A 114,091-nucleotide genomic window follows, 5' to 3' on the forward strand; every position below is an offset into this window, starting at 1 on the left:
CTCTTATCGCGCAGCTCGAAGAACGCCCGGCGGTGATCAATCTTGTGGGGTTGAGCGATGAGCCCTGTGATTGAGGTCTATCGTTTGCCAGGTTGAAAGAACGCCGCGCTCCGACCGGAGCGCGGCGCTTTTTTGCATCATTCAGAGGGGTGGGCCGCGCTTACTCCGAGCTTCGGCGCGTCTCCACCCCCTCCAACAGATACCCCGCCACACACTCACCCTGGGGCATGCCGTAGTCGATACCCATCGGGTAGTGGATGCCGCCGTAGAGCCGGGAGATGGCGGCTTCTTGAGCAGCATGGTTGAAGTCGTCGAAGTGGCGCAGGCCGAGGTCCTGGGACTGGTGGGTGCGGTCGGCAAAGGGGAATGCGCCGAGCTGTTCGGTGAGCACCCGGGCGGCGGCGGCCGAGGCGTTGGAGTGGCCGGAGGTGTATTCGGGGAAGGGCGGGGTGGTGACCAATGAGGTCCAGTCTTCCTCGATGTGATCGCGGATGTAGGTGACCGGGCGCAGGAGGTTGGAGCGGTACTTTTCGTCCCAGCAGGAGATGAAGGCGTCGGCCTGCACGAGACCCAGCAGGGCGACGGTTTCGGCGCTGCGGTCGAGGCGTTCGTGACGGTCCGCCAGAACCTGGGTGGCGATGCGCATCCAGTGTCCGGGCGGGGTGGGGCTTACGCCGACGTTATCGGCCCAGAAGTTGGCGATATGTTCCTGGTCGGGCGTCAGGGTGCGGGAGGCGTTCCAAACGGCGAGCGCCTGACGGTAGAGCGCGGAGTGCGGGAGGGTCTCAAACGCGGGGGGAGGAGGCGGGGCGCAGGCATCGGCCGCGGGCAGCGCAAAGGGGCGCAGACGCCCCCAGCCGGGCAAGAGCGCCTGCATGCCTTCGGCGGTCGGGCGCCAGGCGTGGGGCTCATCGGAGAACTCGTAGCTGACGGCCATCGCGTCGTCGTAGCCGTCGCCGTAGGCCCAGGCGTCGATGACCTCGGCGACGAGCACGCCGTAGGCACGCGAGCGCTCACGGACCCGGGCGCTGACACCGGCCTCGGCGCGTTGCTGCATGCCATCTTCGGCAAATGTTTCAAAGGCCTGACGGCTCTCGTCGCTGACAAAGAGCAAGGGCATCAGATGCCCCATGGTGGCGTGTGCGACCGTGTAGAAGTCGTAGTCGACTCCCGGCTCCAACGCCGGCAACGCGTCGAGGCCGGCGAGTTGGCCCCCGAAGGATTGCTGGCGAGGCATGCCGCCGAGCAGCGCCTCGTAGAGGGCCACGCCGGAGTAGGCCAGGATGCGGGAGGTTTGCGGCGGGGTCAGCCCATCGGCCTGCACACGATCCAGGGCGAGGTCCATCCAGCTTACCACCACATCGCCGCGCTCCTCGCCGATGGGCGTGGGGTTGCGTGGTGGAGCATCAAGCGCCTCATTGCACCCTGAGGTGAGGATGAAGGTTGCACTGAGAAGCGTGGCGATGGCGAGGCTTTGAAGCTGCATGATCTCCCCCCGGAGGTGTGATGTGCAGAGGTGGGCCAGAGAGGCGTGCGCGGCCCAAACACGCGGTCTTAGAAATGATCAACGACTGCCAGAGCAAATCTAATCGCTGGCCGACCGGTGGGAAGGGCGCCGGGCGGGCATGGCGAATTCTGGGTCGGGGTGTTGACCGGTCTGAACCTGTGATCAGGATTGCCCGGGTTCAGCTTGAGCCGGGGAGCCGTAGGGAGGCCTTGTCGTTGACACGCTTCGGGCGGCGCGGCACAACGTGGGGGCGCAATCTGGCGACTTACAGACGACTGAGACGTTCTGGCGTTTTTGGATAACGAGGGGATGATGACCGACTCGATCACCACACTGAGCATTAATACGATCCGCACGCTTTCGATGGACGCGGTGCAGGCTGCCAACAGCGGCCATCCGGGCGCGCCGATGGGGCTTGCACCCGTGGCCTATGCCATCTGGCAAAAGCACCTGCGTCACGACCCGGCCGATCCCACCTGGTTCAACCGCGATCGTTTTGTGCTCTCCAACGGTCACGCCTCCATGCTGCTCTACAGCCTGCTGCACCTGACGGGGTATGAGGCGATGACGCTCGAGCAGATTAAGAACTTCCGTCAGTGGGGAAGCCTCACCCCGGGTCACCCCGAGGCGGAGTTGACCCCGGGTGTGGAGACGACGACCGGGCCGCTGGGCCAGGGTTTTGCCACCGCCGTGGGCATGGCGATGGCGGAGGCGCATCTGCGCGAGCGCTTTAAGGGCGTGGTCGACCATTACACCTTCGGAATCTGCTCCGATGGCGATCTTATGGAAGGAGTCTCCCATGAGGCGGCCTCCCTGGCCGGGCACCTTGGGCTGGGTAAGCTGATCTTCCTCTACGACGATAATGAGATCACCATCGACGGTCGGACTGACATCGCCTTCACCGAAGACACCACCGGCCGCTTTGAAGCCTACGGCTGGCAGGTCTTGAACGTGGACGATGGCAACGACGTTGAGGCCATTGACCGCGCGATCGAGAAGGCAAAAGCGGAGATTCGCCGCCCCACGCTTATTCGCGTCAAGACGATCATCGGCTTTGGCTCGCCCAACAAGGCCGACACCTCCTCGGTGCACGGCTCCCCGCTGGGGGATGAGGAAATTAAGCTGACCAAAGAGGCCCTGGGCTGGCCTTACCCCGATCCTTTTGTGGTGCCTTCGGAGGTTCGCGAGCATATGGCCGGTGAGGCCGCCGCTCGGGCGCGGGAAGCTCGTCAGGCCTGGGAGGCTCGCCTCAGCTCCCTGAAAGCTGAGGACGCCGAGAGGTTCGATGAACTCACTCGCCGCATCAGCGGCGAACTTCCCCGGGGCTGGGTCGATGCGCTGCCGCGCTTTGAGCCCTCTGAGAAGGGCATGGCTACGCGCGCCTCCAGCGGAAAAGTCATCGAGAAGATCTACGAGGTGTTGCCGGAGCTCGTCGGCGGATCGGCCGATCTTGCGGGCTCCAACAAGACGCTTTTTCCGAAGTTCGGGGAGATGTCGCGCGAGAGCCACGCCGGCCAGAATGTGCATTTTGGTATCCGCGAGCACGCCATGGCTGCGGCGGTTAACGGGATGTGTCTGCACGGCGGGGTGCGCGGCTTCGGCGCGACCTTCCTGGTCTTTGCCGACTACATGCGCCCGGCGCTTCGCCTGGCAGCATTGATGCATATGCCGCAGATCATGGTGTTCACCCACGACTCCATCGGTCTTGGCGAGGATGGCCCCACGCACCAGCCTATCGAACATCTGATGTCGTTGCGGGCGATGCCTAATTATAACGTCCTGCGCCCGGCCGATGCCGAAGAGGTTCGTCAGTGTTGGGAGCTCGCTCTGGAGCGTACCACCGGACCCTCGGGGTTGGTGCTCACCCGTCAGAACGTGCCCACCTTCGATCGCGACGCGCTTAACAGCGTAGGAGACGCGACGAAGGGGGCCTACATCCTGGCGGAGAGCAACCCCGGTGAGGTGCCCGAGGCGCTGATTCTGGCTACGGGCAGTGAGGTTACAATCGCGGTGGAGGCCTTTGAGACGCTTAAAGCACAAGGCAAGGCGGTGCGCGTGGTCTCCATGCCCTGCTGGGAGGTCTTTGAGCAGCAGAGCGACGACTACAAGGCGTCGGTGCTGCCCGCCGAGGTCACCCGCCGTGTGGCGATTGAGGCAGGCGTCACGCTGGGATGGGGCCGCTACACCGGCAGCCAGGGCAGGGTTTTGGGCCTGGATCATTTCGGTGCCTCGGCCCCTTATGAAGAGCTGTATGAGAAGTTCGGTTTGACGGCGGCGGGCGTGGTAGAGGCGGTCAACAGCTTCTAAAGATCGCAGACGTAGCCGAATAGAACCTGGCCGGGTGCCCGCGGGCACCCGGCGTAAACCCCGCAATTCTCTAAGGAGGAAGTGATGCCAGCCAACTTCACGCGACGACTCGACCTCTTCAAAGATGCGGGGTTTGCCGAGCCGAGAGCGGCCGTTGAGCTTCTCACCAGTGATGCCGAGGCGCTGGGAATCGGCGGGGTCGAGCCGGGCACTCCGCTGGAAGATGCTCTGCGGGGTGCCGATCAGCAGGCCGCTGAGCTGCTCGATGAGCCTGTGGGCAGGCTGCTCGACAACGTGGTGGAGTGGCTCTTTGAGCGCGGCGGCGATCTGGCCACGCTCTTCTGGCTGGCGCGAAAGTTGAGCAGCGATGAGTCGTCGCTGCACCTGGGGGCGTTGGCCTTCGGTGTGGCCAGCCGGCTGTGGCAGGCGGGAAAAGAAGCCGAAGCCGCCGCGATGGTGCGATTCCTGGTCGATCTGGACTTCGACTACGGCAAGCTCTACCGGGAGTCGGGCATTGCGTACGGCTTCTTTCAGTCGCGCGAGCCCAACCCCTTCGTCTGGAAGTTGCTGGATTTTGTGGACGAGCGTGCGCGCAACCGCGGTGAGCAAGGCGCCATCAAAGTTGCCGAGTTGGGCTGTGGCATCGGCAACGATGCGCTGGGCATTATCTCCAGCCCCCGGGTGAACTCGTACCTGGGCATCGACATCAGCCCGGTGGCCCTTGAAGAGCATCGCAAGCGTGTGGCCCCGGTGCTTGAGGAGCGCACGGAGCTTGAGCATAACCTGTTGGCCGGAGATTTCGTCTCGACGCTGGAGCGTAATGACCCGCGGGTGGAAGGGGTCAACCTGATCTACTCCTACTCCAGTCTGCACTATTTTAGCTCGGGGGAACTCTCGCGCATCTTCTCTCTGGCGGCGGAGCTTTTGCCGGCGCAGAGCGGGCTCTTTTGTTTTGCGATTAAAGGCAAAGACAGCATCTGGGACGGGCAGGGCGTGCCGCTCTATCGCCCCGATGTGTGGGTGAACCTCGACGGGCAGACCCGCTGGTTCCCCTCACGTCAGGCGTTGGCGAAGATGCTCGATGAGCACGGCTTCGAGATCTTGATGCACGAGTGGCACGAGCACTGGGGCTACAGTGAGTTCGCGCGCCGCGATCGTTTCCACTACGTGGTCGCCACGCCAAGGCGAAAGCAGGGGGCGAGCGCGTGAGTATCAGCTCGCGGATCGTCGGATGTGTGATGGGGGCGATGGCGATGCTGCTCTTGATGGCGGCAGCTCCGTCCTCTGCCCACGCCCAGCCCTGGACGCTGGAGGGGGTTCCCCGGGGGGCGCAGGCCTCCGAGGGGCTCCATGTGCTCTCGGAGCGGGGAGCGGAGCTCGGCCGTGTGTTGGTCGCGGAGCGGGTGGTCACCGGACGTTATCTTCTTGAGGTTGAAGTTCGTCATGAGGAGCGACGGCTGCGGTTGCCGATGATTGTTGCGCGCACATCGCCTGAGCAAGCGCTCGAAGTGATCTGGGCGCCGGTGCCAGCATACGTCAACGCGCTCTTGACCCTGGCGGGTGGTGACGGATTACCCCCCGAGGTCGCACCGCAGGCGTGGGTGGAGGAGCGCCGTTTGCCAGCGCTGCCGATCATCGCAACCCGCGCACGCATCATCACCCCGTATGGCGAAGCCGCCTGGCAGAGCCCGGAGCTCTCTCGCCACATCAAGCGTTGGCTCAATGATGCGCTCACCGAGGCCGGTGGGCCGGCGGGCATCGATCTTCTGCTCGACCGTCGCATGGCCTGGTCCCAGGTTGGCGAGCTGATGATGAACGCCGCTGCGGCGGGGCTTTTTCGCGTGCACTTGATTACGCGCGATCGGGCGAATCTGGGCGCGATTTCCACCAACCTGCCGATCTTCCCGGAAGGCGGGCTTCCAGAGGCGATGGTGCTCGGTGTGCTCGGTGTTTACCCGCATCAGGACGATGGTATCGGAGTCGGTGTACGGCTGGATGAGCAGACGATTGAAGCCACGGGCATCGAAGGCTGTCGTGAGGGATTGGTCTTTTGCGCGCGGGATGGCGAGGAGTTTGAAGAGGCGCTCGGTGATGTTATCGCCGACGCGGGGGTGGAGGCCGCACGCATCACCCACTGGCTGCTCGCGGGCAGTTCTGAGTTCAACGTCGGTCAGGGGGTGCGCGCGCTGGTGTGGACGTATCAGGCGCTCAACATCTCCCCTCAATCGACCTTTATCGGGTACATCGAATGAGCCCTGGTCAGGCCTATGGTTTCATATCGCGATGGCTGAGCGGCCGCTTCGCCGTGTACGGTGCGGCCTTCGGAGTGCTGCTGGCGTTGGGGGCCTGCGCGAGTACGCCGAAGCCGGCCGATGATCGCTCCGACTCCGCCGCCGGGGATGTCGTCGGGCAGGCTCCAGACGACCCACTCTATGTGGCGCAACGCTGGCTTGAGGCCAGGCAGGACGCCGGCGAGCTGCCGACCCATGTCGAGGTGGTGAGGATGTTTGCCCTGGATGAGGAGCGCATCGAAGTCATCCTCAGCCCCTTCAACGAGCCGCCTGCAACTGACGCCACCCGCCTGATTCTTGCCCGAGAGCAGGAGGGCTGGGAGGTGGTGGAAGAAGGCACCGCTCGGGCGCGGAGGGATTGGCCCCGCTACTGACGATGTTGAAGGAGTGCGCACCCGTATGGCGCCCGAACACGGGACGAAGCAGGGGCGCCTCCTGACATAGGAATCGATTGAGGAAGTACGATGAATCAGAAGTCTTCGGAAGAGCAGGGGAGGGGCCGCCGTCTGGCCATTATCGGAGCGGGCCCGATCGGCGTGGAGTGCGCGCTGCGCGCGCTCGACGAGGGGTTTAACGTTGCGCTCTATGAGGCGAAGATGCCCGGCGCGCATGTGCGCACCTGGTCCCATGTGACTTTCTTTTCGCCATGGTCGCTCAATCGCAGTGCCCGCGGCGTGGCGACGCTCCAGGCCGCCGGCGTCGAACTCGCGCCCGATGAGGATGTCCCCACCGGCGCGCAGTACCTGGATGCCTACCTTGAGCCTCTGGTCGAAGCACTGAAGCGCGACACACACTTCCAACTTTTCGAGCAGACACGCGTGCTGGGGGTCTCGCGGGTGCGAGCGCTCAAGGGCGATCTTCTGGCGAATCCGAAGCGCGCCCGCCGCCCCTTCTTGCTACGCGTGTCGGGACCAGAGGGTGAGCGCTTTGACGAGGCAGATGTGCTCATTGATGCCTCCGGCGTGCTGGAGAACCCCAACCGTCTCGGGCCCGGGGGGCTTGCGGCCATCGGCGAAGAGGCTCTTAATGGCGAGGTGATCCGCGCCATCCCCGATGTTGAGGCACAGCGCGACAGGCTGGCCGGAAAACGCGTGCTTGTGGTCGGACACGGGCATTCTGCGGCAACCACGCTGGGGGCGCTCACCGAGCTCCGAGAGAGCGCTCCACAAACCCACATCACCTGGGCCTACCGCGCCGAAGACGAACCCTTTGTGGAAATCGAAGGGGACACGCTTCCCCAACGCCTTCGGCTGAGCCGCCTGGGAAACGCCATCGCCCGCGGCGAAGTCAGCGGCGTCGATCCGGTCGGCGGCGTCTTTGTCGAACGTATCACCCGGGAGGATTGCGCCCTGCGCGTGGTACTCGCCGACGAGCAGGGAACTACGCGTGAGATCGAGGTCGACCGCATCATCGCCAACGTCGGCTATCATCCCGACACTTCCCTCACCAGCGAGCTCCAGGTGCACCTCTGTTACGCCAGCGACGGTCCCATGAAGCTCGCCGCATCTCTGCTGGCCAGCGCCGGCAACGCTGACTGCCTCGCTCAAAGCTCGGCTGGCCCCGAGGTGCTCAAAAACCCCGAGCCTGAGTTCTTCGTGCTCGGCACGAAGAGCTACGGGCGTAACCCCAACTTCTTGCTCAAAATTGGTCTGGAGCAGATCGACGACGTGATGACTCTGCTCACGCAAAAGGAAGGTGATGTTTAAGGCATTTTGCCGCTGGCTTTTTAAACTTCGGGGGTGGCGCTTTGTGGGCGAAGAGCTCACCACGCATCGCCGCTGCGTGGTCGTGGCCGCGCCGCATACCTCCAACTGGGACCTGATCTTCACCATCGCCAGCTTCGATCTCATGGGGCTGCCGGTGCGCTTTACGATTAAACGCGAGTGGATGCGCTTTCCCTTCAATCTGGTGCTTGGCCCGGTCGGCGGGCTGGCTATTGATCGCCGCCCCCGCGCCGAGACCGGTGAGCGCCCCAGTATGGTGGAGGCGATGGCCGTGCTCTTTGATGAGCACCCCGGCGAGTTAGCGATTGCGGTGACGCCGGAGGGGACGCGCTCGCGTCGCGAACGCTGGCGAAGCGGCTTTTACCACGTCGCTCGTCAGGCCAATGTGCCGATCCTTCTGGGGTATCTCGACTACGGTAAAAAGGAGGCGGGCATCGGCAAAGTCATCATCCCCGGCGATGACTTCGAGGCCGATATGCGCGAGATCATGGATTTCTACAGCCAGATCGAAGCTCATAGTCCCGAGAAGTTCGCTCTGGATGCGCGATTCTACTAAAGGGGCCTCCTCGGGCCGAGGGGGCTCGGGGCGACCTTGACAAGCCCGCTGGCCAGCGGGTTCTATGAGGTCGCTTCAATAATCCCCAGAGCTGATTTGAAGGTGTTCGTCGCCACGTTGAAGGCCTCGCCAGCCCGCGAGACGGAGCGGCTGGAGGTCACAGACCACCGGAGGAACCGATGAGCAAGCTGATGCCACCGATCAACTTTCAGAAGTGGATCGAAGAGAACCGCGATGCCCTCAAACCCCCGGTCGGTAATAAGAAGATCTGGGAAGATACCGACTTTATGGCCTTTGTGGTGGGGGGCCCCAACCAGCGCAAGGACTACCACATCGACCCCAGCGAGGAGTTTTTCTACCAGATTGAGGGGGACCTCACGCTCAAGCTGGTGGTCGATGGCGAGTTTGAGGATGTGACGGTGCGCGAGGGGGAGATCTTTTTGCTGCCCTCCATGGTCCCGCACTCCCCGCAGCGCGGGGCGAATACGGTCGGGCTGGTCATTGAGCATAAGCGTCCGGCGGGGGAGAACGACGGCTTGCGTTGGTATTGTGAGAGCTGCGGGGAGGTGCTCCACGAGCAGTTCTTCTACCTGACCGACATCGTCGGTCAGCTCAAGGCGGCGATCGAGGCGTTCTGGGCCAGTGACGAGCTGCGCACCTGCAACAACTGCGGCGCGACGATGGAGCGCTGAGCCTGACTCGCCCACGCACGCAGCGGCTCGACCACCGACGACTCGTGAGATCAGGGAAGCGATGAAGATCGATATCCACGCGCATATTCTGCCCCGGGAGTGGCCTGACCTTCGTGAACGCTATGGCTACGGAGGGTTCATTCGTCTGGAGCATCAGTGTTCGGGATGCGCGCGTATGATGCGCGACGAGACCTTCTTTCGGGAGGTCGACCCCAACCTCTGGGATCCGGCCACACGCATCGCCGAGTGCGACGCCCACGGGGTCGACGTGCAGGTGCTCTCGACGGTGCCGGTGATGTTCAGCTACTGGGCCGAGGCCGCCGACGCCCATGATCTCTCGAAGCTCTTAAATGACCATATCGCCTCGGTGGTCGCCGAACATCCGAAGCGTTTTGTGGGATTGGGAACGCTCCCGATGCAGGATGTCGACCGCTCCGTTGAGGAGCTTGAGCGCGCGGTGAGCACGCTGGGGCTTGCGGGCGTTGAGATCGGCACGCATGTCAACGGCACCAACCTCGACGACCCGCGTTTTGACCCTCTGTGGGAGGCCGCCCAGGAGCTTGATGCGGCGATCTTTGTGCATCCCTGGGATATGATGGGCATGGATCAGCTCAAGAATTACTGGCTGCCCTGGCTTGTGAGCATGCCGGCGGAGACCTCGCGCGCGATCTGCTCGCTGATGATGGGCGGGGTGCTGGAGCGCTACCCGAAGTTGCGTTTTGCGTTCGCCCACGGCGGCGGATCGTTTCCGGCGACGCTGGGTCGCATTGACTGGGGCTTTGAGGTTCGGCCGGATCTTTGCCAGGTGCGCACCGGTACGCGGCCGAGCGATCTTCTCGAGCGTATCTACCTGGATACCCTGGTGCACGACCCGGCGATGTTGCGCTTTCTTATCGCACAGCTTGGGGTCAATCGTCTGGCGCTTGGGACCGACTACCCCTTCCCCCTTGGCGAGCAGGAGCCGGGCAAACTCATTGAGTCTCTGGAGCTGAGCGCCGACGACCAGGAGCGCATGCTCTCGGGCACCGCGCTGGAGTGGCTCGGGCTGGAACGCGCGCGATTTGAGCGGAGCTAAATGATGCGCCTGTGGGTTGAGCTCGGTGGTGTGCGGTATGAGGTGGATGCGTTGAGCCCGGTGGAGCTCGCGCAGCCTTTGAACTTCTATGGCGAGCAGCCGCAGGCCTTTGGCCTGGGGCGAGCACAGGCCCGGGCGGTCGAAGGAGGAGACTTCGTGGGGGATGTGCGCCGGGGCGGAAGCGTCAACTGTGAGTCCATTGAGCTCATCGCTCATGGCCATGGCACCCACACCGAGGGCGTCGGCCATATCAGCGCGGAACGCGTGCCCGTTGGTGATCTCGCCCCCGACCCGCTGCTCCCGGCAGTGCTGCTGCGTGTGACGACCCGGTCGCTTGCCGAATCCGGCGACAGTTCGCAGGGCAAAAGTGCGCCCGACGATCGCGTCATTTGCACCGCCGAGCTTCGGGCGGCTCTTTCCAGGGCAGATGTGGCACCGGCGTTTTGCCGCGCCATCGTTATCGCCACCTCGGGTCAGGGCGCCGCCGCCCCGCTCCGAGACTACTCGGCTACAAACCCCGCCTACCTCAGCGCCGAGGCTGTCGCCTGGCTGCTTGAGCAGGGGTGCGAACATCTGCTTATCGATCTTCCCTCCATCGATCGCGAAGATGACGGCGGCACCACCCCGGCCCACCGCGCCTACTTCGAACTCGACGCAGATGCCGGACCGACCGATGCAGGCCGCCGCCGAACGATCACCGAGTTCATTGATGTGCCGAAGCCGGCATGTGAGGGGGCCTACTTCCTCTCTCTGCGCTTTGCCCGATTTGTGCTCGACGCCTCTCCCTCTCGCCCCATCCTCTACCGGGCACGTCCTTTCGACGAGACGCCCTGACGCACGGTATGGCGATTTCCTCCAGTGAGACACCTATGAAGATCACCGACCTCGACTACGCTCGTCAGCTCGACCGCGAAGATCCGCTCGGCACCTTCCGTGAGCGTTTTCATATCCCTACCGGACGCTCTGGCGAGCCGGTCCTCTACCTCTGTGGCAACTCCCTGGGGCTGCAGCCCAGGGGGGTGCAGAAGGCCCTCGGAGAAGAACTCGAGAAGTGGGCCCATCTGGGCGTCGACGGTCATTTTGCAGAGCCCAACCCCTGGTACAGCTATCACGAGATCTTCAGCAAGCCGATGGCCGCCGTCGTTGGCGCTCAGCCCGAAGAAGTGGTGGTGATGAACTCACTGACCACCAACCTGCATCTTTTGATGGTGTCCTTTTACCGCCCGAGCGCGGAGCGCTTTAAGATCCTCATTGAGGGCGGCGCGTTCCCCTCCGATCTCTATGCAGTGCAGAGTCAGGCGCGTTTTCATGGCTTTGATCCGGCCGAGACTATCGTGGAGCTTTATCCCCGCGATGGCGAGAAGACGTTGCGCGATGAGGACATCATCGACGCGATTGAGCGCGAGGGCGACGAGCTTGCGCTCGTGCTCTTCGGAGGCGTCAACTACTACACCGGCCAGCTCTTCGATATGGGGGCCATCACCCGGGCGGGTCACCGCGCCGGGGCGATGGTGGGCTTTGACCTGGCGCACGCCGCGGGCAACGCGCCCTTGAAGTTGCACGACTGGGGCGCGGATTTTGCGGCCTGGTGCTCCTACAAATACCTCAACTCCGGGCCGGGAGGGGTGGCTGGTGTCTTTGTGCATGAGCGGCACCTGGGCCGAAACGATCTGCCCCGTTTTGAGGGCTGGTGGGGCACCGACCCGAACACCCGTTTTGAGATGGGGCCGAGCTTTGAGCCTCAGTATGGCGCAGGGGCCTGGCAGCTGAGCAACGCGCCGATCTTGCCCATGGCGTCGTTGCGCGCCTCGCTGGAACTTTTTACCGAAGCCAGCATGGAAGCGCTGCGGGATAAGAGCGAAAAACTCACCGGCTACCTCTATGAACTCATCACTTCGATGGGGGCCGGCGCCTTTGAGGTGATCACGCCGGCCGACCCCGAGCGCCGCGGATGCCAGCTCTCAATTCTGGCGGCCGGCGACGGGGAGAGCCTGCACAAACGTCTGATGGCTGCAGATGTGGTCTGTGATTACCGTCGCCCCAACGTGATTCGCGTGGCGCCCACGCCCCTCTACAACACCTATGAAGATGTGTGGCGTTTCTGGAAGATCCTCGAAGAGAGCGTGAGCTAAATGAGTGACGTTCAGGCGTATCCCTCCTCCGGTGAGCCTCCCTGCGTGGTCGTTGGCGCTGGTCTTGCCGGCTCGTTGATGGCGATTTACATGGCGCAGCGCGGCCACAGCGTCGAGGTCTTCGAGGCGCGCCCCGATATGCGCGTACGCCAGGTCGACGGGGGACGTTCGATCAACCTGGCGCTCTCCACCCGAGGGCTCACCGCGCTGGCCGGTGTCGGGCTCGAAGAGCAGGTCCGCGAGATGTGCATTCCGATGCGCGGGCGCATGATTCACCCGGTGGAGGGGGAGCCCCATCTGCAGCCTTACGGGCGAGCCGACCAGTTCATCAACTCCATCAGCCGGCAGGGCCTCAATGAGTTGTTGATGACCACTGCGGAGGCCCACGAGCAGGTGCGATTTCATTTTGAAAAACCCTGTGTCGATGTGGACCTTGATGAGGGCGTGGCCCATTTCGAGGATCGCATAAGCAGAGAGCGCATCGCGCGTGAAGCGTCTCTGGTGATCGGCGCCGATGGGGCGTACTCGGCGGTGCGTCAGCGCCTGCAGCGCTCCGGGCGCTACAACTACGAGCAGGCGTATCTGACCCACGGTTATAAAGAGCTCTCCATCCCGGCTGGCCCCGCTGGCGAGTTTCTGATGGAGAAGAACGCGCTGCATATCTGGCCGCGCCACGACTTCATGCTCATCGCGCTCCCGAACCTCGACGCGACCTTCACCGTTACGCTCTTTATGGCCTTTGAGGGAGAGGGGGCGAGCTTTGATGCGCTGAAGACCCGGGCCGAGGTGGACGCGTTCTTTCGGCGCGAGTTCCCCGATGCCCATGCCTTGATGCCTACCCTGACCGACGACTTCTTTGAGAACCCCACCGGAAGTCTGGTGACCATTCGCTGCTCGCCCTACCACCATGGCGATCGGGTGATGATTCTGGGAGATGCGGCCCACGCGGTGGTGCCCTTTTACGGGCAGGGAATGAACGCGGCCTTTGAGGATTGCACGGTGTTTAACGCTCTTTTGGATCGCGAGGGCGATGATTTTGGTCGTGCTGTCGCTGCGTTCACTGAGGAGCGTAAGGCCGACGCCGACGCCATCGGGCATCTGGCCCTCTACAATTACTATGAGATGCGTTCGGCGGTGGCTTCCCCTTATTTTGTGTTTCGCAAGAGGATCGAGCGGGTGCTCCACCGATTCTTTCCGGCCTGGTGGATTCCGCTCTACTCGATGGTCACCTTCAGCACGATGCCCTACGCCGAGGCTCGAGCGCGGGCTGCGCGCCAGGATCGTATGCTGACGGTGGGGCTCATCGCCGCGGTGGTGTTGATGGGGCTAATGATGCTGGCGCTGCTCGTGGCACTGAGCCGCTGAGGCAGGTGGGGCGCGGCGCAGCGCCTTCTTTCGTATCAGCGCTCCAGGACCATGCTCAGTCCCAGGCCACCGGCTGCGCACATCGTCAGAAGCCCCAGGTTTTTATCGCGACGCTGAAGTTCGCCGGCGAGCTGGGTGATGAGGCGGGTGCCGGTGGCACCGAAGGGGTGACCGAGCGCGACCGAGCCGCCGTGGACGTTGAAGGTGTCCATATTGACCTCGCCAATCGCCTCGTCGAGGCCCAGGCCCTGGCAGAGGTCTTTGTCTTTCCAGATCTTGATGTTGGCGAGGACCTGTGCGGCAAAGGCTTCATGCATCTCCACCAGGTCCATATCGTTGAGTGAGACGCCCGCCCGCTCAAAGGCGATGGGGGTGGCCAGGGTGGGGCCGAGCAGGAGGTTGTGGCGTTGGATATCGATGCCCACCTGGGCGTAGGAGCGCACGAAAGCCATGGGAGTGAGGCCGAGCTTTTTAGCTCGGCTCTCACGCATCAGGAGTACCGCCGAGGCGCCGTCGGTGAGCGGTGATGCGTTGGCGGCGGTGACCGTGCCGTGGCGTCGATCGAAGACGGGCTTGAGACGCGCCATGCGCTCCACGGTGGTATCGGCGCGCAGGTTGTTGTCGCGCTCAATGACCTGATCGAAGTTCTCTCCGTGCAACACTGGCATCACCTCGGGGAACGCTCCCGATTCATAGGCTGCGGCGGCGCGGTGGTGCGTGAGTTCGGCGTACGCATCCTGCTCCTGGCGACCAATTCCATACAGCTTCGCCATATCTTCAGCCGACTCGCCCATCGACTTACCGGTGGTGGGTTCTTCGATGGCGGGTTGTTCCGGGAGCAGGTCGCCGGCTTTGATCTGAGAGAGTGCTTTGAGGCGATCCTGGAGGTTGCGCGCCCTGGAGACATCCTGCAACGCGTGACTTAAGCCCAGGCTGAAGCGGGCGCGCGCCGAACTCATCGACTCGACCCCGCCGGCGATGACAACCTCGGAGGTACCCAGCAAGAGCGCGTTGATGCCCTGAACGGCGGCATAGGCGCTGGAGGCGCAGTACATCTGCACGGTGGACGCGGGAATATGTTTGGGAAGCTGGCTGCGCAGCACGATCTCACGGCCGACGTTGGGGCCGTCCATGGGCGCGGAGACGCAGCCAAAGATCAGCTCGTCGATGAGTTCCGGATCGATGTCGACGCGGTTGAGGAGCTCGTTGGCCACCGCGCGCCCCAGATCGGCCTCGTTCCAGTGCTTGAAGGCCGTCCAGGCGCGAGCGAAGGGAGTGCGCACGCCGGCGACGATGGCGACGCGATCGTTAGCGCCGAGCGCGGTGGGGGAGTTGGAGTTAGGTTTTGCCATAATGAGGGCTCTTTGATCTTCAGAGTGGGCGTTGTCGGCGTGGCTGCGTGATGGAGAGCGATGCGCGTCTTCAGTCGTTGTAGAAGCGCTCCCCTTGCTCCGCCATGCGCTCGAGAATCGGGGCCGGGCGAAGTCGCTCACCATGCTGGCCAGCCAGGGTGTGCAGGGTGTCGACAACCCACCCCAGGCCCACCTCGTCGGCATGGCGGAAGATGCCGCCGCGGAAGGGGGGGAAGCCCAGTCCGAAGATCACGCCGATGTCGCCATCGCGAGGCGAACGAATGATGCCCTCATCCAGCGCGTAGGCGCACTCGTTGAGCATCGCCAGCCAGCAGCGTCGGGTGATCGTCTCGGCGTCGATATGCCGGCGCGTCGCGCCGCCGGGCAGCGCCTCGTAGACGGAGAGGTCAGGAGCTCTGGAGTCGCCGGAGGCATAGTCGTAGAAGCCGCGTTTGTTTTTTCGCCCCTTACGCCCCTGCTCGGCGAGCACGCGGAGGCCTTCGGGGGCTTCCCAGCGTTCTTTAAAGGCTTCCTGAAGCACGTCGGCGGCCTTTAAGGCCACGTCCATGCCCACCTCATCGACGAGCTTGAGCGGCCCCACAGGGAAGCCAAAGCGGTGCATGGCGGCGTCGATCTCCTCGATCGTGCCGCCTTCCTGCAAGAGCCAGCCCGCCTCGTTGATGTAAGCACCGATGACGCGGCTGGTGAAGAAGCCCGGGCCGTCATTCACCACAATGCAGGTCTTGCCCAGTTCTCGGCCGTAGGCCAGGGCGGTGGCCAGAGCTTTGGGCGAAGTTTTCTCGGCGCGGATGATCTCGAGCAGAGGCATTTTGTGAACGGGGCTAAAGAAGTGCATGCCCAGCACGTTTTCGGGACGCTTGCTCTTCGCGGCGATCGACGTGATGGGGATGGTTGAGGTGTTGCTGGCGATGATCTGCTCGGTGTTCCCCAGGGCTTCAAGCTCGGCCAGGATGGCCTGCTTGAGTTCTTGCTTTTCGAAGACCGCCTCAATCACGAGCTCGCAGCGCTCAAACCCCTCGTAGGTGAGCGTGGGGGCGATGCGACCCAGTGCGATATCGGCCTGGGCTTCGGTGATTTTCTTGCGACGCGCGGCCTTTTTGAGCAGGTCATCGATGGTGTGCATGCCCCAACCCAGCCCCGGGGCGCTGGCATCTTTAAGGCGCACGGAGGTGCCGTTGTAGGCAGCCACCTGGGCGATACCTGCTCCCATCAGGCCGGCCCCGAGTACGCCCAGACGCGAGACGTGGCGAGGTTTGACTCGCCCGTCGACCACGCGGTCTTTGTTGACCTCCTGACGCATGAAAAAGATGTTCATGAGGTGTCTGGCCTCTGGCGAGCGAACAAGCTCGGTGAAGGCTTCGCCCTCAGCGCGTAGGCCCGCGTCAAAGCCCTCGGAGAAGCCGATTTCAATGACCCTGAGAGCCTTTAGCGGAGCGGGGTAGTTGCCGCCGCTCTCTTTAAGGACCTGCTCCCGGGCCCGGCTGAAGATGAGGCGCCGAGCCGGGGTGCGGGCGGCGAGTTTGACCGGGTCGTTGAGGGCTTCCTCCAGGTTCTCACCCAGGCGTGTGCCGTTGGGGGAGGCGGAGGCCAGTTTGCGGACCATTCTCCGGGAGACATCGAGCAGGATGCCCGGGTGGACGACATCGTCGACAAGGCCGAGCTTGAGGGCTTTATGGGCGTTGATCTGGCGACCGGTGAGGATCAAGTCGAGGGCCTGGGAGAGGTCAATCTGGCGAGGCAGGCGCTGGGTACCGCCGCCTCCCGGGATAAGCCCCAGCATGACCTCGGGCAGCCCGAAGACGCTGCGCGGGTTCTCGGTGGTGATGCGTGCATCGCAGGCCAGCGCGAGCTCCAGCCCGCCGCCCAGGCAGCTGCCGTCAATGGCCGCGACCACCGGAACGCGCAGCGCTTCGAGGCGGCCCATCAGCGTCTGGCCGCGCTTGACCAGAGCGCGCAGCGCGTCGGGGTCGTGTTCATAGCCCTGCAACTCTTCGATATCGAAGCCGGCGACGAAGTTGTCGGTCTTGGCGCTGGTGATGACCACGCCTTCGATCTCTGGCGATGTTTCGAGCTCGTCGAGCAGCGCTTCAAAGCGTGCGATCATCGGGGTGGAGAGCGTGTTGACCGACTGCCCGTCGACATCGATCTCGATGTACGCCAGGCCATCTTCAATGCGAGAGCGCACAAGCGTGGGGGAGGAGGAGGCCATAAGCAGTGATCCTTCCAGGCAAGCATACAAGCGTTAAGCGCAGGCCGCAGACAAAAGAAAAGCCCCGACCGCAGTGAATGCGAGTGGGGCAATCTTTAGACACCATCAAGGCGACGACAAGTCTGCGGCAGTTAACCCGGCGAGGGGCTTAGAGCAGGTGGCCGCTCTTGGTGCGCTTGGTTTCCAGGTAGTTGTAGTTGTGCGGGTTGGGAATGGTCTTGATGGGGCGGCGCTCGTCGATGACGATACCGGCCTCTTCCAGTCCATCGACCTTGGAGGGGTTGTTGGTCATCAGGACAATGCTCTCTACGCCCAGGAGCTCCAACATTTTGGCCGAGATGCTGTAGTCGCGCAGGTCATCGTCAAAGCCCAGGTGCTCGTTGGCCTCGACGGTGTCCATACCCTGATCCTGGAGGCTGTAGGCCTTGATCTTGTTGGCCAAACCGATGCCGCGGCCCTCCTGGCGCATGTAGAGGATGATGCCGGCGTCCTGCTCGGCGATCTCTTCCAGGGCGGCGTTGAGCTGGGGGCCGCAGTCGCATTTGAGGCTGCCGAAGACGTCGCCGGTGAGGCATTCGCTATGAATGCGGGTAAGCACGCCGCGCTTTCCAGCTACGTCGCCGTGTACCACCGCGACGTGATCCTTGCCGTCGATGTCATTTTTGAAGGCCACGATGCGGAACTTCCCGTAGCGGGTGGGAAGTTCGGCGGTGGCGAAATGTTCGACGTGCACGTTCAAGGGATCGTTGGCCGAAGGGTTAGGGGGCTGAACAAAGTTGGCGGCGCTTTTTAACTTGATAGACATCGAATACTCCCATCGCGCGTGATCGTCGCGGCCTCTCCATGAGGCCACCCGTAATACACACCGATTGCCGACGGCGGGCCCGGCGTCCGAGCGCAAGACCACACCTTGTGTTTCGGCAATCGACTCCGCTGACTGCCTTGCGTACGGCAGCGTAGCCGGAGGCGTTGAACATCCCGGCGCGTGCGGCCGGGCAGAGCGCCGCGCAACCTTAGCGTGCGCTTGAACTCTGTCAACTCCGCCCTTGTCAACGGATGGTGGGACGGCGTTCTTCCCTGTCTGGCAAAAAAGAAGGGCGCCCCACCGGTGTTGAACGGGTTTTGAGCACCTTTATGGGAAGGTCAAGGCAGGAATGTCGGCCAATGAACACCCCCGGGGTGCCCCGGGGGTGTTCATTGGGTGTTCATTGGGAGGCGTGGAGGGGGGGAGACGGCACCAGGGGCGACGGTTGCCCGGGCTCAGAGGGCCATCTTGTGGGCGGGACGAGCCTGGCGCTGGAAGGTTTTTGCGGCCTGAAGCGTGGCGCGGATCGCCTCAATGGTCACCGGAACCATGTCGTTGCGATGGCCATTGAGCGCGGCGAAGTAGGTGTGACGATCGCAGCCGTGCACAATCGCAGGCGGGAAGCGATGTTTGATCAGCAGGAAGTTGAGCATCAGGCGGCCGACAATGCCGGTGCGCTCATCGAAGGGAAAGACGCGCATAAACTCCCAGTGGGCCAGGGCGGACTGACGGATGGGGTGCAGTGCGCGCAGCTCCTCCTCATACACATCCATGAACTTATGAAAGTGGTACGAGATGCTACTCGCCGGGGCCACCGTCAGGTGGTAGACGCCCGGGGAGGTGTCGCGTTTGCGGTAGCGACCGCCGGCGTCGTCGCCGGGCATGCAGAGCATCTGGTGAAGCTCGCGCAACCACTCGACGCTGAGTTCATCGCCGCGCTCGGCGCTGGCGTGAATAAAGTCGATGGCGTCATAGAGAGCGCGCAGCCCGTGTTGAGTCACACTCTCGCAGTGGGTACGACAGGGCATGCGCTCCATCGCCCGGGCGATTTCGTTGGACGAGAGCACCACGCCTTCGAGGGCGTGATCGTGGTAAAGCCAGCACAGTTTGAGGCGCTCCATAAAGCTCGGGCGCAGTTCATCAGGCATGGCGTTGTAGATCGACCGCTGGTGGTCGACTTCCAGGTAAGTCAGGTTCATGCGTGCCTCCGGTGTTCATCGCGGCGGCGGGTGTTCCCCAACACTCCAGAGCGCTCCCGGGATGAACATCGGTCTGGCCCACGGGGGACCAACCAACCTGACCCACAGGTTAGCGAGGAGCGCGGCGGGTTGCAAAAGTTTTCCGAAGTTTTTTTCGGCGTCGGCATCCGAAGCGAATATAAAGGGAGGGACCGACGTCTGCTGTGGCGAGGGGGAAGGGCGTCGATGGGATGACGTCAGCGGGTGTGGTAGGGTCTACCCTGGATGGGGGTGTTAGGCACGGTGGTCGAAGGCAGGAAGGTCGAGATGGCACGTGGCAGAGAACATACGGGGGCCCGGGCGGGGGCTGCTTCATGCGTGGTGGCGTTTCTACTGGTCGTGGTGTGGGCCGGCGAGGACGCGCGCGCGCAGACCGCGCAGGCCGAGGCTGGAAGCCAGGAGCGCAGCAGCTGCGATGTGTTTATGGAGAGCTACGCCCGCAGCGCATCGCGAAAGCTGGACCGGGCGATCTCGACGGGGGATTACGACCTGCAAGCGCTGGACGGGCTCGGCGAGACGCTCAGCCTTGATGGGGAGCTTGTGGGGTTGAACGCGCCCCTTGTCTTCGATGTATATAAAGAGGCCTCGGGGCGGGTTGCCGGGCTTGTGGATCGGCGGCGTGAGTGGACGCAGACCTACATCGTGGCGGTGGGGCGGGGCGGTCCGATTATTGTGTCGCATACCTGGCAGGCGCGGCGTTTGCGCGAGGCGGGACAGCCCTGTGAGCCCTTCACCTCGGCGGTGGAGTGGCCGGGGGTGACGGCGTCGACGGTGGATGTGGAGCCCTTTACGTTCTGGGGGCTGCGTGCCAGCTGGCGCATCCCCAGGGCCGACGATGCCAGCAGCGAGCGGGGGCTGAAGGAGGCGCTGATCTACGCGGCGAGGCGCTATGAAGGGCTGGCACCGGGGGAGGTGCAGCAGGGCTCCGGGGCACGGGTTGGAACCGGTGGCGCGCGCGACGTTACGAATGATTAAGTTGACTTAATTTTGGGGGTGATATCTCTTCGGGGAGTGCTCAGGAGCAGGAAGAGCATTCCAATCACGTATGTGTCGAATGACCATGGAGGTAGCTGCATGAAGAAGTTGACGTTGATCGGTGTGTTGATGTTCGCCCTGACGCTTCTTGCGATGCCGGCGATGGCGCAGGAAGGCGGTCGTATCCCGGGTAAGTTTGGTATTGGTCTGGGGAACGGTACGGCGGTGGGTGGTCTCTCGCTCAAAGCCTTCCAGGGCTCGACGGCGATTCAGGGGGTTATCGGTTCGCGCTGGGGATACGGCTACAATCGCTATTATCGTGACGGTGGTTTCGGAGCGAGCGTCGATCTGCTCTTCAACCAGGATGCGCTTGTGCAGGCTGACCCGCTTATTCTGGCGTGGAACCTGGGATTCGGTGGGGCGGTATCGACCTGGGGCTCCAACCGCTTGAGCGCGTTTGCCCACGGTGTGGCCGGTCTGGAGTTTATTTTTCCCTCGGTGCCCATTGACCTGGTGCTGGAACTGCGTCCGGGCATTGAGATCTACAACGGTGCATACTTCTTCGTCACCGGCGGCGCGCACATTCGCTTTTACCTCTGAGCCAGGCCGCGGTCTGAGGGGAGGTGCGACTGTGTGGCATCTTCCGCTCGGTATCCCCCGCGTTGGCTGAACGAAATAAGGTCCGCCCCCTGTGATTTTCGCGGGAGGCGGACCTTGTTTTGTCTGAGACCAGGTTAAAAACCGGAGCGGAAGGATCACCCGCCGTTAAGCCAGCGCGCCAGGCGGCGGCAGGTGCCGTAGTAGACGCGGGCGGCCTGTTCCACCACTGCGCGGGCGCCGACATCATCGGGATCGACCAGCTCTGTGGGGCGATGACGCACCGGTAGGTGGTCGGCCAGACGTGGCGAGGGGGTGGGGCGAGGGCGGCGTTTTTCCTTGCGATTTGTCGTCATAGCTGAAAGTTTAGCGCAGGCTGAGAGCCAGAAAAAGGTCGACCTTCAACCTGGAATGTCGGATGGTCGGCCGCAACTTCGACGACCGGGAGCAAGACCTATGGGTTCGACCAACCTAGCCTACGATGTGCTTAAGCGCGAGCAAGACGCGCATGGGATTTGCACCCTGACCATCGATCGGCCTGACGCGATGAACGCGCTCAATGGCGAGCTCGTCGACGCGTTGTGGGAGACCTTTTATGCGCTTCGTCACGATGACTCGGTGCGGGTGGTGATTCTCACGGCGACCGGGCGCGCCTTTTGCGCCGGGGCGGACCTGGCCGAGCGCCGCACGATGAGTGAAGCGCAGGTGCGAAAGCGCATTGACGACTACCACCAGTGTTTTAACGCTGTGGCGGAACTTCCCAAACCCACGATCTGCGCCATCAACGGCTACGCGTTCGGGGGCGGGTTGGAGTTGGCGCTGGCCTGCGACCTTCGGCTGGTCGATGAGGCGACGAAGATCGGGCTGACGGAGCTTCGTTTGGGGATCATCCCGGGCGCCGGCGGCACCCAGCGTTTGACGCGTCTTGTGGGGGCGGCGCGTGCCAAGGAGCTGATCTTTACGGCGCGCCGCCTGAGCGGCACCGAGGCTAAAGCGTACGGGCTGGTCAATGATGCGGTGCCCGGCGACCAACTCCTTGAGCGCGCCGGTGAGATCGCCGGTGAGATGTTGCTCTCGGCACCGATCGCGCTGAAGCAGGCGAAACTCGCGATTGATACCGGCGCCCAGGTCGATCTGCACTCCGGACTGGCGCTGGAGAGCGCGGCCTACGCGGTGACCTTGCCAACCGAAGATCGGTTGGAAGGTTTGGCCGCGTTTCAAGAAAAGCGCGCCCCGAAGTTTAAAGGAAAGTAAGGCGGGCGGCCCCGCGCAACTCGCAACGATGATTGAATGGAGAGCGCCGTGTTCAGGCGCAGCACCACATACCAGGGAGTAGCTATGAGTGATGTGCCCGAGACCAAAACCCCCGACTTGAGTGATCTGGATCAGCAGGTGATGGAGCGCCGTGAGGCGCTTGAGGAGGGCGGCGCCCCGAAGTATCACGAGCGGGCCGCGCAGGTCGGAAAGCTCTTTGTGCGCGAGCGCATCAAGCGTCTGCTCGACGCCGGGTTGGAAGTCGAAGACGGCGCGTTTGCCAACGTGCTCGCCGGCGATCTTCCGGCCGATGGTGTGGTCACAGGGATCGGGAAGATCGGCGGGCGGCGCGTGGCGCTGATCGCCAATGACTCCACGGTCAAGGCCGGCTCCTGGGGCTGGCGCACCGTTGAGAAGATCATTCGTATGCAGGAGACCGCCGAGAACCTGCGCATCCCGCTGATTTACCTGATCGATTCGGCCGGCGCGCGCATTACCGACCAGCTGGAGATGTTCCCCGGGCGCCGCGGTGCCGGGAAGATCTTTTATAATCAGGTGCGTCTCTCGGGCTTTATCCCCCAGGTCTGTCTGCTCTTCGGTCCTTCGGCCGCCGGCGGTGCGTACATCCCGGCCTTCTGCGATGTGGTGGTGATGGTCGATGGCAACGCCTCGATGTACCTGGGCTCGCCGCGCATGGCCGAGATGGTCATTGGCGAGAAGGTGACCCTGGAGGAGATGGGCGGCGCGAAGATGCATTGCTCCGTCTCTGGTTGTGGCGATGTGCTGGCCAAAAACGAAGATGAGGCCATCGCGTTTTGCAAAGACTACCTGGCGTACTTCCCGGCGAACTGCCATGAGCCCGCTCCGCTCAAAGAGGCGGTGGAGCCTCAGCCGCAGAAGAAGACGCTCGATGAGTTGATTCCGGTCAACCAGAACAAGCCCTTCGATATGCGCAAGGTCATCCATCATCTGGTGGACGACTCGGAGTTTCTGGAGATCAAGAAGAAGTTCGCCCAGGAGCTGCTCACCGGCTTTGCGCGCATCGGCGGTCGACCGGTGGGCATCATCGCCAGCCAGCCCAAGTGGAAGGGGGGCGTGCTCTTTGTGGACTCGGCCGATAAGGGCGCGCGCTTTATCTCGTTGTGCGATGCGTTCAACATCCCGCTGGTGTTTCTGGCCGATGTGCCTGGCTTTATGATCGGCACTAAGGTGGAGCGGGAGGGCATCATTCGCCACGGCGCGAAGTTGATCTCGGCGATGAGCGCGGCGACGGTGCCCAAGATCTCGGTGGTGGTGCGCAAGGCGTATGGTGCCGGGCTCTACGCGATGTGCGGGCCGGGCTTTGAGCCGGACGCCTGCCTGGCGCTGCCCGAGTCGATGATCGCGGTGATGGGGCCGGAGGCGGCCGTCAACGCCGTGTACGCGCGGAAGATCGAGGCGATGCCCGAGGATGAGCGCCCGGCCTACGTCGAGCAGCTTCGACAGGAGTATAAAGAAGATATCGACATCTACCGCCTGGCCAGCGAGCTTGTGGTCGATGAGATCATCACCAAGCATCAACTTCGCGATGAGCTCAAGCGCCGCCTGGCGGTCTACCAGACCAAGAAGAAGGACTGGCCCGACAAGAAGCACGGTGTGATTCCGGTGTGAGTGCGGGTTCGGTCGGGGCAGATGCCCCGCTTTATAGTGACGCAACTGTGCAAGACGAGGGTTCGATGTCGCAGAGCGACCAGGCCGATAGGCCGACGCAGGAAGAGGCAATCGCCGCCATTGATGAGTTGATCGCCCAGGGGCAGCTTCAGGAGGCCGAGCAGGCCATTGAGCAAGCGCTGGAGACCTATGGCAGCGATGATACGCTGCTGGTCTTGCGTGCGGAGTTGGCGCTTGAGGGGGGTGACGCTCAGGAGTGTGTGTTCGCGGTTCAGGACGCGCTCAAGCGCGTGGAGAGCGACGAGGCGCGCGCGCAGCTTCTGGCTTTTGAGGGCTATGCCCACTATGAGGCTGACGCCTTTGAAGAGGCACGTGCGGCGTTTAACGCGGCGGTGCGCGCCGATGGGGAGTTGTGGACGGCCGTGGTGGGCCGGGCGATGGTGCACGAGTCGCTGGGCTTCTTCCGCGCTGCACTGCTGGACGTGGCCCGTGCCATTGAGCTTGATGGCGAGGAGGCGCAGCCCTATGCGATCCGCGGCAACATCATGCTCACCAGCGGCAACGCCGCCCAGGCTGAGCCGGACTTCCGCAAAGCCGTGGAGCTTGATGCGGCCGATGAGGAGTCGCGTCTGACGCTGGCGCGCATCCTCTCGCTGGCCAAGAAGTCCTCGGAGGCCATTGAGGTGCTTGAGCCCCTGGTCGATGAGGGCGAAGATCCCGATCTGATCGCGCCGGCGGCGCTTTTGCGCAGCCAGCTCTCGCTGACCCTCGGCAGCACCGCGGCGGCCAGCGAAGATGCGCAGCGGGCCATGGAGCTGTGGCCTGATAAGCCCTGGGGATACCTGCAGCTGGCAGCCTGTCACCTGACCGCTGCGCAGGCCGAAGATGCGATCGTCGCGCTCAAGACTGCCGAAGAGCTCGCCGGTGATATTCGCGATGTGCCGGACATCTACGCTCTGCGGGCCTCGGCCTACGACATGCTCGAGAAGCCGGAGAAGGCCCGCGCGCTGCGTGAAGAAGCCGAGGGCAGCCCGCGTCTTCCCGGTGTGGTCTATGGCGAGGTGCTCAATCCGGTGCGCAACATTCCCATCAACCCCAGCAAGCCCATCGATGTCAGAGGGCTGCTCACGGAACTCTTCGGGCATCCGAGCAAAGCGCCGGCGGGTTACGAGAAGGCCATCCGCGATGTGGTGGATCGCCTCCCCGAGATTGTGGCGCAGAACCCCGGGGTGGGGCGCATTCAGATTGAACTTCCGCAGGTTGAGGGCATGAGTGGTCCGCCCCGCAGCCTGATCGTCCAGGTCAATCAGCCCCAGGGGCAGGTGCCGCGGTCGGAGGCCTGATGAGCGATGTGTTTGAAGATGTGCTCTTTGAGGGCGACGCGCTTCGAGTCACACTTCGGGTCGACGCGTCGGGTCAGGCCAGCGTGCTGCTGGAGAGTGAGCCCGGCGGCCCGGACCTCTCGGTGGAGGATGAGGTCATCGTGGTTGGCAACGGCCAGGGCTGTCCGCTTGAGGTGCAGAGCCCGCAGCGCGCCGTGGCTGCGCTGGGCTCGGAAGACCAGCTCGCCACGGGCACCTACGCGCTGATGGTGCGGGTGCACGAATTCTTTGAAGGCTGGGAGTTCGGCGAGGACTGAGAAAGCGTCAGTTTCCCACGACGTGAAGACACCCGGACGCGAGACCTGTCAGCGGCGCACGACCACCGCGACGGTCTCGCGTTTTTCTTCGGCCCAGCGCTCTTTGTACTCCATATCGGTGCCCAGGTCGTAGTGGGCCACGCCCTCCTCACAGAGGTGCTCGATCATGGCCATCTGCGCCAGGCTTCCCGGTGAGACGTCGCGGAAGTCGTCGTGGTAGCTCATCTGCAGACCGCGGAAGGCGTTATTGAAGACCCCCCCGAAGCAGTAGGCGATGTCGACGCCGTCGAGGGTCACAAACAGAAAACGCAGCGCGTCGCGGCGCGCAAGCCTCGGGAGCATGTCGCGGTAGAAGACTTTCATCGGGCCGTCGATGATGCCGGTGTCGGCTTCCCCTTTCCAGCTGAGGCGTTCAAGCTCCAGGGCGCGGTCGAGCAGGGCGTGGGCCTGGTTCTCGGGTTCAATGCTGTGATGGTACTCCAGGGTGAGGCCGCGCTCGTCGGCGCGCCGCTGGATGCGCCGCAGGTTGGCGCGAAACTTCGAGGTGCGCCGGCGCATAAAGCCCTCGATGCCCTCCTCCAGGCTGGCCACCCGCCGCACTGAAGAGGGCCCCAGACCGAGCGAATAATGGCGGCGAAAGCCCAGAATCAGATGATCGAAATGCAGGGAGTCGGGAACAATTCCGGAGAGAAAGAGGATGTTCCAGGCAGGCATCTGGCCGCGGGCCTGCTCGATGAAGTTGGCGATGAGTCCCTCGACGTCGGCACCGGCAAAAGGGCAGGCCAGCGCCCAGCTCGCTTCCAGCGGGTGGAGGTAGGTGCCCAGGCTATGGTCGCTTCCCACGCCCAGGGCCACAAAGCCCTTCTCGCACTCGCGGGCCCACAGGGTGTGAGCCGGTAAGAAGGCGCGCCAGGCCGGTAATATCCAGAACGACGACGAGCAGAAGTGGTCAATCTGCGGTGTCGCGGCGATAGCAGCGTCGAACTCATCGGCACGCTGCTCCATGTCTTCGGCGGTGATCTCACGCATCTCGACCTCTTGACTTTCAGTGAGCCCCTCTCTAAAGCTAAGCCGGTTGTGCACCGAGCCAAAGCTCACCGATCGCGATCGGTGCAAGTCTCTTCCAAAGAACGGGGAAGTTCCATGGATTTGAGCCGGGCGAAGTACATTTTGCCAAATATGTTCACCCTTTCGAGCATCGTCGCCGGGATGTATAGCATCCAGCTCTCGACGACGGCCACCGGGGTCGAGGAGATGACGCTGGCCGCCTGGCTGGTGATGGTCTCGATGGTCTGCGACACCTGCGATGGACGCGTGGCGCGGCTGACGCGTACCGAGAGCGAGTTCGGGGTGCAACTCGATAGCCTGGCCGATGCGATCAGCTTCGGGGTGGCGCCGGGGTTTCTGCTCTACAACTGGGGCTTGAGCGAGCTGGGGCTTGCGGGGCTTTTGCTGGCCAGCGCTTATACCGCGGGCACGGTCCTGCGTCTGGCGCGCTTTAATGTCATGGCGCATCAGAGCGAAGGTCCGGCGCGTTATTTTCTGGGGCTCCCCTCACCGCTGGCTGCCGGGATGGTGGCCTCGCTGGTGCTGGCGCATGTCTCGTTTAGCGGCCAGATCGCCACTGGAGCCTCCGAAAGTGTGGCGGCGGTGGCGCTGTTGTTGGGCGGTTTGATGGTGAGTAACGTGCGTTATCGCACGTTTAAAGACGTGAAATTCCGCGGTCCGGCGGCCCTGGTTCTGGTGCTGCTCCTGGCGGCGGTGACCGCCCTGGCGGTGGTCTATAAGGCCGGGGTGGCGCTGGTGGTGGTGACCGCAGTCTACATCGTGGTGGGACTCTGCGGCGGGTTGCTCAACCTGGGACGCAATGTGCTCGGCGGGGCCAGCGATGACGACGGGGCGGACGGCGTATTGCAAGACCTGCGTGACAGCGAGCGATAAGTCCGGCGGGAACGTTGTATGGATGTGACGCGAAACGGCGTGCCCCGGATAAGGGGCGCGCCGTTTTCGTAGGAAGTTCGGTGTGAAGAAGGTTGCTCTACCCCCCTGCACATGCGCTATCGTGGCTATTAATCCTGCGAGTCGATGACCTTATAGGAAGGCGATGAATATGATGACGATCAATAGAATGTGGCGCGTCTGCGCGGCGGCGATGGTGGTGGGCGTATGTGCGGTGGGGTGCAGTGATGATCCGGATCCGATCGACACTGCTGATGTTCAGGAGGATGCGGGCCAGGACGCCCATGATAGCGGGGATTCAGGCGATGTCGGCGATCCGGAAAGCTGGGCATGTTCGGGAGAGCCGTGTGTGATCGACGAGCCCTACCTGCCGGTGCCACAGCAGGACGGCGTCGATCCGCAGGGAGGCGCTGCGCCTGAAGATGCACCCGGAGCGGGGCAGGCCCGGCTCTGGCGTGTGGGTGAGGAGGGCACCGGATTTTCGGGCGTCTGGAGTCACTGTCGTGAGGGCGACTATATTCTTAGTAACGCCGAGATTCGCGTCTGCATCCAGGGAACCAGCACCAACCGCTATGAGACGTTTACAGGCGGCAAGCTCGTCGACGCACAGCGCGTCGATCAGACCGGCGAAGATGTTCTCGACATGGTCATGACCCTGGTTGAGTTTGGCACGGCCACCGCTGATAAGGTCGAGGTGGTGCGCGATGGCAGTGACGGCGGGGTGGCCGTGCTGCGTGTGACGGGCGCCGATGTGGAGCTTGCGCATCTGGCCGGCGTCCTCGGTCAGCGCTTTGGCGCGCGGGTGGGGCTGGAGGTCATCACCGAGTATCGGCTGGCCCCGGACACCACCCATGTGGAGATCGTGACCTTTGCGCGCTCCGCCGGCGATCGTGTCGTGTCGCAACAACTCGGGAGTTGGTTGGCCTACGGCGACCGCGCACGCCCCTGGACGCCCGACAAGGGCTTTGGCGTGGGACGCGGCGCGATGCCCTGGATCGCCGGGGTGGGGGCCGGTCGAAGCTTCGGGCTGGTCTTTGAAGAGAGCGCTTCACCCCTGGGGGTGGCCTCCTCTCAGGACATTCCCTGGGCAGAGATGCGGATGTTCAGCGGACAGATCCCGCGTGATGAGCCCGCCGTGTTGCGCCACTTCTTTGTGGTCGGGGATGGCACGTTGGACTCGGTGCGCCGTCAGGCCGCGCAACTTCGCGGCGAGGAGCCGGGCTGGCAGGAGGTTGCCCTGAGCGTGGTCGATGCCGGCGGTACTCCTGTTGAAGGCGTCGAGATCTACATCACCTCTGGCGAAAGCGCCCTTACCGTGGTCACGACCGACGCCACGGGCCAGGCCACCGCGCTTCTCGATGAGGGAGGAGGGTACACCGCCGAATTGCGCGACTTCGCCGGACCGCTCACCCTCTCTCGCGCGTTCGAGGTCGATGGTGAAGACGTCGTCTTTGAGATCAGCGAGGTCGGCGCAATCGAACTGGAAGTTCGCGATGAAACCAGCGGTGAGCTGCTCCCGTCCCGAGCGCGCTTTGTGGGCGACGGTGCTGACTTCACCCTTTATGTCGAAGACGGCACGTTGAACTCGGCGGTTCCGGCCGGCACCTACCAGCTCGTGCTTACGCGAGGCTCGGAGTACGACGTTACCGTGCTCGATGTGGAGATCCTCGCCGGAGAGACCGCCGAGTACAGCGCCACACTTCTGCACGGCGTCAATACCGAGGGGTGGATCAGCGCGGACTTCCACCAGCATATGGAGCCGAGCATCGACAGCGAGGTGCACGTGCGTGACCGCGTCCTGGAGAACGTCACCCAGGGCCTGGAGCTTGTCGTGCCCACCGACCACGAGGTCGTCACAGATCTGAGCGGGGTCATCGCCGAGATGGGCCTTGGCGACTATGTCTCCACCTTCCCCGGGCTGGAGATCTCCCCGGTCTACTCGCACTTCAACCTCTATCCCTTCCCCTACAACCCGGATCGTCGTGGTCGAGGCTCCATTGAGCTCGCCTATCAGGATGAGACTGATGGGGAGGTCTACTTCCGCCGGATCCCCGAGATCGTGGAGATTGCTCGCCAACTTGAGAATCCGCCTCTGGTGCAGATGAATCACCCGCGCAGTAACTCCGGGATGTTCAAGCACGTGCGCTACAATCCGGAGCTCGGGCCCGACGCGGTCACTCACGAGGATTTTGTGGCCGACATAGACGCGGTGGAGGTGATCAATCGCTTTGGCGACGCCTGCGCGGTACTCGCTGACTGGAGCGGGTTGCTCAACAGCGGGCGTCGTGTCACCGGCCTCGGGAACTCCGACAGCCACCGCGCCAATGGCGAGGCGGGGGTGCCGCGCAACTTCCTGTGCATCGACGCCGCCCCCGGTGAGATTGAGGCCGATGAGGCCAAAGCCATGCTGCTCGCTCAGCGCGTGACGGTGGGCTCCCATGCCTTTATTGACTTCAGCGACGGGAAGATCCCCGGCGATGAGATCGAGGCTCAGAGCGGTGAGACGCTCAGCTTTGGCGTGCGCGTGCAGACCCCGAACTGGTCGCAGGTTGAGCGCTTGTTTGTGATCGTCAACGGTTCGGTGGTGGAGACCCTGGAACGCAGCGCTGAGGCCGGCGCGCGCTTCGACTTCGATGAGACGATCGAACTCAGCTTTGAGGAAGATTCCTGGGTGGTCTTCTGGTTCGATGGCCCCTCGCCCTCCGGGACGGTGAACTACGGGGAGCGTACGCTGGGCTTTACCAACCCGGTTTATGTGAAGGTCAGCGGTGAAGACGCCTGGCAGGCTCCGGGCCCGCGTGCCATGAATCTGGACGCGATCAATACCGGCTACTGCGAAGATTGATAGGTCGTGCTGCCTGGCCGGGTGATGGTTTGATGGTGTCTCGCTGCGCGAGAGTTGTGGATGTTGCAGAAGGTCAAAGAACAGGTCGACGGTGCGCTTATCGAGACGATCCGCCAGGATGTCTGGGAGCGTATCCGCACGATGGATGCCGGGCAGAACGACTACGGCTACGATCCTTTCGGGTTTGAGCCGGAGTTTCTCAAGTATGTGGCACCGCCGGCCATCGCGCTCTACCGGCACTATTTTCGGGTGGAGACGTTCGGGATTGAGAACATCCCGGAGTCCGGTCCGGTGCTGCTGGTGGCCAACCATACCGGGCAGATTCCACTCGACGGGATGATGATCGCCACGGCCGCGCTCATCGACCGTACGCCGCCCCGGATGGTGCGCAGCATGGTGGAGCGCTGGGTGCCCTCGTTGCCCTTTATCTCCAAGATCTTCGCGCGCGCCGGCCAGGTGGTGGGCACGCGCGAGAACGCGCGCATCTTGCTGCGGCGGGGAGGCTGCATCCTCGTCTTTCCGGAAGGGCAGCGCGGCATCAACAAGACCTACGATAGGGCCTATCAGCTTCAGGAGTTCGGGCTGGGCTTTATGCGTCTGGCGCTGGCCACAGGCACCCCCATTGTGCCGGTGAGTGTGGTGGGGGCCGAGGAGCAGATGCCGGCGATTTACGATGTGAAGTCGCTGGCGAAGTTGCTGGGAATGCCGGCCTTTCCAATCACGCCGACCTGGCCTTTGCTCGGACCGCTGGGGGCGTTGCCGCTGCCGGTGAAGTACCGCATCTACTTCGGCGAGCCGCTGCGTTTTGAGGGCGACCCGGACGAAGAAGATCGCGTGGTAGGCGGACATGTCGAGCGGGTGCGTGAGGCCATCTCTCAGATGATCGATCGCGGGCTTGAGGAGCGTCGGGGGGTGTTCTTTTGAAGCAGCGCAGCCGACGCCCGCGTAAAGAGCGGGTCCTTATTACCGGGATCGGAGGTAACCTGGGACGGGCGGTCGCTCGCCGATTGCATCGCCGCTTTGAGGTGGTGGGCATCGATCGGCGTTCGGTGCGTCATATGCCCAAAGATGTCGATATCGAGCAGGTCGATATTCGCCGTCGCCGTGTTGAAGATGTGTTTCGACGCCAGCGCCTTGATGCGGTGGTGCATCTTAACATCATGCACGATCCCAGAAGTCGTCAGGACGAACATCATCAGTTCAATATCGTGGGCACCCAGAAGATCTTCGAACTCTGCGCCGAGCATCGCGTGCCCAAGGTCGTGGTTCTTTCCAGCGCCGATGTGTACGGGCCGGACCCGCGCAACGATCAGTTTTTGAAAGAAGATGCAGCTTTGATGGGAGGTCAGAAGTTCGAGGCAATTCGCGACCTGATCGCGCTCGATATGTTCTGCAACACCTTCTTCTGGCGCCATCCTGAGATCGAGACGGTGATTCTGCGTCCGGTTCATATCGTGGGACGCGTGAATAATGCGCCGAGTCGGTATCTGCGCCTGGAGCGGCCGCCCACGATTATGGGCTTTGATCCAATGGTGCAGCTGATCCACGTGGAGGATGTGGTCAGCGCCATTGAGAAGGCGCTCACGCCGGGAATCCGCGGGGTCTTCAACCTGGCGGGCCCTTCGCCGGTGCCTCTGTCTTTCATTCTGGATCGGCTGGGACGTGAGCCGCGCCCGATGCCCGAGCCTCTGCTGAAGATGATGCTGAGCACGGCGTGGTCTCTGAAGATCAGCGACTGGCCGGTGCCGGAGCTCGATCATATCAAGTACGTCTGCATGGTCGATGATAGCCTGGCGCGCAACCAGCTGGGTTTTGCACCTTCGCATGACCTTGAGTCGATTCTCTATGAGCTTCGACCCGGGCAGAGGCCCTGAGACTGCCTCCATAGACGCATGGAGGGGGCCTCCCGGTGGGTTCTGCTTCACTGGATGGAACGTGGCCCATCGTGGGTATCCTCATTGAACCAGTGAAGTGTGGGGTGTTAGTTACGTTTTTTTACGGGACATGATGAATTCGTGTCTTTATAATCTTGCGCAATGATGCTTGTATCGTCGGTCTTCATGACACGACCCGAACGGGGGAAGTAATGGAGTGACGAGGGCGAAGTGCCATGTGGTTCGTGGCATGCTTGAAGCTGATGAAGAATTGCATTCTCTTGTTTTTTGCGCGTGGGGCCTGACCTTCAGGCAACACACTGCGCAGATCATGACGAGTGCGATGTAGGTTCGCAAAATGACGTGGATGGGGGCTGCAATGTGGCGAGGCGAGTAGCGATGAATCTCAAGAAAGACGTTTATACGACGTTTGAGGCGGCCAAGATTTGCAACGCCAACATCACCTCGATCAAGAACTGGATCGAGCAAGGCGAGCTTCGCGCGTTTCGTACCCCCGGCGGTCACTTTCGTATTGAGCGTCAGGTGCTTGATGATTTTCTTTCGCGCCACCGTATGCCCAACCCCTTTGCGCAACAACGTCAGCGGCGGGTGCTGGTCGTGCACTCCGATGCGGGGCTGGAGGCGCGGGTTCGGGCGCGTTTCGGCGATGAAATCGACTACGACGTCAGTGGTGATGCGGTCGACGCATTGCTGAAGATCGGGCAGTGGCAGCCCGATGTGGCGGTGCTCGATAGTGAGCTTCAGGGGCTTGATGTGCTCGCCCTGTGCAAACGCGTCAGGGAGCATGAAGAGTTGCAGGGGATGATGATGGTCGTGATCTGCGGCGATGACGCCGTGGAGGCGATGAATTTTCGCGGCGCCGGAGCGCGCTGGGTGGTCGCACGCAGCGAGGGCGAAGACGCCGTGATGGAAGCGCTACGTCGCGCGTTGCTCTAGTCGAGCTGGACATCTTTGCAGAGATGAAAAAAGCCCGCGTCCTCCGGAGAGGACGCGGGCTTCTTCATGTCAGGTCGACATGCCGGAACCAGCCGGCAAATCAGATGCGGCGCGCTTTGATGGTGATGGCATCGCCGGCAATATCGTCGCTGACGATCTCAAAGCCGGCGCGTTCCAGGCGTTTGTGCAGCTCGTCGCGGGAGAACCAGTGGAAGCGGGTCGGAATCTCGGCGGCGCGCTTGGCAAAACGACGCAGCATGCCCTCACCGAGGATGAAGGTGCCGATCACGCAGATGCCACCGGGCTCCAGGATGCGCGCAAAGTTGCGCAGAGCCTCATCGATGTCGTTGAGCAGGTGCAGGGTGCCGGCGCAGTGAAGACGGTTGAACGAGGCGCGGCTCACCGGGATACGGGTGGCGTCGCCGCGGATCAAGAAGACCCGGCCATCAAGGTTCTCGCGGCGGATGTTACGGCGGGCTGTTTCGAGCATCGGCCAGGAGAGATCCATGCCGACGACCAGGGGAAGATCCCCGCCGGTTTCACGCGTCTCGGCCAGGCCGATGCGCTGGGCAAAGTAGCGGGTGAAGTTGCCGGTGCCGCATCCCACGTCAATCAGGCGAGTCTCTGCGCCGAAGTCGAGGTAGTCGGCGGCCAGGCGGTACTCTTCGCGCATGGTGCGCTCGCTGACCACCCCGGTGAGACGCGGACGCATGATCTCTTCGTAAAACTGGGCGTAGAATTTGGTCTCCATCAATTTCTGGGTGACGGAGCGGTCCGGGGCGTGGGGAGGCGCCAGATCGGCCACGTCATCCTGGAGATTGAACTGACGCTGGCAGGCCTCACAGGTGATGGTGGTCAGGCTGACCTCGAAGGTGTCATGGCCACAGGCCGGACAGCGCAGCGTGCTGATGAAGCGCTCGCGGAGCGAAGGCAGAGCGGTTGAGGCCGCTGCCTTCCCGGGCGCGCTGGCTTCGTCGACGCTTCCTCCGGTGGCGCTGGCTTTGGTGCTCTCGTCGGAAGCTTTCCCGGGAGTGATGTTCTCGACGACGTCAGTGATCGGTGCTTTCTTCGCTTCGGCTTTCTTCGCTTCGGCTTTCTTCGCTTCGGCCTTCTTCGCTTCGGCCTTCTTCGCTTCGGCCTTCTTCGCTTCGGCTTTCTTCGCTTCGGCCTTCTTCGCTTCGGCCTTCTTCGCTTCGGCTTTTTTCGGCTGAGCTTTTTCGGGGGAGCTCGTTTTCTTTGCGTTGGCGCGTGATGGCGAGGGAGCGGCCTCGCGGTCGACCAGACGCTGGACGCTGCTGAGGATCGTGGCAGCTTTTTTGGCACCGACGCCGTTGAGCTCGGTTAAGCCGCCCTCGCGGGCCAGTTTGAGGAGCGCCGGAAGATCGCGCACGCCGTGGTCAGAGTAGAGCTCATCAGCCAGCGCGGGACCTACAAAACGTACGCGGGTCAGCTCATTGAGGACGTCTTCTTTTTTCTTGGCCATGGGTCAAAACCTTTGCGTCGATCCAGCTCATCAGCAAGTCAAATTAGGCGATGTGGTCGCGCCGGGCTCAGCCAGCGTGCAGCTGGCCGGGGAGAGGTATCGCCCATATACGTCGACATACGGCGCAGAAGCATAACTCCCGGCCGCTATAAGACAAGGTGTTGACGCATTGCGTCAAGTGCAGCTGACCGCTCGTCGGTCGGTGCTCAGGGTTTGCGCGGCCGGCCGTGGCTCAGGAGAGGCTGGAGATGCTCTTCGATCAGGGCGTCGCAGTCGTCGAGGGTCATGGCGCGCACCCAGATATTCTGGGGGTAGATGGCGACCGTGCCGCCATCAACGTGGCACCAGCCCAGGCATTCGGTGCGGGTGATCCAGATGCGGGAGAGCATGCCGTGGGCTTCAATCCAGCCGCGCAACTTCTGGTAGATGGCCTCGGCGTCACCGCTGGCGCAGCTGGGCAGAGCAGACTTATGACGTTGGTTGACGCAAACCAGCAGGTGAGCAAGGCAAAAGGAGGTGTCGACAGGCTTCATGGCGAACAACGGGGTCGAGATCAGGCCTCGGGACGGCGCGCGCGAGCGACGCGGTCGTGTCCGGCCAGATCGGGTAGAATCGCAATCTCCTCAAAACCGGCGTCTTCTAAAAGCTCGCTGACCGCTGACCCCTGGCGGTATCCGATCTCGAGGAGAAGAAAAGCGCCCGGCTTAAGAGCATCGAAACTTGCCGGGATCAGGCGCCGCACGATATCGAGGCCGTCCTCTCCGGAGAATAAGGCGCCCTCGGGTTCAAAGTCGCGCACATCGCGCATCAGCTGCTCGCGCTCCGCAGTGCCGATATAAGGCGGGTTGCTCACCAGCATATCGAGCGTATGCCACTCGGCGGGGAGCGCATCGAGCAGATCGCCCTGGAAGAACGACACGCGATCGGAAAGGTCCAGGGCGTCTGCGTTTTCTTTTGCGAGTTCGAGGGTGGGTCTGGCGAGGTCGGTGGCGGCGAGGTCCAGATCGGGGCGTTCGCTGGCCAGTGCCAGTGCGATGGCCCCGGTGCCGGTTCCGATGTCAGCCACGCGCAGCCGCGTGCCCTCATCGGCCTCCGGAAGACGTTTGAGCGCGGCCTCCACCAGCGTCTCGGTATCGGGACGGGGAATCAGCGCGCGGGCATCCGTTTTGAGCGTGATGCTCCAGAAGTCACGCTCGCCAGTGATGTAAGCTACCGGTTCGCCGGTGGCGCGGCGCTTGATCATGGCGCGGTAGGTAGCCAGTTCGCTCTCGATCAGCGGGCGGTCGAACTGGGCATAGAGCTGAATCCGCGGAAGATCCAACGCGTACGAGAGCAGCACCTCGGCGTCGACCCGCGGTGAGTCGATGCCGCGCTCACCGAGGAAGTCGGTGGTCCAGCGCAAGATCTTGAGGATGGTCCAGGGGGGGCCGAGTTTCTCGGAGGTGCTCATAGGATACTGTCGCGCAGAAGGGGGGAGTCAGGCCCGAAGGGGCACGTCGTTTGCGGCCCTCCTGATAGTCGAGATCGGCGCGGCTGAAAAGGCTGAGAGCTTGACGTGATTCGACCTCGGGCTTAAGGTTCGCCCGGATCGGTGCGCGTGATGCGCGTCTGTCAAGCGCCGCGCATCACCCTCATACCTCGGGTGCGGAGCGTTAGTGGTATCCCGAATGATTCAAGTTTGATCGTTTTACGATCTTTGAAGGAGTGCATATGGCTCGCGTTACCGTTGAAGACTGCCTTGAGCATATTGAAAACCGATTCGCGCTGGTGATGCTTGCCACCCAGCGTGCGCGTGAGCTGCGTCGCAGCAACGACCGCATCTTCCCCTCGTCGAACAAAGAGGCGGTGCACTCGCTGCGCGAGATCGGCGCGGGTTTCGTGCGCTTTGATGAGAAGAGCAAGCGCAAGCTCTCCAAGGCGCTGGGGCACGACGAGCTGGCCGCCGAGCAGGCCGAGAAAGGCTAAGCAGGTTTGCGGCGAGGAGTGATCTAAGGCTCCTCGCCGCATGACGTTCAGGCTTTGCCGGTGTCTCGACCGGGGAGCCCGCCGAGCAGGCGCCAGTCGTCGACGTTGAGCTCGCTTCCACGTAAAAAACGAAGCAGCAGGCGCTCATGGTCAGGTTGGCGGTGCCGGGAGAGCAGCCGAAAGGCGTCGACCACGCTGTCAAAGCAGCGGGTGAGCTCTTCGAAGATGATATGAAAAGCGCCGCCGGGTTGTTTGTAGGCCATCAGTTCGCCCAGGCGGCTGTAGGCGACGCGACCCATGTCACGGTAGTAGCCTGATTTGACGGGTGTGCGGTTCAGGCGCTCTTCGAAAAAGCCGCATGAGAAGAGGCTCGCATCACCCAGGCGCCGGTAGGCGTCGATGCGGCGCTCGCCAGCGGCGCTCATGGCCTCGCCGAGGATGAAGGCCGCGGGTTTCTCAAAGCCGATGGTCTGGGTACTCTCGGCCGTGCTGCGTGCGAAGCCTTCGAGGAGATGGACCAGGTAGGTCTGGGTCTCGTCGGCAGTGGTGAGCTCCAGGGCGTCGAAGGCATGAGCAAGCTCGGCGCGGAAGTAGTGGAGCAGGTTAGCGACCTGTTGGATGTTCGGCGAATCCGTCATGCAATACCTCCCGGACTCAAGAGTTGTGCCGGGGCAGCGCGATATCACACAGCCCGGCGTGGTCGTCGGTCCCCCGGCGGATAGACAAGCATAGCGCGAGGTGGAGGCGGTGGCACGAAAAAGGTCGCAAGGTCGCGTAGTTGCGACTTTTTTGAGCATGGTGGTGCTGAGCCTTGTGGCGATGGTGGTCGTAGCGCCAGCGGCCGCACAGCCGGCCGAGCCGGCCCGCAGTGTGGCCTGGCAGTTTGAAGGGGAGGCTGCCGAGGCGGTGATCGAGGGGGTGGCGCAGGCGCTTTCGACAGAGCGTTCGCGTCATCTTCTAACCCCACAGGACGTAGAGGCGCGGGTTCGCGCGCAGGTTCGACCCTGGCCGAGCTGTGCGCTGGGGGTGGAGCCCTGCGGTTCGGCCACGGCGCTGGCGATGGACGCGCTGGGGGTGGAGCTCCTGGTGCGGGTGGAGGTCGTGCGACAGGCGCGTCAGTTAGAAGTTAACTACGAGATTGTGGACTGGCGAGGGGCCCAGGTCTCAAGCGGCAGCATAAGCAAGGGCGAGGGGCGAGAGGCGGGCTTTGAGCTTGTGCGCGAGCTTTTTGATGCCTCCGGGGTGATTTCGGTGGAAAGTGAGCCGGCCGGAGCGCAGGTGTGGCTGGATGGCGAGGTGGTCGGCCAGACGCCCTGGAGCGGCCAGCGTGCGGTGGGGCGCTATGCGTATCGTCTTATTCTGGAGGGGTATGAGCGGGTTGATGGCCACGTGGAGCTCGGCAGTGGTGAGGCGGTACGCCTGAGCGAGTCGTTGGAGGAGCTTCCCGGGAGGTTGCGGGTGCTGGGCGCGCCGGACAGCGCCGAGATCTGGATTCAGGACGCTCCGATGGGGCGCGCCGCCGAGCTTCTGGAGCTTCCGGCCGGACGTTACGCCGTGGAGGTTCGTGCCGAGGGTTATGAGCCCCTGACTCAGGTGGTCGATGTGGCCCCGGCGCGGCTGACCGAGACGACGGTGACGATGGCCAACCAGAGCAGCCTGCTGCGGGAGATCGACGTGGCTGCGCTGGTGGCCAACCGCCTTCATGTGAGCGTGGGAGGGGAGCTGGGCTTTCATAGCAGTTCGCCGCGTCAGACCCGCGGGAATCTTGACGGGTTGGAGTACAGCTTTGAGGGATGGAGTGAGCAGGGGAGGTCGGCGCCGCGCTCACGGCGTACGCTGGGAGCCGGGGGCATTCGACTCGACGCGATCTGGGAGGGGGAGCTCCTGGGGATGACGCTGCTCTCGCTGAGTTATGCCGGTGGGGGCGTGAACGAGGAGGCTGAGCTCTGGACGCGGCCGGGCGGAGGGAGCGTTGTGGCCGAGGTGGAGCGACGGGAGCTCATCTCGCTTCGTCCCCTGCAGCTTCGCTACCGGATGATCTGGCAGAACCTGGTGCCCCATGCTGAGGCCGGCCTGGGGGTGAACTGGGAGCGGCTGCGGGCGCGGCCGGTCGGCAGTGAGGCTTCAGTGATCCTCTCGCAGGCGCGGGCCTTCTGGTCGTTGGGAGCCGGGGTTCGCTACCATTTCGATCCGCGCTGGTCGGTGGGCGTGAGCTACCGCACCGAGATCTACCTGGGACGCGAGCAGGGCGCACAGCACCTCTTCGGCGTGATGGTCGGAGCGGGTATCCCGCAGATTCCCGGCCTCAGCCCCCAACCTCCGGAGCAGCTATGAGCATCAGGCGATGGATGTCAGTGGCGAGTGTGTCGTGGATGGGCATGTGGCTCGTTGCGATGAGTCCGGCGATGGCGCAGGAGCCGGGGAGTGAGGCCGCGGCGAGTACCACGGTCGAGGTTGTTGATGAAGCGCAAGGCCTTGAGAAACAAGGTGAATCTGTTGGTGGTGGTGAGCGCTCCGAGGCCTATGAGGCGATCCTTGCTCAGGGGACGTCAGCTTATAACGGGGGCGACTATGAGACGGCGCGTCAACGCTTTATTGAGGCTGTGCAGGTGCTTGCTGAGAGGGCCGAGGCCTATCGCAACCTGGCGCGGGCGAACTTCTGGATGGAGCGTTACGCCGAGGCGACCCATCATTACGACCATTATTTGAGGCTTGCTCCGCAGGCGTCGGACAGCGAGCAGATACGTTCGGAGCGCCGGATGGCGGCGACCCAGGCCGGTGGTGAGGGTTACGTGGTGCCCGGCTCGCAGCGTCAGGCGCTCGACGCGCTGGAGCGGGAGCTGAACCGTGGTCAGGCGCTTACGGCGTCGGGCGGCGGAGCCTACGGGCTTTACCGCACGGTGTTGCGCATGGGCTATGCGGCCCCGGAGCTCGGGAGCGTGCAGGCGCGCCTGGCGCAGCGTCTGCTCGATGAGCATGACGCACGCCTTCTGGGGCAGGCCTCCGGGCTTGTTCCGACGCTGACCCAGGCCGACTGGGCGGTGCAGCGTGAGCGCCTGCAACTGGCCTCGGAGTTGGCCATGGATGAGCTTGTGGCCGATATGGTCGAGCGGCGTCTGATGGTGGTGGAGGCAGCCGAAGCGCTTGTGGACGGCCGCTATGAGCGGGCAGCAAGGCGTGCGGGGGAGGCCGCAGAGGCCAATCCTGATCTTCGCTTTGTGGGGTTTTACCGGGTGGCAGCGCTGGCCGCCGGCGCGCAGCCAGCCGAGGCCCTCACCGAGCTGGATCGTTTTCGAGCGCAGGCCGGCTGGGATGAGGCGACGGACGCGCGCGCCGGGGTGCTGCGCGCCCAGCTTTTGCAGGCGCTGGGGCGCTATGAGGAGGCGGCCCGCGAGCTGGAAGCGGCGCTACGCTGAGCGCGATGAGATTCGTATTGACCTCTGACGGGCTGTGTATACGTTCAGCCCCGACGAAATGGACCCAGAAAGGGCCGGCGCCTTCGTGCCGGCCTCTTGTGTAGGAGGTCAGACCATGTTTTTCGATCCTGTGTATCTCATCATTCTCGGAGTGGGGTTTGTGTTGAGCATGGGGGCGCAGGCCTGGGTGAAGTCTGCGTTTAGCAGGTGGAGTCAGGTGCCGACCAGCCGCGGGCTGACTGGCCAGCAGGTCGCCCAGGCCATCCTGGATGCGCGGGGCATCCGTGATGTGGGTATTGAGCAGGTGCAGGGGGTGCTCTCCGACCATTATGACCCGAGCGCGAAGATGTTGCGGTTGAGCCCGGATATCTACAACGGGCGTTCGGTGGCCGCCGCCGGGATTGCCGCCCATGAGGTGGGCCATGCCATCCAGCATCAGGAGGGCTACGCGATGATGAAGCTGCGTCAGAAGATGGTTCCGGTGGCCAGCATCGGAACCAATCTGGGGCTGTGGATCACCATTGCCGGGATCGTGATCGGCATCAGCGGGCTGGCGACCGTCGGCATTGTGCTCTTTGGCGGGGCGGTGGCGTTTACGCTGGTGACGTTGCCGGTGGAGTTTGACGCTTCGGCGCGCGCGAAGCGGGTGCTCGACGAGCAGGGCTTTGTCACCGGTGAGGAGGCCCGTGGCGTTGCCAAAGTGCTCAATGCGGCGGCGGCAACCTACGTGGCTGCGGCGGTGGCGGCGGTGCTGCAGCTCGTGTACTGGGCCTGGCGCGCCGGGCTGATCGGCGGGCGGCGCTAATGGCAGGCACCGAAAGGAGGGGACGTCTGAGCGCGGGCTGTACACAGATGCCCGCGGACGCGTGGTTCTCCGGGCATGGCAGGCGCATAAGCGTTGAGGCGGCCGATGCCGCCTCGGCATCCGAGGTTCGGGCGGTGCACCGTGCTTCGGATGGCGGGGCGGTCGACGTGCGAATGTGAGGGGGAGGGGAACAACCGGAGCGCGGCGATGGTGGTCTTTGCCGGGGGTTGGTGTTAGGGAGAGCGAAGCCATCGGTCTTTTGCGCAGGAGCAACACGTGTTTTCGATTCATGATCTCGGGGTGATGTACGGCGCCCGCACCCTTTTTAAGGGGGCGACGGTGGCCTTTGATGGGGGTTCGCGTTACGGCATCGTCGGTGCCAACGGGGCGGGAAAGTCCACGCTTTTGCGGGTGATCTCGGGCCAGGAGGAGCCGACTTCGGGTGATGTGGCCATCCCTAAAGACAAACGCGTAGGCGTGTTGCGCCAGAACCACTTTGAGTTCGACGATGTGCCCATCCTCGATGTGGTGATGATGGGGGTGCCCGAACTCTGGGCGGCGATGGTTGAGAAGGAGGCGATGCTCGCCAGGGCCGCAGAAGATCCAGAAGCCTTTGATGTAGAGCGATTTGGCGACCTGGAAGACGTCGTGATGGCCTTTGATGGCTACGCCATGGAGGCCAAAGCCGCAGATATTCTGGAGGGGCTGAACATCCCCACCGAGAAGCACCGCGAGCCGCTTTCGTCGTTAAGTGGGGGGTATAAGCTGCGGGTGCTGCTCGCGCAGACGTTGGCCGGCAACCCCGACATCCTTCTGCTCGACGAGCCGACCAACCACCTGGACATCGTCTCGATCGCCTGGCTGGAGCGTTTTCTCTGCGACTACGCCGGCTGCGTGGTCGTGGTTTCTCACGACCATCAGTTTCTTAATACGATCTGCACGCACATCATCGACGTCGATTACGAGCGGGTGCTGGTCTACAAGGGCAATTACGAGCGTTTTGAGAAGGCCAAGGTCGAGGACCGGGATCGGCAGGAGGCCAAGATCGCCAAGCAGCAGGCCTTCATCGCCGAGCAGGAAGCGTTTATTAAACGTTTTAAGGCCAAGGCATCCAAGGCGCGTCAGGCGCAGAGCCGCGTTAAGCAAGTCGAGAAGATGGAGGTTGAAGAGCTGCCGCAGAGCTCGCGCATGTATCCGGCGTTCAACTTCAGGGCGGCGCGCGACACGGGCAAAGAAGTGCTGCGTGTGGAGGGGCTGACCCGCTCGTTTGAAGAGCGCACCGTGCTCAATGACGTCACCTTCAGTATCAACCGCGGCGACCGGGTGGCGATTGTGGGGCCCAACGGTATTGGTAAATCCACGCTCCTGAAGCTGGCGATGGGCGAGCTTGAGCCTGACTGCGGTGAGATCGAGTGGGGCCATGCGGTGGAGCCGGGGTATTTTTCGCAGGACCTGGCTGACCTGAAGGGCAGCGCGGAGACGACCCTGCACGACTGGCTCTGGAGTCACTTCCCCGATAAGCCCAATGGCTTTATCCGCGGTAAACTCGCCGAAGTTCTTTTTGGAAAGGAAGATATTGAGAAGCGCGTGGGGGCGCTCTCCGGCGGTGAGAAGGCGCGTCTGGCCTTTGCGCGTCTGGGCGTTGCTGAGCCCACCGTGCTTGTGCTCGACGAGCCGACCAACCACCTCGACCTGGAAGGGATCGACTCGCTGGCCAAAGGGCTGGAAGCCTACCCCAACACCGTGCTCTTTGTGTCTCACGATCGCTGGTTTGTGCAGCGGTTGGCCACGCGGGTGCTGGAGATCACGCCCCGGGGCGTCAATGATTTCAAGGGGGGCTACGCCGAGTTTTTGAGGTGGCGAGAGGGTGCCGACCATCTCGATCGGGCCGAAGTTGCCGGCGCCGGGCGCTGAAGGGGCCGCCGCGGCGCCTGGTGAGGTTATGCGTTTTTTCGTCGTGGGCGCATCAGGCCTTCCTGCGCAGTGGAGGCGACGAGTTCGCCCTTCTGGTTGAACATCCGACCGCGCACGAGCCCTCGGCCACCGCTGGCTGAGGGGCTCTCCACGTGGTGCAAAAGCCAGTCGTCAAAGCGGAAGGGGCGGTGAAACCACATCGCGTGATCGAGGCTTGCGACCTGCATCGAAGGCATCAGCCAGGAGACGCCGTGGGGGTACATGGCGGTGGCCAGGAAGTTGAAGTCGGACGCATAGGCGGCCATCGACTGGTGGATGCCCGGGGTGTCGGGCAGGGTGCCGGCGGACTTGTACCAGGCCGCGCTCTCGGGCTCACGGATGGTGGGTTTGAGGTAGTTCATCGGGCGCACCGGCCGAATCTCAATGGGGGAGTCGGCGGTAAAGCGCTCACGCAGCGGTGTGGGAATCTGATCGGCGATGCGACGGCTCAGTTCGACCTGGGAGAGCAGACCTTCGGGGCCTTTGACATCGGGCATCTCATCCTGGTGATCGTAGCCGGGTTGGGCCTTCTGAAAGGATGCCGACATGCTGAAGATGGGACGGCCGTGCTGAATCGCGACGACGCGGCGGGTGGTGAAGCTGCCGCCATCCCGAATACGCTCGACATCATACACGATGGGGGTATTGACGTCGCCCAGAAGCAAGAAGTAGCCGTGGAGGGAGTGAATGTAACGATCTTCGGGCACCGTCTGCGTGGCAGCGGAGAGGGCCTGACCCAGTACCTGTCCGCCAAAGACCTGGCCCCAGCCCAGATCCTGGGAGTGGCCGCGGAAGAGGTTAACTTCGATGCGCTCCAGGGCGAGCAGATCGACGAGTTGTTGAAGGACTTCGGTCATGAGTTTCTCGGGGAGGATGGGGAGCGAGTTTGAAACAAGCGGGCCTATCGTGAATATCAGATACCCGCGTACGTCTCGCGTGCACACCGAATGTGTGCCCAGGCGCGGGCATCCTTCCACGCGCTCTAAGCAGGTTCAAGTCGTACGCCCGTGGCACCGAGCGGCGTTGTGGCAAAGGGGCCCGGATTGTTTTTTTGCTGCGTCTGAGCAACTCTTGGTGCAGATTTAACAGAAGCAAGAACACAACGATGTGTGCGCAGGTGTGTCGCCGGAGCGGCCTGGTACGCCCCTCCATGATCGCGCGCCAACGCGCCAGAAGACGAGTGATCGCTATGATGATGAACTGGATTCGCCAGGGGGTGGTGGGCGCGGCGTTCGCGCTGGTCGCGCTCACCGGATGTTCGGATGCTGCCGACGACGCAAACGTCGGGCAGCTCTCGCAGGCCTCGGTGACCTGCGCAGCCACGAGCTGCCAGTCGCCGACGCCGTACTTCAACCAGGCTCTCTGTGCCTGCGCGCCCTGCGCGCTCGATGCGCATTGCCCCGGCGGCGCCACCTGTGATGCGGCCGGTCAGTGTGTGGCCACGCTGGAGTGCGAAACCGTCAGCGATTGCGCCGCAGCAGAGGTCTGCCAGGCGGGAGTCTGCCGCGAAGCGACAGGCAGCGATGGCGAGCAGTACGCCGGGGAGCCCGACCCTCCGACCTGCGACCCCGACGATCCGGGGGCCTGCGGTGTGGGACAGGTATGCAACCCGCAGACGCTGCAGTGCGAGACGTCGATCACGACCTGCGACGAGGTTCCCTGTCACCCGGAACTGACCTGCGGTGCTGCTGGCCTGTGCGAGGGCTGTACCGATGGCTTTGATGAGCGATGTCCCGGCAGCTTCTGCTTTGGCGGCCTCTGCCTTCAACTCTGAGGAGATGATCATGTTTAGAAAGCGCATTCTTTTCGTGCTGGTGGTCTCTCTGATGACCGCGGCTTGCAGCGATGATTCCAGGAATCGTCGGGGCCCCGATGAATGGGATTTTGACGACGATGTGTCGGTGGAGGATGACGCCGGCGATGTTGGTGATGAGGTTGATGGCAGTGATCTCGATGCGGACACACCGGACGCGGAGATCCCGGATACGGACACGCCGGACGCAGACACACCGGACGTGGACACGCCGGACGTGAATATCCCGGACGCGGACACGCCGGACGTGAATATCCCGGACGCAGACGCGCCGGACGCGGACATACCCGATGTTGAGGAGCCCGATGTTGAGGAGCCCGATGTCGAGGTGCCCGGGACCTGCGTGGAGCTCTGGGCTGGCGGAGCTCCGGCCGGCGAGGACTTCGACTTTGGAGCGCGGAACGAAGCGACGACCCTGAGCTTTGAGCTGCGACTCTGTGAGGGCGCAGCACCCACGCGCGTCGACGCGTTGGAGGCCGTTGGCGACGCCTACACCCTGGTGTTGGGCAGTGTGAACGGGTGGCCGGCACCGATTGAAGAGGGGCGGACGCTGAACTTCACGCTGACCTTCGATCCTCAGGAGGTGGATCTGGATGGGGAGCTGGTGGTGGGCGTTGTGGATGTTCCCGGGGAGTTTCGCTTCGGGCTGACCGGCGCGCGCATGGCTTACTCACCCGAGTGTCCGGCGGTGACGCCGCAGGCCGCCCCCAGCTTCACGGCGGTGGGGCCAGCCAACCCGGCCGAGGCCACCGGCGGGCTCTTCGATTTGAGTGTGGCGGGCACCTACGTCCCGGCGCGCTTTAGCGCCCAGTGGTATGTGGTGGATACCCCGGCCGGGGCAACCTCGCCAGTGTTCTACGATCGCAGCGATGAGGCCCCCACCCGGGTGCGTCTGGACGCGCCGGGGGACTACGTGATCGGGTTGAAACTCTATGATGAGCAGCTCGGCCAGGACTGTGCTCCGGTGATGTTGCCGGTCGAGGTGATCGAGAGCGCGTTTGGCGCCAACGATGCCGTGGTCACCGTGACCTGGTCCAACGCTCAGGTGCCCAATCCCTCGGAGGGGAACGGCACGGATATGGACCTGCACCTGTGTCACCCCGATGGGGAGTTCAATACCACCGAAGGGTGGTGTGTGTACTGGAGGTCGGCAGCGACGGTCTGGCATACGGGGAATGCTGAGCTGGTCATCGACGATCTTTACGGGGTGACCGGTGAGATGATCAGCCAGGAGTTCGCGCTGCCGGGCTTTAGCTACCGGGTGGGGGTTGAGTACTTCAATGACAACGGCTACGGACCGTCGCTGGCTACGGCCAAACTCTACCAGCGCGGGGTGGAGGCGCATGTGCAGACCAGGCTCCTTCAGTACCTCGATTTCTGGCGGCCCTTTGACTTCGATCCGGCCACCGGCGTGACGGTGGTGGACACCGTGCAGAACGGATCGTCGTTTCCCTGATGGCGAGTAGGGTGGGTGGGCGCTGGTCCAACTCGCCCGGCTGGCCTAGATTCATTGCCGCGCCCGCCGAAGCGGGCGCGGCTTTTTTATGGCCGTCGTTCGTGTCGGACGATGGCGCATGGTCCAAGGAGAGTGACGATGAGTGAGCGGTTTCTGGCGCATACCGGGGCGCGTGTCCCGGTGATCTGCGGGGCGATGTACCCCTGCTCAAATCCGGAGTTGGTGGGGGCGGTGGTCGCTGCCGGGGCGGTGGCTGTGGTGCAGCCGCTCTCGATTGCGTTTGCCCACAGGCTCGATCTTCGCCAGTCGCTGCGCGAGATTCAGGCTAAAAACCAGGGCGGGGCGGTGGGTTTTAACGCGTTGGTGGAGAAGTCCTCGAAGATCTACGAGGAGCGCATGCGCAAGTGGATCGACATCGCGTTGGAAGAGGGTGTGCGCTTCTTTGTGACGGCGCTGGGCAATCCGGACTGGGTGGTCGAGAAGGTGCATGCGGTGGGCGGGGTGGTTTACCACGATGTGACCGAGCGTCGCTGGGCGCTCAAAGCGCTGGAGTCCGGTGTCGACGGGCTTATCTGCGTCAACGGTCGGGCCGGTGGTCACGCGGGCAGCAAAGATGCCGGTGAGCTTTACGGGGAGCTCAGCGATCTGGGCGTGCCCCTGGTGATGGCCGGAGGGGTGGGCGGGCCTGAGGGCTTTGTGCAGGCACTTACGCAGGGCTATGAGGCCGTGCAGCTGGGCACGCGTTTTATTGCGACCGAGGAGTGCAGCGCGCACGCCGATTATAAGCAGGCCATCGTCCGCGCAGGCAAAGACGATATCGTGTTGACCCGGCGCATCTCCGGGGTGCCCGTCTCGGTGATTCGCACGCCCTATGTGGAGCGGGTGGGCACGGACGCCGGGCCGATCGCGCGGCGACTCTTGCAGAGTCCGCGCTTTAAGCATTGGGTTCGCAGTTTTTATGCGGCGCGTTCGGTATGGTCGCTCGGCCGTGGGGCGACGCGCGACGGGGGGTATAACGACTACTGGCAGGCGGGTAAAAGCGTCGACGCCATCGATGGTGTGCGCCCGGCGGCCGAGGTCGTGGCCGAGTTTGAGGCGGCCTTTGAGAGCTATCGCCAGAGCGTCGGCTGAGGTGGCGAGCGCGTGGTGAGCACAGCGAGGGGGGCGCGCCATCTGCTTTGTGAGGCTGGCCAGGCTCTTAGATTCAGAGGCATTCGCAGCGCGACTCACCTTGCAGTGGTGTGCCTATGAGCTCTCAGACCTGCCGCGGGCCGGCCTATCGAATTCATACCGAGCGTTTGATCGTGCGCTGCCTCAATCCGGCAGATGCGCGACTCTTTCAAGAGACGGTCGACGATAACCTGGAGCATCTTCGACCCTGGCTCTCGTGGACGCGTCATGAGCCCCGCGACCTCGACGAGAAGATCGAGAGATTGCGCCAGCTGCGCAGTGCCTTTGATGCGGGGCGAGATTTTGTGTTCGGGCTTTTTACGCCGGATCAGACGCGGATGCTGGGGGCCAGTGGGCTGCAGACGCGGCCGGGCCCCGGGGCGCGCGAGATCGCGTACTGGGTGCATCGCGATCACTGCCGTCAGGGCCTGGCCACCGAGGTGGCCGCGGCGCTGGTGAAGGTGGCTTTTGAGGTCGAGGGGGTCTCACGGGTGGAGATTCATTGCGACCCGCGCAACACGGCCAGCGCGCGCATTCCCGAGCGTCTGGGCTTTGAGCATGAGGCCACGTTGCGCGGCCGCAAGCGCGATGCGGCCGGCAACGTATGCGATGAGATGATCTGGACGCTTTTTAAGGAGCGCTACCCCCGCAGCGTTGCCCGCCAGGCCGCCGTTTGCGCCTTTGATGTGGTGGGCAGAAAGTTGCTGTAGAGGGGGCGGCGAAGCGATGTTCAGTGCTGGCTGCGGAGGACCTGCGGGCGATCATCGGCCACCACCCGGGCTTCGAGTTGGCGTGTGGCGTCGGCGTGTTTTTGCAAATAACGGCGCACCGCATCGTGGGCATCCAGGGTGTGAATACGCGTGTTCCGGGCGTTGGGGATGCGGCAGAGGGTGTCGGGGTGGTCGCCTTCGCGCTCGCAGGCGGTCAGGGTGTAGACACGCTCATCATCGAGAAGTTCACCGCCCACGCGGATCTCCTGGACGCGTTGGCCGCGGGGGGCGTCGGCTTTAAAACGTACATGCATGTTGGAGGGCCGAGGGATCCAGCCTCCAAAACGGTCGGCGGGGTTTTGGGCAAAGACGTTCTCAAGCTCCCGCTCCCAGAACGCACGAATCTGGGCCCCCGTGACCTCTCCTGTCTTCAGCTCGGTGACCACCGGGTAGAACTTCCAGAGATCGCCCTCGACGATCGGGCCAGGAAGGACGGGGTTTCCAAAGCGAAAGCCGTTGGACAGGGCGATCTCAGTGCCGGTGGCCTCGCGCAGAGCGTCGGAGAGGAGGTTGTCCAGCGTGGTCTCAATGACGTTATGACGAGCGAGCACCCCGGAGGTGTGGCCGACGACCCGGGAGAGTTCGTCACGGGTTGCCTCGGTGGAGGCGTCGATGATGGCGAGGACTTCGGGGTCTTCGGGGAAGTCGTCTGCGCTCAGCTCAATGAGCTCCCAGCGCTTGTCGACGAGTTTTCCCTCGTCGAGCGTCAGATCGAGGCGGCCAATAAAGGAGCCGAAGGCACCGGGCTCGACCACCCAGGTGTCATTTTGAACGATGGGTGCGTAGGTGCGCTCGTGGGTGTCGCTGGAGAGGTGCACGTCGATGCCTTCGAGCTCACCGGTGAGTTGCACGGCTTTGGCCAGGCCGATGTGGGAGAGGAGCAGGACGATGTCGGCACCCTGCTCGGTGCGCAGCTCATCGATGAGCCCTGGGAGCTCGTCGGGGCCCTGGTAGCTCAAGCCCCGGCTGTAGGCCGGGGGCTGACGCTCGGGCACATCCGGGTCGGTGTAGCCGAGCACACCGACCTTCACGTCGCCGAAGTCACGGACGATGTAAGGCGGAAAGAGGCGCTCGCCAGTGCTCTCATCACGCAGGTTGGCGGCGAAGAGGGGAAAGGAAAGCTCGGTGGCGCGCTGCTTGAGTACCTCGGGGCCGTAGGCCACCTCCCAGTTTCCGGGAATGGCCGCGTCGAGCCCCAGGGCGTTGAGCGCCGGCACGATGGCCGCGCCTTCTGTGAGCGCGGCCTCGCCGGCCCCCTGAAGCGTGTCGCCTCCGTCGAGCACGAGCACCCGACCGGGGCGCTCGGCCTTGATGGCGTCAATCGCTGCGGCCACGCGTGCAAAGCCTCCGGCCATCTCCAGGCGGTCTTCCTGACCCTCCTGCCAGAAGAGCTCGGGGTGTTCGTAGAGTTGGGCGTGGAGATCGGCCACAAAGAGCACGGTCAGCTCCTCGGTGGTCTGCGAGGTGGCAGGCTCGGCGGCCTGTGTCGCGGTGGCGTCCGGCGTCTTTGGGGCGTTGGAGCAGGCCGCGATGAGGGCTCCTGCGGTGATTGCTGTGGTCGAAATGGTTAAAGGTTTCAAATGCTTACGCATGGGGTGTGTGCCTGGGCGGGGAGGGAAGGGATTTCCGTGGGAGCGGGAAAGGTCTCAGAGCTCGATGCTCAAAAAGCCCTGGCGTTGCAGCCGGAAGATCTCAATAAAGGCGTTATCCACGACGGTGACCCGGGGGTGGAGCTGGTCGGCATCGACCTGGAACTGGTGGAGCGAAAGACCGCAGGCGACCACGCGGCTGCCGCGCTCGGTAAGGCGCTCGATCTGGGTGGCGAGTTCCGGGGGCATGCGCTCGGCGACGAGCGCCTCGACCGCAGGGCCGCAGGCGACCACGTCGGCGCGGGAGGTGGGCGGGTCGTTACCGTCGAGAAGATCGTGGGAGGTTTTCAGGGCAACCTGAAGATGGCGATCGGTGCGCACGCTGAGCACGGTCCTGGCGGGGGCGAGCTCGGAGCGTTGGGCGTGGACCGGCGCTTCGGAGGCTCCGGCGGCGTTGGCCGGGGTGGTGCAGGCGCTCATCAGGAGCGCGGCGATGGCGAGGAGCATAGAGAGCGAGCGAGTTTTCGAGGACATCATGATCAGGACTCCATACGAGAGGGGAGAGCGAGGACGTTGCGGACCGTGCCCGCAGCGCCACTGCGCGTGGTGGCGAGTTCAGCGTGTCGGTTGTCGGGTGCGGGCGCGCCAGGCGTCGAAGCCGAAGGTGTCGGCACCGTGGGCGATAAAGAAGATGAGTCCACCGGCCAGTCCGATGTTCTTAAAAAGAGGGCCCATGGTGGCCATGCTGCCCACCTGCACGGTGAGCGTGATGGGAACGATCAGCGCCAGCAGGCCCAGGGCGGCCGCGCGGGTGTACAGGCCCAGGAGAAGGGCCAGGCCGCCGATCAGAAGCGCGATGCCGCTGAGCACCACCAGAGGTTGGGCAGGAGCGATGGCGGTAGCCAGAAAGCCCATAGGGGAAGTCTCCAGACGTGCGGCGGTGCGCGACGGGTCGATCAGATGATTGAGGCCGGCGACGATGAAGATGCCGCTGAGCATCATGCGGAAGAGAGCCCGGGAGAGGGGCTCCAGACTTCGGGCGCGGTGTTCTAACGAAGCAAGCATGCAAACGTGTCCTTTTTTAAATGTTTCGATGATTGTTTAAGTGTTGATCGTGGATGGGCACGTCACATGCTTTCTGGACGCGTCGCATCGCGTGACGTTGGTGGTCCGGAGCCAGGCCGTGTTCAGAACGGACGAGGTTGGGGGGGGAGGATGTGGGTGACGCTCAACTCAAGTGTGCTTCTTACGCGGCGTGATCGCTTCCTTCGACGGGAAGGCCTGCGGCGCGCCACTCCAGGATGCCGTCGGTAGCGCGGTGGGCGTCGAGGCCTGCGGCGCGCATCTTCTCGACGCCCTGAATCGCGGCGACGCAGTAGGGGCCACGGCAGTAGGCCACGATGGTGCGGTCGGTGGGGAGCTCCTTGAGGCGCTGGTCAAGCTCGTCGGCGGGGATGGAGCGGGCACCGGGTATATGCCCGGCCTCAAACTCACGTTTGCCGCGTAGATCCAGCACGATCACCTCCCCACGCTCGGCCCGCGCCAGCAGCTCCGGGGTATGCAGCAAGGAGAGGTTATGGGGATCTTCGGCGTAGGTGTGCATCAGGTCGCGCACCTCCGGGAGCTCCGAGAGCCCCATATCGCGAAGCGCCAGCCACACCCTCCGGGTGGCCTCATTGGCCAGCCCGTAAAACACGTGCTTGCCCTCGCGTCGACCCACCACAAGACGTGCCTGCTTGAGCACTTTGAGGTGGGTGCTGGTGTTGGCCATGCTCTGGTCGAGGCGACTTGCCAGCTCTTCAACCGAGCGCTCCGACTGCGCCAGGATGTTGAGGATGCGCAGCCGGTGGGGGCTGGCCAGGGCCTGGCCGACCCGGGCAAAAGCCTCGTAGAGCGAGTTGGGTAAGTCTTCGATGGTCATGGGGGCTCCGCTGCTACGGGTGGTTCGGTCCAAACGTTTCGATGATCGTTTAACTCCTGGGGGTCTAAGTCCCCGACGCGGGGGTTCTATTTCCAGAAGGGGGGAAGTGCGACGGGGCGGCGACCGATGAGGGGCGCCGCCCCGACGCTGCGTTAGCGCCAGCGCGTCAGCGGGCCCAGGTCGTGCACTTCCTCATAGCCGTGGGTCAGCAGGTAGCGGCGCGCCATCGAGCTGCGGTTGCCGGAGCGGCAGTAGAGCACCAGCGTGCGGTCTTTCGGAAGCTCGTCGGTACGGGCTTCCAGCTCCTGCAGCGGCAGGTTAAGCGCGCCGGGGATATGCTGCTCCTGGAACTCTTGAGGGGTGCGCACATCGACCAGAAGGGCGCCTTCGTCGACGAGCTGGCGAGCGGTCTGGGGGTCGATAAAGTTCATTCTCTTCCTCACGATCGACAGGGCGATGAGGATGACCAGCGCGATCAGCACCAGGGTTGTCGGGTTGAATGTCATCGTCGTCGTCCGGGGTTTGGGGGATGGTTCTTTTCTCGAAGTGGGAGCTTTGCGAGATGCGTGCCAACTCGATAATTCGGCGATTTTCCGTGGGTGAAGCGCTGTCGGGGGCGGAAGAGGCGTGGTTTTGATTCAATTTTGTTTCAAATGTTTCTTAAGTGTTCATGGGATGCAACGCTGCCGACGTCGCTGGCGAGGGGGGGCGTCAGGACGACGCCGTCGGCGGAAGCTGAAGCTGCTGCATGGGGGCTGACCCCTGATCTGGAGTGAGCCTGTCGCGACGTTCGGGGACAATGCAAAGCGGATCGACGGCCCACCCGAAAAGGGTATGGGCGAGGGGAGGGGCCTTGAAGTTGAGAGGCTGTCTTTGCACAGTGGGCGGTGTGAGCAGGTGGTTTGAAGTCGGGCAAGGGGAGATGGAATGGCGCGAGTGCAGGATGGCTTCGAGGCGCTCTACCGGGAGCATGCCCCGGCGGCGCGTGCGACGTTGATTCGATTGCTGGGGGATTTTGAGCTGGCCGAAGACGCGCTGCATGAGGCGTGGGTGGTGGCCATGCAGAGCTGGGTGGGGGAGGATGGAGCGCTTAAACTTCCCACAAATCCGCGGGCCTGGCTGATCTCGACCGCCCGTTTTAAGGGCATCGATCGTCTGCGTCGGCGCGTGCGCTACCGTGAGAAGTTGGCGCTGCTGGCCGCTGAGGAGCCCTCGGTCCGCGCAGCGACGCCGGAGCAGGCGCTGGCGGAGGCGACGATCTTTGAGGATGACAGGCTTCGTTTGATCTTTACCTGTTGCCACCCGGCGCTGGGCCGTGAGGCGCAGGTGGCGCTCACCTTGAGAGAGGTGTGCGGATTGAGCACCGAGGAGATCGCGCGGGCCTTTCTGGTGCGTGCGCCCACCCTGGCCCAGCGCATTGTCAGGGCCAAACGCAAGATTCAGAGCGCGAAGATCCCCTACGCGATCCCCGAGGCGGCCGACATCCCGATGCGGCTGGAGGCAGTGCTCAGCGTGATCTACCTGGTCTTTAACGAGGGATATGCAGCGAGCTCGGGAGATGCGTTGATTCGCCGCGATCTTTGCACCGAGGCGATCGGGCTTGGGAGGCTGGTGGTCGATCTTCTGGACGAGCCCGATGGCGAGGCGCTGGGATTGCTGGCGTTGATGCTCTTGAGCGAGTCGCGGCGAGAGGCGCGGGCGGATGTCCGGGGCGATCTGGTGCTGCTTGAAGATCAGGACCGCGCGTTGTGGGATCGCGGGCTTTTGGATGAAGGGCAGGCGCTGGTGGGGCGCGCCTTTGCCACAGGTGAGGTCGGAAGTTACGCGCTGCAGGCGGCCATCGCCGCGGTTCACGCGCGCGCTGAGCGTTTTGAGGCGACCGATTGGGCGGAGATTGTGGCGCTCTACGATCTGCTCTTGCAGGCGTCGCACTCCTCGGTGGTGGCGCTCAATCGGGCGGTGGCCATAGCCATGCGCGACGGACCCGCGGTGGGGCTGACGCTTGTCGAGGGGCTTATGGCCGATGAGACGCTGACCTCCTATTACCTGGCTCATGCGGCCCTGGCCGATCTCTACCGCAGGGTGGGGCGCGACGAACTGGCGAGTGCGGGCTACCGACGGGCGCTTGAGCTGACTGAGCTGGAGCCGGAGCGTCGATTTTTAGTCCGACGTCTTCGTGAACTCGAAGCGTGAGGTCGCGTCCCTGTTTTTTTTGGAAACGTCATCAGGATGCGTGTCGATCGGGGCGTTGCTACTTCGACTAAGGGGTGAGAGCACGGCCTCGCCAATGCTTCGGTACGTAGGTTTCTTCGAAGTATGCTCCATATCCGTCCCCCCCTGACTTGCGGAGGTATGTATGAAGTATGTGTGTCTTGTGTACGGCGAAGAAGAGGCGATTCGCGGCGTCGACGACCGGGTTTGCGCGGCGTATGGCCGGGAGCTTCAGGAGCGTGGCGAGTATCTGCTCGGCCAGCCTCTGATGAGCGTGGAGACGGCCACCACCGTGCGGGTACGCCGTGGTGAGGTGAGCGTGACCGATGGTCCTTTTGCGGAGACCAAGGAGCAGCTGGCGGGCTTTTATCTGATTGAGGCGCGGGACTTAAACGAGGCGATTCGCATCGCCTCGGGCATTCCGCCGGCGCAGGTCGGATCGATTGAGATTCGGCCGGTGCGCGAGCTCGACGTGGAGCCCTGAGCTTTTTTGCAAAAATCTCGGCATGCCTGTCGAAAACGACGGCCCGCCTTCGACCACCTCGCGAACCCCTCCCGGGACCTCATCCCGGGAGGCATACACAGTCACGATCCCCGAGCGACGGGGATCCATACCCCGGGAAACCACATGAACATCGTCCCCTACCTGACCTTTGACGGCACCTGCAAAGAGGCCTTTGGCTTCTACCGCGACATCTTCGGCGGCACGCTCACCGTGCAGACCGTGGGCGAGTCCGAAGTCGCCGACGAGATGCCCGCCGAGTACAGCGACCGGGTCATGCACGCCTGTCTGCAGGTCGGCGATCGCCTGCTGATGGCCTCCGACGCCCTTCACGGGGGCTATGAGACGCCCCGCGGTGTCAGCATCTCGCTTCAGATGGAGACTCCCGAGGAGGCCGAGCGTGTCTTCGCAGCCCTGGCCGATGGCGGCCAGGTGACCATGCCCCTGGAGAAGACCTTCTGGGCGCTGCGCTTTGGCATGGTCACCGATCGCTTTGGCACCCCCTGGATGATCAACTGCAACGAGCGGGAGTGCATCGACTAAGCCCCGCTTTAGCGAAGCACGCATAACAAGGCCGCCGCGACCCGGAGTCGCGGCGGCCTTTTTTGATCGGGGGCCTGCTCAGTCCTCGTCGTCCTCATGAAACTGCCGGGCGGCCTCCGGGTGGATGCCGTGGGTCACTGAGATGCCCAGGTGCGTGCTCAAAAAGCGCTCAAAGCTCATCCACTCCCCGGACACCCGGATCGACTTGGTCCAGGCGCAGAGCGTGACGTAGCGCTCCGGGTTCTGGAGGTCGTCCAGGTTGGTGATGATGCCATCCATCTTCCCGAGCAGGGCGCGGGTGCTCAGGCGCAGCTCCATGGCCTCGGTGGCCAGGTCCGCCAGGTCTTTTAAGGCGGCTTCGTCCCCGGCGGTGAGCGCCCGGGGCGCAAAGTCCATCACGGCCAGCGCCCCCAGTCTCATCCCCCGCGAGTTCACCAGAGGGGTCGACGCGTAAAAGCGCAGCCCCAGCTCCCCGGCCGCCGGTGGGTGGGCCAGCACCAGGGGGTCTTGAAGGGACTCCCGGATCCGGGCGGCGTCCTTCTCAAAACGCACCGCCGCGCAGATGGCCGCACCCCCTTCCCCTCGCCGGGCCGCTGACAAGGGGGAAGCCTCGCCGCTCTCCGATGCCCCCTCGCTCAGAGAGATCAGAGAGATCGCCGCCTGAAAGACGTGCGTGCTCAGGCGAGCAACGCGCTCGAATGCCGCATCGGGTGGGGCTCCGAGGATGGACTGGCGAGACAGCTCTTTCACGGGGGAGTTCTCTGCAGCGAACAGGAGGGAGGAGCAGGGAGAGCGCTGGCGAGCGCGTCGTTCAGCCACCCGAGGTCGACGTCGTGGGAGATGGACCTTCGGGATCGCCGGGAGCTTTCCCGGGGACGCCTTAAGGGCAGACAAAGTGGCAGCAGGTTAGCCCGCAGCTTCGTCCTTGGAAAGCCCCGGAGATTCGAAAATCAGGATGACATTCTGTGAAAAATGATAATTATACCACTTTCGTGGGCTTGACCTTTTGGGCTGCGTAATATTTGCGTTTCCAAAAATATTGAAATTTTAAAAATGAAGTGGACGAGCCGTTTTTCTTCTGGGAGGGTGTCTATATGGCTGAAATGATTGGGGTTTTGTGGATTGTTTCGGAAATGTTTCACGGGCGCCGTTGACAATATTTATTCTAGTGGTACTGGATTTATTAGAACACGTTTCTACTACCATTCAGTCTCGCCGACTTTCCGCGGTGAGGGGGACGCGTGGAGCAACGCGGCGAGTTTCGCTTATCAGGCCGACAACTCCATCGCCCAGGATATTGCCGTGAAGGCCAGGCAGGAACGCGTTACGTCCAGAGTCGATTTGTCCAACTCCGAGCTTGCAGAAGAAGACTGCCGTGAACGGCTCGGCGCTCTGGTCGATGCGTGGAAAGAACTCGCAGGTCAGGGGGAAGAGGGGCGCGAGCAAGCGCAAGCCCAACTCTGGGAACTCTTGCGGCAGCTCAACGCCCAGGAAGTCTCTCGCCGCCACATCATTCTCAGCGCCATCTACGACTCCGGGGTGCTCGCCATGATGCGGGCCAACCGCGCGAGCCTGGAGAGTTTCGTGCGCCGGGCCGAGAGCTGCGGGGCCGATCGCGTGGCCGTGCAGTTGCTCTTCGACCTGGCCAGCCAGCAGACCACCCAGCATGAGATCGCCCGCGGCTACCTGCAGCGTGCGCTGACGCTGAGCGGCGATGCCAATCAGGTCTATCGCCTGGCCGCCAAGCTCGAGGTGGTCCTCTCCGACGATACCGAGCCCAACACCGTCACTGAGAGCGCCGATCGTCTCCCGCGCTCCTCTCGCCAGTCTGGCGAGTTCAACGTGCCCGACGCTCGTCAGCGCACCTCGCCACGGCTCGGCGCGATGGTCGCTCTGGTCGAAGAGGAGCCCGTCGACCTTCAGGAGGCGACGACGCTCAGCGCGCTGGGCTACGCGGAGCTCGACGCGCGTCATTCCTCTCTCTTCGATATTCCGCCGGCCGAACTCATCCCGGTCGACGATGAGGACGAGTCCTTCGTACCGACGCGTACCTTCATCGAGCCCACGCTCACCCGGACCCTCATCGGTACGCCGCCTGCCCCCATGGTGCCGGCTGCAGCCGAAGGAGCGTCCCCCGCGACGGCTCCCGCGTCTCCCGAGGGCGATGGTTTTGAGCCCTCGGAGCTTTCGCGCCAGCGCCTGGAGCATTTCTGGGATCAGAACACCGACCAGATGCAGATAGGCGCCACGTTTGAGACTGGCGAGCTGGTCGCCGGGCATTGTTATGACGTGCAGTCCGAGGATGAGGGGAATTTACTTCGAGAGGCCGCCGAAGCCCTGCGGAGCTATGCGCGGCAAGTCGGTCAGGCCCTGGGAGGCTCCACGGTGGTCGTGGCCCTGCCGACTGACGAGGGCAGCTGGCATGCCCTGATTGAAGAGGGGGACGTGGCTATCTTCCGCGCCACCTTTGGCGGGTTCGGGCGCGCGATGCGCCTGAGCGAAGAGGTTGTGAAGGGAGAGCACGCATGAGTCTTGTGATGTTGAATGAGGTGACGTTCCGGGTGCGCGAGCGCGTGCTGCTGCATCGGGTGGGATTGGATATCAGGCCTGGCGAAGTCGTCGCGCTGATGGGGCCCGGGAGCTCCGGTAAGTCCACCCTCCTGCAGGTGATCGCCGGGGTGCGGGGGCAGGGTGATGGCGAAAAACTCCGGGGCACACTCAACACCGCGAAGGTGACCCTGGTGCGTCAGCACCTGGCGATGATGGCCGGCACGGTGGAATCCTACCTGCGGGCTCGCCAGCCCGGTCGCGAAGCGCTGACTCCCCTCGAGTCTCGAGCGCTGGTGATGGAACGCTGCGCCGAGCTGGGGATGGAGCTCCAGGCATCCGACCTGGAGCAGGAGGTGGTGCTCCTTCCCCCTCCGCGCCGCGCGCAGCTCGCGATCGTCGGGGCGCTTCTGGAGGGGGCGGACGTCCTGGCCATCGATGAGCCCACCGCCCAGATGAACGACGAGGAGGCCGCTCCTCTCCTGGAGATGATCGCTCGGGCGCGAGCTCAGTGCTCGGTGGTCTGGGTCTCCCATCACCAGCGCCGGGTGCGGGAGGTGGCCGATCGCGTGGGATTGGTGGTCGCCGGTCAGCTGGTGGCGCTTCTGCCCACCGCCGAGTTCTTTAGCGACGATGCCCCGACGCCGGTGCGCCACTTCGTGCGCACCGGGGGCTGTCCCCGTGAGCTGATCGAGGCGCCCGAGGTTAGCGAGCCCATCGAGGACCTCGACTCCTCGGCGTTACGCGCGATCTGCATGCCTCAGCCCCGGATCCTCTCGGAGGTGCCGGCACCGGCCGCCGAAGGTGCGGTCCCCCCGGCGCCCAAACCCCTGCCAAAGCCCGCAGCGGCCCCCGGCGCCCGGGTGCTCCGACTGCCGGTTCGCCGGGATCGCTCCTACGAGCCCGAGCCGGAGAGTCCGATCGCTCGCCGGGTGCTGCTGGAGAGTCTGCCACGGGTTCTGGGCTTAAAGGCGCGCAGCCTCCCGCCCGAGGTGGTGGCTCCCCGCGATCTGGGCTGGCTGATCCCCGGCGTGCTCGGCGGTGCACCCCGCCCCGGTCTGCACCGCGATGACCTGGAGGATCTCCAGGCCCTGGCTGAGTTGGGCGTCGCGCACCTGATCGATATGCGGGCCGAAGTCACTCCGCCGCCCCGCGAGCCGGTGCCCGGGTTGCGGGTCCACCACTTCCCGGTGGTCGATATGGAGGTGCCCGAGCTCACGGAGATGGTCCGCTGGTGCGTGCGCATCGAGGGTTGGCTGACCAAAGGCAAGCCGGTCGTCGTGCACTGCGAGGCCGGATTGGGCCGCACCGGCACGTTCCTGGCCAGCTTCCTGATCTACCACGGTGTCGCCCCCGACCAGGCCATCAAACTGGTGCGCCGGGTGCGTTCGGGCTCGATCCAGAGCGACGCCCAGACCGAGTTTCTTTTTGAGTTTGAGCGCTGGCTCAACACGTCCATTGGCCCGAGGCTTCGGTGAGTTTAGCCGCCAGGTTCCGGGCAAAGGGTTTGAGGTGCGGCGTGGGCACGTACCTCAAAGGGGAGTCTCCCCATTCTTTTCGCAGCCCCACATTTCATCCCGATAGGAGTACGTCATGTCGTTGAACGATGCCATTCAGACCGCCGTCCGTGAAATCCCCGAGTGCGTTGCCGGTGGATACGTTGATATGTCCACCGGAATGCTCATCGGCGTCAAAACCGTCGAATCGCACCCCCAGGATGTGCTCGATATGGTCGCCGCCGCCACTGCCGATCTCTTCCAGGGCCGTAACGTCTCGACCATTGAGAAGATGTTCCGCAACGCCCGCGGGCTGGAGCAGAATGGTCACCATTACTTCCAGGAAATCATCGTGTTCAGCGATAACCTCCTGCACATCTTCCAGCGCTGCAAGCAGAACCCCGAGCACGCCGTGGTCTGGGTTTGCGATCGCTCGGCCAACATCGGGATGGCCCTGACCAAGTCGCGGATGCAGCTGCCGAAGATCGAAAGCGCGCTCTAAGTCGCGTGTGTGATGTATCTGATGATCCGATGATCCGATGATTCGATGATCCGATGCATCTGAGATCGCAGGATGTATGAATGGCAGCAGGGCCGGCGCGTGAGCGCCGGCCCTGTTTTTTTGGATACAGGAGTTCTTTGGACACAGGAGACTCCCGCGCTCGATGCCCCCGCACTCCTTGCGGAGGGGGCGGCGAGCCGCAGTTCGCCATGCGCGCGCTTTTTCAAAGAGGGTGATCGGGCGATCGCTGAGGATTTATGCGCCTATACGATCTTCGTTTAAAATGAAACAGGGTCGGTCAGGTGCTGCAAACGGACCTCTGAAGTTGAAGCATGGCCGATCAGGTGCTGAGAAAGGGCGTCCGCAGTTGAAGCATGGCCGATCAGGTGCTGAGAAAGGGAGTTTCACCCGGGGAGCGGGCGCTCGGATGCAAGGGGAGATGGACTACGTGCCTTTGAGCGGGCCCATCTCGCGCAGCTCGTCGATATGCGCGTCGATGGCCTGGTGCTCGCGGTCGACGAAGTCGCGCACCGCGGCGCGCAGGCGCGCGTCGGCGATGTAGTGCGCGCTGTAGGTGGGCGAGGGGGTGAAGCCCCGCTCGTACTTATGCTCTCCGCCGGCGCCGGGCTCAAAGACGTCAATGCCGCGGGACACCGCCCAGTCGATCGGGGCGTAGATGCAGGCCTCAAAATGGGCAAAGCGCACCTCGCGCTCGCAGCCCCAGTAGCGACCGAAGAGGTGGGTGGCGTCGGCCAGGTTAAAGGTGCCCCCGAAGGGGGCGCCGTCTTGCTCAAGCATCACCAGGTGAATGTTCTCGCGCAGGCTGTGGGCGATCTCCACAAAGAAGCGCTCGTTGAGGTAACGCTGACCGTAGACATGCGCGTCGACGGTGTTGGCGTAGTAGCGAAACATCCGCCGCATCACCTCCTCGGTGAGCGCGTCGCCCTGGAGGATGCGGGCGCTGACGTCCTCCCTGCGAAGATCGCGGCGCTCGCGACGGATCGAGGCGCGGCGTTTGCTGCGAAAGGCTTTGAGGAAGTCGTCAAAATCCTCAAAAGGGGCGTCGCTGCGCGGGGCGCGGTTCTTCCAGTGGTATTGCATGCCGGCGCGAATCGGCAGGTCGAGCTCTTCAAAGAGGCTGCGATCCTCGGGGCGGATGAAGTTGAAGTGCAGCGAGGAGAGCCCGGCGTCATCGGCCAGTTGAATGGCGGCCCGGACCAGCGCGGGGGCGATGGCGCCAGCGTCGGGATGATCGGGGGCGACCAGCACGCGCGCCCCGCTGACCGGGCTAAAAGGCACCGCGGCCACGGCTTTGGGATAGTAGGGGATGCCCGCGCGGTGGGCGGCCTCGGCCCAGCCCCAGTCGAAGACGAACTCCCCGCGGGAGTGGAACTTCAGATAGAGGGGAATCGCACCGATGAGGGTGTCGTCCTTATCGAAGGCGCACAGGATCTGGGGCACCCAGCCGCTGGCCTCATCCAGGCAACCGGAGCGCTCCAGAGTGCTCAAAAAGGCGTGGCTTAAGAAGGGGTTGGTGATGCGGGCGATCGCGTCCCACGCCTCGGCGCGAAGCTCGCTGACGCCGGCGCGAATCTCAATGCGGATGGAACTCATAGGGGCCTCTAGCTACGTCGACTTCGGGATGAGCAGCGGCGGTGATGCGCGCTCAACACTCCGCGATGGAACCTCGCTGGAGCGGAGCGTCTGATAAGGAATGCGATTGTTTGCGGCGGGCGTTCTATGCGACGATGGCCCGGCAGATGACGAGCCCGACTCAGACCTTTTACGTAGATGCCCAGGAGCGCTGGATATGCAGGTGGCGCAAGATCAGATCGTCAAAAAAGTCCTCGCTCGGCAGCCCTACCCGATGCTCTTTTCGAGCGTGGTGGGGAGCCATCTTTACGGCTTTCCCTCCTTTGACTCCGATCATGACATCCGCGGGGCGCATATTCTTCCGCTGGAGAATGTCGTCGGCCTCTACAACGAGCGCGAGACGCTGGAGGTGATGGAGACGGTCGATGGGGAGAAGATCGATTTTGTCTCGCATGATGTTCACAAGTACTTCTCGCTCCTGCTCAAGCGAAATACCAACGTTCTGGAGCAGATCTACTCGCCGCTGATCCATCATCGCACGGCCTATTTTGATGAGCTGCGCGAGATCGCCGGGGAGTGTCTGACCAGCAATCACGGGCACGCCTACCGCGGGTTCGCCCAGAAGATCTGGACGGTGTTTGAAAAGCAACGCAAGCTCAAACCACTGCTCTATGTGTTTCGCACCCTCTTGACCGGCCTCAATCTGATGGAGACTGGCGAGGTGGAGGCCAATATCATGCGGCTCAACCACCGCTATCGGCTGCCCTATCTGGGCGATCTCATCGCGCTGAAGCTCCACGGCTCCGAAGACACGCTGATGGAAGACGCCGATATGAGCTTTTACGAGGGGGAGTTTCGCCGGCTGATGCGCCGTCTGGATGACGCGCGTTTTCACAGCGATCTTCCTGAGGAGCCACGCGGCAAGCCCGAGCTCCACGATCTGCTGGTGCGGATGCGTCTGGAGCACGGGCAGGCCGGCTGAGGCGGCTTCATCCCGACAGAAAGGGGGGGCCGGTCAGGCCACGTAGATGGTCTTGATGTTGGTGAACTCGTGGATGCCTTCTGCGGCGAGCTCGCGGCCAAAGCCGGAATCTTTGATGCCGCCGAAGGGCAGGCGCGGGTCGCTTTTGACGATCTCGTTGACGGCGACAAAGCCGGCGCGCAGGCGGCCGACCAGGTTGTGGCCGCGGCTGCGGCTGGTCCAGATGCTGGCGCCCAGACCGAAGTTACTTGTGTTGGCCAGCCCGATGGCCTCGTCGGTGTCGCGGGCGCGCACCACCGCGGCGACCGGGCCGAAGGTCTCTTCGGCGAAGGCGGGCATCTCCGGGGTCACATCGACGAGGAGCGTGGGGGCGTAGAAGTAGCCGGGGCGGTCGAGAGGCTCCCCGCCAACCAGGCAGCGCGCGCCCTGGCGCAGGCTGCGCTTGACCTGCTTATGCAGCTCGTCGCGAAGATCTTTTCGGGCCATCGGCCCCACGTCGATGGCTTCGTCGTGGGGATCACCGACCTTGAGCGCTTCGATGGCGCTTTTAAAACGCGCGATGAACGCGTCGTAGATGGCCTCCTCGACGATGAAGCGTTTGGCGGCGATGCAGCTCTGGCCGTTGTTTTGAAAGCGTCCCTGGACGGCTTTTTCGACGGTGCGTTCGAGGTCGCAGTCCGCGAGCACCACAAAAGGATCGGAGCCACCCAGCTCAAGCACGCATTTTTTGAGCGATTCGCCAGCGATCGAGGCCACCTGGCGGCCGGCGCGGGTGGAGCCGGTCAGGGTCAGCGCGGCCACATCGCTGTGGCGGATGAGCTCCTCGGTTTTGCGATTGCTGATAAAAAGATGCTGGAAGGTGCCCGGCGGAAAGCCCGCCGCGTCGAAGAGTTCCACGATGTCGCGGGCGCAGCCCGGGGTGCTCGATGCGTGTTTGAGCAGGGCGACGTTGCCGGCCATCATCGCCGGTGCCGCAAAGCGGAAGACCTGCCACAGCGGGAAGTTCCAGGGCATGATCGCCAGCACCACCCCTAAGGGCTCATAGGTGACGTAGGAGTCGGAGGCCTCCGTCTCGATGTGGCGGGCTTCGAGCAGGGTGCCGGCGTGGTCGGCAAAATACTCACAGGCCCAGGCGCATTTCTCGACCTCGGCGCGGGCCTGGGCGATGGGTTTGCCCATCTCGTCGGTCATGCGCCGGCTTAAGTGGGAGATGCCGCGGCGAAGTTCCTCGGCCAGCAGTCGGAAGTGGCGCGCACGCTCGACGATGGGGGTGTGGCGCCAGCGCTCAAAGCCCTCGCGCGCGGCGTTGAGGCGCTCGACGACCTCGTCGTTGGTATGGTCGGGGAACTCCGCGATGAGCTCTTCGGTGGTGGGGTTGATCGCGCGCATGGGGACCTCGGTTGAAAGCATGGGACATCCTATCAGCTGATGGGGCCAATCTAATCGCAGCGGCCCGGGGCACAACCGAGCCTCGCGGGGGCCCCGCGCTCATGAAAAGGACCTCAGTGACGCTCGGGGTGGTCGCGAAGCGCGCTGAGGGCGGAGGGGGAGAGTTCGTCGAGAAGTTCTGGGGCCGAGAGGCGCGCGCCCTCGGGCACCCAGCCCAGGCTGTGCGCCAGCAGTCCGATGATCGCCGGGGCGTCGAGACCTCGCTCGCGAAGCACATCCAGCGCATCGGAGCCGTCGCGTTTGGAGAGACGCTCGCCAGCTTCATCGCGCATCAGCGGCACGTGCCAGAAGCGGGGGGGCGGCTGGTCAAACGCCTCAAAGAGCGCGATCTGGCGCGCGGTGGAGTCGAGCAGGTCGTCACCCCGCACCACATCGCTGATGCCCATCAACGCGTCATCCAGGACGACGGCGAGCTGGTAGGCGAAGATGTCGTCGGCCCGGCGCAGCACGAAGTCGCCGACGTCTTCAGCCAGATGCTGGCGCTGCACCCCGCAGATGAGGTCTTCAAAGACAACCTCGCGCTCGCCGGCCACAAAACGCCAGGCGGGAGGGCGATCGGGGCGCTCCTGCTGGCGGGCTTCGCGCTCCGAGGCGCTTAAATGGCGGCAGCTGCCCGGGTAGATGATGCCACCGGGGCCGTGAGGGGCGCTGGCGGCCTCGGCGATGTCTTTGCGGGAGCAATAGCAAGGGTAGACCAGGCCCCGGGCTTGCAGGCGCAGCAGCGCGGCCTGGTAGAGCCCCACACGCTCCGACTGATTGTAGGGGCCGGCCGGACCTCCGAGCTCCGGGCCTTCGTCCCAGTCGAGGCCCAGCCAGCGCAGGTCGTCGAGGATCTTTTCTGCGCTGCCCTCACGCACCCGAGGCTGGTCGAGATCTTCGATGCGCATCACAAAACGCGCACCGGCCTGGCGGGCCTGCAGCCAGGCGACCAGCGCGGTGCGCAGGTTGCCGGTGTGCAGGTCGCCGGTGGGGCTTGGGGCGTAGCGCCCGGCGGGGCCCTGACGGCGAAGATCAGCGGCGCGCTCAAAGAGAGGATCGAGGTCGGGCAGGGGCATGGGCGAGGTGGGGGGCTGAAAGGAGAAGGGCAGCGACGGCGCGTAGTATAGACGCAATCGCTGCGCTGCCCACCTGCACATTCCGCCGCACGGAATTCGGCCCCGCTTCGCCTCAGCGACGGATGTCTCTCAGCGTCGGGTGGGAAACGAGGAGCTGGGCGCCGGGGTGTCGGGGGCGACCCGCGGCGCCGGCGACGTTCTGGCAGGAGGGGCGTCGGCTTCGTCGGCTTCGTCGGAGGCGTCGGCTTCATCGGAGGCGTCTTCGGCGCTCTTCGGATCGGTGCTGGCCGGAGTCAACGCGTCGGCGTCTTCGGCGGAGGTCGGAGATGATGCGGCCTCGGCCGCGTTGTCTTCGGCCGGGGCGTCGGCGCGGGCGGGGGGCTCGTCGCTCTCGCAGGTGGCGCGCACCGGGCAGAACTCCTGACTTTTGCCGTCGAGGTAGCTCTGAGGCGGCATGCGCGCAAAGGTGTGCTCGGGGCGCAGGCGAAAGCGTCCCGAGGGAATGTGCTCTTCGGCGGCGGCCATCGCCGCGACCGAATCGTCAAAAGGTCCAAGAAGGCGTGCGGTGGGGGCTTCAAAACGCTCGATGGCCACCTCGCGCAGCTCGGCGGCCTGGCCGAAGCGCCCGCCGGCGCTCTCGACCTCCACGGTGGTGGTCTCACCGGTGGTGTGGCGCACGTCGCTTATGCTCACCAGAAGCACGCCGTAGAAGGGGCCGTTATGCGGGGGGCTCAGGTCCTGGCGGGTATAGCTGACGATCATCGCGCCGCTTAAGTTGTTGTCGGGGCGAAAGGCGCAGAGCTGCTCGGTGCGCAGCACCCGGATGGGACCGCGCTCCTCCAGGGCGATCTCGACGGCGGCCAGCTCCATATCATGGAGGCCCACAAAGAGGCGGTCGCCGCGGCGGGCGTCGTGGCTTGCGAAGAGCGCGAAGAGCGGGGTGTGGGCGTTGGGGCGCTCGGCGAAAAAGCAGTGGGCGGCGTGGGTATCTCGTCCGCGCAGCGGGCGGTGTGCGATGCCCTCGGTGATCACCGGATCGACCGAAACGGTATGCCAGCCCAGGCGCCCCTCGTAGGTGGTCCGGGCGCTGCTGAGCTGCTCAGGCTCGCGCCAGGGATGCTCGGGGCGGGAGCCGTGGGCAACCTCGCGGATCGGTGGCGGCATGGTGCCTTCGTAGCGCATGCGCTGGGCGATGGCGGCCTGCTCGGCGGCCAGGTGCACCACAAGCTCGGCGCGTCGAAGCGGGGGCTGAATGCACTCCGCGCAGCGTACCTCCTCGGGCTCTGGGGGGGCGCTGGCGCAGCTCAACCCGCCACTGGCAAGGAGCAGCGCGCAGCAGAGCGTGGCGAGCACGATCGGAGCGTGACGTGGCATGGTCTCCCCCTTTAAAAAAGTTCTTCGGCCTGCACCCGGGCGCTTCGTCTGTGTGGGGCTAACGTGTTGAGCCTACAGGGAAAATTAATCACGTGCTCCCGGGCGAAAAATGCAGGGTGAGGGATTGACCGCGCCCCTGGCGAGCGCAAGATCGCGCCACGCGAAGCAGTCTTGTGTCGCGGGCATTCAACGGTCTGGCCGCAGGGGAGACACGCATGATTTTGATCACGGGACGACGCGCTCCACAGGTGCCTCAGGTGCTGAAGGAGCAGGGCTTTGAGGTGGAGATTCGCGACGGTGCAACGCCGGAGCATGCCTCCTCGGGGCAGGATGGTTTTGATGCGAAGGGGGAGGCGGAGGTGGTGGTGATTGAGGGCGATGCCCGCACGCTTGAGCGTGTTTTGAGCGCATCGCGAGAGGTGAAGCCGCGCAGCTCCCGCGCGCTGCGCGTGGCCTTTACCTACAACATCAAACGGGGCATCGCCGGGGATCAAGAAGCCGAGTTCGACTCGCCGCGCACCATCTCGGCGATCGTCGAGGCCTTGCAGGGCTGGGGCTATGAGGTGGTGCCCATTGAGGCGGGCCCCGACCTTCCAGCGCGCCTCGACGCGGTGGCGCCCGACCTTGTGTTCAACATCGCCGAGGGCTGGCACGGGCGCAGCCGCGAGAGCCAGGTGCCGGCGATGCTGGAGTACCGCGGCATTCCCTTTGTGGGCAGCGATTCGGTGTCGATCGCGCTGACCCTCGACAAGGTCCTGGCCAAGCGCCTGGTGGCCTCGGCCGGGCTCGACACGCCGGCCTTTCAGGTGTTTCGGGCCGCCGATGAGCCGCTCAACCCGGCGCTCGCGTTTCCGCTGATCGTCAAGCCGGCCTGTGAGGGTTCGAGCAAGGGCATCGGTGAGGGCGCGGTGGTGCATGATGAGGAGGCGCTGCGCGCTCGGGTGCGCCATCTGCGCGAGCGCTACAACCAGCCCGCCCTGGTGGAGGCGTACATCAGCGGGCGAGAGTTCACGGTGGCGGTGATCGGAAACGGTCAGGATCCCTGTGTGCTGCCGGTGCTGGAGGTGGCGTTTAATGAGGCTGCCGGCGAGTTTCCGGTCTACAGCTACGAGATCAAGCAGGAGATCGTGGCCGGAGCGCGCTATCTCTGCCCGGCGCCGATCGACGGGGAGCTGGCCGAGCGTCTGGCGCGCCGCGCCCGCGAGGTCTTTGGCGCGCTGGAGCTGCGCGACCTGGCGCGGGTGGATTTTCGCCTGGCTGACGACGGTACGATTCACTTCCTGGAGGTCAACCCGCTGCCGGGGCTCACGCCCGACTACAGCGATGTATGCCTGATCGCCTCGGCCGCCGGGCTGACCTACCAGACGCTCGTGGGCCATCTGATGCGCGCGGCGCTCACGCGGATGGGATTTCCCGAAGAGGCGATGCCCGGTGTGGTGCCGCTCTCGACGCTGGCTGCAGGCGTGGGCCTGGGGGAGGCCGTGGGTTGAGCGAGCAGGTAAGCCTCAGACCCCGCGGCCGCAGGCCGCGGGCGCGCGAAGCCGGCGTGCGCATCGGGCGGCTCCCCTGCGGGCCGCTCAACGCCATCACCGACGTGGCCGGCGTCAAAGTGGGGCATCGCACCCTGATGTCCTACGACGGCCAGGTGCGCAGCGGCGTCACCGCGATCTTGCCCAACGACAACCCCTATGAGGAGCGCGTCATCGGCGGGAGCTTTACGCTCAACGGCGCTGGCGAGGTCTCCGGGCTTGTGCAGGTCAACGAGTGGGGGCTGCTCGAGACGCCGATCTGCCTCACAAACACCTTAAGCGTGGGCGTGGTGCAAGACGCGGTGGTGCAGTGGATGGTGCGCCGCCACCCCGAGATCGGCCGCAGGGGCGATGTGCCGATTCCCCTTGTTGGCGAGTGCGACGACTCCTGGCTCAACGACATCGCCGGCGGTCACCTGCGCGCCCAGCACGTCTTTGAGGCGCTCGATCGCGCACGCGGCGGCCGGGTGCGCGAGGGCAACGTCGGCGGGGGCACGGGCATGATCACCTGCGACTTTAAAGCCGGCGTGGGCACCTCCTCGCGGCGTTTTGGTCCGCCGGAGATGAGCTACACCCTGGGGGTGCTCGTGCAGTCGAATTTCGGGGTGATGAACGATCTGCGCATCGCCGGGGTGCCCGTGGGCCAGGTGCTTGAGCGCGATTATGAGGGCTACGACCGCCGCCGGGTGAACTACGGCAGCATCATCGTGGTCTTTGCCACCGACGCGCCGCTTTTACCCAAACAGCTTGAGCGCATCGCCAAACGCTGCGCGCTGGGCCTGGGGCGCGTGGGCAGCATGGCCGCACACGGCTCCGGGGAGATCATTCTGGGGTTTTCGACCACCAACATCGTGCCGCGCCACCCGGTGGGCTGGACCGGCTCGCTGGTCTATGTGCACGACCAGCACACCCGCGACCTCTACGAGGCCGCCATCGAGGCCACCGAAGAGGCCGTGGTCAACAGCCTCTTCGCCGCCGAGTCGATGTCGGGCTTTCTGGGCCGCTATGTGCCCTCACTTCCCCTCGACGACGTCCGCCAGATCATGGCCTCCCGCGGCTGCTGATTTTCTCAATCAGGGAGGAAGGTGTGGTCAGGCGTTGTGGTGAAAACACAACAACGCCTGAGCGCCTGATTGAAATAACCTGATTGAAAATCATTGGAAATTAGCGATCGCTGGCGGCTTCCAGGTTCAGGCCGCCGGGGGAGGCGTAGGAGACGTGGCAGGCGTAGCCGTAGCCCACCACGCCAAAAGGCTCGTCGGCGCTGAGCGTGTGGAAGCCGGCGTCGACCTCCAGCGTGGCGACCTCAAAGCGGCCGCGGCTTCCCACAAGCGCCCAGCGCGAAGCGGGGATGGGCTCTCCGTCGATGCGCACCTCCTGACCGGTGGGCACGATGATGTTGAGGTAGTCCCGCTCGTAATTCTGAGGGGTGAGCACGATGTAGTTGTCGCGGAACTGGTCGGTGGGCACGCCCGCCGACATCGCCGGGTCGCCGATGCCGGTGGGGTTGTTGAAGTCGATGCCCTCGTTGCACTCCCGCGGGATGCCCAGCCAGTTGGAGCCGACCATGTATTGCATCAGGGCGACGGGCTTGCTGGCGCCGAGCTCGAAATGCTCGCGGGCCTCAAACTGGCGCCATTCGCCGGCCTGAAGCGTGCGGCCGTGCACGCCATCGATGGGCGGGTCGGTCTGGAGCTGGGTGCCGTCTTCCGCCGCGATCACCCGCCAGACGTCGGGCTCGGGCTGGGAGCCCACCGCGCGCGGGCTGAACTTGGAGCCCACATAACGCGTGCCCCAGGCCTCCACCGGCAGCAGCACCGACTCGATGTGGTCGCAGCGGTTCACGCCGAGCACGACGTTGCCGCATTGGTGGCCTCCGAAGACGGTGATGGGCTGCTCGGCGATGATATGCGTGCCGGTCAGATCGGGGCAGGGGGAGGTCTGCTCGGGCGGCCCGTCGGGGGAGGCCAGGCAGCCTTCCTGCTGCGCGGCGCTGAGCTCCACACCGGAGGTCGACAGGTTCAGCGACTGCCCCGGAGCGAGCGTAAAGACGCGTTCTTCGCCGGCGGGGATCGCCGGCACCCCCGGTCCGCTGATCACCTCCGCCGAGGGGGTGATGCGCACTTCGTTGGGCTGGTTGGTGGAGTTGACGATCGTCAGGTAGCCGCGGATGCGCGTGGCCCCTCCGCGGAAGTACCAGCTCATGCCAAAGTACTCGCGGCCCACCGAGTTGGTCGGAAGCAGGAGGGTGCCGTCGTTGGAGTAGACGTCGACGTTGTTGAGCGGGTTGAACTGGTGGGCGACCACCGGAATCGAGCTCGTGACGCGGATGGCGTGGTCGTCAAAGATGCGCGTGCCGCTGTGATCGTAGCCCACCGGAATTGAGAAAATGCGCGCCTCCCCGGGAGGGATGGTCGTATCAAAAGGCTGGCCTTCGCTGTCGTTGAGGAGCTCGCGGCTTGTGGCGCCCTCAAAAAGGCGCACCCGGGCGTCGAGCTCCTCGTTGGGGTTGGTGATGACGATGGCGTGGGGCTGGCTCAACGCCTCTTCGAAGTTATCGAGGTCGGCCGACCAGTACTCGCAGCCGATGTAGCTGGAGACCTTGGTGGAGATCTCGCAGAGCTCCTCGCAGGCCCCGTCAAAGCATTCGGTGCCGGTGGGGCAGCGCTGGCCGGGCACGTAGGCGCCGGCCTCGTTGCAGACTTCGAGTTGATCGCGGCCCAGGCAGCGGTTGATGCCCGCCTGGCACTCGGGCTGGCCGCAGCGCCCCTCCTCGCAGGTGGCGCCGCCGGGGCACTCCGCCTCGCGCCAGGCGGTGCCGGTGGCGTTGCAGAAGCGCTGCAGGCCCTCATCGGTGCAGGCATCAAAGGCGCCGGGCTCGCAGAGCTGGTCGGTGCAGCGGGCCGAGGCCGCGTCGCAGCGAAGCTCCCCCTCGCAGAGGGTCGTCTCCCAGCCGGTGGCGTCGGCGCGGCAGACTTCCAGCGTCACCGCGTCATCGCAGCGCGCCTCCCCGGGCACACACACGGTGGCCGTGTCACCGGCGTCACCCGTGGTGTCGGCGTCGTCCGGGCTGGAGGCGTCGGGGCCCTCGGTGGGGTCGACCGGGGAGGAGCAGCCGGCGGCAAGGAGCGCGGCCAGCATCAGCGGGAGAAGCGTTGAGAGTGGTAAGCGCACGTTAAACCCTGGTGGTGGAAACAAAAACACGCGGCCTGCCACCAAACAGTGCAGGCCGCGTGCTTTATGCCGTGGGGCGCCCACCTGCCTGGCGCCCGTCTGAGAGGAGGCGCCCCGGCGAAGAGACGCCGGGCGTAGGATCAGGCCGGGGTCTTCGCCGAGGATTCGGGCGTGCGCCGCTTGGGCGCGTCGGCCGGCGCTTTTTCAGCGTTTTTCTCGGTGGCCGGGCTGGCGGGCTTTCCCGCCTCGGCACCGCCCTGCTTAAAGCTCTCGGCCGGGGGGTGGTGGTAGGCCGGGTCCATCAGGCATTCGCGCATCGTCGTGACGAGCTTGCCGATGTGGTAGCCGTCGTAGCAGCGGTGATCGAGCGTGAACGAGGAGCTCATCACGTCGGCCACCTTGACCTTTCCGTCGACCACCGCCGGGGCCTGGTAGACCGCCCCGGGAAGGAGCACCAGCGGGGTGCGCGAGGCCGGCACCAGCGGCGCAAGCCCCAGGCGGATATTAAAGGGGGCGCAGTTGGTGACCATGCCGCTTCCAAAGGGATCGTCGCGGATGCCCAGCTTGCCCAGGTCAATCGGCACCGCGAAGGTCAGCATATCGACCATGCGCATCACCGCCGGAAGCAGCAGCGGCGGAATCTTATCGATCATCGACTTGGTCTGCTCGATCTCCTCGTCCTGCCCCTTGCGCACGCGCGTGGCGCGGGTGTGCAGGTACTCGGCGATCTCGACGATCGAGAGGCGATCGGCGTTGCGGATCTTCACCCCGCTCAAATCCGCGTCCTTGCCGTCGCCCCCGGCCACGGCCACCTGACAGAAAATATCGATGTTCTCGCGCTGCAGCACGCGGTTGCCGACCACAATCACGTTGAGCTCGGGGTAGAGCGAGAACATGATCGCCATCGATTTGACGAGGTACGCCGTCATCGTGATCTTCTGGCCCGAGTACGCGCTGACCTCCTCCAGGTAGGTGAGGATCTTGTCGGCCGGGTGGGTCTCGTGGCCGTAGACGGTGGGGTCGGAGGGGCGGTTCCACATGCCCACCGAGAGCTTTCGCCACGACGAGGTGCGGGTGGGTTTCTTCCAGAGTTTGGCCATCGGGGGCTCCCGTGTGCAGCGCCGAGCGGGTCGGCGGCGTTGGTAAAGGACGAATCAGCAGCGCGGCGAATGTAGCGGCCGGACTCGCCAGCATCAAGGGAATCGGCACGCGCACAGGGTGATGCCTGGCGAGTGGTGACGAAGGGGGGCTGAAGCTCGTGGGGCGGTCTGCGTCGAGGTGATGAAGGCCGGTCGAAGCCTGTCAGATGGTGTTCGTCGAGGTGACGAGCGGCAAAAACTACCCATAAGGGGGTCTTCTGCGAAGTGACGAAGGGGGTCTTAAGAGCTTCGGAGGGGCTTCGTCGAGGTGACGAGCGGTAGAAATTACCCATAAGGGGGTATTCTGCGAAGTGACGAAGGGGGTCTTAAGGGCTTCGGAGAGGGTTCGTCGCGTTGACGAAGGGGGCTCAAGGGCTTCGGGGGGCTTTTATCGATTCACGTCGGGGGAGGCCGGCGAGGGGGAGGGGCGGGGAGGTTGAAGCGCGCTATGCCCGGCCGGTAGTCTGATCGGACTCGTTCTGTTTGGAAGAATCGAAAATTTCGCGCGCGGTAGCGGGCGCGACGAGGCGATGATGCGAAGCGGTCCATGGGGTGCAATGGTGTTGGCGGGGCTGCTGGTTCTGGGAGCCGGCTGGGGATGCGGGGCGGAAACGCCCGGGGTGGAGGCGCCACCGGCGGTGGTGCGGGCGTTATGGAATCCGACCTCTGGCGAGCTTCCGACCCCCACCGATCTTTTGCGCGACGCGGAGCGGGGGCAGCTGGCCCTGCCGGTGGGCGATGAGCTCTCGGAGGCGGAGCGGGAGTTTCGCACCTACCTCAACCGGCTCGACGCCTACCCTTTGAGCAGCGCGATGCGTTTTCCCCTCTCGGGGCCGGTGCAGGAGAGCTCGCTTCTGGGGGCGGTGGTGATGGTCGAAGAGCCCGGGATGCGCAGCGTCGCAGTGCGCCCGCGTTATGACGCGGAGCTTGAGGCGGTGGTCGTGGAGCTGGCCGAGGGCGAAGCGCTCTTGCCGGGGAGACGCTACACCCTGGGGCTTCGGGGCTACGAGGGGGGCGCGAAGGGGGCGGCCGGGGAGCAGCTTGTGGCCGACGCCGCGTTTTATCTTTTGCGCAGCGAGGAGCGGCTCATGGATCACCCCGACGCGCTCCCCGGGGCGACACGCGCCGAGCGCGAGGCGCTGGCCGCTGAGCTCACGGCGCTGCAGGAGGATTACATCCCGGCGATGGGGGTGCTGGCCTCCCGGGGCATTCCGCGAGACGCGATCGCGGCGATGACGCAGTTTACGACGACCAGCCTGCCGGCCATCGCCTTTGATAGCGCGTCGGGTCGGGTGCCTCTGCCCAACGCGCTGCTCACCGACGAGGCCGGTCGGGTGGCGCTGCCGGTGGACGCGAGCGACACGCGTGAGCGGGCCGAGATCCTGCGCGGGCTCAACGGCTACGACGGGTTCGCGATCTCCGGGGCGATGCGGGTTCAGAGCACAGCGAGTTTTGGGGAAGGGGTGGGGCAGGGCGCGGAGCTGCGGGTTTTTCGCTTAAGGGAAAGCGGGCGCTGGGAGGAGGTCGTGGACCTGGAGCGGGGGCGTTTTGATGACGCCTCCACCCTCTGGGTGCGCCCGCGTCTGACGCTGGAGCCTCAGACGACCTACGCCTATGTGGTGGCGGGTGACGTGCCGGCGGCCGACGGTCGGGCGCATCGGCCGCAGCCCCTGGGCGCGATGCTGATGATGGAGGCGCCGCTGGTGACAGGCGGTCGCTCGGAGCTCGGCGTGCTCACCGACTCGGAGGCGCAGCGCCTGGAGCCTGTGCGCGCCGAGGTCGACAGCTTGCTCCGCCAGCTGGAGGCCGAGGAGGGGCTCAATCGCAGCACGCTGGCGGCGGCCGTGCCCTTTAAAACAGCGTCGTCGGCCAGCACGCTGCTCGCGCGCCGCCAGAAGCTCTACGACGACGAGGTGCGCACCTCGGTGATCAACCTCGAGGTCACCGAGCCCTCCGGGGGCACTCGCCTCTTGCTCAACAGCGTCGATGCGGTGGTGCGCGGTCAGATGTTTATCGCCGACCACCTCGACCCGGCCACCCGCGCCTTTTACCCGGATGGGCGCTACGAGGAGCGCGCGGTGGATTTTGTGATGACCTTGCCGAAAGACGTCTCGGTGGCCGAGCCCCTGCCGGTGGTGCTCTTTGGCCACGGGCTGATGACGAGCCGCGAGCTTCTGTACTTGATCGCCGAGCCCCTGGCCGCCGCTGGCTACGCGGCCTTCGCGCTGGACTTGCCCTACCACGGAGAGCGGGCGGTATGCCTGAGCGATATGAACTGCGAGGGCGACGCCACCTGCGACGCGCTCGGCCAGTGTCTCTATGCCGATGGCAGCCGGGGGCGAGTCAACCGGGTGGAGGTGCCCTGGCTTTTGAGCCTGGGCAATCAATTCGATGAGCTTCTCTCGTACCCGAGCACCAGCGGCGCGGTGTTTATCGATATGGAGAGCCTTTTTGGCACCCGCGACCACTTTGCCCAGGCCGTGCTCGATTTGCAGCAGGCCGTGCGCGTCTTGCAGAGCGACGCGCTGGAGCAGGCCATCGTCGACACCACCGGGCTGTGGGTGGGCGATGAGATCGTGTATCTGGGCATGAGCCTCGGGGGCATCCTGGGGTCATCGCTCTCGGCGGTGGAGCCCGCGATCGACGACTTTGTACTCAACGTGCCCGCCGCCGATCTGGTGCGCATCATTGAACACTCGACGTCCTTTGAGACGGCGTTTGAGCACGCGCTGCACGTCCGCGGCATCGAGCATGGGAGCGACGCCTACATCGAGTTTGTGCAGGCCCTGCGCTGGATTCTCGACCCGGTCGACCCGCTCAACCTTGTGCAGCACACCCTTCTGCAACCTTTGCCCGGGCATCCGGCGCGACGCGTGTTGATTCAGATGGCCTCTGGCGACCGGGTGGTGCCCAATGAGGGCACCCGGGCGCTCTCGGAGCGCATGGGGGTGACGATCACGGAGTATGATCCGGGGCTGACCGACCACGGGTTTTTGTTCAATCCCAACCCGCTGGCCTACGGCTCGCGCACGGCGCGCGAGGATGTCGTGGAGTTTTTCGATCAGAGGTGAGTGTGACTGGATGGTGGCCTGACGGAACGAGAGCAAGGGGAGCGGGGATGAGGGCAGAGAGTGAGAAGCGAGCGGGCGTCTGGGTTCTGAGCGCGGCGGCGTTGGGGCTGGTGTGTCTGTGGGGCTCGCCGGCGCTGGCCGGCGGCTATGCGCAGGGCACCCAGGGTGCGGCCTCGGCGGGGGTGGCCGGCGCGATGACAGCGAGGCCCGATACGCCGGAGGCTGCCTTTTATAATCCGGCCGGGCTGGCGTTGCGTCCGGGCTGGGGGGCGATGGTGGGGAGCGGTGCGATCTTCCCGACCCTCTTTCACGTGGATCCGCAGGGTGGGGAGCGTACCCGCGCCGAGAACGATCTGGCGCTGGTGCCTCATCTGCACGCGGGCTGGCGTCCCGGGGAGCGCTGGGCGGTGGGCTTGAGCGTGGGCCTGCCTTACGGGAGCAGCCTGCGCTGGCCCGAGAACTGGGAGGGGCGCTTTGAGGCGCAGGCGGTGAGTCTGCGAGCCTTTGAGGCGGCGCCTTCGCTGGCGCTTCGGCCGACAAAGTGGCTCGCGATCGGCGCGGGGCCGCGGGTGATGCTGGGCACCCTGAGCCTTGGGAGGCAGATCGACGTGGCCCGCAGTGGCGAGGAGGCCCGTGTGGACCTCTCGGCCAACGCCTGGGGCCTTGGAGCGCAGGTGGGCGTGTGGGTGGCGCCCACCCGTCGCTTAAGCTTCGGCCTGAGCTGGCGCTCGACCGTGCGCCTGAATTTCTCGGGCGTCGCCGATTTTAGCGATGTGCCCCCGGAGCTCTCCGAGCAGGCCCGCGATACCCCCTTCACCACCACCATCGTGCTCCCGGACCGCATCGTGCTCGGTGGCGCCTGGGAGCTCGGAGCCGACGCCATCGTCAGCCTGGACGTGGAGTACAACCGCTGGAGCACCAACGAGCGCTTTGAGGTCGACTTCGACGACGCGCAGGTCGACGACATCGATGACGCCCGAAACTGGCGCGACACCTTCGGCATGCGCGTCGGCGTCGAATACGCCTCCCCTTTTGGCGGCCTCGTCATGCGCTCCGGCTTCGCCATCGACCCCTCGCCGGCCCCTCCCGAAGCCATCAGCCCGGCCCAGCCCGACACCGACCGCTACATCGCATCTCTGGGCGTCGCGTACGATGTCGACGAGCACCTCCAGGTCAACCTGGCGTACAACTACGTGATCTTAAGCCAGAACGCCGCCGGCGCCGACGCCTACCCGGGCATCTACGACGGCTTTGCGCATGTGCTGGTGTTGAGTTTGCTGGCGAAGTAGGGGGGCGATGCGTCGACGTGGTGGTGTCTTGACACAAAACATCCCCGGGGCGACCGTTGCGCAACATCACGCAACACCACCCCCGGGAGGACGTCCATGACACAGGCCGACAACACCCCCGAGCGCGGCTACTCCGAGCGCTTCGATGACGCCTTTCGCTGCGCGAGCAGCTGGCACCGCGCGCAGACCCGAAAGGGCAAACAGACCCCCTACATCAACCACCTGATGGCCGTGGCCGCGCTTGTGGGCAGCAACGGCGGCAGCGAAGACCAGGTCATCGCCGCGCTCCTGCACGACGCCATCGAAGATTGCGTCGGCGAGATCCCCGACATCGCCGCGCAGATTGGCGAGCGCTTCGGGGCCGATGTGCTCTTTATCGTCGAGGGCTGCACCGACGCCTACGAAGACCCCAAGCCCCCCTGGCAGCCCCGCAAAGAAGCCTACCTGGCCCACCTGCGCGAGCTCCCCGACGACTCCCCCATCCTGCTCGTCTCGTTGGCCGATAAGGTGCACAACGCCTCCTCGATCGTACGGGACCTGCAGCAGCTGGGTGACGCGCTCTGGGAGCGTTTTTCGGCCAGCAAAGCGCAGTCGCTCTGGTACTACCGCAGCCTGGCCGAGATCTTTGAGGCGAAGATGCCCGGGTACCTGAGCGGGGAGCTTAAGAGGTTGGTGGGGGAGATGGGGCGCGGCTGAGCGTTCGACATGCTCTTAAGAGCCTGCGCTCCGCCTCCCACTTGCCCCCCACCTTCCCCCTTTGCTAGTTAACCCATCGATCCGCACAACGTCGCGCGCCGCTTGAGCTTCATGCTCGCTACGATCGCCCCACAGGTCTTGAAACCCCGGTGGGTGGCGATCGCCGGAGCGGGCGGCGCATGCTGTGTTCTCAGATCGCGATGGCCGGTGCGCGCGGCCGCGACGGCTTATATGGGTATCAGGAGAGGAGTAAATGATGAGGATGTGTGGGAAGGTCGGGCGCGCTGCGCTCGTGGCATGCGTGTTGGCAGGTGTGGCGGGTTGCGCCGACGGCGGCTTCTTTGGGGGTTCGGGAGATGACGACATTCGCGTCGACACGCGCCCCGACACAGGCAACCTCCTCGACGCTGGCGAGGATGCCGGCGAGGTAGGGGACGACGCCGGCAACCTCCCGGACGCCGACGACGAGCCCGATACCAACACCGAGCCCGACACCAACACCGAGCCGGATGCCGACATCGTGCCGGAGCCGACCTGCGCCGACATCCTCGACACCTCGTCGACCTGGACCGTGCCCCTTGTGGGCCAGGCGCAACTCTGGGCGCGTGCCGCCTTCGATGGGGAGGGCGTGTGGGTGGCCTACGTGCAGCGCCCCGGCGAGTCCGGCACGCCGGAGCGGGTCTACGCCGCAAAAATGGGATGCGACGCCGAGCTTCTGGTCGAACCCTTTGAGGTGTCCACCTCGCCAGACGCGCGCAGCACTCAGGCGTCGTTGGCCGTCAGTGAGACGACGCTTTTTGTGGTCTGGAGCGAAGATGACCTCGAGGGCACCATCCGCGCGCGTACCTTCGATCTCGACGGTACGCCGCGCCAGGCCGAGTCTTTTGTGGTGACGCCCATTCTCAACTCCGGCGACGTCATCAACACCATCTGGCAGCCCGACGTCGCTGTCCTCGAAAACAACGAAGCCATACTCGCCGCCTCCGCCCTCACCCCCGAAGGTGCGCGCCTGGTGCTTCAGCGCTTTAACGCCGATGGTGAGCGCCTGCTCGACGGGTTTTTTCCCTATCCGGTCGACCTCTACGGTGAGCAGGTCAACCCGAGCGTGGCCGCAGACGCAAACCGACTCATCACCATGAGCTTTGTGGGCGGCTCCTCCGACGCCCCTCGGGTCTACCACGGCCAGATCCTGGCGGGTGAAACCAAAGCCACGCCCGCCCAGGCCATCGTCGCCCACCCTGCCATCGATCTGAACCGAGGAGGCCGCCTCTCCAAAGCCCAGAACAACGGCCGCCACTGGCTGGCGTACAGCGGAGGGGTGGGCTTTGGCAACGACATCATCGTCAAAGACGGCTCCCGTATGAGCGCTGGCAGTGACACGATCTCCAGCGCCATCGCCAACCGCGAGGCGCTCCTGGGCGACGTGGCCGCAAGCCCCACCGGCGGTGCGGTGGCCTGGATCACCCGCCAGTCCGGCGGCACCGCCGTCAACGTGCATGCGCGCCGCTTTCTCGCCAGCGCGTCGGGCGACTTCACCTCCCAGGCCGGCCGCGTCGACCTGCACAGCGGCGACCAGGCCCGGATGCCCTACGGCGTGAGCATCGACCACGTGGCCGGCTCGGTCTACGTGGTGCTCTGGGGTCAGGGCGCCGCTCCCAATACGCAGAGGGTGCAGGGGCGTTTTGTGAATCTCAATTGAGCGTGATCAGGGGGGCGTTGCGGGTGAGGCGGTCACGCGTCATGGTAGGTTTCACCACGACGCGGAAACCGTGCAGGAGAATGCCGATGGCAAGCGCAAAAGAAGAGCTGATCGCGTTTATTCACAAGCTTCCGGATGACCTGACCTGGGGTGAAATGAAGCAGGAGGTTCTGTCCTATTTGCAGTATGTTCATCACGTCCGGTCGTTGGTGGAGCGCGGGGAGCGCGACATCGACGAGGGGCGAACGATGTCCCATAACGTCCTGAAGAAGAAGCGGGGGCTCGGTTGAGCGTCCGCCTTCGCCGTACTCAATTCTTTTGAACTCAAGCCCCCCATTCCATGCCCGCATTCATCATGAACAAACCCCCCGGCTGCATCACCGCCCGGGTGGATTTTGAGGACCGCCCGACGGTCTACGACCACGTGCCGAAGCATTTTGAGCCGCTTCCCCATGTGGGCCGCCTCGACTTCAACACCGAAGGGCTCTTGCTCTTCACCGACGACGGCAAACTCGCCCAGGCCCTGCTCAACAAAGACTACGCCGGCCCGACGTCGATGGAGGAGACGAGCGCGGAGCTCGCGCCCATCGAGAAGGTCTATCACGTCAAGGTCAAGGCGAAGCTCGGGCCCGATGACCCGGTGCTCATCGCCCTGCAGGAGCCTCTGGAGTACGAGCCCGGCAAGTTCACCGCGCCGGCGCGGACCGAGTGGGTGGCGGAGCGCTCCAGCTGCACGTGGATCAGCATCACCATCACCGAGGGGCGCCACCGTCAGGTGCGAAAGCTCTGTGAGCGCAGCGGCCTGCAGATCCGCAAGCTGCGCCGTGTGCGTCTGGGACCGCTGGAGCTTGGCGAGCTGAAGCTGCGCTGGTGTCGGCATCTGAGCGACGAAGAACTCACCGAACTCTATGTGGCGGCCTTTGGCCATGACCCGCGACCCTGGCCCGAGGCGTAAGGGGTCTGAGTCGCGCTTCTGTTCATAACAGAACGTGAGCTAAGGGGGCTGAGTCGCGGATCTGTTCATAACAGAACGCCGGCTAAGGGGTCTGAGTCGCGCTTCTGTTCATAACAGAACGCGAGCTAAGGGGTCTGAGTCGCGGATCTGTTCACGACAGAACGCCAGTTAAGGGGTCTGAGTCGCGGATCTGTTCACGACAGAACGCCAGCTAAGGGGTCTGAGCTGTGGATTTACCTGAGTAGAACGCCAACTAAGCCCGCTTAGCTGTGGATTTACCTGAGTAGAACGCCAGCTCAGCCCGCTTAGTTGTGGATTTACCTGAGTAAAAGGGCAACTCAGCCTGCTTAGCTGCGGATTTACCTGAGTAAAACGCCAGCTAAGCCCGCTTAGCTGCGGATTTACCTGAGTAAAACGCCAGCTAAGCCCGCTTAGCTGTGGATTTACCTGAGTAAACCGGCAACTCGGTGTTCCGAGTCGTTGTCCTGAACAAAAAAAACCGGCAGGCCGTGATGGCCTGCCGGTTTTTTGCTCGGGGCTCAAGGAGAAGGGCGAGCCTTCTCCCCTGACCGAATCTTATGCCTGAATCTTCGAGATATCGGCGACGCCGAAGAAGAGGTCGCGCAGGCCGCTCAAGAGGGCGAGTCGGTTCTGGCGAAGGGCGGTGTCATCGGTCATGACCATGACGTCGTCGAAGAAGCGGTCGACGGGGGATTTGAGGCCGATGAGGGCGTCGCAGGCTTTTTGCCAGTCGCTTGTGGCCAGGGCGGCCTCGACGGTCTGGCGGGTGGTGCTGAAGGCGTCGAAGAGGGCTTTTTCGGCGTCTTCTTCAAAGAGCTCGGGGTTGGTCGGGGGGGCCTCGTCGAGCTCGGCGGCCTGCTTGGCCAGGATGTTGACGACGCGTTTGAAGCCGATGGCCAGGGGCTCGAAGTCGGCCTGGTCGCGGAGGCTGGCCAGGGCTTTGACGCGGCCGCGGACCGAGGGGATGTCGGTGACGCCGGCGGCGAGCACGGCGTTGACCACATCGGTGGGGGCGGCGTCGCGCAAAAGATAGTCGAGGCGAGTGACGAGGAAGGCTTTGACAGCGCCGGCGAGGCTGGCGGTGTCGTCGTTAAGGACGCCGGGGTTTTTGGCCTGGTAGGTGGCGATGGCCTGGTCGATGAGCTGGTCGAGGGTGACATGAAAGCCGGCGGCGTCGAGGATGCGGATGACGCCGAGCGCGGCGCGGCGCAGGCCGTAGGGGTCGGCGTTGGAGGAGGGAACAAGGCCGATGCCGAAGCAGCCGACGATGGCGTCGAGTTTCTCGGCGATGGCGACGGATGCGCCCACCTCGGAGCCGGGGAGCTCTTCGTCGGCGCCTTTCGGCAAATATTGGTCGTAGATGGCCTGCGCAACGGCCTCGTTTTCGCCGGATTTAAGGGCGTAGGCGCGTCCCATCACGCCCTGGAGGTCGGTGAACTCGAAGACGAGCTGGGTGACGAGGTCGGCCTTGGAGAGGAGGCCTGCGCGCGCCGCATCGTCGAGCGACTGGCCCTCCAGCCCCAGGGTTTTGCCCACGCGCCCGGCCAGCTCACCGATGCGTTCGGTGCGCTCTTTCATGGTGCCGATCTTGGCGAGCCAGACCACGCGCTCCAGCTCGGCGACGCGATCGGCAAGAGGGGTCTTGAGGTCGCGATCCCAGAAGAAGCGGGCGTCGTCGAGGCGCGCCTTAAGGACGCGCAGGTTGCCCTTTGCGACGAGCTCGGGGTCGCGCACAGGGGTGTTGTAGATGATGACGCAGGCGGCCATCAGGCCCGAGCCGTCGGGGTTTTCCAGCGCGAAGTAGCGCTGGTGGGAGCGCATCGAGCTGATGAGCACCTCGGGCGGGAGCTCCAGGTAGGCTTCGCTGAAGGGCAGGGTGACGGCGAAGGGTTTTTCGACGAGGTAGGTGACCTCCTCGACGAGCTCCGGGTCGTCGATGACGCGGGCGCCGATCGCCTCGGCGTGCTCTTTGAGCGCGACCTCGATGGTGGCTTTTCGGGCGGCGGGGTCGGGCTCGACGTCCGCCGCGCGCAGGTCGTTGAGGTAGCCGGAGATCGACGCGACGTCGATGGCACCCGGGGCGGCGAAGCGGTGACCGTAGGTCTGGGTCTGGCTCTGCACACCGGCAAAGCTCATCTTGACGAGCTCACCGCCGGCCACGGCCACGATCCAGCGCACGGGGCGAGCGAAGCTGAGCGAGAGGTCGGCCCAGCGCATGGATTTGGGGAAGTTCAGCTTTGCCAGGATGCCTTCGAGGAGCGTGGGCAGAATCTCTGTGGCGGGCTGTCCTTTCTCGAAGACTTTGGCGGCGATGTATTCGCCCTTGTCGGTCTCGACGGTGTAGAGGTCTTCGAGGGTGACGCCCTGGCCGCGGGCAAAACCTTCGGCGGCTTTGGTGGGCTGGCCGTCGCGGTAGGCGGCTTTGAGGGGGGGGCCGGTGCGCTCTTCGCTCAAGTCGGCCTGAGCCTCGGAGAGCTCGTCGATCAGGAGCGTAAGACGGCGCGGGGTGCCCATGGTGCGGATGGCCCCGTGGGTGAGGCGCGCGTCTGCGGCGGCTTCGGTAAAGAGATCGCGCAGCTGGTCGAGGGCCGCCGGAACGAAGCGGGCGGGCAGCTCTTCGCAGCCGATTTCAAAGATAAATTCCATAGCAACACACCGGGGTCTGAAGCGTTTTTAAATGTCTCACGAGGCCGCCTGGCGAGGGGCGACACGAAGCGCAGAAGATTTAGCCCTTCAAAAGCGGGAAGCCGAGCTCCTCGCGCTTGTCGAGGTGGGCGCGGGCGATACCGCGGGCCAGGTTGCGGATGCGACCGATGTACTTCTGGCGCTCGGTGACGCTGATGGCGCCGCGGGCGTCGAGCACGTTGAAGGTGTGGCTGGCCTTCATGATGTAGTCGTAGGCCGGCTGCACGAGCGCCTTCTCGATGAGCACTTTGGCCTGAGCCTCGAACTCATCGAACCAGCGGAAATGCAGCTCGGTGTCGGCCTCTTCGAAGTTGAAGTGGCTGAACTCCACCTCTTCCTGGTGGCGGATCTGGCCGTAGCTGACGTCTTCGGTCCATTTAAGGTCGTAGACGCTGTCGACGCCCTGCAAAAACATGGCGATGCGCTCCAGACCGTAGGTGATCTCGGCGGGGATGGGGCTGAGCTCGATGCCGCCGACCTGCTGGAAGTAGGTGAACTGGGTGGCTTCCATACCGTCGATCCAGACCTCCCAGCCTAAGCCCCAGGCGCCGAGCGTGGGCTGCTCCCAGTCGTCTTCGACCAGGCGCAGGTCGTGCTCCAGCGGGTCGACGCCGATGGCGCGCAGGCTGTCGAAGTAGAGGTCGAGCACGTTGTCGGGACCCGGCTTCAAGAGGACCTGAAACTGAAAGTAGCTTCCCAGGCGGTTGGGGTTTTCGCCGTAGCGACCGTCGGTGGGGCGGCGGCAGGGCTCGACGTAGGCTACCTTCCAGGGCTCCGGGCCTAAGGCGCGCAGAAAGGTGTGGGCGTTGTAGGTGCCGGCACCCTTCTCCACATCCCAGGGCTGGGCGACGATGCAGCCCTGCTCGGCCCAGAAGTTTTGAAGGGTGAGGATGAGATCCTGAAAAGTCGCTGCGCTCATGGTCGCTCGTGACAGAGTGGGGAGGTTCAACAGGCTGGAAAAGCTCAAAAGCTCTAAGGCATGCACATGGGGGCGCGCGCGATGACGATCACCCCGCTTGTAGGGCGTGGCGCGCGACGGGCGCCGTTTATAGAGCCAAAGAAGTTCAGCTACAAGGGGGCCGTCGCAAGGCGGGGGCAGAGGGCCCGGGCGTCCCGTGGCCCGGCCGGTTGCCCCGCCGGTTGCCCGGCCGGTTGCCCCGCCGGTTGCCCCGCCGGTTGCCCCGCCGGTTGCCCCGCCGGTTGCCCCGCCGGTTGCCCCGCCGGTTGCCCCGCCGGTTGCCCCGCCGGTTGCCCCAATGGGGGGCCTTCTGTAGAGTGCCGGCCTTCTGCGGCCGGGCGGCCCGAGCGGCGTTTTTTCGAGAGAGCGCGCTGAGCCGTAAAGGAGAGTTGAGGTCCGCAGAGAGGCCATTTCTAACGACGATCTTTGAGCGACGAGCGACGAGCCATGGCGCAAGCGACGATGAAAAAACCAAACGTGGCCCTGGTGGGGTCAACCGGTGCGGTGGGCCGTGAGATGCTGGCGATTCTGGAGGCGCGAAACTTTCCGGTGGGCGAGCTGCGCCTGATGGCCTCAGCGCGCTCGGCGGGCGCGAGTGTGCAGGTGATGGGCCGAACGATCGTCATCGAAGATCTGGATACGGCCGACTTTGAGGGCGTCGACATCGTGCTCAGCTCGGCGGGCGGCGCGGTGAGCAAGGCCTTTGCGCCGCGGGCGGTCCAGGCCGGCGCGGTGGTCATCGACAATACCAGCGCGTTTCGTATGGACCCCGATGTGCCGCTGGTGGTGCCGGAGGTCAACCCTGAAGCCATCGCGCAGCATAAGGGGATTATCGCCAACCCCAACTGCTCGACGATTCAGCTGGTCTGTGTGTTGGAGCCTCTGCATAAGGCCGCAGGGCTCAAACGCGTGGTCGTGAGCACCTACCAGTCGGCCTCCGGTGCTGGCCAACAAGGCGTCGATGAGTTGCTCGCCGGAGCACGTTCGTATCTGAGCGGGGAACAAGAATCGGAGCCGGCGACGTTTGCGCATCCACTGGCGTTTGAGGCATTGCCGCAGATCGACGTGTTTATGGACGACGGCTTCACCCGTGAAGAAGAGAAGATGATGCGCGAGACGCGCAAAATCATGGGGCTTGAGGGCGTGGAGATCGCCGCGACCTGTGTGCGCGTGCCGGTGGTACGTGGTCACGGGGAGTCGGTGACGGTCGATCTGGAGCAGGCGTTGGGCGTGGAGGAGGTTCGCGAGCTCTGGGAGAAGACGGCGGGCGTTTCTGTGCTCGATGATCCCTCGAAGAGCGCGTATCCGCTGGCCCGAAAGGCCGCCGGCACCGACCCCTGCTGGGTGGGCCGACTTCGCCAGGACCGTGACCGCCCCAACACGCTGCACTTCTGGGTGGTGGCCGACAATTTGCGAAAGGGCGCGGCGCTCAACGCCGTGCAGATCGCCGAGGCGCTCATCGCGCAGTAGGGCGCGGGCGAGCTAACTAAGTTTCGATGGTGGATGGAGACTCGAGCATGATGAATTCGAAGAAATGGGCCCTGGCCCTGTTGGGGGCCGGGGCGTTGGGGGCGACACCTGTTGCCGAGGCCGAGGCACGTACTCCGCGCCGGTCTCCGCTGGTGCAAGACACGCAGGCGGCGACGCTGGGGACTGCGCTCATCAGCGACGACGGCGCCACCATCACGGCGGGCATCAAGGTCTGTAGCAAGCAGATCGAAGAGAATTCTCAGGTGAAGTTCTCCTTCACGACGACCTACGCCAACGACGATGCCGTGCTGGGTGACGCGGAACAGTTTTTTGAAGGGCCCTATACCTACGAGTTGGAGCGGGAGGCGAACAACGCGATCAACTGCCGTGAAGACGAAAACCCTGACTGCCAGACGCTCAGCGAGGATGCGCTGACGATTGCCGATGGGGTGGCAGAGGTGGAGGTGGCTCTGCGTGACCTGGTGGGGTTTAGCAACGCGGAGCTCTGCGAGACCGAAGGCACCGATATGGAGCATTTTGTGCAGCTGCATATCCTGCCCAACACCACCACCGTGGCGACGGAGGCCGATTATACCGAGGGGCGCGTCATCATGGACCTGATCCGCCCGGACGCTCCGATTCCGGATGAGGGGGTGAGCACGGCCTCGAAGATGCAACTGACGGTGCAGGTGGCGGAAGCCGAAGACGTCAGCGGTTACTTCGCGTTGATCAGCACTGAGCGTTTTGAAGGAGGCCAGCTTCCCTCGGAGATGGGCAGGGAGGATGAGCTTGTTCCGATCAACCTCAATATGACCACCGGTGTGGGGCAGTTTGGCGTTGATCTTGAAGAAGGCACGAAGGTTTATGTGGCCGTCGCGTCTCGTGATGAGGCGAAAAATTATAGCGTACTCTCCGAGCCCCTGGAGGTTGATGTGGTGCCTACCGAAGACTTCTGGGACTACTATGTCGGTGCGGGCGGCAGTGAGACCGGCGGTTACGGGTGCACCAGCACGGGTGGAAGCTCCACCAGCCTGTGGACGCTCCTTGTGGCAACGATGGTGCTGGGTGTGGGGCGACGTCGTTTTACGCGGTGAGCTATCGTGGACGCCGCGTCTGTCGTAGGGCCCGCTTCGCTGGCCCGCGCCCGTCCGCCTGACGCTTAGAACCCCTATGTTTCACACCCTGATATGTTTAAGAATCTCAAGGACTCGCTGATGAACTACCCCAACCGAGCTCGCCGCGCTGCCGGCCCGCTCGTCAGTGCCAGTGTTGTGATGATGGCCGCCACGCTGTGGGCGGCCTCGGCCAGCGCCCAGTCGCCGATCCATGGTTTTTTTGAGTTTAAGGGCGGCGCGTATCGCCCCCTGGTCGATCAGGAGTTCGGCGAGGGGGGCGGCCCCTTTGAGGGGTTCTTCGGGGGCGACTCGATGTTTCTGGGGGAGGTGCAGTATGACCACCATCTCTGGGACGGTTTTGGAAAGCTGGGCCTGGCGTTTAATGCCGGATATGGCTCGGTGAGCGGGCGGGTGCGTATGCCCGATGGCTCGGAAGTGGAGCTGGCCGATGAGGCGCGTTTTCGGGTCATTCCGCTGCGTGCCGGGCTTGTGTACCGCTACGATTACAGCGCGCTGCACCACAACATCCCGCTGGTGCCCAAGCTCAAGGCCGGGCTCGACTACCACCTCTGGCGCGTGGTCGGGGCCGATGGCGAGACCGCGGGCACCGATGCGCAACGCGCCTCGGGAGGTAAGTTCGGCTGGCACGTGACCGCCGGATTGAACTTCCATCTGGATTTCATCGATAAGGGCAGCGCCGCGGCCTTCGATATGAGCTGGGGTATCAACAACTCGTACCTCTTTGCCGAATACACCTGGGCCAACGTCGACAACTTCGGCGGCGAGGGCATCGACTTGAGCGCGCGTCATTTCGCGTTCGGGCTGGCGTTTGAGTACTGAGTAAAAGAGGGGGCCCCCTTAAAGGGGCGCCTCAAAGCTCAGTGGCAGGAGCGCCCGATGGTGCGAATAAGGCTGCATATTGCGTATCGGGGGACGGCGTACCACGGCTGGCAGATTCAGCCCGAGGACCGCACGGTGGAGGGGGAGCTGACCCGGGCGGTGAAGACGGTGCTGGGCACCGACGGGCCGGTGAAGGTGCAGGGCGCAAGCCGTACCGACGCCGGGGTGCACGCCCTGGGGCAGGTGGCGCATTTTGATCACGAGAGCCCGCGGCGGCTGTGGGATTTTGTGCGCGCGCTCAACGCGCTGACCGACGAGGATATTTGCGTGACCCGCGCCGAGCTTGCCGGCGAGGGGTTTCATGCACGGCATTCGGCCCGCGGCAAGATCTACCGCTACCGGATCTGGAACCACCGTTTTGATCACCCCTTTTCAGGGGACCGGGTCTGGCAGATGGGAAGCCGCCTGGATCTGGGACGGATGCGTCAGGCTGCCGGAAAGATGGTGGGTACCCATGACTTCGGGGGCTTTCGTACTGCGGGCTGCGACAGCCCGACGACGGTGCGGGAGATGCGCCGCATTGAGGTGATTGAGGCGGGCCCCTCGATGCTGGAGGTGGAGGTGGAGGGCACGGCCTTTCTCAAGCATATGGTGCGCATCATGGTGGGCACGCTGGTGGATATCGGCACCGGGCGCATGCCGCTGGAGCGGCTCGATGAGGTTTTTGAGACTGGCGATCGCCGGCAGGCCGGCCAGACGGCGCCGGCCTGCGGGTTGACTCTGGAGCGGGTGTTCTACCCGGATTATCCCTGGGAGGAGCCGCAGCCGGAGCTCGGTGGTGCTTACCTCTCGGAGGTGGGTGAGGGCTGAGCGGTGGCTTCGCTTCCGTCCTGAGGCGCAGGCTCGTTGGAAGGAGCGTCGGCCGGTTGTGGGGCGGCGTTTTGTTCGGCCATAAACGCGGCCTGTTCTTCTTTGCTCATCAGGGGGTAACGCTGACGCACCGGCTCAAGGTCGACGGTGATGTTGCGGTCCTCGCGGGTTTTGTGGACGAACTCCTGGCTAAAGCGCCGGGCGTTTCGCGCCATGAAGCTCTCGCGGAAGGCCTCGCGTTCGGCCTCAAAGTCGGCGCGATCGGCGCTGCTGCGATCGACCATGCGGAAGACGTAGACGTCGTCGCGGGATTTGACCGGCGCATCGACCGTGGGACTCTTGAGGGTCAAGGAGGCTGTGGCCGCAACGACCTCTTCGGCCAGGCCGACGCCGGGCACAATGCCCTGGCCACGGAGGGAGAAGGGCTCGGAGCGCACCGCTTCAAAGCCGGCGTTTTCCAGCTCGGTGACCATCGTTTCGATCTGGGCGTCGCTTAACGCCTTGTCGGTGGGGAACTTCTCCATGATGCCCAGGGCGGGCTCCAGGCGGCGGCGCGCCGAGTCGACCACGCCGCGGGTGCGCATCAGATGGGAGGCGATTTCGCGGCGCAGCGGTCGGTTCAACTCCAGAGGTTCGGGGGGCATGCGCTCAAGCACCTTGTAGGCGTACTGGCCGCGAGGGCCGCTCATCTCAAAGCCGATGTCTTCAGCATCCTCCTCAAAGATGGCCGGGTTTTCGGGTTTGATGAGGAAGGCTTCCGGGCGCAGCTCCAGGCCCAGGCCGGCGGCGATGGCTTCGGCGTCTTCGCCGGCCTTGAGGCGAAGGGCGGCCTCCCGCACAGCCTCGGGCTTGTCGCCTCCTTTGGGTCGGAGCACGGTCAGGCGCGCGGTCTCCGGGCGCATATAGCGCTGGGGGTTGTCGCGGTAGTAGGCCTCGATGTCGTCGGCCATCGCCACCACGGCTTCATCGATCTCGCGGCTGGTGGGGGTGTTGGTGCCTCGGACGACCACCAGCGTGGCGGTGTCGTTGGCGGCTTCATAGATGGCCCAGAGGGCGTCGTCATCGAAGCGTTCTACCAGCTGCTGATGGACCTTTTCGCCGTAGACCATGTCGTCGACAAGGTGGCGCACGTCGTCTTCGCTTAAGCCAGCCTCGTTGAGGTGTTGGCGCAGCGTGGCGCTCTCCGCGCTCTCCTCGAAGAGGGGCAAAAAGGGTGAGAGCTGCTCCTGTTCGCGCACCAGTTTGAGCCGGTCTTCGGGAGCGATGCTTAAGTCCCACTCTTCGGCGGCCAGGCGCATCACTTCAAAGTGAAGCAGGTTGTTGACCAGGCTGGACTGGGCCTGGGGGGTGCGAAACCAGCGTTCGTCGGGCTCGGCAAAGGAGCCGTCATCGTTTCGCGGGGCGAAGATGCGCAAGCGATCCACAGCCTTCTCCACCTCGCCCAGGGTCAGCGTGACGCCTTCGCCGCGGATGACCTCGGTGGTGGGGTCGGGGCGCTCCGCGTTGTTCTCTGCGGGGGCTTCTTGGGTGGCGGAGGTGTTCTCCGGGGCGCTCTTCTCGGCGCTGTCGCAGGCGGCCAGCCCCATCGTCAGCGCAAGGGCCAGCGAGGGCAGGGTGTAGCGGGGGCCGAGGGGATGTCGTCGTCGCGTGGAGCTTGCGCGCATGGGGACTCTCTGTTAGGAGGGGGCTCGCGTGAGCGGCCCTGAATATTCAGGCAACCTTTCGCGAGATGACCTTGCCACGGTGTGCCGTGGCGCTCAACAAACGATCGGTGCGCCCGTGTTCCGAAGACTCGGCCGAGCGCGCCCGCGGTGGCTGCCATAGCAGCGTCGTCCCCCATGGCTGCTCCCAGCCCGGAGGCGAAGGCTCAGGGCGGTACCGTACTTTCAAAAGGGAGACCTGATTATGGCCAAGAAAACCCCGCTGCAGATTGTCAAAGATGAGTTCGGCTCCAAAGCGGCGCTCGCCGAAAAAGTGATCGGCGTGCTCGATCGTCCCGAAGACGAGGAAGAGGCCCAGGCGTTTGAGCATGGCGTTAAGACCATGAGCAACACCAAGCTGCTTCGTCTCTGGAATGCTCATCAGCTTGTGAGCAGCAAGTTCGGCTCCAAAGCCGAGCTGGTCGACGCCATCACCAAGGCGCGCTTTAAGGGCGGCAACGAAGACTACGCCCGCAAGCTGGGCACCTTCACCCTGCCCAAGCTTCTGGATGTGGCGCGTCAGCACAACCTGATCAAGATCAGCGAACTGACTCGCTGAACCCTCCGTTTTTTGCGCCCGCGCTTCGTCCTGAGGCGCGGGCGTTTTTCCCTCCGGCGTGCTCTCGCGTGCGCCTCTCTCTGCGAAATCCCCCCGCAACATAGTTGTGTTTGAGCCGCCAACAGACTACACTGTTGGGGCTTTATCGTGCGCCGGGCACGACAAGCTGAGCTGTGCGTATTCGATGGAATGCGGCGCGTTCAGGCAGGGGTTACTCCCTCCTCGTAGCTCAGCGCTGTCGACTTGTCCAGCGCTCTCTAAGTCCTCCCAGCGCCGGTGGAATGTGCGTCCTCGCCATAGAGCCCAACGCTTGTGCCCCGAACCCCTCGGGAGACGCCAGACCCCGAGCGCTACGCCCGCGCTCATCCCGTTTGAAGATGTGACACCGGCCTGGCGAGTTGGGCCTGTGAGCATTTCGGCGGCGAATCGGCATCGTACAGGGCCCCAACCTCATCGCCTCGTTGAGCGATGGGATTGTCATTTGCAGGCCCTCGCCACACAGCCTCATTGGTAAGGAGAAGTCAAGGTGACCCCGTTTAAGGTTGGAGATAAGGCCGTCTACCCCGCACAGGGGGTGGCGGAGGTGGTGGGCATCGACACCAAAGAGATCATGGGCACGAGCCAGACCTTCTACGTGTTGCGCGTGATGGACTCGGACAAGCGCATCATGATTCCGGTCAACAACGTCAAGAACGTTGGGCTGCGCAGCGTCATGACTCCCTCGGAGCTCGAGGAGGTCTATGACATTTTGCGTGAGCGTGACGTGGACTTGAACCAGCAGACCTGGAACCGGCGCTACCGCGCCTACCTGGAGAAGATCCAGACGGGCAGCCCCTACGAGATCGCCGCGGTGCTGCGTGACCTCAACCTGCTCAAGTTCCACAAAGCGTTGAGCTTCGGCGAGCGTAAGATGCTCGATAAGGCGCGCCGCTTGCTGGTGCAGGAGATGGCCGTGGCCAAAGACGCCTCCGAGGAGGCGGTGATGGAAGAGCTCGAGCACATCTTCACGGCCTGATGTTTCAGGCGATCCATCTGAGCCAGGGGCGCTTCGCCAGAGCCTCGGGTTGAGAGACGTTCGTAAGATGAAAAAAGGCCGGTGCCCCGAATGGGGCGCCGGCCTTTTTTGTGTCTGGATGCCTGCGATGGCTTAGAGGCCGCCCAGGACAAGGCAGATGCCAATCTCATTTTGGTCGCCGCCCGCCGGAACGCAGGGGGAGCCGTCGGTGCAGTCGTCGGCATTGAGTCGACAGAACTGCAGGCAGACCCCGTCGGCGTTGGGCTCAAAACTCCCCTCAACACAGAAGAGCGCGTCTTCACCGCAGGTTAATGCAGACGTGTCACAGGGGTCATTGGCCGAGGCATTGGCATTGGGGCCCGGGTTCATACACACACCCGTATTGGGGCCGGCCGGAAGGCAAACATCCTCGCCATCGCAGTCGCCATAACTTCCGAAGGGGCGGCATGAGGCGCGGCAGATGCCCTGGGCGCAGATAGCTCCGTCGGCGCAGCTGAAGGGCTCATCTTCGTCGCATTCCTCGCCAATCTCATTGTCATCGCTGGTGGGGACGCAGAGGCCATAGCCCCCGTCGTGTTCATAGGCCACGCACGTCATGTCGTCGGTGGCGCAGCGATCGCCGCGCTCACAGTTGGAGAGGCAGACGCCGTTGGACTGGCCCTCTTCGATGTAGCAGTAGGTGTTGGGTGCCGGGCAGCTCGACGAGGGGTTGGAGCGATCGCCGGTGCAGATGCCCAGGCACGTCAGCTCGCCCTCGCCCTCCAGGTTGGTACAGATATAGCCGTTGGTGACCTGGCCTTCGACCTCGCAGGGCTGGTCCTGGAAGGTGCAGACCCGCGGATCGATGTCGATGCACTGGCATTCGTTGCAGATCTGGTTGTCGCCGCAGCCATCTTCACAGCAGGGGGCCTGCTCCCGTGGCAGGCACTCGCCACGCTCTCCGGCGCAGAACTCGTCGTCGGCGCAGTGGACCGGGACCCACACCGTCTGACCGTCGGGGGCGACGTCGCAGCGCAGTGAGGTTTGCTCATCGGCGCAGGTACGATCGCCCTGGTTGCAGGTTCCGGGGATGATGTCGCTGTCGGGCTCGAAGATGTCCGGCATGTCGCTATCCGGCACATCGGAGTCCGGAAGGTCGGCATCCGGAAGATCGCTATCTTGCTCATCGCTGTCGGGAAGGTCAGCGTCGGGAAGGTCGGCGTCGAGCGAGCTTGTCGGGCGGCAGCGACGCTGGGTGCAGACCAGCCCTTCGAGACAGTCGTCGTCGAAGCGGCACTCCTGACCGGGCTGTTGCTGTCGGGCCTCAAAGTCGATGCCGCAACCGGAGAGCACGAGCAGAAGGAGAGTAGTGGCTAGAGGCCACAGCGAGCGGGGGTGGAGGTTCATAAGAAAATCCAGAGAAGATGCGCGCGCAGGTGCGAGGGACATCAGATCGTGGTGGCTGGCGCGCGGCGGTCCGAGGGTATCTTCGTGGTTGTAGTACAGTGTGGGACGTGACGCAAACAATCGAGTGCGCGATAGGCTCGACGGGGGCGGGGCGGGGCTCTAGTCTGCGTGTCGAATCCGATGAGGTTGGTGCCGGTAGAGAGGGCGTCCCCCGAGTGGGGCTGGCGAGGTTGATGTGGTCTTTTTGTTTACACTCACGATCTTTTTGAGCGCGCTCTTGCTCTTTATGGTCCAGCCGATGGCCGGCAAAATGCTGCTGCCCTCGTTGGGAGGCACCCCCGGGGTGTGGAACACCTGCATGATGTTCTTTCAGGCGGTGTTGCTGTTGGGCTACCTCTGGGCCCACGGGGTGTCGCGTCTGCGGGCACTGCCGCAGCTTCTTTTGCACGGCGTGCTTCTTGTTGTGGCGCTGGTGGCGCTGCCCTTGAGCATGGATCGGATGGCGCTCAGCAGTCCGCTTTTGAATGCTTACCCGAACCTCTGGTTGCTCGCGGCGTTGGGGCTTGGCGCAGGGCTTCCTTTTCTGGCGCTCTCGACGACCTCACCCTTGATTCAGGCCTGGTTTGCCAGGCTGAATCACCGGCGCTCCTCCGACCCCTATTTTCTGTATGCAGCGAGTAACGGGGGGAGTTTGCTGGCGCTTCTGGGCTATCCGCTGCTGGTGGAACCGGTGTTCGGGGTGAGCGCACAGGCCTCGCTGTGGAGCGGGAGCTTTGTGGTGTTGGTGCTGCTGCTCGTGGTGTGCGGGGTGGTCACACTCAAGGGGGCACCGGGGTATCGGGCCGCACCCGTATCAGAAACTGTGCCTGCGGCTGACGTGGCACCGGCGGCCGCCGGGGCAATGCGTACGCCTGAGGTGAACGCAGGGCAGAAGGGGCTGTGGACGCTTTATGCCTTTGTGCCCTCCAGTCTGATGCTGGGGGTAACGACGTATATCAGCACCGATGTGGCGGCGTTTCCGCTGCTGTGGGTGATTCCTCTGGCGCTCTACACCGGCTCGTTCATCGTGGTGTTTTCGGCCTGGCGCCTGAACCTCTCGGGGATCGGGCGAGTGATGAGCCTGATTGGCACGGCGCTTTTGGTGGCGTGGATTATGGGGGCGACGCATCCGGCGTGGCTGCTTTTGCCGCTGCACATCCTCTTCTTTGGGTTGGCGGCGCTGATGGTGCACGGGAGGCTGGCGGCGGCGCGGCCGGCGACCAGGCACCTGACGAGTTTTTACCTCTACATGTCGATCGGGGGCTTGCTGGGCGGAGTGTTCAACTCGCTTGTGGCGCCGATGGTCTTTGACCGGGTCTGGGAATACCCGCTGATGATCATTGTGGCGTGTGCGTTGCGCCCGCAGTCGTTTGCCGACAGGGCTGATCCGGAGCGCCGGTGGAAACAGGCCGCCCCGGGGGTTGCGACTGCGCTGATGGTGGTGAGCATGGTGACGCTGGAGCGCCTTGATGTGGTGATGAGCCAGGCCACGGCAGTGATCTTCTTCGGGATTCCGGCGGTGGTGGCTTACAGTCAGGTCGAGCGTCCGCGCAGGCTGGGGCTGGGGCTGATGGGGGTGCTGGTGGCGACGTCGTTTTTTGGCGGTACGCTGGGGCAGGTGGTCTTTAAGGAGCGCTCCTTCTTCGGGACGGTGCAGATGGTGGAGACGCCCGAGCTCTACCAGATGATGCACGGGGGCACGGTGCACGGGCAGGTCATCAAAGACGAGGCGGGCTGTTCGCCACTGGCCTACTACCATCCCGAGGGGCCGACCGGGGCGATTGTTGAGCTCTACCAGCGCTCGGCGCTCTCGCCGCGTATTGCGGTGTTGGGGCTGGGCCTGGGGGCGCACGCCTGCTATGCGCGCCCCACCGACGCGATGACTTTTTATGAGCTCGATCCCACGGTGGTGGAGGTGGCGCAGCGTTTCGGTCCGGTGACGCGCTCGCAGGCCCGGGAGCTGCGTTTTGTGGTGGGCGATGCTCGGATTCAGCTGGAGCAGGACGAGGTGGAGCCCTACGGCATGATGATCGTCGATGCGTTTAGCTCCGATGCGATTCCCATTCATCTTCTCACGGTGGAGGCCTTCGGTCTTTACCGTGAGAAGATGCAGCCGGGCGGGGTTCTGGCGGTGCATATCTCCAATCGTTATTTCGATCTGGAGCCGGTGCTGCGCGGCCTGGCCGAGGCCCATGGGCTTGAGCTGCGCCTCTGGGATGATCTGGAATTGAGCGACGCTCAGCTCGCCGGTGGACGGCAGAGCTCGACCTGGGCTGTGATGACGAACGATGCGGCGAAGATCGAGGTGTTGGAGGCGCTTGAGGCAAGCTGGCGGCCCTCCACCGGGCCCGCGCTGGTGTGGACGGATGACCACGCCAACGTGCTCAGCGCCTGGCGGCGCTGAACACTGCCTTCTGTGGCCGGGCCGTTGTCTTCGACCCGGCCATCTGCTAGAAGGCGGGGGTTGTGTACGGTGCCATCGATCACCCTGTAGATAAGCGAGAGACGCTTGAAAAAGCCCTTCCCACAGCTGCTCGTGATCGTGCTCTTCGGGGCCACAATCCTCGGGGGCGCGCTCGGTTGTGCCGGCTCCAAAGAGGCCGAGGTGGTCGATGAGGGGCCTGCCACGCTCAGTGAGCAGCGCGCTCGCGGAGGCAACCTCTCGCGTGCCGGTCTCACCCCGGAGCTGGCCGATCTCAACGGCGATGATACTCCCGATCAGTGGGTTTTGCGCGATGCGCAGGAGCGAGTGGTGCGGGTGGAGCGCGACCTGAGCTTTAACGGGCAGGTCGACCTCTGGCAGCACTACAATGAGGCTGAAGAGGTCATCGAAGAAGAGATGGACCTGGATCTCGACGGTCGCATCGACATGATCACCTTCTACGAGAAGGGCAAGGTGACTCGTCGGAAGTTGACGATGGGCTTTGATGGCACCTTCCCCATTGAGAAGTTCTACGACGGCGAGGAGCGTCTGCTTCGCGTCGAGCGCGATGAAGACGGCGACGGCCGACCCAACGTCTGGGAGTATTACGAAAATGGCGAGCGGGCGCGTATCGGCTGGGATACCTCCGGTGATGGTCAGCCGGATACCTTCGATCAGCTCTGAGCGTCTGGCCTGATAGGCCGCCCGCGCGCTGGATGCGCGCGGATCTCCAGCAACGAATGAGGCTGCGCCGCCTGATGTTAAGGCGGCGCAAGCGTTGAGGCAGTATAGATGTACCGCGTCGAACAGGTGTTGGTCCCCCTGGACTTTTCCAACTTCAGTCGCAGCGCGCTGGCGCTTGCAAAGGCGCTGGGCGGTGAGAATCCGGCGCGCGTGCAGCTGGGACATGCTCTGGAGCCGATGGCTCCCTATATGCGTCGGGTGCTCTTCCCCTATGCGGCGCTCGGCGAAGACGACCGGGCCTTTGAGGCCGAGCTTGTCGAGGAGGCCCGCGCAGAGCTTGAACGTCGTTTTGAGCTCGATGATAAGCTGCGCCGTCGTCTGGTCTCGGAGCCGGTCGTCGAGATCGGGCCGAGTCGCCAGGTGGTCGGCGAGTGGACGTCTCGCTTTGACGTCGAGGCGATTGTGATGGGGGCCTATGGCGAGAGCGGGCTTGTCTCGGAGGGGCTCGGGGCGACGGCGCGTCGCGTGTTGCAGACGTCGAGCAGGCCGGTGATTCTGGTGCGTCAGCATGATCCGCGTCCACAACTCAAGCGAATCGTAGTGGCGCTCGATCTGGAGCCGAGCAGTGCCGGGGTGCTGGAGGTGGCGCTGGGCATGGCCTTGCAGCACGGGTGCGGGCTGGAACTTCTTTTTGTGCTGCCCTCGCCGTTGGCCGCCGACAGCGCCGGGCTTTTAAAGAGCCAGGTTAAGTTCGATGAACGTCAGGCCCGCGGGCGTCTGAAGGGCAAGATCGAGGCGCTCTTTGAGCGAACGATTGAGGCGGTGGAGGTTCCCTTCCCGCAACGCGATCAGGCCCGCAAGCTCACCGATAATACGCGGGTGGAGAGTGGGGAGCCGGCCTCCGAGATCGTGCGCCGCGCCTACGAGAGTGATGCGGATCTGGTGGTGGTTGGAGCGCGCTCCCGTGCTGGAGGCGGCGGTCTGGGATCGGTCGCGGAGGCGGTGGCGCGTCGGGCGAGTTGCCATGTGATGGTGGTGCCGCCGGCGGCGCAGACGACGCCCTTGACCCGCGACGACTAATGGACGTCAGTCTGTGAGAAGGTCTTTCGAAGACCGATGTGAGACATAAAAAACCGCGCTCCGGTCGGAGCGCGGTTTTTTTATGGCTGCCTTTAGCTGCGGGCGACCTGTTTTGCGGAACATCCTGAGGATGTTCGCAGCAGGCGGCTCAACGCCGCCTGCTTAAAGCTCACATCACACGATGGACTTGAGCTTCTCGGTGAGTGCCGGGACGATCTCGAACGCGTCGCCCACCAGGCCGTAGTCGGCGACCTGGAAGATGGGGGCGTCGGCGTCTTTGTTGATCGCCACGATGGTCTTGGAGCCCTTCATGCCGGCCAGGTGCTGGATGGCACCGCTGATGGCCACGGCGAAGTAGAGGTCGGGGGCGACGACCTTACCGGTCTGGCCGATCTGCCAGTCGTTGGGGGCGTAGCCGCTGTCGACGGCAGCGCGGCTGGCGCCGACGGCACCGCCGAGGGTATCGGCCAGGTCCATGATCATCTGGAAGTTCTCGCCAGACTTGAGACCGCGACCACCGGCGACGACCACAGCCGCGTCGGTAAGCTCGGGGCGCTCGCTCTTGACCTGATCGAAGGAGACGAACTCCGCGTTGTCGGAGGCGGCCACGCCGGCGTCAAACGCTTCGACGGCAGCAGCGTCGCCTTCGGCGGGGGCTTCGAAGTCGGTGGTGCGCACGGTGACGACCTTGACCGGGGTCACAACTTCGACGGTGGTCAGGACGTTGCCGGCCCAGAGCGGACGGCGGAACTTGATGCCCCCGTCGTCGAAGACGGCGATGGCGTCGGAGACCATTCCGGCGTCGAGTTTGGCAGCCACGCGCGGCAACAGGTCTTTGCCGGTGGTGCTCGAGGGGGCGGCGACGACGGTGGCGCCGATGGCCTGAGCAGCCTTCACCACGGCCGGAGCGTAGGTTTCAGCCAGGTAGTTTTCAAAGACGGGGCTGTTGGCGTAGTGCACTTTGCTCACGCCGTATTTGGCGACTTCGCCAGCAACGGCGTCGACGCCGTTGCCCAGCACGAGCACGTGAACCTCACCGCCGGTCAGGGCTGCAGCCTGGCTGGCGAAGGTGATGGTGGGGAGGGTCACTTTACGAAGCTTCCCGTCGATATGTTCGGCGACAACGAGTACGTTGGCCATGGGGGTTCCTCACATGCAAAAGGTAAAAACCAGTGGAGATCCTTGCGACGCATCACCCGGCACCAGCGGCCAGGGGAGGCGAGCGTCTTAGAGGACCTTGGCCTTGTTCTTGAGACGGTCAATGAGGGTATCGATATCCTCAACGATCTCGCCGGCTTCGCGCTCTTCGGGGGCTTCAAAGAGAAGGACGTTGACCTTGTTGGCCGTGTCCACACCCAGGTCGGAGGGGGTGAGGGTCTCCAGGGGCTTGCGCTTGGCCTTCATGATGCCCGGGAGGCTGGCGTAGCGCGGCTCGTTGAGGCGCAGGTCGGCGGTGACAATCGCCGGCAGCTTGACGCGCTTGGTGGCGGTGCCGCCGTCAACTTCGCGGCCCACGGTGGCCCAGCCATCGGCAACTTCCAGGCTGTAGGCGAAGGTGGCCTGGGGGTAGTCCAGGTAGGATGCCAGGATCTGACCGGTCTGGTTGCGGTCGCTGTCGACGGCCTGCTTGCCCATCACGACAATGTCGGGGGACTCGCGGCGGATGACCTCAGCGAGCACGCGGGCGACCGCGTCGCTGTCGAGATCTTCATCGGTCTCGACCAGGATGCCGCGGTCGGCGCCCATGGCCATCGCCGTGCGGATTTCTTTGGTGGCCGCCGAGGGGCCCACCGAAACGACCACGATCTCGCCGCCGTGAGTTTCTTTGAGCTTGATGGCTTCCTCGACGCCGTACTCGTCGAAGGAGTTCATCTTGTACTCGACGCCGTCGGTGACAACGCCGCTCTGGTCGGGCTTGATCTTGACCTTCATGTCCGGGTCGGTAACCCGCTTAACAGTCGTGAGAATCTTCACGTTCAGCCTCCTAAAATAGGGAGTAAGGGTGGTTAATCCATCGTGGGGTGTTCGCGCACGATCAGCCCGTCGATGATCATCGTCGAGATCTGTTCGGCCTCGTCTCTGACGTCGGTGGGGGCGCTGCGCGATAGGGTGAACTGCAAGAGGACTTCGTCGAGCGCGCCGAAGAGCGCGCGACCGACAAGCCTGCTGTCCAGATCGGTGCGGAAGATGCCCTCATTCTGGCCCTGGTCAATCAGGCTCTGAAGGATCTTCAGATAATCGGCAAACTTGGGGTTTTTATACTCTTTGACAAACTTTGAGCTCTGGCGCAGCTCTACGGTGATGAACTCGGCCAGATCGCGGTCTTCAACGGCCAGTCGGAAGTGCAGATGCACAAAGGCTTTGATGCGCTCAATCACTCCGCCATCGACCGCGTCGAGCTCGGTCTGCAGGCGAGCGATGATCCACTCCATGCGGTCTTCGAAGAGGGAGATGAGCAGGTCATCTTTATTCTTGAAGTAGAGGTAGATCGTACCGTCGGCGACCCCGGCCTCGCTGGCGATCTCGGAGACGCGGGTGTTGTAGAAGCCTTTTTTGGCAAACGCACGCAGCGCGCCTTCTAAGATGCGCTCGCGTTTCTCGGAGCTGCCGCGCTGCTTTTCAGAATCTGCCATAGAGACCAGATCTCGTAAGGGATGGACGGGCGTGAGAGACGCTGAATGAATGCCCATTCAGTTTTTTAGTCACGCCTTTAGATGCTGTCAAGGTGGCCATCTGGAACGCGCGCGCGGCGATTCGCCGCACGTGCCCTGGCCCCTTTATTCAAGGGGGTAACGTCCGCCGCTGCCCAGGGAGTAGCGCGGCTTGAGGCAGCCGGCCAGGCTGCCGGAGGAGGTGTCCTGAAAGCCGAGCATATTTTGGCCCAGGGTCAGCTCAAAATTCGCGCGCATGGTGGTGGTGCGGTTATCGAAGCTCTCGATGGTCACCGTGCCGCCCTCTCCGTGGTAGACGAAGCGATCGTCGTCATCGAGGGTTTCGTTTTCGTTGACGTCGTAGCCGAGCTGCACGCAGATGGTGTCCTGGTCGACCGTGCACTCAAAGCGCTCCACGTCGGTGCGGCCTTCGCTGCCGGTGACGGCCTCCGTGGCGTCAACGACCCGGAGGATAACGGGGGCTTCCTGCGTGCGGTCGCTGAGCGCGTCGATGAGGTTCTCGTTGCTGCGGCTGTCGGCCAGGTTGAGGATCAGATCGGCCTGGCCGCTGCCGTCAGGAAGGGGGCGAGCACCCAGGTTGACGAGGATGCCATCGGAGCTGATCGCACCTTCGATGGTGGCGCGGGGAAGGTCGATCTGCGTGGTGCTTTCAGCGCCTTCGATGGTGGCGCGGACATACGCGCTCAGATCGTCTTCGGCGCAGCGAGCTTGCGGGGCGACTTCAGCCGGGTCATCGCCGCAGGCTCCCAGCAGGGCGGAGGCGCTCAGGGTGAGGGTGGCGATGAGAAGGGCGTGGGGCAGGCGCGTGGGCATGATCAGATCGTCTCCAGAGGGCCGGGGGGCAGGGGGCGGTCCAGACGCAGGTTATCGATGAGGCGAGTCTGCCCCAGACGCGCGGCGATGGCCAGGTGAGCTGGTTTTTGACTTAAGTCGTCCTCGGGAGCGTAGGCGCGCAGCGTGTCGGGGTGGACGAGCTGCATGTACTCCGGGCGCAGGGCGGTGGCCTGAGAGAGCTCGGCGTTGGCGCGCTCCAAAAGGTTTGCGGCGCTGCGCTCCCCGCCTTGCCAGGCGCGCTGTGCGCTGACCAGAGCGCGGGCGATGGCCGGGGCCTGACGGCGCTCTTCGTCGCTTAAGTAGCGGTTGCGGCTGGAGAGGGCCAGCCCGTCGGGCTCCCGCACGGTGGGCACACCGACGACCTCGACCGGAACGTTGAGGTCAGCGACCATCTTGCGCACGATGGCCAGCTGCTGAAAGTCTTTCTCGCCAAACACCGCGACATCGGGAGCGGTGAGGTTGAAGAGCTTGGTGACGATGGTGGTCACACCCACAAAATGGTCGGGGCGGTTGGGGCCGCAGAGGGTCTGGTCGAGCTCCTGCACTTCCACACGGGTGCTGTGGTCGGGAGCGTAGATCTGCGCGACCTCCGGCATAAAGAGCAGTTCGCAGCCGAGCTGGCGGCATTTTTCGGCGTCGCCGTCCGGGTCGCGCGGGTAGCGGTCGAGATCTTCGCCGGGGGCAAACTGGGTGGGGTTGACGAAGATGCTCACGATGAGGTGGTCGCAACGCTGGCGAGCCTGGCGCATCAGGGAGAGGTGCCCCTCATGCAGATACCCCATGGTGGGCACCAGGGCGACGGTGCCTTTGAGCGCGCTCCTGGCTTCGCGCAGCTCGCTGATGCTGGAGATGATCTCCACGGCAGATCCTTACAAAAAGTGCTCGTCGCCCATGGCGCGGCATCGGGCGTTCAGTAGGAGTGATCGTCGTCGGGGAAGCTGCGCTGGCGAACTTCGTCGGCGTACGCGGTCAGTGCGTCGACGACGGTGGCCTCAAGGCTCGCAAAATGTTTGACGAAGCGCGGCTTAAAGTCGGTGTTCATGCCAAGCATGTCTTGAAGCACCAGGACCTGGCCGCTGGTGCGGGGGCCGGCGCCGATGCCGATGGTGGGGATCTCCAGAGCTTCGGTGACGCGTGCAGCCAACTCGGAGGGGACCATCTCGAGCACGATCATGAAGGCGCCGGCGTCTTGCAGGGCTTTTGCGTCAGCAAGCAGACGGTTGGCGGCCTCTTCGTCGGTGGCCTGGAGGCGGAAGCCGCCGAAGGCGTGCACCGATTGTGGGGTGAGTCCGAGGTGACCGCAGACCGGGATGCCCGCGCCTGTCATGCGCGCGATCATCGGGGCGAGTTCCTCCCCTCCTTCGACTTTGACGGATTGGGCAAGGCCTTCTTTCAGCAGGCGGCCAGCACTGCGCAGGCCGTCGTCAGCGCAGGCCTGGTAGCTCATAAAGGGCATGTCCGCCAGGATGTGTGCGGAGTGGTTTCCGCGCATCACCGCACGGGTATGGTAGATGATGTCGTCGAGGGTCACCGGTACGGTGGTGTCCTGGCCCTGGATGACGTTACCGAGGCTGTCTCCGATGAGGATGATGTCAATGGGGGACTTCTCCACCAGACGGGCGAAGGTGTAGTCGTAGCAGGTCACCATCGTCAGCGGGGTTTGCTGGCGGTAGGTTTTGAGAAGATCGCGGGTGGTCTTTCGGCGGGCCATACGTCGTGCCTCATTGAACAAGCAAACGCCGCGCGAAGAGCGCGGCGACCAGGGGGGCCTAACTGGCGGCCATCCTACGGTCGGGCTCTGCGGGGGTCAATGGGGCTTGCGGCTCGACTCAGAGCAGATGGAGGCGGGCGTAGAGGCCGATGCGTGGGGTGTAGCCGATGATGCTGTGGCGAACCCGGCGCTCGTTATCAACGACATAGATCGTGGGGTAGGAGCTGACGTTGAAGCCTTTGCCCAGCGCGTCTGTGCCCAGGTAGACGGGGTAGTCGATGTCGTTTTCGGCGACGAAGGCGCGCAGCGACTCGCGGTCGCTCCAGTCCATGACCACGCTGATGACGTCGACATCGTCGCGACCCTCGGCGTGGCGGTGCATCGCCGAGATGACCGAGGACTGCGCTTTGCACACCCCGCACCAGGTCGCCCAGAAGTAGATCAGGGTACGATCGGCCTGAAGGTCGTCGAGTTTGAGCTCTGAGCCGTCGGCCAGGTTGATGAGTGTGGCCGGAGGCGCCGGGGTGTCGCGCTCGATCAGATCGCGGGTCTGAAAACTTGTGATGGCCCAGAAGATGATGGCGAGCACAAGAAGATCGATGCCCCATCGCCCCCACCAGGTCGCTCGCAGGCGTTGCCAGCGGGTCGGTGAGGGCGATGGGGCGTCGGGTGAGGCGGTGGACGTGCTCAAGATTTACTCGTTACCCACAGCGGCCCAGGACACATTTTTTGCTGCCCGGGCAGGCGGCGTCTTCACCACAGGGAATGACGTTGCGGTTCCAACGCAGGAAGGGAGCGACGACGCGCTGGTCGGTCTCCGGGACATTTGGACCGTAGAACATAAGGCTGTTGTAGGCGGTGTCCAGATCGAATCCATCGGCGGCGCTGCGGGGAATGGAGCGCTCGAAGTTTCCATCGAGGTCGGTGACGTCGACGTTGACCGAGCTGGCGTAGGGGTTGCCCACAAGACGCAGACCGCTGGAGAGGTCGCGCGTGGCGTTGGCGATGTCGCGGAAGGTCTCGGTGACATCGGGCTGGCAGACCGAGCCGGCCGCGCCGCCGGTCTGCTCAACGACGTGCTGGATGCCGTGAGCAACCGAGCCCTGCTCAGCGGTGGCACAGGACTGACCGGGGATCCAGTGCAGGCCGTAGACGATCGCGCCGACGTCGGGGCGAGCCAGCCACCCGAGCCAGGGATCGAGGAAGAGCTCAAGTTCGGCCTGAGTCGACGAGCTGATCGAGTCGCCCATACCCGAGATCATCTGCCCGACGAGCTCTTCGCGCTCATCGGTGACGGTCACCAGAATGATCTGGGCGTTGGGGCGAATTTTGTCGACAGCGCCCTGGGTGCGCGGCAGCGAACGATCGATGGCGGCCATGCCCATCGTCAGGGTGTATTCGTTGCCGGCACCAGAGACGTCGTTGAGACGATCGGCGATCGCCTGCGGATCGCGGGTGAAACCGCCACCGATTAGTGCGCCGTTATTACCGTCTCCGCCTCCACCGATGCCGCCAATACCGGAGGGGGGGCGGCAGGGACCGCCGATATCAATGTTGGGTATGCCGGGAATGTTCGGCGGATCGACGCCTTCATCCGGGCCAGGCCAGAGGGAGCGGAAGTCGTAGCTGAGCTCCTCATCTTCCTGGATAGCGTTGCAGTCGACGCCGGTCACTCCGACCCGCCAGTCGACGCCAGCTTCGTTGAGCAGGGTGGTAAACTCCTGGGTGAAGCCGGTCAGCGCGGATTGCACCGAGCTCATGGAGCCGGAGGCGTCCATCGAGATGATGATGTCCACCTCGGTGGTGTCGCGCAGGGTCAGTGAGACGCACTCATCGCTCATCGTCTCGCCGGCCATCGCCAGGGCGGTGCCGCCGGCGAGGTCTTCGATGGCGAAGCGCGCGGCATGATCGGGCTGGTCGTAGCGGCTCTGGGTGGTGATGCCGCCGACGATGATGACCTGCTGCGAGGAGCGCATCACCGTCTTGTAGCTCAGGTGAAGGCCGGAGTCGTCGGCGGAGGAGGTCTCATCAAACTCATAGACCAGGTCGGAAGCACCGATGCCGAAGACCGAGGCCAGGATCTTGTCGCGGGCCTCACCCGGGGTATCGGCGGTGGGGATGCGCACGTGGTTCATCACCGAGGCGTTGTAGCCGTCGTGGGTGCGGTAGGTGCGACCGGCGCCCTCGCGCGCGGACTCATCGTAGCCGGGGATGGCGCTGATGGTGTCGCTGAGCCAGTAGGCCATGTCGGTGGCGGTGGTGAAGCCCGCGCGCGGGTTGATCGAGACGATAAAGCCCGCATAGCCCTGGTCAGTTTCTTCGAGCACGTGGGCGTGGGGGCTCCGGTCGAAGAAGGTCAGCGGAGAAACTTCCGTGCCACGGCCCACGGCCAAGAGGTAGTCGCCGGCGCGATGCAGGACAAACTGCGGCGCGCTCATCGGGCCTACATCGCCGCTTTCACAGCTGTGGTAGGTGGCCGTTGCCGGGTCCTGGGGCTCGAAGGGGTCGTAGGACCCATCAGACGGTGGGTTCCAGGGGGCGGGCTCCTCGGAGTCGCAATCCTGGAAGAAGGGGCAATCCGGATCGTAGTCGGGATCTTCTCCGTCGTCCGGATTGTCGGGATTGTCGGGATTGTCGGGATTGTCGGGATTGTCGCCGACATCAACGCAGCTGCCGTCGACGGGGTTGTAGCGCTGACCTTCATTGCACTGGCGAGCGACGCATTCGCCGGTGACCGGGTTAGCGGTCAGACCGGGATCGCATTGGCCTTCGACGACGTCGTCGCTGCAGGCGGCCAGGAGCACCACGCCGGAGAGAAGCAGTAGAGAGCGTTTCACCATGGGATCGTCCATTTTATAAGCCGCCGATACAGGGCGACATGGCGGTGTGAATCAATTCGCAAGGGGTCAGATTATAGGCAGGTGAGTGCGGACTTTACAAGTTTGGCGCGGAGCCGGGGCTTTGGCGCTTACCTTTGAAATGTGCACGATTGAAACATCGTCCATGCTGCAGAGGTAAGGGAGGGCTTATGTCGGAGCGCATCAGAACCAGGGTTCGCAGTGGGATCGCCGCGTTGTGTGTGGCGTTGATCATGCCGTGGGCAGGCAACGCCCAGGAGACGGAGGACGCGTTGCCCTCGGTCGAAGAGGTCAACGCACATCTCGATAAGCTCTATCGCTCGGCGAGCGCCGAGTCGAAAATGACGATGACGATCAAGCGCGAGGAGCGAGAGCGAGAGCTCAGCGTGCAGGGTTTTAGCCAGGGAGAGGAGCGCGGCCTCTTCGTGATCACCAGTCCGGCCCGGGAGGCGGGCACCGCCACGTTGCGCACCTCCGAGGGGCTCTGGAACTACGCGCCCCGGGCCGACCGCCTGATGCGGGTGCCCTCGGGCATGCTCTCCGAAGATTGGATGGGCAGTCACCTCACCAACGATGACCTGGTGCGTGAGACGAGCTATGAAGACGATTTCGAGGTCGAGCTTGCCTGGGGAGAGCGCGATGGAGAGCGGGTGCTCACGGCGACGATGGTCCCACGCGAGGGTGCGCCGGTGACCTACTCGAAGATCGAATACGCGCTCGACGCCCGGGAGTGGACGCCCATCGAGGCGGTCTACTTCGATGGAGAGGAGGCCGTGCGGACGATCACGTTTAGCGACGTCAAGGAGGTTGATGGTCGACCGATCCCCCATCGCGTGGAGGTGCGACCGGCTGATGCTCCCGGCGAGTTTACCCGGATGGTCTACGAGGAGCTTCAGTTCGATGTGCCCATCGACGATGCGATCTTCACGCAGCAGGGGATGCGCCGTCAGGCGCGTCAGTATCGCGATAAGAGTTGAGCATGGTCGTGCGCGGCGTTGAGCGTGGCATCAAGCGCAAAGAGGCACCCGCGTGATGACGGGTGCCTCTTTGGGGTGGTGCGGTTTTGTGATGCTAAGTGCTTTTGTTTATTGCGGATTGTGGCCCATTCTGGCCAGCGCGCGCGTGGCGATCTTCGCCTGGCGAACATCGTCGCCGGCGGCGATGCGCTCCAGGCGCTCGGTGATCTGCGGGCCGTGACCGTAGGCCAGGGCGCGGACCGCGTCGGCACGCACCGAGGCGTCGTCATCGCTCAGGCGTGCCTCAATGGTGGCGAGCACCTCGGCGTTGCCGCCTTCCAGGTAGCCGGCACCCAGGACGAGCAGGGCCATGCCGCGCAGGTCGTCATCGGTGGCTTCGGTCAGCGTGATCAGCGCCTGGCGCACCTCGGGGGAGTTGAAATTCGAGAGCATGGAGGTGGCGCGCCAGCGCCTGAAGACGGTCGCCTCGGCGTCGGTAGCCACGTCCAGCAGGCGCGTCTCGGCGTCGGGGAAGCGCTCAAGCACCTCGGGGGTGGGGAGCGCATCAATGGTGTTGAGGAAGTCGTCGAAGTTGGCGTCGGCTTCCAGCGCGTGGTTGTGCTGGGCGATGGCTGGGGAGGCCGCGCCCATTACGAGCGTCAGCGCCAGTAGAATCGATGTCAGAATGCTGCGCATAAAGTTCTCCAGATCGTACAGAAAGCGTGCGAGGTGCGACCGTCTCAGTTTTTCACCCAGGGGTTGTTACGGATGACGATGCCCTGCCACTCCGAGAGAATGTCGCCACCGCCGGTGGCGTGCATCAGGTAGCTCTCGTCATTTTGAGGGGTATCGGGCAGCTGGTCGTGAAGCTGGGGGCCGCCGAAGGCGTTCTGCTCGGAGGTGTGAAAGAGCCCCATATAATGGCCCAGCTCGTGGGCGAAGATGTGAGCGACGGGCGGGCCGCCCGGGATCTGGTGGCTCATCACGGCCACGCCACTGGCGATGGTGCCTTTGATGTGAACCGGGCCCGGGATGCCGCCGGCGATACCCAGGACGCCACCGCCTCCTCCATCAAAGATGCTGCGCAGGCGATCGACAAAGAAGATGCTCGGACCATCGAGCGGCGCGCGCACCGAGTTGCTCAAAAGCTCGGCAAAGTCACCGGTGCCCGACATGATGTCTTCGATGTCTTGAAATTCCTCATCGACATCAAGGTAGGCGACCTCGCCAATCTCTACGCCCACCTGGGCGTAGATCTCGCCGAACTCTTCGAGGACCTGCTGAAACCCGGGGTCAGTCGGGGCGCTTTCGGCGGTCCAGCCGTCGGAGCCGCTGAAGAAGAGGTTAAGATCCAGGGTGGCTGTCTCGGGCACTTCATCGCCGACGACGCGAGCGTGGATGGTGACTTTGACGTTTCCGTCGCGAGGCTGCGGGGCGGCAAAGGGGCTGCTGGAGTAGCGGCCTTCTACGGAGAGAATGTGGCGGCCGGGTTCAACGCGGCTGGCCGGGTTGTTGGGGGCCAGCGCGGCGAACGCCCCGATGCGCGCGTAGATGCGGTTGTTGCAGTTGGTATCGCAGAGTCCCTGTCCCTGGGAGTTCCAGCCTTCGCGAACGATCTCGAAGCCATCGGGACCCTGCCAGCCGTTGAGGGCGTAGGTGAGGCGGTCGCTGCCTTCGATGGTCACTGCCAGCGAGAGGATGTTCTCGGGCACCGAAAAGCAGAGCTCTTCGCTGAAGCCGCCCGGATGCTCCACCTCGAAACGATCGACGAGCTTGACGGTGGCAACATCCCCCGGAGGAACCTGGGCCAGTGCATCGCGATCGATGGGGAGCGCGGTGTAACCTTCGCAGAAGTCCGGGAGTGGATCGGGCTCTTCGATCACGAAGATCGGCTCTTCGGTGGGGGCGGTTTTGTCGCAGGCCAGAAGAAGCGTCGAGCACAGTCCGGCCAGAAGCAGCCGGGTCGTACGGGGGAATGAGGCGGAGGGAACCATGAAAAAACCGAAGGCATAAAGATCTGTGAAAGCCTGCACCCGACGGCCAGATCCCTGCTCTGAGGCAGAGAAGGTCGCGCGGGCGAAACCGAGGACACATCGATCAGCAGGTTTGGAGCTGACGGCAGCGGAGCATAATGACCGCTCCTCAGAGGGTCAAGCTGGCGGGTCTCAAGGGGGGATGAGGCGGTGAGACATGCCCGGACAAAGATGTCCGGGGTGTGGTTTCTCTACCCCGCCGTGGATCGGGGGAGACAGCGACATTGACGGGGCGTTCACGCCAAAGTTGCGCTAGAGTTGGGGGAGCGAAGCGGATGGCACGGCTGCTGCATCGCAACGTGCGAAGCGCGCGCTGCGTTGTGAGTCTCCCCCCGGCATATGTGAAGCGAGGCAGGTGCGGACGCCGAGTGTGAGATGAGAAAGATCGATGCACCGCGCTGTAACTTTACTTTGCAACTTCAACATGCAAAATCACATCGTAGCTTTCCCGGGCCGTAGGGCGTGACGCCACGCTATAGCACCACGCGACCCGGAGCCCCCCCGGGCGCCGAGCCCGCAGCCCCCCCGAGACATGACCTGATGACTCATCCTCCCGAGACAGAGAGCCCCTCCCTGGTAGGGACGCTCATTGAGGGCAAGTACCTGCTGGAGCGCGAGCTGGGGGCCGGCGGCATGGGTGCGGTGTACCTGGCGCGCCACAAGACGATTGAGCGGGAGGTGGCCATCAAGCTGCTGCACCGCGCGCTGGCCTCGGACGCGTCGATTCGACGTCGTTTTGAGACTGAAGCGCGGGCGATCGCCCGGCTGAGCCACCCCAACTGCGTGATGCTCTATGAGTTCGGCCTGGAGCCGGAGCTGGAAGCGCTCTACGCGGTCTTTGAGTATGTGAAGGGGCGCTCGCTGGAGAAGTGGGCCGGGCAGAAGCTGGCGATCGACGATGTGCTCGAACTGGGGCGGCAGGTGGTCGCGGCGATCGAGCACGCCCACAGCCAGAAGATCATTCATCGCGACTTGAAGCCCGACAACATCATGGTGACGATCGCCGACAGCGGGAAGCTGGAGGTGAAGGTGCTCGACTTCGGTATCGCGCGCATCGCTGAAGAAGATGACGTGGAGACCGGGGAGCAGAGCCGGCTGACCAAGATGGGGCAGATGTTTGGCACGCCTCCTTATATGAGCCCGGAGCAGATTCGGGCGCGGCTTAACATCAGCTTTGCCACCGACATCTACTCGATCGGCGTGATTCTCTACGAGCTCATCGAGGGGCGGCTTCCCTTTCTGGCGGACTCCCCCATTGAGACGGTGATGCTGCACCTCAATGAGGAGGTGCCGCCGATGGTGCGCAGCGGTCTTCCTGAGGAGCTGCGTCAGATTGTGATGCGTTGTTTGCAGAAGGCTCCCGAGGATCGTTTCGAAAGCTGCACCGAGCTTCGCGAAGCGCTCGATCGTGTGGTGGTGGAGCCCGGCGAAGTCACAGCGCTGACTCATGTAGGTGGGGTGGCTGACTTGCGCGAAGGCACGCCGGTGATGGCCGGCGGGGAGAAGACCGCGCCGGAGACGCCGGATTCCGACCCGATCGCGGCTGCCCACGCCACCGAACTGGCCTTTGGTCACGCGCCCACTCTGGCGGCTTCGCCGGAACGCTGGCCGGGCGCCTCGTCTCAAGACGTCGGTGGCGCCGCACAGGTCGGTGAGCGTCACAATGAGGCTCAGGCTTCGTCGTCCAGGGCGAACGCTCCGACCATGCCTCCCGCCGATAGCGGAGCATCCGGGGCGTCGTCGCGAGCATCTGCTGCGGTGGAGACGGCCCGTCAGCAGCCCGGTCTTGGTGGCCTGGCGACCGGGGATAGCGCCGCGCCTCGCGAGGCTCCCGAGACCTGGTCGGAGGAGACCGACGCCACACGGCGCAAGACCGTGATGCTCCTGATCGCCGCCATCGGTGTGGTCGTGCTGGTTCTGGTCGGAGTGGTGGCTGGGATGGGCGGTGAGCCCGATGAGGGCGCAGAACTCGGTGCGACAGGGGCGTTCGATGAGCCTTCCAAAGCGCAGTCTTCGCAGGCACAGAGCGAGGGCGCATTCGGAAGCAATGAGGCTGAGGAAGGTGCTGAGGCCGGCTCTGCACAAGGTGATGAGGCATCTGCCGCCAGCGTTGCTCCGGGTGCGCCGGATGATGCGGCGACCGAGCCCCATGCGGCCCCGCAGGAGGGTCTGCCGGGCGATGGGAGCGGCCGCGCCGACGATAGCGGCCGCGCCGACGATAGCTCGGAGCGCGAGGTGGGGGCCGGCGAGGAGGTGGTTGGTGCTCGCCAGGAGAGCGAGGCGCAGGTTGAGGTTGAACCTGTGCGGCGCGCCTCCTCGGGCAAAACGGCCGCGCCGGCCAGCGCGCCCGAAGCTGCGGCGCCTCAGGAGCCGGCGCGCCTTCGCCTCAACCGCACCCGTCGCATCACCAGGGATGACGACGAAGAACCCGAGTCCAATGAAGAGCCGGCCCGGCTGAGTCTGCCGCGGCGCTGAGCGAGAAGAGGAAACATGGATATGCCGAGCCAAACGAAGTTGCGTATCGCCGCGCTGGCGCTGGGGTGGAGCCTGGTGATGGTGTCCTCAACCACGGCCTGGGCCCAGGAAGGGGACGCGCATCAGGAGATGTTGCGCCTGAGCGCCGAGGCCCAGGAGCAGTATGACGCCGGGCAGCTTCAAGAGGCCGCCGATACCTATCGGGAGGCGTACGCGGCGTATCCGCAGCCGATCCTGCTGAAAAACGAGATGATCGCGCGCTATCTGATCGAAGACTGCGACCGTTCGATGGAACTTGCGCAGGGCTTTGAAGCCAGCGGGGAGGCGACCGCCGAAGATGAACTCGACCTCGCGGCGGTCTACGCGGACTGCTCCCTGGTGCTTGCCAGTGCGTCGCTGGAGGCCGGGGAGCTGGAAGAGGCCCGCCAGCAGCTCACGTTGGGCGAGTCGCACTGGGACGAGGAGCTCGCCGGGGAGGGCGAGGCGCTCTGGGAGCGTCTGGGCAGGGCGCAGACCGAGCGCGAGGCTCAGGCGCAGAGTTTGGCCGCGAGCTCGGCCGCGAGCTCGGCGATTGAAGCGCCACCCGAGGTGGGTGGGGCTCCGGTGGGCGGTTGGGTACTGACGGCCGGCGGGGTGGTGGGGATTGTGGGCGCGAGCGCCTGGTATTTGAGCAGCCGCGGCGATGTTGAGGAGCTGCAGGAGGTCGCCGCCGAAGGCATCGATCGGGCACGGTACGAGGAGCTCTCGGACAGTGTGGCGACGGCGCGCTGGGGCGTGCCGACGCTCTACGCGCTCAGCGGTCTGGCCACCGTCGGCGGGATCCTCTGGGTGGTGATGCAGAGCTCGGACGAAGCGCCGGCGCTGACGGTGATGCCCGAGGTGGGCCCGCAGAGCGCAGGGGCCCGGCTTCGGCTGCGCTTTTGAGAGGAGCCGCAGCGTCGCTCGTTGACGACGCAGCTTCCTGCATCGCGACACGCAAACTCAGGGGATAGCGCTTCATCCAGCTGTGGTGTGGCGCTGCGCCTGTATGTGCGTTTCTGGAGCGAAGAGCGCGCGCCGATGCGTCGCGAAGAGGCTGTGGCCTACCCTTTGCAAAGATGTGTTTCGGACGACGAGTGACGTGCGTTTGCTCGTGTTGGGACCCGTGCTCGCTGGGAGCGCAGGGGCGATGTCTGCGGTGAGACTGAGGCGACGATGAGATACCCTTTAAGGCTCGTAACCCCTGCGGCGCTGCGACTTTTGAGCGTCCTGGCGCTCTGCGCTGCGGTGGCCTGCGGCGACTCCGACAACTTCGATGAGACACTCCCCGGCGGCGACGAGCAGCCCGACTACGGTGCCGACTCCGACGCGGGCATGGAGGAGCCGGATCGTGACGATGGTGAGGCGGAGCCGCCCGCCGAAATCGAAGAGCAGATCGTGGAGAGGGTGGCCGCCACCGACCGCTACATCTTTGTGCCCACCGGTCGCGAAGACGGCGATCAGGTCGCATTGATCGACGGGGAGACGTTTCAGGTGGAGCCGATTCGCGTGGGACTCAATCCCCAGGCGATCGTCGCCGCCGAGGTCGAAGGGGCAGGGGCGGTGGCCTATGTGTGGAGCGAGGGCACTTCGACGGTGGCGATCGTGCGCGCCGATATGCGTGATTCGCGTGAACGCCCGGACGTGCGTGTGGTGCGGGTACCCCGTGAGGTCAACCAGCTGGCGGTGGCCCCCGGCGGTCGCTATGCGCTGGCGTATATTGACCCGGAGTTGCCGCTGCCCACCCAGGGGAGCGCGGTCTCGCTGCAGACGATGGCGCTCATCGCGCTGGGTGATGCGCCTGGGGAGGATGAGGCGTACCAGCTCTCGGTGACGCGTCGTATCGAATCGCTCTCGTTTAGCGATGACGGCAGGTTCGGTTTTATCGTGGGCGAGGAGGGCATCAGCCGCATTGAGTTTGAAGATATCAAGGCCGACGCCTTTGTGCCCACCCTCGACCTGGGGGCGGCGACGCAGGACTTTCCGCCTCGCGATCAGGAAGCCGCGTTTAGTGCCGACGCCTCCCGCATGATTTTGCGAAGTTCGCAGCTTGCCGGCCTGGGTCTTTTTGAGTTGGCGGTTGAGGAACACGCGGTAGCGTCCCGGCGCATGCTGCCGCTTCCCGGAGTTCCCACCGATGTGGAGTTGCTGGAGCGGGAGGTTGAGGGAGAGCTTCGCCGCGAAGTGCTCTTCGCGATGCGTGAGCGGGGGCAGGTGGGGCGTTTTGATCTCGACCAGGTGATGGCCGCCGAGAGCGATGAGGCGGCCGCAACCCTCGTGGAGCTCATTGATGTCGAGGGTGTGGAGGCGGGCATCGCGCGGCTGACGCCGGATGAGCAGTCGTTGCTGGTCTTCTCGACCCTGCCGCCGATTCCGAGTGTGGGGCTGCTTGATGTGGGCACGGGCCAGGTGCAGACGGTGGCGCTGCGCAACCAGATTCGAACACTGGCGCTCTCACCGGACAGTGAGACCGCCGTGGTGGTCCATCGCGCGCAACCGGGAAGCGCTGCGGGGGGCGCAAGCTGGGAGGATCGTTTTCGCTACGCTCACGGGCTCAGTCTGTGGGACCTCGCCACGGGTTATGTGCGTCCGGTGGTGCTTCAGGCTGAGCCGCAGTCGGTGCTGATGGTCGAGTCTATGGCAGGGCCCACCTGGCTCTACGGGATGCTGGCCAATGAGGGCGGCGCAAACTTCGGGGTGGTGCGAATCTCCCTGGAGACCTTCGCCGTGGAGGTTCTGCCGGTCCCTCGGCGCCCGGCGCAGATCGGGGTGGTCGCCGATCAGGTTTTTGTGACCCAGGAGGACGGCCAGGGGCGCGTGACCTTCTTCGACATTGAGACGGGCACCCAGCGCACAGTCAGCGGATTTGAGCTCAACGCGGAGGTGCAGTGATGCGAGGTCGTAAGTGCTCGATTCTGCTGATGGTTTTAGCGCTTTCGTTGTTTGCTTCGGCAGGGTGCGGCGGAGATTCACAAGCCCCCTCCGGCGGGGCCAACGATGCTGACGCCGGGGGCAACTACCAGCCGCCCGGCGATGGTGAAGACCCCGGTGAACCTCGTCCCCCGCTGCCGGAGGTGCCCGAGAGTTATACGTATTCGCAGCCGGCGATCGTGGGCGATAAGGTCTATGTCGCCAATGAAACGCTCGATGCGGTGGCGATCATTGACAGCCAGAGCCTGGAGATCGAGGGGGTGCCGGTGGGCCGGGCGCCCACGCAGGTGGTCGCGCCGGTGGAGGGCGCCGGCGATGATGCCCGGGTGATGGTTCTCAACGCAGGGGATCACACCGTCTCGCTGCTCGACCCGGATGGTGAGGAGAGCCTTCATGTGCCGGTGCTCCCCCATGCCAACCGCCTGCAGGCCACCGCGTCGGGGCGCTTCGGAGTGGCCTGGTACGACAGCTCCGAGCCGGGGCCGGCCGGCGACCTCTCGGCCATCACGGTGGTCAGCGAAGCGGGCAGCTTCGATGTGGCAGTGGGCTTTCTGGTGCGCCAGGTGCTCTTCGACGAGGTTGGCGAGCGCGCGTTGGTGATCAGCGACGACGGGGTCAGCGTGCTGGAGCTGGCGGCGATTGAGAGCGATCGTTTCGTTGCCCCCCGCCCGCTGACCCCGCCCGGATTTGAGGCCGTAGACCCGGCCGAGCTCCGGCTGCATCTCGGCCCGCAGGGCGAGTCGCTGGTGGCCTGGACTCCCTCGCAGCCCTTTCTCTTTGTGAGTGATTTAAGCGAGGGCTCCCCGGTTGCGATCGCGCTGGGCGCCCCTCCCACCGGCGCCGCGCTTGCCGAAGCGACCCTTGTGCTCGCGCTCAGTGAGGCGGACCGCCTGCTTGCCATCACGCTCCCCCGGGGGCTGGAGACCGCCCGCGCCGACCAGGAGGCCCGCGGGGTCTGGGTCGACGCTACCTTTGTGCCGCCCCTCGCCGACGACGCCTTTTTGGACTCCGAGGGCTTTTCCTACCTGAGCCTTCCGGTGCCCGGGCTGGGCTCGGTGGTCTTAAGCGACGACGCCTCGGTGGCGATGGCCTTTACCACCAACCCGCAGGAAACGCGCGGGGTGCTGGTGGCGATGGCCGACCGGGAACTCAGTACGGTGCGCTTTGAGAAAGAAGTGCGCGGGGTGCTGCCGGATGAAGTTGGCAAGACCTTTCTGGTGATTCACCCGCGTCGGCCCGGCTCCCGAGAGGGGTTGACCCCGGCCGACCCCGAGTTTGTGGAGCGAAGCCACGCCTTCTCGGTGCTCGATATCGCCAGCCATCAGACTCGGCTGGTGCTCACCGAGCTTGCGATCGCGCGGGCAGTGCTCTTCGCCCCCGACGTCGGCGACGCGTTTGTGTACCTGAGCTACGAGAACCCGACACCTGGTGCGGCGGAGCTTCTGGCACACCGCGAGATTGTGCGCGTCAACCTCGGTAGCTTCCGCAGCGAGGTGCTGAGGCTCTCGGCGCTTCCCGATGATATGGGGCTGATTCCAGGGAGCGGACGCGTCTACGTCAACCAGGTGCACCCCCAGGGGCGGATCAC

The 114,091-nt window shown here is 64.2% G+C and carries 98 protein-coding genes (1 of these 98 cut by a window edge); 60 read left to right on the forward strand and 38 right to left on the reverse strand.

The features are described 5' to 3' along the window. Window positions 1-160 precede the first annotated feature (160 nt). On the reverse strand, window positions 161-1,486 hold the full coding sequence (locus EA187_RS11635) for a vanadium-dependent haloperoxidase (RefSeq protein ID WP_115605200.1): 1,326 nt from the start codon (window positions 1,484-1,486) through the stop codon (window positions 161-163). Between the two features lie 333 nt (window positions 1,487-1,819). Here EA187_RS11635 and tkt point away from each other — a divergent pair, with 333 nt between their 5' ends. From tkt to EA187_RS11690, 11 genes are all read left to right on the forward strand, one after another. Then, window positions 1,820-3,814, forward strand: coding sequence for a transketolase (tkt, locus tag EA187_RS11640; protein ID WP_127780362.1), 1,995 nt, complete (start codon window positions 1,820-1,822; stop codon window positions 3,812-3,814). A gap of 84 nt (window positions 3,815-3,898) precedes the next feature. Beyond that, window positions 3,899-5,023, forward strand: coding sequence for a methyltransferase domain-containing protein (locus EA187_RS11645; protein ID WP_115605196.1), 1,125 nt, complete (start codon window positions 3,899-3,901; stop codon window positions 5,021-5,023). After that, on the forward strand, window positions 5,020-6,066 hold the full coding sequence (locus tag EA187_RS11650) for a hypothetical protein (RefSeq protein WP_127780363.1): 1,047 nt from the start codon (window positions 5,020-5,022) through the stop codon (window positions 6,064-6,066). The genes EA187_RS11645 and EA187_RS11650 overlap by 4 nt, the downstream gene beginning before the upstream one ends. Next, window positions 6,063-6,479, forward strand: a complete 417-nt coding sequence (locus EA187_RS11655) for a hypothetical protein (protein WP_127780364.1) — start codon at window positions 6,063-6,065, stop codon at window positions 6,477-6,479. The genes EA187_RS11650 and EA187_RS11655 overlap by 4 nt, the downstream gene beginning before the upstream one ends. A 90-nt stretch (window positions 6,480-6,569) precedes the next feature. Next, on the forward strand, window positions 6,570-7,811 hold the full coding sequence (locus tag EA187_RS11660) for an FAD-dependent oxidoreductase (protein WP_127780365.1): 1,242 nt from the start codon (window positions 6,570-6,572) through the stop codon (window positions 7,809-7,811). Continuing rightward, the gene (locus EA187_RS11665) at window positions 7,804-8,385 is read left to right on the forward strand and encodes a 1-acyl-sn-glycerol-3-phosphate acyltransferase (RefSeq protein WP_115605188.1); all 582 of its coding nucleotides are present in this window, start codon (window positions 7,804-7,806) and stop codon (window positions 8,383-8,385) included. The genes EA187_RS11660 and EA187_RS11665 overlap by 8 nt, the downstream gene beginning before the upstream one ends. Before the next feature lie 179 nt (window positions 8,386-8,564). Next, complete coding sequence (locus tag EA187_RS11670) at window positions 8,565-9,077, forward strand: 3-hydroxyanthranilate 3,4-dioxygenase (RefSeq protein WP_127780366.1); 513 nt, start codon at window positions 8,565-8,567, stop codon at window positions 9,075-9,077. A 61-nt stretch (window positions 9,078-9,138) separates the two neighbouring features. Continuing rightward, window positions 9,139-10,152 (forward strand): amidohydrolase family protein, encoded by a 1,014-nt coding sequence (locus EA187_RS11675; protein WP_127780367.1) that lies wholly within the window; start codon window positions 9,139-9,141, stop codon window positions 10,150-10,152. A 3-nt stretch (window positions 10,153-10,155) separates the two neighbouring features. Then, window positions 10,156-10,986, forward strand: a complete 831-nt coding sequence (locus tag EA187_RS11680) for a cyclase family protein (protein WP_206524287.1) — start codon at window positions 10,156-10,158, stop codon at window positions 10,984-10,986. Between the two features lie 35 nt (window positions 10,987-11,021). Continuing rightward, window positions 11,022-12,284, forward strand: coding sequence for a kynureninase (gene kynU, locus EA187_RS11685; protein WP_115605181.1), 1,263 nt, complete (start codon window positions 11,022-11,024; stop codon window positions 12,282-12,284). Beyond that, complete coding sequence (locus tag EA187_RS11690; protein ID WP_127780368.1) at window positions 12,285-13,649, forward strand: FAD-dependent oxidoreductase; 1,365 nt, start codon at window positions 12,285-12,287, stop codon at window positions 13,647-13,649. Between the two features lie 35 nt (window positions 13,650-13,684). Here EA187_RS11690 and EA187_RS11695 read toward each other — a convergent pair whose 3' ends face one another. The 4 genes from EA187_RS11695 to EA187_RS11710 form a co-directional block, all read right to left on the reverse strand. After that, on the reverse strand, window positions 13,685-15,001 hold the full coding sequence (locus EA187_RS11695; RefSeq protein WP_115605178.1) for an acetyl-CoA C-acyltransferase: 1,317 nt from the start codon (window positions 14,999-15,001) through the stop codon (window positions 13,685-13,687). Window positions 15,002-15,071: 70 nt separating this feature from the next. Next, window positions 15,072-17,231, reverse strand: a complete 2,160-nt coding sequence (locus EA187_RS11700) for a 3-hydroxyacyl-CoA dehydrogenase NAD-binding domain-containing protein (RefSeq protein ID WP_127780369.1) — start codon at window positions 17,229-17,231, stop codon at window positions 15,072-15,074. 148 nt (window positions 17,232-17,379) lie between these two features. After that, complete coding sequence (ribA, locus tag EA187_RS11705) at window positions 17,380-18,036, reverse strand: GTP cyclohydrolase II (RefSeq protein WP_115605174.1); 657 nt, start codon at window positions 18,034-18,036, stop codon at window positions 17,380-17,382. A gap of 455 nt (window positions 18,037-18,491) precedes the next feature. Then, complete coding sequence (locus EA187_RS11710) at window positions 18,492-19,235, reverse strand: Fic family protein (RefSeq protein WP_127780370.1); 744 nt, start codon at window positions 19,233-19,235, stop codon at window positions 18,492-18,494. 306 nt (window positions 19,236-19,541) lie between these two features. On the opposite strand from EA187_RS11710, the gene EA187_RS11715 reads away from it, so the two are divergent. Together EA187_RS11715 and EA187_RS11720 are read left to right on the forward strand one after the other, a co-directional pair. Beyond that, on the forward strand, window positions 19,542-20,249 hold the full coding sequence (locus EA187_RS11715; protein WP_127780371.1) for a hypothetical protein: 708 nt from the start codon (window positions 19,542-19,544) through the stop codon (window positions 20,247-20,249). A gap of 99 nt (window positions 20,250-20,348) precedes the next feature. Further along, window positions 20,349-20,849, forward strand: a complete 501-nt coding sequence (locus tag EA187_RS11720) for a hypothetical protein (protein WP_115605169.1) — start codon at window positions 20,349-20,351, stop codon at window positions 20,847-20,849. A gap of 155 nt (window positions 20,850-21,004) precedes the next feature. Here EA187_RS11720 and EA187_RS11725 read toward each other — a convergent pair whose 3' ends face one another. Further along, window positions 21,005-21,202: a hypothetical protein gene (locus tag EA187_RS11725; RefSeq protein ID WP_115605167.1), complete on the reverse strand. Its 198-nt coding sequence runs from the start codon at window positions 21,200-21,202 to the stop codon at window positions 21,005-21,007. 100 nt (window positions 21,203-21,302) lie between these two features. On the opposite strand from EA187_RS11725, the gene EA187_RS11730 reads away from it, so the two are divergent. From EA187_RS11730 to EA187_RS11745, 4 genes are all read left to right on the forward strand, one after another. Further along, window positions 21,303-22,100 (forward strand): enoyl-CoA hydratase-related protein, encoded by a 798-nt coding sequence (locus EA187_RS11730; protein ID WP_115605165.1) that lies wholly within the window; start codon window positions 21,303-21,305, stop codon window positions 22,098-22,100. A gap of 141 nt (window positions 22,101-22,241) precedes the next feature. Then, complete coding sequence (locus EA187_RS11735; protein WP_430687898.1) at window positions 22,242-23,750, forward strand: acyl-CoA carboxylase subunit beta; 1,509 nt, start codon at window positions 22,242-22,244, stop codon at window positions 23,748-23,750. A 65-nt stretch (window positions 23,751-23,815) separates the two neighbouring features. Beyond that, window positions 23,816-25,093: a tetratricopeptide repeat protein gene (locus tag EA187_RS11740; RefSeq protein WP_115605162.1), complete on the forward strand. Its 1,278-nt coding sequence runs from the start codon at window positions 23,816-23,818 to the stop codon at window positions 25,091-25,093. Beyond that, on the forward strand, window positions 25,093-25,389 hold the full coding sequence (locus EA187_RS11745) for a hypothetical protein (protein ID WP_127780372.1): 297 nt from the start codon (window positions 25,093-25,095) through the stop codon (window positions 25,387-25,389). Before EA187_RS11740 ends, EA187_RS11745 begins: the two co-directional genes overlap by 1 nt. A 48-nt stretch (window positions 25,390-25,437) precedes the next feature. Here EA187_RS11745 and EA187_RS11750 read toward each other — a convergent pair whose 3' ends face one another. Continuing rightward, window positions 25,438-26,418, reverse strand: a complete 981-nt coding sequence (locus EA187_RS11750) for a GNAT family N-acetyltransferase (protein WP_115605159.1) — start codon at window positions 26,416-26,418, stop codon at window positions 25,438-25,440. 114 nt (window positions 26,419-26,532) lie between these two features. Here EA187_RS11750 and pssA point away from each other — a divergent pair, with 114 nt between their 5' ends. The 5 genes from pssA (at window position 26,533) to EA187_RS11775 (ending at window position 33,024) form a co-directional block, all read left to right on the forward strand. Beyond that, complete coding sequence (gene pssA, locus EA187_RS11755; RefSeq protein WP_115605157.1) at window positions 26,533-27,330, forward strand: CDP-diacylglycerol--serine O-phosphatidyltransferase; 798 nt, start codon at window positions 26,533-26,535, stop codon at window positions 27,328-27,330. A gap of 169 nt (window positions 27,331-27,499) precedes the next feature. Continuing rightward, window positions 27,500-30,193, forward strand: coding sequence for a CehA/McbA family metallohydrolase (locus EA187_RS11760; protein WP_127780373.1), 2,694 nt, complete (start codon window positions 27,500-27,502; stop codon window positions 30,191-30,193). Between the two features lie 60 nt (window positions 30,194-30,253). Further along, window positions 30,254-31,117, forward strand: coding sequence for a lysophospholipid acyltransferase family protein (locus EA187_RS11765; RefSeq protein ID WP_127780374.1), 864 nt, complete (start codon window positions 30,254-30,256; stop codon window positions 31,115-31,117). Continuing rightward, a complete protein-coding gene (locus EA187_RS11770) occupies window positions 31,114-32,067 on the forward strand; it encodes an SDR family oxidoreductase (RefSeq protein ID WP_115605153.1) in 954 nt (317 codons plus the stop codon). Before EA187_RS11765 ends, EA187_RS11770 begins: the two co-directional genes overlap by 4 nt. Window positions 32,068-32,466: 399 nt before the next feature. After that, window positions 32,467-33,024: a helix-turn-helix domain-containing protein gene (locus tag EA187_RS11775; RefSeq protein WP_115605151.1), complete on the forward strand. Its 558-nt coding sequence runs from the start codon at window positions 32,467-32,469 to the stop codon at window positions 33,022-33,024. Window positions 33,025-33,124: 100 nt separating this feature from the next. On the opposite strand, the gene EA187_RS11780 is transcribed toward EA187_RS11775, so the two are convergent. The 3 genes from EA187_RS11780 to prmC all read right to left on the reverse strand — a co-directional run bounded on the left by EA187_RS11780 (window position 33,125) and on the right by prmC (window position 35,957). Then, complete coding sequence (locus tag EA187_RS11780; protein ID WP_127780375.1) at window positions 33,125-34,507, reverse strand: class I SAM-dependent methyltransferase; 1,383 nt, start codon at window positions 34,505-34,507, stop codon at window positions 33,125-33,127. A gap of 206 nt (window positions 34,508-34,713) precedes the next feature. Then, entirely contained in the window at window positions 34,714-35,040 is a 327-nt protein-coding gene (locus tag EA187_RS11785) for a (2Fe-2S) ferredoxin domain-containing protein (RefSeq protein WP_115605147.1), read from the reverse strand. Window positions 35,041-35,060: 20 nt separating this feature from the next. After that, window positions 35,061-35,957, reverse strand: a complete 897-nt coding sequence (gene prmC / locus EA187_RS11790; RefSeq protein WP_127780376.1) for a peptide chain release factor N(5)-glutamine methyltransferase — start codon at window positions 35,955-35,957, stop codon at window positions 35,061-35,063. A gap of 260 nt (window positions 35,958-36,217) precedes the next feature. Here prmC and rpoZ point away from each other — a divergent pair, with 260 nt between their 5' ends. Then, complete coding sequence (rpoZ, locus tag EA187_RS20880) at window positions 36,218-36,472, forward strand: DNA-directed RNA polymerase subunit omega (protein WP_115605144.1); 255 nt, start codon at window positions 36,218-36,220, stop codon at window positions 36,470-36,472. A 47-nt stretch (window positions 36,473-36,519) separates the two neighbouring features. On the opposite strand, the gene EA187_RS11800 is transcribed toward rpoZ, so the two are convergent. Next, window positions 36,520-37,110, reverse strand: coding sequence for a hypothetical protein (locus EA187_RS11800; protein ID WP_115605143.1), 591 nt, complete (start codon window positions 37,108-37,110; stop codon window positions 36,520-36,522). 157 nt (window positions 37,111-37,267) lie between these two features. Between EA187_RS11800 and EA187_RS11805 the strand changes: the two genes are divergently transcribed. From EA187_RS11805 to EA187_RS11820, 4 genes are all read left to right on the forward strand, one after another. Next, window positions 37,268-38,806, forward strand: coding sequence for a PEGA domain-containing protein (locus EA187_RS11805; protein ID WP_241250196.1), 1,539 nt, complete (start codon window positions 37,268-37,270; stop codon window positions 38,804-38,806). After that, the gene (locus EA187_RS11810) at window positions 38,803-39,888 is read left to right on the forward strand and encodes an outer membrane protein assembly factor BamD (protein ID WP_127780378.1); all 1,086 of its coding nucleotides are present in this window, start codon (window positions 38,803-38,805) and stop codon (window positions 39,886-39,888) included. Before EA187_RS11805 ends, EA187_RS11810 begins: the two co-directional genes overlap by 4 nt. 115 nt (window positions 39,889-40,003) lie before the next feature. Next, the gene (locus EA187_RS11815) at window positions 40,004-40,693 is read left to right on the forward strand and encodes a zinc metallopeptidase (RefSeq protein ID WP_115605137.1); all 690 of its coding nucleotides are present in this window, start codon (window positions 40,004-40,006) and stop codon (window positions 40,691-40,693) included. Between the two features lie 276 nt (window positions 40,694-40,969). Continuing rightward, window positions 40,970-42,607 carry an ABC-F family ATP-binding cassette domain-containing protein gene (locus EA187_RS11820; protein ID WP_115605135.1) on the forward strand — a complete coding sequence of 546 codons (1,638 nt, stop codon included), beginning with the start codon at window positions 40,970-40,972 and terminating at the stop codon, window positions 42,605-42,607. Between the two features lie 26 nt (window positions 42,608-42,633). Here the strand turns inward: EA187_RS11820 and tesB are convergent, their stop codons facing one another. Next, a complete protein-coding gene (gene tesB, locus EA187_RS11825) occupies window positions 42,634-43,503 on the reverse strand; it encodes an acyl-CoA thioesterase II (RefSeq protein ID WP_115605133.1) in 870 nt (289 codons plus the stop codon). Window positions 43,504-43,835: 332 nt separating this feature from the next. Between tesB and EA187_RS11830 the strand changes: the two genes are divergently transcribed. The 4 genes from EA187_RS11830 (at window position 43,836) to EA187_RS11845 (ending at window position 47,795) form a co-directional block, all read left to right on the forward strand. Further along, a complete protein-coding gene (locus EA187_RS11830; protein ID WP_127780379.1) occupies window positions 43,836-44,420 on the forward strand; it encodes a hypothetical protein in 585 nt (194 codons plus the stop codon). A 10-nt stretch (window positions 44,421-44,430) separates the two neighbouring features. Beyond that, on the forward strand, window positions 44,431-45,915 hold the full coding sequence (locus tag EA187_RS11835; protein ID WP_127780380.1) for a hypothetical protein: 1,485 nt from the start codon (window positions 44,431-44,433) through the stop codon (window positions 45,913-45,915). 138 nt (window positions 45,916-46,053) lie between these two features. Continuing rightward, the gene (locus EA187_RS11840; RefSeq protein WP_127780381.1) at window positions 46,054-47,046 is read left to right on the forward strand and encodes an NAD(P)H-dependent flavin oxidoreductase; all 993 of its coding nucleotides are present in this window, start codon (window positions 46,054-46,056) and stop codon (window positions 47,044-47,046) included. A 116-nt stretch (window positions 47,047-47,162) separates the two neighbouring features. Then, entirely contained in the window at window positions 47,163-47,795 is a 633-nt protein-coding gene (locus EA187_RS11845; RefSeq protein WP_115605125.1) for a GNAT family N-acetyltransferase, read from the forward strand. Between the two features lie 20 nt (window positions 47,796-47,815). Here the strand turns inward: EA187_RS11845 and EA187_RS11850 are convergent, their stop codons facing one another. The 5 genes from EA187_RS11850 to EA187_RS11870 form a co-directional block, all read right to left on the reverse strand. Next, window positions 47,816-49,435, reverse strand: coding sequence for a bifunctional metallophosphatase/5'-nucleotidase (locus tag EA187_RS11850; RefSeq protein ID WP_206524288.1), 1,620 nt, complete (start codon window positions 49,433-49,435; stop codon window positions 47,816-47,818). 66 nt (window positions 49,436-49,501) lie between these two features. After that, the gene (locus EA187_RS11855; protein WP_115605123.1) at window positions 49,502-49,981 is read right to left on the reverse strand and encodes a DsrE family protein; all 480 of its coding nucleotides are present in this window, start codon (window positions 49,979-49,981) and stop codon (window positions 49,502-49,504) included. A 78-nt stretch (window positions 49,982-50,059) separates the two neighbouring features. Continuing rightward, window positions 50,060-50,509: a DoxX family membrane protein gene (locus tag EA187_RS11860; protein ID WP_206524290.1), complete on the reverse strand. Its 450-nt coding sequence runs from the start codon at window positions 50,507-50,509 to the stop codon at window positions 50,060-50,062. A 181-nt stretch (window positions 50,510-50,690) separates the two neighbouring features. After that, a complete protein-coding gene (locus EA187_RS11865; RefSeq protein ID WP_115605121.1) occupies window positions 50,691-51,365 on the reverse strand; it encodes an ArsR/SmtB family transcription factor in 675 nt (224 codons plus the stop codon). A 152-nt stretch (window positions 51,366-51,517) separates the two neighbouring features. Further along, the gene (locus tag EA187_RS11870) at window positions 51,518-51,871 is read right to left on the reverse strand and encodes a rhodanese-like domain-containing protein (protein WP_206524292.1); all 354 of its coding nucleotides are present in this window, start codon (window positions 51,869-51,871) and stop codon (window positions 51,518-51,520) included. Between the two features lie 430 nt (window positions 51,872-52,301). On the opposite strand from EA187_RS11870, the gene EA187_RS11875 reads away from it, so the two are divergent. From EA187_RS11875 to EA187_RS11885, 3 genes are all read left to right on the forward strand, one after another. After that, a complete protein-coding gene (locus tag EA187_RS11875) occupies window positions 52,302-53,558 on the forward strand; it encodes an RNA polymerase sigma factor (RefSeq protein WP_347343338.1) in 1,257 nt (418 codons plus the stop codon). 163 nt (window positions 53,559-53,721) lie between these two features. Continuing rightward, a complete protein-coding gene (locus EA187_RS11880; protein ID WP_115605117.1) occupies window positions 53,722-54,060 on the forward strand; it encodes a YciI family protein in 339 nt (112 codons plus the stop codon). A 144-nt stretch (window positions 54,061-54,204) separates the two neighbouring features. After that, window positions 54,205-54,621: a VOC family protein gene (locus tag EA187_RS11885; protein ID WP_127780383.1), complete on the forward strand. Its 417-nt coding sequence runs from the start codon at window positions 54,205-54,207 to the stop codon at window positions 54,619-54,621. 78 nt (window positions 54,622-54,699) lie between these two features. On the opposite strand, the gene EA187_RS11890 is transcribed toward EA187_RS11885, so the two are convergent. Beyond that, the gene (locus tag EA187_RS11890) at window positions 54,700-55,371 is read right to left on the reverse strand and encodes a GAF domain-containing protein (RefSeq protein ID WP_164856222.1); all 672 of its coding nucleotides are present in this window, start codon (window positions 55,369-55,371) and stop codon (window positions 54,700-54,702) included. A gap of 591 nt (window positions 55,372-55,962) precedes the next feature. Here EA187_RS11890 and EA187_RS11895 point away from each other — a divergent pair. The 3 genes from EA187_RS11895 (at window position 55,963) to EA187_RS11905 (ending at window position 59,166) form a co-directional block, all read left to right on the forward strand. Next, window positions 55,963-57,150: a hypothetical protein gene (locus tag EA187_RS11895; RefSeq protein ID WP_127780385.1), complete on the forward strand. Its 1,188-nt coding sequence runs from the start codon at window positions 55,963-55,965 to the stop codon at window positions 57,148-57,150. Further along, complete coding sequence (locus EA187_RS11900; RefSeq protein ID WP_127780386.1) at window positions 57,147-58,646, forward strand: phosphatase domain-containing putative toxin; 1,500 nt, start codon at window positions 57,147-57,149, stop codon at window positions 58,644-58,646. The genes EA187_RS11895 and EA187_RS11900 overlap by 4 nt, the downstream gene beginning before the upstream one ends. Window positions 58,647-58,761: 115 nt before the next feature. Then, complete coding sequence (locus EA187_RS11905; protein WP_127780387.1) at window positions 58,762-59,166, forward strand: hypothetical protein; 405 nt, start codon at window positions 58,762-58,764, stop codon at window positions 59,164-59,166. 444 nt (window positions 59,167-59,610) lie between these two features. On the opposite strand, the gene EA187_RS11910 is transcribed toward EA187_RS11905, so the two are convergent. Continuing rightward, entirely contained in the window at window positions 59,611-60,780 is a 1,170-nt protein-coding gene (locus EA187_RS11910) for a GNAT family N-acetyltransferase (protein ID WP_127780388.1), read from the reverse strand. Window positions 60,781-60,976: 196 nt separating this feature from the next. On the opposite strand from EA187_RS11910, the gene EA187_RS11915 reads away from it, so the two are divergent. Continuing rightward, on the forward strand, window positions 60,977-61,741 hold the full coding sequence (locus EA187_RS11915) for a nucleotidyltransferase domain-containing protein (protein ID WP_115605103.1): 765 nt from the start codon (window positions 60,977-60,979) through the stop codon (window positions 61,739-61,741). Between the two features lie 33 nt (window positions 61,742-61,774). On the opposite strand, the gene EA187_RS11920 is transcribed toward EA187_RS11915, so the two are convergent. From EA187_RS11920 to EA187_RS11930, 3 genes are all read right to left on the reverse strand, one after another. After that, the gene (locus EA187_RS11920; protein WP_127780389.1) at window positions 61,775-63,130 is read right to left on the reverse strand and encodes an NAD-dependent succinate-semialdehyde dehydrogenase; all 1,356 of its coding nucleotides are present in this window, start codon (window positions 63,128-63,130) and stop codon (window positions 61,775-61,777) included. Between the two features lie 113 nt (window positions 63,131-63,243). Continuing rightward, entirely contained in the window at window positions 63,244-64,245 is a 1,002-nt protein-coding gene (gluQRS, locus tag EA187_RS11925) for a tRNA glutamyl-Q(34) synthetase GluQRS (RefSeq protein WP_164856223.1), read from the reverse strand. 129 nt (window positions 64,246-64,374) lie between these two features. Continuing rightward, window positions 64,375-65,619 (reverse strand): hypothetical protein, encoded by a 1,245-nt coding sequence (locus EA187_RS11930; protein ID WP_127780391.1) that lies wholly within the window; start codon window positions 65,617-65,619, stop codon window positions 64,375-64,377. Window positions 65,620-65,834: 215 nt separating this feature from the next. On the opposite strand from EA187_RS11930, the gene EA187_RS11935 reads away from it, so the two are divergent. Then, window positions 65,835-67,109, forward strand: a complete 1,275-nt coding sequence (locus EA187_RS11935) for a D-alanine--D-alanine ligase family protein (RefSeq protein ID WP_115605099.1) — start codon at window positions 65,835-65,837, stop codon at window positions 67,107-67,109. Then, a complete protein-coding gene (locus EA187_RS11940) occupies window positions 67,106-68,212 on the forward strand; it encodes a DmpA family aminopeptidase (RefSeq protein ID WP_206524294.1) in 1,107 nt (368 codons plus the stop codon). The genes EA187_RS11935 and EA187_RS11940 overlap by 4 nt, the downstream gene beginning before the upstream one ends. 100 nt (window positions 68,213-68,312) lie before the next feature. On the opposite strand, the gene EA187_RS11945 is transcribed toward EA187_RS11940, so the two are convergent. Together EA187_RS11945 and EA187_RS11950 are read right to left on the reverse strand one after the other, a co-directional pair. Further along, on the reverse strand, window positions 68,313-70,322 hold the full coding sequence (locus EA187_RS11945; protein ID WP_127780392.1) for an IgGFc-binding protein: 2,010 nt from the start codon (window positions 70,320-70,322) through the stop codon (window positions 68,313-68,315). A 140-nt stretch (window positions 70,323-70,462) separates the two neighbouring features. Next, window positions 70,463-71,422 (reverse strand): 2-oxo acid dehydrogenase subunit E2, encoded by a 960-nt coding sequence (locus EA187_RS11950; RefSeq protein ID WP_127780393.1) that lies wholly within the window; start codon window positions 71,420-71,422, stop codon window positions 70,463-70,465. Between the two features lie 572 nt (window positions 71,423-71,994). Here EA187_RS11950 and EA187_RS11955 point away from each other — a divergent pair. The 6 genes from EA187_RS11955 (at window position 71,995) to EA187_RS11980 (ending at window position 79,171) form a co-directional block, all read left to right on the forward strand. Continuing rightward, window positions 71,995-74,532, forward strand: a complete 2,538-nt coding sequence (locus EA187_RS11955) for an alpha/beta hydrolase family protein (RefSeq protein ID WP_127780394.1) — start codon at window positions 71,995-71,997, stop codon at window positions 74,530-74,532. 47 nt (window positions 74,533-74,579) lie between these two features. Further along, entirely contained in the window at window positions 74,580-75,821 is a 1,242-nt protein-coding gene (locus EA187_RS11960; RefSeq protein WP_127780395.1) for an OmpP1/FadL family transporter, read from the forward strand. Window positions 75,822-75,917: 96 nt separating this feature from the next. Continuing rightward, window positions 75,918-76,517, forward strand: coding sequence for an HD domain-containing protein (locus EA187_RS11965; RefSeq protein WP_127780396.1), 600 nt, complete (start codon window positions 75,918-75,920; stop codon window positions 76,515-76,517). A 253-nt stretch (window positions 76,518-76,770) separates the two neighbouring features. After that, window positions 76,771-78,216: a hypothetical protein gene (locus EA187_RS11970; RefSeq protein WP_127780397.1), complete on the forward strand. Its 1,446-nt coding sequence runs from the start codon at window positions 76,771-76,773 to the stop codon at window positions 78,214-78,216. 86 nt (window positions 78,217-78,302) lie between these two features. Continuing rightward, a complete protein-coding gene (locus EA187_RS11975; protein WP_127780398.1) occupies window positions 78,303-78,506 on the forward strand; it encodes a hypothetical protein in 204 nt (67 codons plus the stop codon). Between the two features lie 65 nt (window positions 78,507-78,571). Beyond that, window positions 78,572-79,171, forward strand: coding sequence for a pseudouridine synthase (locus tag EA187_RS11980; protein WP_164856224.1), 600 nt, complete (start codon window positions 78,572-78,574; stop codon window positions 79,169-79,171). A 576-nt stretch (window positions 79,172-79,747) separates the two neighbouring features. Here the strand turns inward: EA187_RS11980 and glyS are convergent. Both glyS and glyQ read right to left on the reverse strand, forming a co-directional pair. After that, on the reverse strand, window positions 79,748-81,838 hold the full coding sequence (glyS, locus tag EA187_RS11985; protein WP_127780399.1) for a glycine--tRNA ligase subunit beta: 2,091 nt from the start codon (window positions 81,836-81,838) through the stop codon (window positions 79,748-79,750). A gap of 79 nt (window positions 81,839-81,917) precedes the next feature. Beyond that, window positions 81,918-82,796 (reverse strand): glycine--tRNA ligase subunit alpha, encoded by an 879-nt coding sequence (glyQ, locus tag EA187_RS11990; protein ID WP_115605078.1) that lies wholly within the window; start codon window positions 82,794-82,796, stop codon window positions 81,918-81,920. Window positions 82,797-83,297: 501 nt separating this feature from the next. On the opposite strand from glyQ, the gene EA187_RS12000 reads away from it, so the two are divergent. The 4 genes from EA187_RS12000 (at window position 83,298) to truA (ending at window position 87,130) form a co-directional block, all read left to right on the forward strand. Beyond that, a complete protein-coding gene (locus tag EA187_RS12000; protein ID WP_115605260.1) occupies window positions 83,298-84,305 on the forward strand; it encodes an aspartate-semialdehyde dehydrogenase in 1,008 nt (335 codons plus the stop codon). Window positions 84,306-84,352: 47 nt separating this feature from the next. Further along, entirely contained in the window at window positions 84,353-85,399 is a 1,047-nt protein-coding gene (locus EA187_RS12005; protein WP_164856225.1) for an MYXO-CTERM sorting domain-containing protein, read from the forward strand. Window positions 85,400-85,519: 120 nt separating this feature from the next. Continuing rightward, window positions 85,520-86,260 (forward strand): MXAN_2562 family outer membrane beta-barrel protein, encoded by a 741-nt coding sequence (locus tag EA187_RS12010; RefSeq protein WP_127780402.1) that lies wholly within the window; start codon window positions 85,520-85,522, stop codon window positions 86,258-86,260. A 57-nt stretch (window positions 86,261-86,317) separates the two neighbouring features. After that, the gene (truA, locus tag EA187_RS12015; protein WP_115605072.1) at window positions 86,318-87,130 is read left to right on the forward strand and encodes a tRNA pseudouridine(38-40) synthase TruA; all 813 of its coding nucleotides are present in this window, start codon (window positions 86,318-86,320) and stop codon (window positions 87,128-87,130) included. On the opposite strand, the gene EA187_RS12020 is transcribed toward truA, so the two are convergent. Continuing rightward, window positions 87,103-88,794, reverse strand: coding sequence for a peptidylprolyl isomerase (locus tag EA187_RS12020; RefSeq protein ID WP_127780403.1), 1,692 nt, complete (start codon window positions 88,792-88,794; stop codon window positions 87,103-87,105). The genes truA and EA187_RS12020 overlap by 28 nt on opposite strands. A gap of 241 nt (window positions 88,795-89,035) precedes the next feature. Here EA187_RS12020 and EA187_RS12025 point away from each other — a divergent pair, with 241 nt between their 5' ends. Together EA187_RS12025 and EA187_RS12030 are read left to right on the forward strand one after the other, a co-directional pair. Continuing rightward, a complete protein-coding gene (locus EA187_RS12025; RefSeq protein ID WP_115605068.1) occupies window positions 89,036-89,389 on the forward strand; it encodes a hypothetical protein in 354 nt (117 codons plus the stop codon). A gap of 526 nt (window positions 89,390-89,915) precedes the next feature. Then, a complete protein-coding gene (locus tag EA187_RS12030) occupies window positions 89,916-90,404 on the forward strand; it encodes a CarD family transcriptional regulator (RefSeq protein WP_115605066.1) in 489 nt (162 codons plus the stop codon). Between the two features lie 132 nt (window positions 90,405-90,536). Here EA187_RS12030 and EA187_RS12035 read toward each other — a convergent pair whose 3' ends face one another. Continuing rightward, window positions 90,537-91,790: a hypothetical protein gene (locus EA187_RS12035; RefSeq protein WP_115605064.1), complete on the reverse strand. Its 1,254-nt coding sequence runs from the start codon at window positions 91,788-91,790 to the stop codon at window positions 90,537-90,539. Between the two features lie 235 nt (window positions 91,791-92,025). Between EA187_RS12035 and EA187_RS12040 the strand changes: the two genes are divergently transcribed. The 3 genes from EA187_RS12040 (at window position 92,026) to EA187_RS12050 (ending at window position 96,015) form a co-directional block, all read left to right on the forward strand. After that, a complete protein-coding gene (locus EA187_RS12040; protein WP_430687897.1) occupies window positions 92,026-94,233 on the forward strand; it encodes a spermidine synthase in 2,208 nt (735 codons plus the stop codon). A gap of 105 nt (window positions 94,234-94,338) precedes the next feature. Beyond that, complete coding sequence (locus tag EA187_RS12045) at window positions 94,339-94,935, forward strand: hypothetical protein (RefSeq protein WP_127780405.1); 597 nt, start codon at window positions 94,339-94,341, stop codon at window positions 94,933-94,935. 108 nt (window positions 94,936-95,043) lie between these two features. Then, complete coding sequence (locus EA187_RS12050) at window positions 95,044-96,015, forward strand: universal stress protein (RefSeq protein WP_127780406.1); 972 nt, start codon at window positions 95,044-95,046, stop codon at window positions 96,013-96,015. 174 nt (window positions 96,016-96,189) lie between these two features. Here EA187_RS12050 and EA187_RS12055 read toward each other — a convergent pair whose 3' ends face one another. The 8 genes from EA187_RS12055 to EA187_RS12090 all read right to left on the reverse strand — a co-directional run bounded on the left by EA187_RS12055 (window position 96,190) and on the right by EA187_RS12090 (window position 104,072). Further along, window positions 96,190-97,155: an electron transfer flavoprotein subunit alpha/FixB family protein gene (locus EA187_RS12055; protein ID WP_115605056.1), complete on the reverse strand. Its 966-nt coding sequence runs from the start codon at window positions 97,153-97,155 to the stop codon at window positions 96,190-96,192. Window positions 97,156-97,242: 87 nt separating this feature from the next. Continuing rightward, window positions 97,243-97,989 carry an electron transfer flavoprotein subunit beta/FixA family protein gene (locus tag EA187_RS12060; RefSeq protein ID WP_115605054.1) on the reverse strand — a complete coding sequence of 249 codons (747 nt, stop codon included), beginning with the start codon at window positions 97,987-97,989 and terminating at the stop codon, window positions 97,243-97,245. 32 nt (window positions 97,990-98,021) lie between these two features. Beyond that, entirely contained in the window at window positions 98,022-98,648 is a 627-nt protein-coding gene (locus EA187_RS12065) for a TetR/AcrR family transcriptional regulator (RefSeq protein ID WP_164856226.1), read from the reverse strand. 144 nt (window positions 98,649-98,792) lie between these two features. Further along, the gene (locus EA187_RS12070) at window positions 98,793-99,500 is read right to left on the reverse strand and encodes a hypothetical protein (protein ID WP_115605050.1); all 708 of its coding nucleotides are present in this window, start codon (window positions 99,498-99,500) and stop codon (window positions 98,793-98,795) included. A 2-nt stretch (window positions 99,501-99,502) separates the two neighbouring features. Next, entirely contained in the window at window positions 99,503-100,381 is an 879-nt protein-coding gene (panC, locus tag EA187_RS12075; RefSeq protein WP_115605048.1) for a pantoate--beta-alanine ligase, read from the reverse strand. Between the two features lie 50 nt (window positions 100,382-100,431). Continuing rightward, window positions 100,432-101,232 (reverse strand): 3-methyl-2-oxobutanoate hydroxymethyltransferase, encoded by an 801-nt coding sequence (panB, locus tag EA187_RS12080; RefSeq protein ID WP_206524296.1) that lies wholly within the window; start codon window positions 101,230-101,232, stop codon window positions 100,432-100,434. 118 nt (window positions 101,233-101,350) lie between these two features. Next, window positions 101,351-101,923 carry a TlpA family protein disulfide reductase gene (locus tag EA187_RS12085; protein WP_164856227.1) on the reverse strand — a complete coding sequence of 191 codons (573 nt, stop codon included), beginning with the start codon at window positions 101,921-101,923 and terminating at the stop codon, window positions 101,351-101,353. A gap of 10 nt (window positions 101,924-101,933) precedes the next feature. After that, complete coding sequence (locus EA187_RS12090; protein ID WP_115605044.1) at window positions 101,934-104,072, reverse strand: hypothetical protein; 2,139 nt, start codon at window positions 104,070-104,072, stop codon at window positions 101,934-101,936. Between the two features lie 188 nt (window positions 104,073-104,260). On the opposite strand from EA187_RS12090, the gene EA187_RS12095 reads away from it, so the two are divergent. Further along, window positions 104,261-105,067, forward strand: coding sequence for an outer membrane lipoprotein-sorting protein (locus EA187_RS12095; RefSeq protein WP_127780407.1), 807 nt, complete (start codon window positions 104,261-104,263; stop codon window positions 105,065-105,067). Window positions 105,068-105,175: 108 nt separating this feature from the next. Here the strand turns inward: EA187_RS12095 and EA187_RS12100 are convergent, their stop codons facing one another. Both EA187_RS12100 and EA187_RS12105 read right to left on the reverse strand, forming a co-directional pair. Continuing rightward, window positions 105,176-105,742, reverse strand: coding sequence for a HEAT repeat domain-containing protein (locus tag EA187_RS12100; protein WP_127780408.1), 567 nt, complete (start codon window positions 105,740-105,742; stop codon window positions 105,176-105,178). A 44-nt stretch (window positions 105,743-105,786) separates the two neighbouring features. Beyond that, window positions 105,787-107,040 (reverse strand): zinc metalloprotease, encoded by a 1,254-nt coding sequence (locus EA187_RS12105; protein ID WP_127780409.1) that lies wholly within the window; start codon window positions 107,038-107,040, stop codon window positions 105,787-105,789. 579 nt (window positions 107,041-107,619) lie between these two features. Here EA187_RS12105 and EA187_RS12110 point away from each other — a divergent pair. From EA187_RS12110 to EA187_RS12125, 4 genes are all read left to right on the forward strand, one after another. Then, the gene (locus EA187_RS12110; protein ID WP_127780410.1) at window positions 107,620-109,554 is read left to right on the forward strand and encodes a serine/threonine-protein kinase; all 1,935 of its coding nucleotides are present in this window, start codon (window positions 107,620-107,622) and stop codon (window positions 109,552-109,554) included. 21 nt (window positions 109,555-109,575) lie between these two features. Then, window positions 109,576-110,478 carry a hypothetical protein gene (locus EA187_RS12115; protein WP_127780411.1) on the forward strand — a complete coding sequence of 301 codons (903 nt, stop codon included), beginning with the start codon at window positions 109,576-109,578 and terminating at the stop codon, window positions 110,476-110,478. Between the two features lie 270 nt (window positions 110,479-110,748). Next, entirely contained in the window at window positions 110,749-112,464 is a 1,716-nt protein-coding gene (locus tag EA187_RS12120) for a hypothetical protein (protein ID WP_127780412.1), read from the forward strand. After that, window positions 112,464-114,091 carry the 5' portion of a YncE family protein gene (locus EA187_RS12125; protein ID WP_127780413.1) on the forward strand. It continues 70 nt past the right edge of the window, so only the first 1,628 of its 1,698 coding nucleotides appear in the window; it begins with the start codon at window positions 112,464-112,466; its stop codon lies beyond the right edge, outside the window. The genes EA187_RS12120 and EA187_RS12125 overlap by 1 nt, the downstream gene beginning before the upstream one ends.

The organism is Lujinxingia sediminis (assembly GCF_004005565.1).
Taxonomy (GTDB): domain Bacteria; phylum Myxococcota_A; class Bradymonadia; order Bradymonadales; family Bradymonadaceae; genus Lujinxingia; species Lujinxingia sediminis.

Excerpts from the sequence above, each read along its gene's own strand:
- EA187_RS11760 (WP_127780373.1), top strand. The coding sequence starts at position 27,500 with ATGATGACGATCAATAGAATGTGGCGCGTCTGCGCGGCGGCGATGGTG.
- EA187_RS12070 (WP_115605050.1), bottom strand. The coding sequence starts at position 99,500 with ATGCCCACGCGCCTGCCCCACGCCCTTCTCATCGCCACCCTCACCCTG.
- glyQ (WP_115605078.1), bottom strand. The coding sequence starts at position 82,796 with ATGAGCGCAGCGACTTTTCAGGATCTCATCCTCACCCTTCAAAACTTC.
- EA187_RS11960 (WP_127780395.1), top strand. The coding sequence starts at position 74,580 with ATGAGGGCAGAGAGTGAGAAGCGAGCGGGCGTCTGGGTTCTGAGCGCG.
- EA187_RS11670 (WP_127780366.1), top strand. The coding sequence starts at position 8,565 with ATGAGCAAGCTGATGCCACCGATCAACTTTCAGAAGTGGATCGAAGAG.
- EA187_RS11715 (WP_127780371.1), top strand. The coding sequence starts at position 19,542 with ATGGCACGTGGCAGAGAACATACGGGGGCCCGGGCGGGGGCTGCTTCA.
- panB (WP_206524296.1), bottom strand. The coding sequence starts at position 101,232 with ATGGCCCGCCGAAAGACCACCCGCGATCTTCTCAAAACCTACCGCCAG.
- EA187_RS11920 (WP_127780389.1), bottom strand. The coding sequence starts at position 63,130 with ATGCGCGCGATCAACCCCACCACCGAAGAGCTCATCGCGGAGTTCCCC.
- EA187_RS11970 (WP_127780397.1), top strand. The coding sequence starts at position 76,771 with ATGATGAGGATGTGTGGGAAGGTCGGGCGCGCTGCGCTCGTGGCATGC.
- EA187_RS11750 (WP_115605159.1), bottom strand. The coding sequence starts at position 26,418 with ATGCGTGAGATCACCGCCGAAGACATGGAGCAGCGTGCCGATGAGTTC.
- EA187_RS11905 (WP_127780387.1), top strand. The coding sequence starts at position 58,762 with ATGTCGTTGAACGATGCCATTCAGACCGCCGTCCGTGAAATCCCCGAG.
- EA187_RS11950 (WP_127780393.1), bottom strand. The coding sequence starts at position 71,422 with ATGGCCAAACTCTGGAAGAAACCCACCCGCACCTCGTCGTGGCGAAAG.
- EA187_RS11675 (WP_127780367.1), top strand. The coding sequence starts at position 9,139 with ATGAAGATCGATATCCACGCGCATATTCTGCCCCGGGAGTGGCCTGAC.
- rpoZ (WP_115605144.1), top strand. The coding sequence starts at position 36,218 with ATGGCTCGCGTTACCGTTGAAGACTGCCTTGAGCATATTGAAAACCGA.
- EA187_RS11965 (WP_127780396.1), top strand. The coding sequence starts at position 75,918 with ATGACACAGGCCGACAACACCCCCGAGCGCGGCTACTCCGAGCGCTTC.
- EA187_RS11710 (WP_127780370.1), bottom strand. The coding sequence starts at position 19,235 with ATGAACCTGACTTACCTGGAAGTCGACCACCAGCGGTCGATCTACAAC.
- EA187_RS11665 (WP_115605188.1), top strand. The coding sequence starts at position 7,804 with ATGTTTAAGGCATTTTGCCGCTGGCTTTTTAAACTTCGGGGGTGGCGC.
- EA187_RS11635 (WP_115605200.1), bottom strand. The coding sequence starts at position 1,486 with ATGCAGCTTCAAAGCCTCGCCATCGCCACGCTTCTCAGTGCAACCTTC.
- EA187_RS11980 (WP_164856224.1), top strand. The coding sequence starts at position 78,572 with ATGAACAAACCCCCCGGCTGCATCACCGCCCGGGTGGATTTTGAGGAC.
- EA187_RS11785 (WP_115605147.1), bottom strand. The coding sequence starts at position 35,040 with ATGAAGCCTGTCGACACCTCCTTTTGCCTTGCTCACCTGCTGGTTTGC.
- ribA (WP_115605174.1), bottom strand. The coding sequence starts at position 18,036 with ATGTCTATCAAGTTAAAAAGCGCCGCCAACTTTGTTCAGCCCCCTAAC.
- prmC (WP_127780376.1), bottom strand. The coding sequence starts at position 35,957 with ATGAGCACCTCCGAGAAACTCGGCCCCCCCTGGACCATCCTCAAGATC.
- pssA (WP_115605157.1), top strand. The coding sequence starts at position 26,533 with ATGGATTTGAGCCGGGCGAAGTACATTTTGCCAAATATGTTCACCCTT.
- EA187_RS11910 (WP_127780388.1), bottom strand. The coding sequence starts at position 60,780 with ATGAGTTCCATCCGCATTGAGATTCGCGCCGGCGTCAGCGAGCTTCGC.
- EA187_RS11815 (WP_115605137.1), top strand. The coding sequence starts at position 40,004 with ATGTTTTTCGATCCTGTGTATCTCATCATTCTCGGAGTGGGGTTTGTG.
- EA187_RS11695 (WP_115605178.1), bottom strand. The coding sequence starts at position 15,001 with ATGGCAAAACCTAACTCCAACTCCCCCACCGCGCTCGGCGCTAACGAT.
- EA187_RS11835 (WP_127780380.1), top strand. The coding sequence starts at position 44,431 with ATGTTTAGAAAGCGCATTCTTTTCGTGCTGGTGGTCTCTCTGATGACC.
- EA187_RS11775 (WP_115605151.1), top strand. The coding sequence starts at position 32,467 with ATGAATCTCAAGAAAGACGTTTATACGACGTTTGAGGCGGCCAAGATT.
- EA187_RS12000 (WP_115605260.1), top strand. The coding sequence starts at position 83,298 with ATGAAAAAACCAAACGTGGCCCTGGTGGGGTCAACCGGTGCGGTGGGC.
- EA187_RS12120 (WP_127780412.1), top strand. The coding sequence starts at position 110,749 with ATGAGATACCCTTTAAGGCTCGTAACCCCTGCGGCGCTGCGACTTTTG.
- EA187_RS11870 (WP_206524292.1), bottom strand. The coding sequence starts at position 51,871 with ATGACATTCAACCCGACAACCCTGGTGCTGATCGCGCTGGTCATCCTC.
- EA187_RS11805 (WP_241250196.1), top strand. The coding sequence starts at position 37,268 with ATGGTGGTGCTGAGCCTTGTGGCGATGGTGGTCGTAGCGCCAGCGGCC.
- EA187_RS12100 (WP_127780408.1), bottom strand. The coding sequence starts at position 105,742 with ATGCGCAGCATTCTGACATCGATTCTACTGGCGCTGACGCTCGTAATG.
- gluQRS (WP_164856223.1), bottom strand. The coding sequence starts at position 64,245 with ATGCCCCTGCCCGACCTCGATCCTCTCTTTGAGCGCGCCGCTGATCTT.
- EA187_RS11935 (WP_115605099.1), top strand. The coding sequence starts at position 65,835 with ATGATTTTGATCACGGGACGACGCGCTCCACAGGTGCCTCAGGTGCTG.
- EA187_RS11735 (WP_430687898.1), top strand. The coding sequence starts at position 22,242 with ATGGAGCGCCGTGAGGCGCTTGAGGAGGGCGGCGCCCCGAAGTATCAC.
- EA187_RS12105 (WP_127780409.1), bottom strand. The coding sequence starts at position 107,040 with ATGGTTCCCTCCGCCTCATTCCCCCGTACGACCCGGCTGCTTCTGGCC.
- tesB (WP_115605133.1), bottom strand. The coding sequence starts at position 43,503 with ATGACCGAAGTCCTTCAACAACTCGTCGATCTGCTCGCCCTGGAGCGC.
- EA187_RS11745 (WP_127780372.1), top strand. The coding sequence starts at position 25,093 with ATGAGCGATGTGTTTGAAGATGTGCTCTTTGAGGGCGACGCGCTTCGA.
- EA187_RS12065 (WP_164856226.1), bottom strand. The coding sequence starts at position 98,648 with ATGGCAGATTCTGAAAAGCAGCGCGGCAGCTCCGAGAAACGCGAGCGC.
- tkt (WP_127780362.1), top strand. The coding sequence starts at position 1,820 with ATGACCGACTCGATCACCACACTGAGCATTAATACGATCCGCACGCTT.
- EA187_RS11700 (WP_127780369.1), bottom strand. The coding sequence starts at position 17,231 with ATGGCCTCCTCCTCCCCCACGCTTGTGCGCTCTCGCATTGAAGATGGC.
- EA187_RS11885 (WP_127780383.1), top strand. The coding sequence starts at position 54,205 with ATGAACATCGTCCCCTACCTGACCTTTGACGGCACCTGCAAAGAGGCC.
- EA187_RS12110 (WP_127780410.1), top strand. The coding sequence starts at position 107,620 with ATGACTCATCCTCCCGAGACAGAGAGCCCCTCCCTGGTAGGGACGCTC.
- EA187_RS11880 (WP_115605117.1), top strand. The coding sequence starts at position 53,722 with ATGAAGTATGTGTGTCTTGTGTACGGCGAAGAAGAGGCGATTCGCGGC.
- EA187_RS11720 (WP_115605169.1), top strand. The coding sequence starts at position 20,349 with ATGAAGAAGTTGACGTTGATCGGTGTGTTGATGTTCGCCCTGACGCTT.
- glyS (WP_127780399.1), bottom strand. The coding sequence starts at position 81,838 with ATGGAATTTATCTTTGAAATCGGCTGCGAAGAGCTGCCCGCCCGCTTC.
- EA187_RS11975 (WP_127780398.1), top strand. The coding sequence starts at position 78,303 with ATGGCAAGCGCAAAAGAAGAGCTGATCGCGTTTATTCACAAGCTTCCG.
- truA (WP_115605072.1), top strand. The coding sequence starts at position 86,318 with ATGGTGCGAATAAGGCTGCATATTGCGTATCGGGGGACGGCGTACCAC.
- EA187_RS11645 (WP_115605196.1), top strand. The coding sequence starts at position 3,899 with ATGCCAGCCAACTTCACGCGACGACTCGACCTCTTCAAAGATGCGGGG.
- EA187_RS12050 (WP_127780406.1), top strand. The coding sequence starts at position 95,044 with ATGTACCGCGTCGAACAGGTGTTGGTCCCCCTGGACTTTTCCAACTTC.
- EA187_RS11840 (WP_127780381.1), top strand. The coding sequence starts at position 46,054 with ATGAGTGAGCGGTTTCTGGCGCATACCGGGGCGCGTGTCCCGGTGATC.
- EA187_RS12090 (WP_115605044.1), bottom strand. The coding sequence starts at position 104,072 with ATGGTGAAACGCTCTCTACTGCTTCTCTCCGGCGTGGTGCTCCTGGCC.
- EA187_RS11655 (WP_127780364.1), top strand. The coding sequence starts at position 6,063 with ATGAGCCCTGGTCAGGCCTATGGTTTCATATCGCGATGGCTGAGCGGC.
- EA187_RS11865 (WP_115605121.1), bottom strand. The coding sequence starts at position 51,365 with ATGACCATCGAAGACTTACCCAACTCGCTCTACGAGGCTTTTGCCCGG.
- EA187_RS12020 (WP_127780403.1), bottom strand. The coding sequence starts at position 88,794 with ATGCGCGCAAGCTCCACGCGACGACGACATCCCCTCGGCCCCCGCTAC.
- EA187_RS12005 (WP_164856225.1), top strand. The coding sequence starts at position 84,353 with ATGATGAATTCGAAGAAATGGGCCCTGGCCCTGTTGGGGGCCGGGGCG.
- EA187_RS12055 (WP_115605056.1), bottom strand. The coding sequence starts at position 97,155 with ATGGCCAACGTACTCGTTGTCGCCGAACATATCGACGGGAAGCTTCGT.
- EA187_RS12010 (WP_127780402.1), top strand. The coding sequence starts at position 85,520 with ATGAACTACCCCAACCGAGCTCGCCGCGCTGCCGGCCCGCTCGTCAGT.
- EA187_RS11900 (WP_127780386.1), top strand. The coding sequence starts at position 57,147 with ATGAGTCTTGTGATGTTGAATGAGGTGACGTTCCGGGTGCGCGAGCGC.
- EA187_RS11660 (WP_127780365.1), top strand. The coding sequence starts at position 6,570 with ATGAATCAGAAGTCTTCGGAAGAGCAGGGGAGGGGCCGCCGTCTGGCC.
- EA187_RS12115 (WP_127780411.1), top strand. The coding sequence starts at position 109,576 with ATGCCGAGCCAAACGAAGTTGCGTATCGCCGCGCTGGCGCTGGGGTGG.
- EA187_RS11765 (WP_127780374.1), top strand. The coding sequence starts at position 30,254 with ATGTTGCAGAAGGTCAAAGAACAGGTCGACGGTGCGCTTATCGAGACG.
- kynU (WP_115605181.1), top strand. The coding sequence starts at position 11,022 with ATGAAGATCACCGACCTCGACTACGCTCGTCAGCTCGACCGCGAAGAT.
- EA187_RS11830 (WP_127780379.1), top strand. The coding sequence starts at position 43,836 with ATGATGATGAACTGGATTCGCCAGGGGGTGGTGGGCGCGGCGTTCGCG.
- EA187_RS11740 (WP_115605162.1), top strand. The coding sequence starts at position 23,816 with ATGTCGCAGAGCGACCAGGCCGATAGGCCGACGCAGGAAGAGGCAATC.
- EA187_RS11955 (WP_127780394.1), top strand. The coding sequence starts at position 71,995 with ATGCGAAGCGGTCCATGGGGTGCAATGGTGTTGGCGGGGCTGCTGGTT.
- EA187_RS12025 (WP_115605068.1), top strand. The coding sequence starts at position 89,036 with ATGGCCAAGAAAACCCCGCTGCAGATTGTCAAAGATGAGTTCGGCTCC.
- EA187_RS11725 (WP_115605167.1), bottom strand. The coding sequence starts at position 21,202 with ATGACGACAAATCGCAAGGAAAAACGCCGCCCTCGCCCCACCCCCTCG.
- EA187_RS11800 (WP_115605143.1), bottom strand. The coding sequence starts at position 37,110 with ATGACGGATTCGCCGAACATCCAACAGGTCGCTAACCTGCTCCACTAC.
- EA187_RS12095 (WP_127780407.1), top strand. The coding sequence starts at position 104,261 with ATGTCGGAGCGCATCAGAACCAGGGTTCGCAGTGGGATCGCCGCGTTG.
- EA187_RS11780 (WP_127780375.1), bottom strand. The coding sequence starts at position 34,507 with ATGGCCAAGAAAAAAGAAGACGTCCTCAATGAGCTGACCCGCGTACGT.
- EA187_RS12035 (WP_115605064.1), bottom strand. The coding sequence starts at position 91,790 with ATGAACCTCCACCCCCGCTCGCTGTGGCCTCTAGCCACTACTCTCCTT.
- EA187_RS11915 (WP_115605103.1), top strand. The coding sequence starts at position 60,977 with ATGCAGGTGGCGCAAGATCAGATCGTCAAAAAAGTCCTCGCTCGGCAG.
- EA187_RS11845 (WP_115605125.1), top strand. The coding sequence starts at position 47,163 with ATGAGCTCTCAGACCTGCCGCGGGCCGGCCTATCGAATTCATACCGAG.
- EA187_RS11855 (WP_115605123.1), bottom strand. The coding sequence starts at position 49,981 with ATGATGTCCTCGAAAACTCGCTCGCTCTCTATGCTCCTCGCCATCGCC.
- EA187_RS11730 (WP_115605165.1), top strand. The coding sequence starts at position 21,303 with ATGGGTTCGACCAACCTAGCCTACGATGTGCTTAAGCGCGAGCAAGAC.
- EA187_RS11930 (WP_127780391.1), bottom strand. The coding sequence starts at position 65,619 with ATGCCACGTCACGCTCCGATCGTGCTCGCCACGCTCTGCTGCGCGCTG.
- EA187_RS11860 (WP_206524290.1), bottom strand. The coding sequence starts at position 50,509 with ATGCTTGCTTCGTTAGAACACCGCGCCCGAAGTCTGGAGCCCCTCTCC.
- EA187_RS11680 (WP_206524287.1), top strand. The coding sequence starts at position 10,156 with ATGCGCCTGTGGGTTGAGCTCGGTGGTGTGCGGTATGAGGTGGATGCG.
- EA187_RS11690 (WP_127780368.1), top strand. The coding sequence starts at position 12,285 with ATGAGTGACGTTCAGGCGTATCCCTCCTCCGGTGAGCCTCCCTGCGTG.
- EA187_RS11810 (WP_127780378.1), top strand. The coding sequence starts at position 38,803 with ATGAGCATCAGGCGATGGATGTCAGTGGCGAGTGTGTCGTGGATGGGC.